Below are 84,439 nucleotides of genomic sequence, written 5' to 3'. Positions count from 1 at the left end.
CCGGAAAACCACCCAAGGTCGCGTTGACAGCAATCATGAGGAAGCTTGTCGTTGTCGCCAATGCCCTGCTCAGAGACGGGCGGACATGGGCCGACAAGTACGCTTGATCAACACGGATACTGCTTTGGGGTCACCTTTCCCCTACCGTAACGTCAGCGCCCTCGCGGTCCAGTGCAAAGACGCAGAATACCGCGGCTCAGCGCGGGAGCCCGCCGCGGCCCGTCGGCGTCACGCTGAGCGTCTCGGGCCAGCCCCAGAACCGCTCCACCCCGACGAGGATCAGGCACAGCACGATCACCCCGGTGATCAGGGCGATGCGCCCCGGCGATGGCGGGTGACGCACCCAGTAGGTGAGCCGCAGCAGCCAATGGATGTTCATATCGCTCTTTCCCTGTCGGCCCCGTGCCCCAGATCGGTGCGATGACCACGCGCCGCAAGGTTGCCGGGGTTGATCTCGGCCCGCGCGGGGGCGAGATGGGGCAAGACACGAAGGATACACCGATGCCGACACATGCCGAGACCCGCACGCTGCCCTATAGCGCCCAGCAGATGTACGACCTCGTGGCGGATGTCGGCAATTATCCCAAATTCCTGCCTTGGACCGCCGCGGCGCGGGTGCGGTCGGTGACGCCCCAAGGCGATCACGAGGTGATGCTCGCGGATCTGGTGATCTCGTTCAAGGTGTTCCGCGAACGCTTTGCCAGCCGCGTCGTGCTGTGGCCCGAGACCAAGCGGATCGAGACGGAATACATCGACGGGCCGTTCCACCATCTGCATTCCAACTGGACGTTCCGCGATGTGGAAGGCGGCTCGGAGGTGCATTTCGACGTGGATTTCGAGTTCCGCAATCGGCTCTTGCAGGGCGCGGCGGGGCTGTTCTTTAACGAGGCGATGCAGCGTGTGGTGCGCGCCTTCGAGCGGCGCGCGCAGGAGCTCTACGGCCGCGCCTGAGCCTCGATCGCCGCGATGACCAGGGCGATGGCCCTGTCGCGCGACAGCGCGCGCACCGTGTCGCGGCCGCGCGCGCCGAACTCGACGGTTTCGGTTGCGATGCCGTTTCGGGTGGCGACGCCAAAGCAGACGCGGCCCTCGGGTTTGTGGTCCGAACCGCCGGGGCCCGCGAGGCCGGTGATGGATATGGCGATCTCGGCACCGGAGCGATCGCGCGCGCCGCGCGCCATCTCCGCCGCCACCTCCTCGCTTACTGCGCCATGCGCGTCGAGGCTCTCGGCGCTCACCCCAAGAAGGCTGCGCTTGGCGGCGTTGGCGTAAGTGACGACGCCCCATTCAAAGACGCTCGACGCGCCCGGCGTCTCGGTGATCGCCGCAGCCAGCATGCCGCCCGTGCAGCTTTCGGCCGTGGCGACGCGCAGCCCCGCCTCGCGCGCCATGTTCACAAGCCTCGCCGTATCGCCCATGCTCAGCCTCCGAAGATCATGACGCCATGCGCCAGCACCGCGAACACAACGACACCGATGGCGGCGAAGATCCCGGCAACGACGTCATCGAGCATCAGCCCCGTCACGTCGCCGCGCCGGTCCATGCGGCCGACCAGCGACGGCTTCCAGATGTCGAACAGCCGAAACAGCACGAAGGCCGCGACCCAGCCGGGCCAGAGGTCGAGCACCGGCGCCCCGACATGCGCGGCGCCAAAGAGCACCGGCCAGATCGCGACCCACTGGCCGGCCACCTCGTCGATCACGACGTGGGAGGGATCGTGGTCGCCCGAGCGGTCGGCTTCGGCGCGGGCCGCCGGAAACCCCGCGAGCAACACCGCCGCGATAGCCGCCAGCATCAGCCACGGCCCGCCGAGCCAATAGATCGGCAAGGCCGCCACGAGCGCGGCCAACGACCCCCATGTGCCGGGGGCCGGACGGATCAGCCCGGTGTAGAAGAAGGTCGCGATGATCCGGCTCATGCCTTCACCAGCGTCGCGGTGGCCATGGCGGCGATGCCTTCCTCGCGCCCGGCAAAGCCCAGACGCTCGGAGGTGGTGGCCTTGACGCTGACCCGGCCCGGTTCGATCTGCATGATCCGGGCCAGTTCCGCGCGCATCGCTTCGGCATGCGGGCCGATCTTGGGCTGTTCGCAGATCAGCGTGACATCGCAATGGGTTATGGCAAAGCCTTCAACCCGCGCCAGATCGGCGGCATGGGAGAGGAACGTGTCCGAGCGCGCACCTTTCCATTGCGGGTCTGAAGGCGGGAAATGCTGGCCGATGTCGCCATGCGCCAGCGCGCCATAGATCGCGTCGGTCAGCGCATGCATCCCCACATCGGCGTCGGAATGGCCCTTGAGGCCCTTATCATGCGCAATCTCGACGCCGCAGAGCCAGAGGCTTTCGCCCGTCTCGAAGGCATGCACGTCAAAGCCGTTGCCCGTTCTCACATCCATGTCGCACCCCAATATCCTCTCGGCGCGGGCGAAATCCTGCGCGCCGGTGATCTTCAGATTGTTCTCGTGACCCGGCACGACCGTGACCGCAAGCCCCGCGGCGCGCGCCACGGCCACGTCGTCGGCGGCAGGCAGCCCGTCGTGATCGCGATGCGCGGCGAGGATCGCGTCGAAGCGGAACCCCTGCGGCGTCTGCGCCCGCACCAGCCCGTCGCGCGACGGGGCCTCGACGACCCGACCGTCCTCGATCCGCCACAGGGCGTCGGTGACGACGAGGCCGGGGGCCGCCGCCGGACCGTGATCGAGCGCCGCGATCACGGCCCGGATCGTCTCGCGCGGGACCAGCGGGCGGGCCGCGTCGTGGATCAGCACCCGTTCGGGGGCAAGCGGCACGAGCGCCTCGAGCCCGGCACGGACCGAGTGCGCCCGCTCGGCCCCGCCCGCCACCACGAGATCGGCCTGCGCCTCGATCCGTGGATGACGGCCGATCTCCTCCTCGCGCAGCACGAGGCATATCGGACCGAGCCCCGCGAAGGCCGCGATGCTGCGGGCGAGAACCGTCCGGCCCCCGAGGTCGCGCCATTGCTTGGCCACGCCGCCACCCGCGCGAAGGCCGCGACCCGCCGCGACGATGATTATGGCCGTGCCACTCAAGGTAGGTTGCGTGGGAACGGGTGATCGGGACGGGCTCGGTGTCACGCTGTCTCCTTCACGCGGCGCTCGCGCTTGTGTAGGGGCTGGCATGGGGCGGCGCAATTCCATCCTTTGCGGCTGGAAGTCGCACAATAATTGGGCAAATGCGATATGCTGCAGCACATGCACACGCAATGCGATTGTGACGCATTGGCCCGCCCCATAGATCGATCCCAGACGCACAGGTTTTAGGCAGATGACACCCGCTCCGCTTTCCCCCATCGATCTCGGCTCAGGCGTGGTGTTTGGCGCGCCGGTGGCGCTGGCGCCGCTGGCGGGGATCACCGACCTGCCGTTCCGCCGCCTTGTCGCCTCTTTCGGCGCAGGCTGGGTCGTATCTGAGATGGTCGCGAGCCAGGAGATGGTGCAGGTCAAGCCGGGCGTGCGCGAGCGCGCCGAGCTGGGATATGACCGCTCCGACACGGGTGTGCAGCTCGCCGGGCGCGATCCGTATTGGATCGCCGAGGCCGCGCGCATGGTCGAGGCGAATGGGGCGCGCTTCATCGACATCAACATGGGCTGCCCGGCCAAGAAGGTGACGGGCGGGCTGTCCGGCTCGGCGCTGATGAAGACGCCCGATCACGCGCTGCGCCTGATCGAGGCGGTGGTGGGCGCGGTGTCGGTGCCGGTGACGCTCAAAACCCGGCTCGGCTGGGACGACGCGCTGCTCAACGCGCCGCAGATCGCCCGGCGGGCCGAGGCGGCGGGCGTGCGCATGGTGGTGATCCACGGGCGCACCCGGTGCCAGTTCTACAAGGGCGCCGCCGACTGGGCCGCGATCCGCCGCATCCGCGAGGCGGTGTCGATCCCGGTTATCGCGAATGGCGACATCACGGACGCGGGCACGGCGCTTGAGGCGCTGTCGCGCTCGGGTGCTGCGGGCGTCATGGTCGGGCGCGGCGCACAGGGGCGGCCTTGGCAATTGGCGCGCATCATCGCGGCTCTGACCGGGAAACGAGCCCCCGACATTCCGCAGAAAGGGGCATTTACCGACATGGTTTCAGAACATTACGAGGCGATGCTCGCCTTCTACGGTGCTGTTCTGGGGGGCCGCGTCGCGCGCAAACATCTGGGCTGGTACATGGACGAGGCAGGCACGCCCGTGGCGCTGCGCCGCGAGGTCCTGACCGCAGCACCCGGACGGGTGCCGGTGCTGCTGCCGCTGGCGCTTCAGGGTGAGAGGCGCGCGGCATGATCGTTGACACCGCCCTTTGGAATTCGCTCCCGGTTCCGGCGCTGCTTCTGGGTTCCGACGACCGGATCTCGGACGCAAACTCGGCGGCGGAGCTGTTTCTCAACCTGTCGCATCGCAGCCTGCGCGACGCGCCCTTGTGGGACAAGGTAACGATCGACGCGCCGCTCGAAGAGGCCTTCGTGCGGGCCCGCGAGCAGCGCAGTTCGCTCTTCGTCAACGATGTCGATGTCGGCTCGGGCGAACGCGCCCCGGTGCAATGCTCGATCCTGTTCTCGCCGCTGATGGGCAGCGAGGGGCAGATGTTGATGATGATCTCGCCGCGCGAAATGGCAAACCGATTGACCCAGCACCAGGCCACGGGCAAGGCGGCGAAATCGGCGATCGGCATGGCCGAGATGCTGGCCCATGAGATCAAGAATCCGCTGGCGGGCATCACCGGCGCGGCACAGCTTTTGTCGATGGGCCTCTCGGCCGAGGACCGCGAGTTGACCGATCTCATCGTCGAGGAGAGCCGCCGCATAGTAAAGCTGCTCGAACAGGTCGAGCAATTCGGCAACCTGCGTCCGCCCGCGCGCCGCTCCGTCAACATGCACGACGTCCTTGACCGGGCGCGGCAGTCGGCGGCGGTGGGCTTTGGCGCGCACATGACCTTCGTCGAGGATTACGACCCCTCGCTGCCACGCGCCTTGATCGACGCCGACCAGCTGCTGCAGGTCGTGCTGAACCTCGTCAAGAACGCCTGCGAGGCCGGCCGGCCCGGCGGCTGCATCCGCCTGCGCAGCTTTTACGAGCCATCGCTGCGCGTGCGCCAGCCCGACGGCACCCAGGCGCGGCTGCCCCTGCAGCTCGAAATCCACGACGACGGCCCCGGCCTGCCGCCCGATATCGCAAGCGACGTGTTCGAGCCCTTCGTGTCGGGCCGCGAGAACGGCACCGGCCTCGGCCTCGCGCTCGTCTCGAAGCTCGTCACCGAGAATGGCGGCTGGATTTCCGTGGATTCGACACCCGGACACACCGTGTTCCGGATTTCGTTGCCGCGCGCTCCCGAAGACCACCCCAGTGGAGAATACTGATGGACGGAACGATCCTGGTCGCCGATGACGACCGCACCATCCGCACCGTGCTCACCCAGGCGCTGACGCGCGCGGGCTGCAAGGTCCATGCTACATCCTCGCTGGTGACGCTCATGCGCTGGGTCGAGGAGGGCAAGGGCGACCTCGTGATCTCCGACGTGGTCATGCCCGACGGCAACGGCATCGAGCAGTTGCCCAAGATTTCCGAGGCGCGGCCTGGCCTGCCGGTGATCGTGATCTCGGCGCAGAACACGATCATGACGGCGATCCAAGCCGCCGAGGCCGAGGCCTATGACTACTTGCCCAAGCCCTTCGATCTGCCAGACCTGATGAAGCGCGCGAGCCGGGCGCTCGAAGCCAAGCGCCGCGCGCCGCCGCCCCGCGCATCGGACGCGGTGCCTGATACCGCCGCCGGAGGCGATCTGCCCCTCGTGGGACGCACCCAAGCGATGCAGGCGCTGTACCGGCTCGTGGCGCGGGTGATGAACACCGCGCTCCCGGTCCTCGTGACCGGCGAAAGCGGCACCGGAAAATCGCTCATCGCGCGGGCGATCCATGATTTTTCCGATCGCCGGTCGCTGCCCTTCGTCACCGTCTCGCCGTCGGATCTCGGCGGGATGGACGGGCCGGGCGCGGTTCTGAGCCGCGCGCGGGGCGGGTCGATCCTGTTCGACGAGGTGGGCGATCTCGACGCCGAGGCGCAGCTGCGCATCGTGCGCATGCTCGATGCGATGGGCGATCACGCGCCGCGCATCATGGCCACGTCGCAGGGCGAGCTGGCGCGGCGCATCGAGGAGGGGAGTTTTCGCGAGGACCTGTATTACCGCCTCGCCGGGGTGACCATCAACGTGCCGTCCCTGCGCGAGCGTGTGGACGACATCCCGCTGCTGGCCGAGCATTTCCTGCTCAAGGCCGAGCGTGACGGGCTCGGGCCGCGCCGGCTTTCGCCGCAGGCGAGCGAGATGATCCGTGCCTATTCCTGGCCCGGCAATGTGCGCCAGCTCGAAAACGCGATGCGGCGACTCGTCGTCACCTCGACCGAAGAGGAAATCTCCCGCTCCGATGTCGATCTGGTGCTCGGCGGCCAGCCCGCCGCCGAACCGCTGCGCGGTGGCGGCGAGGGCGAAAAGCTCTCGGCCAGCGTTGAGCGGCACCTGAAACGGTACTTCGACCTGCATGGCGGTCAGTTGCCGCCCGTGGGGCTCTACCAGCGGATTCTCAAGGAAATCGAAACGCCTCTGATCGAAATCGCACTCGACGCGACCGGCGGAAATCAGGCGAAATGCGCGGATCTACTCGGCATCAATAGAAATACGCTGCGCAAGAAGATCACGGACCTCGATATTCGCGTGACACGCCGCCGCAAATTGATGTAAAACCGCAACAGAACCGTGACCCCCCGGACGCATGACCGGGGTGAGATCGCGGCACTGAGGCGGCGGAACTTGCGTTCCCATCAACGGGGCAGGGTGTTTGAGGCGGTTATCGACCTCCCGATTCTCGCGCGTGACGCGCTGGCGCCGCCAGCGGCGGGTGCAGAATGCTGCGACCCTGTCGCTCGTGGTGCTTGGCCCGGCGTTGGCGGCGGCCACCTTCTGGGTCATGGGTCCGCTCGATCAGGGGGCCTCTTCGCTGCTGCTGCGGCTGGTGCTGCTGGCCGACCTCGTCTACGCCCTCGTCGTCGCGGCGCTGGTTTCGTTTCGGGTGGCGCGCATGGTCTCGGCCCGGCGGGCGAGATCGGCGGGTTCGCGGTTGCACATGCGGCTCACCGGCGTCTTTGCGCTCTTGGCGCTGATCCCCACGGTGCTGGTTGCCGTGTTCTCGGTTCTCACCATCAATGTCGGTCTCGAAGGCTGGTTCTCCGAACGGGTCCGCACCGTTCTGGGCGCCTCGCTCACCGCCGCGCAGGCCTATGAGGAGGAGCACCGCCAGGACCTGTCGCGCGACGGGCTGGAGCTTGCGGCCTTTCTCAATGCCGAGCGTGCGGCGCATCCCTTCTTGTCGGATGGCGAGGTGCGTCAGGCGCTTGGCCGGGTGCAGGGACAGATCGAGCGCGGCCTGACCGAAGCCTACGTCATCGACGGGGCGGGCGAAATCCGGGCCCGCGGCGCACGTAGTTTCGAATTCGACTTCGAACGCCCCGAGGCGGCGAGCTTCGAGCGTGCGGATGCGCGCGGCATCGCCATCTTCGAGGATTGGATCAACAACGAGTTCAGGGCGCTGATCCCGCTCGAAAACTTTGCCGACCGCTATCTCTACGTGACGCGCGAGGTCGATGGCGGCATCCTCGCGCTTCTCGACGACACGCAGCAGACGGTCGAGCTGTATCAGCAGCTCGAAGCCGAGCGCGGTCGGCTGCTGTTCGAGTTCGGGCTGCTCTATCTCGGCTTTGCGGTGATCCTGATCCTCGCGGCGATCTGGCTCGGCCTGTGGTTCGCCGAGCGGCTCTCCAAGCCCGTGGGACGCCTCGTCTCGGCCAGCCAGCGCGTCGGCGCGGGCGATCTCGACGTGCGGGTGATCGAGGAGGAAGGCGACGACGAGATTGCCCAGCTCGGCACCTATTTCAACCAGATGACGACCGAGCTGAAGGTGCAGCGCGACCGGCTTTTGGACAACACCCGACAGATCGAGGCGCGGCGGCGGCTGTTCGACAGCGTGCTGGGCTCGGTCACTTCGGGCGTGATCGGCCTCGGGGCCGATGGGCACGTCGCCTTCGCCAACCGCTCGGCGCTGCGGCTGCTGGGCCTCGGGCCCGATCTGGGTGAAACGACCCTGCCGGAGATGGTGCCCGAGTTCGCGCCGCTCCTCGACGCGCTGCGCGGCGAGGAGCGCGAGGCCGTGCAGGAGCAGGTGCAGCTGATCCGAGAGGGACGGCAAGAGACGCTTCTGGTGCGCATGGCCCCGCGCCGCGCCGATGACGGCGCGCTTGAAGGCTATGTCGTGGCCTTCGACGATGTGAGCGACCTCGTCTCGGCGCAGCGCATGGCCGCATGGGGCGACGTCGCGCGGCGCATCGCGCACGAGATCAAGAACCCGCTGACGCCGATCCGGCTCTCGGCGGAGCGGATCCAGCGCAAGTTCGCGCGCCAGCTCGACACGGAGGATGCCGCCGCCTTGGGCCACATGACCGAGGTGATCGTGCGGCAGACCGGCGATCTGCGCCGCATCGTCGACGAATTCTCGAAGTTCGCCCGGATGCCCGAGCCGGACAGGGTCTGCAACGACGTCGTGGCGATCCTGCGCGACGCGGTGACGCTTCAGGAGGCGGGCCAGCCCGAGGTGAGGTTCGAGATCAGCCTGCCGCAACGGCCCGTTCCGGCGGCGCTTGATGCGACGATGATCACGCAGGCGCTCACCAACCTTATCAAGAACGCGGGCGAAGCCATTGAAGGGCTTTCGGAAAGAGGGGCGGGGGACGAGTACGTTCCGACCATCCGCGTGGCGCTGAGCGCCGATGAGGCCGAGGCCCGGATCACCATCGCCGACAACGGCATCGGCCTGCCCGAGGACCGGGCACGGCTGTTCGAGCCTTACGTCACCACCCGCGACAAGGGCACCGGCCTCGGCCTGCCCATCGTGAAGAAGATCATCGAGGAACACGGCGGCAGCCTGTCCCTCGTCGACGCGCCAGCCTTCGAGGAGGGCGCCCACAAGGGCGCCATGGCGGTCATCACCCTTCCCGTTCTGCGCGAGGGTCATGGCGAATCGGGGGACATCGAGAAGACCGGGCAACCGGCATTGCAGGCAACAGCATGAGGCATGAGATGGGCGACATCCTGATCACCGACGACGAGCGCGACATCCGCGAACTGATCTCCGACATTCTGCGCGACGAGGGCTATTCCACCCGGCTCGCCAGCACTTCCGACGAATGCATGGAAGCCATCGAGGACCAGCCACCCGCCCTGATGATCCTCGACATCTGGCTCAAGGACAGCCGCATGGACGGGATCGATATCCTCAAGACCGTCAAGCGCGATCACCCCGGCATCCCGATCGTCATCATTTCGGGGCATGGCAACATCGAGATCGCGGTCGCCGCAATCAAGCAGGGCGCCTACGATTTCATCGAAAAGCCGTTCAATATCGACCAGCTTCTGGTGGTCATCAAGCGCGCGATGGAGACCTCGCGGCTGCGGCGCGAGAATGTCGAACTGCGCCGCGGCGACGCGCCGCCCTCCGAGATGCTGGGCGACAGCGCCTCGTTCCGTTCCCTGCGCAGCCAGCTCGACAAAGTGACGCGCTCCAACGGCCGGGTGATGCTCACCGGCCATCCCGGATCAGGCAAGGAGATCGCCGCCCGCTACATCCACGCCAATTCCAACCGCGCCGCGGCCCCCTTCGTCACCGTCAACTCGGTGACGATCGAGCCCGATCGCATGGAGGAGGTGCTGTTCGGCAAGGAAGGCCCCGAAAAGGGCGTCGAGAAGGGCCTTCTGGAACAGGCCAGCGGCGGCGTGATCTATTTCGACGAGGTGGCCGACATGCCGCTCGGCACCCAGTCCAAGATGCTGCGCGTGCTGGTCGACCAGTCGTTCCAGCGGGTCGGCGGCACCGAGAAGGTGCAGGTGGATCTGCGCGTCATCTCCTCGACCAACCGCGACCTGCAGGCGGCGATCCGCGCCGGGTCGTTCCGGCAGGAGCTGTACCACCGGCTCAACGTCGTGCCGATCCACGTGCCGGGGCTCGAGGAGCGGCGCGAGGACATCCCGCTTCTGGCCGAGCATTTCATCGCCGAGCTGAACAAGTCGCAGGGCCTGCCGCTGCGGCCCCTGGGTGAGGATGCGCGCGCCCTGCTGCAGACCATGCTGTGGCCCGGCAATATCCGCCAGCTCAAGAACGTCGTGGAACGTGTTCTTATCCTTGGAGATTCCAGCGGCGAGATCAGCGCCAAGGAGCTGCCGGGTCTCGATGATCCGGACCGCGAGGAAGGGCGGGTCGTGCTGTCGGGCGGGTTGGCCACGCTGCCGCTGCGCGAGGCGCGCGAATTGTTCGAGCGCGAGTACCTGCTGACGCAGATCAACCGTTTTGGCGGCAACATTTCCCGCACCGCGGCCTTCGTCGGGATGGAGCGCTCGGCGCTGCATCGCAAGCTCAAGAGCCTTGGCGTGGTCACCTCCTCGAAAACCGGCGCGCGGGTCGCGCATGTCGAGGACTGATTGACCGCCCGCGCGGGCTCTGGCACTCCGTGGCGGCATGAGCGCCGCCACGGGCGCGTCCCAACGGACCGGGAACTAAGATGAAGGTCATCATCTGCGGCGCGGGACAGGTCGGCTGGCAGATCGCCCGGCACCTGTCGGGCGAGCGCAACGACGTCACCGTCGTCGACAGCAATCCCGACCTCGTGCGCCGCGCCACCGACACGCTCGACGTCCAAGGCATCACCGGCTTCGCGAGCTATCCGGACGTGCTCGACCGGGCCGGCGCGCGGGACGCCGACATGATCATCGCCGCCACCCATAGCGACGAGGTCAACATGGTCACCTGTCAGGTGGCCCATTCGGTGTTCTCGATCCAGCGCAAGATCGCGCGGCTGCGCGCGCAGTCCTATCTCGACGCGATCTATTCCGATCTCTACCGCCGCGATCACATGCCGATCGACGTGGTGATTTCGCCCGAAAAGGAGGTCGCCGAGGCCGCGCTGCAGCGCCTCGCGGCACCCTCGGCCTTCGACGCAGAAAGCTTTCTCGACGGGCGCGGGCATCTGCTGGGCATCTCGATCGACGAGGATTGCCCGGTCATCAACACGCCGTTGCGCCAGCTCACCGACCTGTTCTCGACGCTGCGCGCCATCGTGGTGGGCATAAGACGCCGCGGCAGACTGTTCGCGCCTGCACCCGAGGACCAGATCTTTCCCGGCGATTCCATCTATGTCTTCACCGACACCTCCGACATGGTCCGCACGCTGGAGATCTTCGGCAAGCGTCACGCCAAGCAAGAGCGCATCGTGGTGATCGGCGGCGGCAATGTCGGCCTTGGCGTCGCCCGCGCGCTGGAGAACCGCCCCGACAGGCTCCGCGTCAAGATGATCGAGCGCGACCGCAAGGCCGCCGAGCGCGCCGCCGACCAGCTCGACCGGACTATCGTGCTCAATGGCGACGGTCTCGACGCGGCGCTTCTCGAAGAGGCGCAGATCGGCACTGCCGACGCGGTGCTCGTGGTCACCGACGACGACAAGACCAATCTGCTGGCGTCGGTGCGGGCCAAGGCGCTCGGCTGTCCGCTGGCGATCTGTCTGGTCAACGACCCGACGCTGGTGCCGCTCATGCAGGCGATGGACATCGACGCCTATATCAACCCGCGCGCCACCACGGTGAGCTCGATCCTGCGTCACATCCGCCATGGCCGGGTGCGGGGCGTCTATTCGATCGGCGACGCCGAGGCCGAACTGATCGAGGCGCAGGTCCTGGGCACCTCGCCGATCGCGGGCCAGCGGATCCGCGACATCGCCTTTCCCGAGGGCGTGCTGGTGGGCGGCGTCGTCAAGGATGGCCGGATGATGAAGATCCACGGCGCGCTCCGGATCGAGGAGGGCGACATGGTCGCGCTCTTCGCCATGGCCTCCGACGTGCCGGAGGTCGAGCGCCTGCTGCAGGTCTCGATCGACTTCTTCTAGAGCGATGGAGCGCCGCCTGACCCGCATCCCGTTCTTCGTGCTGCTGATGGCGATGGGCTCGGCGGCGATGCTGCTGCCGGCGGTGCACGCGCTGGTGCGCGAGGATTGGCTGACGTCGCGCACCTTCCTCTATGGCGCGATCCTCGGGCTGATGCTGTCGCTGCTGATCGGCCTGGCCACGGCGAATTACCGCCCCGCCAGCGTGCCGCGCAGCCAGCTTTCGGCGCTGCTCGCGGCCTTCACGGTGCTGCCGGTGATCTTCGCGATCCCGTTCCACGAGGCGCTGGGAACGACGTCGTTCCTCAACGCGTGGTTCGAGATGGTGTCGAGCTTCACCACCACGGGGGCCACGGTCTATGACAACGTGGTACGCCTCAACGACAGCCTGCATTTGTGGCGCGCCCTCGTCGGCTGGCTCGGCGGGCTGCTGATCTGGGTGACGGCGGTGTCGATCCTCGCACCGATGAATCTCGGCGGCTTCGAAGTGCGCAGCTCGGCCCTGCCGAACGAGGGCGGCGCGCGGCTGAGCCAGATCACCCGCGTCGCCGACCCTTCCGAGCGGCTGGTGCGCTACGCGGCGCGGCTGCTACCGATCTATACCGCGCTGACGGGTCTGCTGTGGCTTGGCCTCGTGGCGGCGGGCGACCGGCCCTTCGTGGCCTTCTGCCACGCAATGTCGACGCTGGCCACCAGCGGCATCAGTCCGGTGGGGGGGCTGCGCTACAGCAATTCGGGCCTTTTGGGCGAGATGCTGATCCTCGTCTTCTCGGTTTTCGCGCTGTCGCGGCTTACCTTTGCGCGCAACATGTTCGGCGATCATGGCGGGCGGCTGATGCGCGACCCCGAGCTGCGCATGGGGCTCGCTTTGGTGCTGATCGTGCCGGGGCTTCTCTTCGCGCGGCACTTTTTCGGTGCGGTCGAGGATCGCGCCGAGGCCGACCTCCCCGAGGCGCTCTCGGCGCTGTGGGGCGCGGTCTTCACCGTCTCGTCCTTTCTCACCACCGCTGGCTTCGAAAGCCGCTACTGGCTCGGCGCCGCCGAATGGTCGGGGCTGGAGACGCCGGGGCTCGTCCTCGTGGGGCTGGCGCTGATCGGTGGTGGCGTGGCGACCACGGCGGGCGGGGTCAAGCTGATGCGCGTCTATGCGCTGTGGATGCATGGCAAGCGCGAGCTGGAGCGGCTGGTGCATCCGAATTCCGTCGGCGGCGACGGCATCGAAGCGCGGCGGATCCGGCGCGAGGGCGCGTTCATCTCGTGGATCTTCTTCATGCTCTTCGCGCTGTCGGTGACGGCGGTGATGCTGGCGCTGTCGCTCGCGGGGGTGCAGTTCGAGGTGGCGATGACGTTGACGGTGGCGGCGCTGTCGACCACCGGGCCGCTGGCCGAGATGGGCGCGCAATACCCGATCTCCTATGCGGGCATCCCCGGCATGGCCAAGGCGATCCTCGCGGCGGCGATGGTTCTGGGCCGGCTCGAGACGCTGGCGATCATCGCGCTCCTGAACCCGTCGAGTTGGCGCAGTTAAGCCACGCGCGGGGGCCGGTGCGGCTTTGCACGGATTTCCGGGCTGGAAACTCCACCATCCTGCGGACATACTCCTTTTCAACGAGGGAAAAGGCCGATACGCGGCCGCAAGAATAAAAGGGACGGTAATGGCCGGAGACAAGCAGAACCTTCAGGACGCCTTCCTGAACCACGTGCGCAAGGTCAAGGTGCCGGTGACGATCTTCCTGATCAACGGCGTGAAGCTGCAGGGCGTGATCACTTGGTTCGACAATTTCTGCGTGCTGCTGCGCCGTGATGGACAATCCCAGCTCGTCTACAAGAGCGCGATTTCGACCATCATGCCGTCGCAGCCGGTAAACCTCTATGACGGTGAAGATTGACCGATTATTACATCCCCGAGGCCCCGGACACCCGCACTTGGGTGATCCACCCCGAGATCAAGAACGACAACAGCCGGCGTGAGCCCACGGCCGCGCTGGCCGAGGCCGTGGCGCTGGCCGATGCGCTGCCGGGCCTCGACGTGCTCGGCTCCGAGATCGTGCGCCTGCCCAAGCGCCACCCCGGCATGCTGTTCGGCACCGGCAAGATCGAAGAGCTGAAGCAGCGGCTGCACGCCAACGAGGTCGAGCTGGTGCTGATCGACGGCCATGTCGGCCCGGTGCAGCAGCGAAATCTCGAAAAGGAGTGGAAGGTCAAGATCCTCGATCGGACCGGCCTGATCCTCGAGATCTTCGGAGATCGCGCCGCCACCCGCGAGGGCGTGCTGCAGGTCGAGATGGCGGCGCTCAGCTATCAGCGCACGCGGCTGGTCCGCGCCTGGACCCACCTCGAGCGGCAGCGCGGCGGATTGGGCTTCGTCGGCGGCCCCGGCGAGACGCAGATCGAAGCCGACCGCCGCGCCATCGACGAACAGCTCGTGCGGCTCAAACGCCAGCTCGACAAGGTGGTCAAGACCCGCACGCTGCACCGCGCCGCGCGCGCCAAGGTGCCGTTTCCGATCGTTGCCTTGGTGGGCTATACCAACGCCGGGAAATCGACGCTGTTCAACCGGCTCACCGGGGCCGAGGTGATGGCCAAGGACATGCTCTTCGCCACGCTCGACCCGACGATGCGGCGCGTGGTGCTGCCCACCGGCGACGAGGTGATCCTGTCGGACACGGTGGGCTTCATCTCGGACCTGCCGACCGAGCTCGTCGCGGCGTTCCGCGCCACGCTCGAAGAAGTGCTCGACGCCGATCTGGTGCTGCATGTGCGCGACATCGGCCATGCCCAGACGGCCGAACAGGCGCGAGAGGTCGAGACGATCCTGTCGGGCCTCGGCCTGCCGGACGATACGCCGAAGATCGAGGTCTGGAACAAGGTCGACACGTTGGACGAAGAGGCGCATGAGGCCGCGCTCGAGCGGGCCGGGCGCACCGAGAGCGTCAGCGCCGTCTCGGCGGTCACCGGCGAAGGCATGGAGGCGCTGCTTGCCGCGATCTCCGAGGCGCTCGGCGGCGTGAAACATCTCGAAACCCTCGTGGTGCCCTTCGCCGCCGGTCGCAAGCGCGCCTGGTTGTTCGATCAAGGCCTCGTCGAGGGCGACACGCCGACCGAAGAGGGCCACGAGATGCAAATCCGCTGGTCCGCCGCGCAAAAGGCCCGTTACGAGCGGCTCTGACTCCATTCGACCAGAACCTGCGCCGCGTTGGGCGGCGCGGGTTCGCGCATGAATGTCGTCGCGTCGCGCCGTATGCAAGCGGATGACGATCCGCACCGATAGCGCTATCAGGAGGCGGCACAAGACAGGGGCGCCGCCGATGATCCTCGAACTCCATCACATCCAGCTTGCCATGCCCGAAGGCGGCGAAGATGCGGCGCGGCGATTCTATGGGGGCGTGCTCGGGCTCACCGAGGTGGCCAAGCCCGAGGCGCTTGCCGGTCGCGGCGGCGTCTGGTTCGAGGGGCGCAGCCTGAGGCTGCATCTCGGGGTCGAGACGCCCTTTGTCCCTGCGCACAAGGCGCATCCGGCGTTCCGCGTCGCCGATCTGGCGGCGTTGCGCTTTCACTTTGACGCGGTCGGGATCGAGGCGCGCCCCGACATCGATCTGCCAGGGCTGCGCCGGCTTTATGTGTCGGACCCGTTCGGCAACCGGATCGAGCTGTGCGAGACCGTCTGACCGCCTATTTCAACGGATCGTGGCCCCAGTTCATCAGGCTGTAGCGCCACTTGGAATGCTCCATGTCGCTCTCGGGGCCGCCCTGGGCCTTGTGGCGCTTGATGTAGCCCACGACCTTGGCCATGTGGTCCCACTGGTCATCGGTCAGGTCGGCCTTGTCGGTGCGCTTGATCTCGACGATGCGCTTGCCCGATTTGTGGCCCGTGCTTTCGCCATCGCCGCCGGTATCGCCGACCGTTTTGCTCTCCTCGGTGTCGAGGAACTCCTCGATCTCCTTGGGCGCCATGTTCACCAGATCGCGGAACTCGTCCCAGATCTGCTCGTGCGATTTGCCGCTCATCTCGTCCTCCGCTGGCTGTCGGAGGGGCAACCGGCGCGGCTTGCGCCGGTTCCGCGTCACTGCGGTGCGGGAATGAGCTGCGTGATACCCACCGCCGCGCCGCGCGCGAGGCTGGGGTCGAGCGACATCGGGATGTATTCGCCGCGCCGCCACAGCTCGCCCAGATCATCGTAATGACGCGACAGCGGGTGGCCCGACTGGCCGGTCGAGATGATGAAGACCGAACTGTCGGGATCGGCAAAGTCATAGACGCCGCGATAGCCCGCCGCGTGGACGTTGTGGAACGGGTTCGGCGCGCGCCCGTCGGTCAGGCCGCGCATCAGCGTGTTGTCGCCGCCCGAGGTGCTCTGGCGGATGTTCACGAACCAGTTGAGAAACGGCACGCGACCCAGCACCGGGTGGTCCTGCCGCGCCTCGTGCGCATCGCCCCAGCGCAGCGCGTCGAGATTGGCGCCATAGGTCTCGGAGATCCAGATCAGCGCATCGTCGAGCGACATGCGCGCGATGTCGGCGCAGCTTTCCTCGGCGGCCGACTGGCGGATGTCGCACCACGCCGACGCCCCGTCGATGTCGCGGAACACGCGGTCGAGGAACAGCGGCTCGACATGGCTGTAGGCGTTGGCCAGGGGGCCGAGATCGTCGCGGATCAGCCGCTCCTGCAGCGCCCGCATCCATGCGGCATAGATCAGCGGCTCCGGCAGATGCTCGTTCATCTCGCCGTTCCATTCGCCCAAGAGCTCCAAAGCCCGCTGACGACGACGCTCGGGCGTGTTCGCGGCGGCGGGTTCGCCGGTGAACCACAGGTCGGCCCCGACGATCGGCAACAGGGCGCGCGCCGTCGGACTCACCGTGTCGAGCTGCGCCTCGATGAAGCTGTCGCGGGTGTGCACCTCGCGAGACTGCATCAGCCCGCGCCAGCGCGCGATCCGCTGCGTGTCGCCCCAGTGATAGGAGAGATGCTCGGGAAAGGGCCGGTCCACGGTCTTGTTGTTGGTGTTGCCGACGAGGCCACCTGCCGGCTCGGAGGTCTCGGGCAGGTCGGCATAGGACAGCCAGCCCTGCCAGCGGTTTTCGGCCACATGGCCCAGCGTGGGCATGCGGCCCTGGCTCTGGTGACCGGGATCGCGCAGCGGCACCGCCCCCACGGTCTTGAGCGCGATGCGGTTGCGGTCGGCGAGGATCAGGTTCTGGCTCGGCGCGACCTGCAGGCGGCCCGCGCGCATCGCCTCCTCGATCGAGCGCGCCTGCATCAGGCGCAGACCGGCGGTCATGGAGGTGTCGTCGCCCGACAGGCCAGACCATGCGAGGGTCATGACGTGGCCGCGCGGGCGGATCGTGTCGAGAGCGAACTGCTCGGGCGGCAGGACGGGGCCGTTGGCGGTGCGCCGCAGCCGCAGGGTGACGGCGGCGGCGTCCTTGATCTCGACGATGCTGTCGCGCGCCTCGAACCGCTCCCAGCCCTCGGGCGTGCGGTACTCGGCGGCGTTCTTCGGGTTCACCTCCTCGGCATAGAGGTCGAGATCGTCGGCGAAGGAGGCGGTGATGCCCCAGCCGAGATCGGCGCTGCGGCCCGCCAGAACCAGCGGGATGCCGGGAATGGTCGCGCCGATGACGCCGCCGGAGGTCAGTTCCAGCCGCGCCAGATACCAGATCGACGGCGCGGTGAGCAGCCGGTGCGGATCATTGGCCAGAAGCGTCGCGCCGGCGGCCGAGCGCGACGGCCCGGCGGCCCAAGCGTTGGACGCGCCCGACAGCGTTGCAGGCAGGCTTGCCGAGAGGGGATCGAACGGAGCATCGGGGTCCATGGCGGCAAACCGCTGGGGGATCTCGGGCATCAGATCGGCGTAGCGGGGCAGGGCGGTGAGACCGGGGCCGGGCACGTCGGGCAGGATGTCGCGCAAACGGTCCTCCTCGAGCACCAGCGAGCTGCGCGCGCGCAGCACCTCGGCCTGAAGGTGATCGGATTGCTGCCATGCCATCAGCTTGAGGATCGCGACGCTGTCGGCGGGCTGCCATGGCGAGATCGGCTGATTGAACAGCCACATTTCGGGTGCGCCGCGCCCGCGCGCGCCGGTATTGACCTCACCCACCCAGGCGTTGACGCCCGCCGCATAGGCGTCGAGCGCCGTGCGCGTCTGGCCGTCCTGATCCTCGACCGAGGCGGTGGCGGCGCGGTAGAGATCGAGGCGGCGCATCAGCACGTCGCTTTCGGCGGTGCGCTGTCCGAACAATTCCGACAGCCGTCCCTGCACGGTGCGGCGCAGCATCGTCATCTGCCACAGCCGGTCCTGCGCATGGGCATAGCCGAGCGCGAAGAAAACGTCGCGGTCGGTGCGGCCGAAGACATGCGGCACGTTGGCGTGATCGCGTACGATCTCGACCGGGGCGGTGATCCCCGCGACACGAGTGCGCGCGTCGTAATCGGGCAGGGAGCGGGCGAAGAACCACCATGTCAGCACGAAACCGGCGAGGCCGAGAAGGATTGCGCCGACGGTCAGGCGCAGGAGCCAGCGAAACAGAGTGGCCATCGATCCTCCGAGGCGCGGTCGCCCGCGCTTGACGGGCCGGTTGGGCATGGTGAGTATCGCGCCTCGGGGGCGAACGAAAGCCCCGGGAGGCAGGGAGAGCACGATGGCGAAGCTGACATTTCTGGGACTGGGCGTGATGGGATACCCCATGGCGGGGCATCTGGCGGGCGCGGGCCACGAGGTGACGGTCTATAACCGCACCACCGCCAAGGCGGAGAAATGGGCCGCCGCGCATGGCGGGCAGCATGCCGCGACCCCGCGAGAGGCGGCGCAAGGCGCCGAGATCGTCTTTGCCTGCGTCGGCAATGACGACGACCTGCGCGGCGTCTGCCTCGGCGAGGACGGCGCCTTCGCGGGAATGGAGCGCGGCGCGCTCTTCGTCGATCACACCACGGTCAGCGCCGCCGTCACGCGCGAGCTTGCGGGGCAGGCGGACAGCTTGGGGATCGGTTTCGTCGACGCGCCGGTCTCCGGCGGGCAGGCGGGGGCCGAGAACGGCCAGCTTTCGGTGATGTGCGGCGGCGCGCAGGATCATTTCGACCGGGCCGAACCGGTGATCGACGCCTATTCCAAGATCTGTAGACGCCTCGGAGAGAGCGGCGCGGGCCAGCTTGCCAAGATGGCCAACCAGATCGCCATCGCCGGGCTGGTGCAGGGCCTGTCGGAATCGCTGGCCTTCGCCGAGAAGGCCGGGCTCGACGGGCGCGCTCTGGTCGAGGTGATCAGCCAGGGCGCCGCCGGAAGCTGGCAGATGGTCAACCGCCACGGCACCATGCTCGACGATCAGTTCGAGCATGGCTTTGCGGTCGACTGGATGCGCAAGGATCTAGGCATCTGCCTCGACGCCGCCGACGCGCTTTCGGTGAGCCTTCCCGTCACGGCGCTGGTGGACCAGTTCTACAAGGAGGTGCAGCAGATGGGCGGCGGGCGTTGGGACACCTCGTCGCTGATCAAGCGTCTCAGGAGGCCCTGAGCGGGGTTGCCTTTGCGGGGTCTTGGCGCTAAGGGCAGCGCACGATCAATCCCGCAGGCGGGGGCGGGCCACGGGCGGGAGACATCCCCCGGGGTCCACCGGTTGGGGCAGCCGCCCTGATCCTCCGCCGAGGCCAAACCGGAAAAAGGTTACAGACATGGCTCTTCCCGAGTTCTCCATGCGTCAGCTGCTCGAAGCTGGCGTCCACTTCGGCCACCAAACCGCCCGCTGGAACCCGCGGATGTCCGAGTACATCTACGGCGCCCGCAACGGCATCCACATCATGGACCTGACCCAGACCGTCCCGATGCTGGACAAGGCTCTGCAGGTCGTGCGCGACACCGTCGCCAAGGGCGGCCGCGTGCTGTTCGTCGGCACCAAGCGTCAGGCGCAGCAGCCGATCGCCGACGCCGCCGAGAAGTCCGCGCAGTTCTACATGAACCACCGCTGGCTCGGTGGCACGCTGACCAACTGGCAGACCGTGTCGCAGTCGATCAACCGCCTGCGCGCCATCGACGAAGCCTCCGAGCAGGGCTTTGCCGGCCTGACCAAGAAAGAGCGTCTGGGCATGGAGCGCGAGCAGATCAAACTGCAGGCCTCGCTCGGCGGCATCCGCGAGATGGGCGGCGTTCCGGACCTGCTGTTCGTCATCGACGTCAACAAGGAAGACCTCGCGATCCTCGAAGCCAAGAAACTCGGCATCCCGGTCGTGGCCGTGGTCGACACCAACTGCTCGCCCGATGGCGTGGATTACGTGATCCCCGGCAACGACGACGCCGCCCGCGCGATCTCGCTCTACTGCGATCTCGCCGCCCGCGCCGCGCTTGACGGCATGAGCGCGCAACTCGGCGCCGCCGGCGTCGACATGGGTGCGATGGAGCAGTACACCGAAGAGCAGCTCGCCGCCGACGCCGAAGCCGCCACCGCCGAATAAGGCGCACCGTCACATCACGGTTGCCGGGCGCGGATATGCCGCGCCCGGAGTCCATTCAAATTCTAGGAGAGACGCGATGGCGATCACCGCGAGCATGGTCAAGGAACTGCGCGAGAACACCGGCGCAGGCATGATGGACGCCAAGAAGGCGCTGACCGAAACCGACGGCGACATGGAAGCCGCGGTCGACTGGCTGCGCACCAAGGGCCTGGCGAAAGCCGCCAAGAAATCCGGCCGCACCGCCGCCGAGGGCCTCGTGGCCGTCGCCGTCGAGGGTGGCCGTGGCGTCGCGATCGAACTGAACTCGGAAACCGACTTCGTTGCCAAGAACGCCGACTTCCAGAACCTCGTCTCGAAGATCGCCAAGGCTGGCGTCAAGACGTCGAGCCTCGAGGAGCTGAAGGCAGCGCAGGTCGACGGCAAGCCGGTCGAGACCCTCGTCACCGATGCGATCGCCAAGATCGGCGAGAACATGACGTTGCGCCGGATGGCCGCGATCGAAGGCGAGAGCGTCGTGACCTATGTCCACAACGCCGCTGCCACCGACATGGGTACCATCGGCGTGCTCGTGGCCTTCTCGGGCGGTGACGAGGCGTTCGGCCGTCAGGTCGCGATGCACATCGCCGCTGCCAACCCCGCAGCACTCGGCGAGGCCGATCTCGACCCCGCGATGGTCGAGAAGGAAAAGCAGGTCCAGATGGACATCGCCCGCGAGAGCGGCAAGCCCGAGGCCGTCATCGAGAAGATGATCGAAGGCCGCATGAAGAAGTACATGGCCGAGTCGACCCTGCTGGGTCAGGCTTTCGTCGTGAACCCCGACCTGACCGTCGAAGCCGCCGCAAAAGAGGCGGGCGTGACGATCACCGGCTTCGTGCGCCTTGCCGTGGGCGAGGGCATCGAGAAGGTCGAAGAAGACTTTGCCGCCGAAGTGGCCAAGGTCGCCAAGGGCTGAGCCCGAACTGAGGCCCGACGGCAAACGCCGCCTGCATCGCAGGCGGCGTTTTGCATTTCTGCAACAAGGTGATGGAAAACGGAGTGCCGCGCCCGGCGGCGGTGACGGGCGCGGCGTGCTCATGCTGAAGTCCGACCTGCTGCTGTCGGAGATGCCCGCACCGAATGGGATAGATCCAAGGGGGCGGTGCAAAGGGTCAAAACGACCATCACTCGTCAACACCACAACCTTGTCACGATCGGCGACTCGTTGAAAGTCTGGTAATCTGGACCTCGGTCGGGGCGATCCTCGCCTTAAGAATAGAGCTGATGAAAGCGGAGCGCCCGTGCCACCGCCTGGGCCGTCGTCGTCGCATCTAGCGCCTCGCGCGCCAGCCGCAGATGCTTGTCGATGGTCGCGACACTCAATGTCAGCTCCTCGGCGATCTGCTGTACGGTGAAGCCGGCGGCGACGCAGCGCAGCACTTCCTTCTGGCGGGGAGTAAGGCGGCAGGCCACCGCGAAGATCAGTTGAAACCTGAGATGAAAGGCGTGAATCTGCGCCTCGATCTCGTCGCGTCGCTGCAGCCAGATCCGGTCGATCCGGCATTGCGGCATTTCGGGCCGCGCCGCGAGGATGAGGATCCCGCGCGACTTCTGCGGCAGCAAAGGAAAGCTGACCATGACACCGGCATGCACCTGATGCGACTGGTTGAGGTCGCGTAGGCGCGCCTCGCTGGCGGGATCACCGGGCGTCAGAATGTCCTGACGGCTCCAAAGCAGGGTACCGCTGTAATCCTGGGCCCAGTTTCCGTATCGGGTGTCGAGATAGAGACCATCGGCGACGAGGCGACGGTTGTAACTCTCGGCGTGGCTGCTGCGGAGCAGCCAGTTCGCCGGGTCGAGCGGGTCGGGTTCGGGCAGAAGGGTAAAGCCGTAGAGCAGACGATTCAGGCCGTAATCGGACATGCGCTCGCACAGCATGTCCCACAAGATCATGTCATCGCCGGTCCGTGCCACACGCGAGATGAAGCTCAGCGCGGCACTCCGGGACAATGTGTTCGACATGAGGGCCATGTCGAATATTAACACTTTCTTCAAAAAGCCCAAAGTGACCGATAGGATGAGGTAAATAGTTACATAATCTTCATTATGAGATAACCGTTATGCGCAACGAGCAATGCCCGTTATTCCCTTCACTCCTTGATAAATCGCTACCCCAGCGCGTATCCCGCGCCGCGCACCGTGCGCAGCGGATCGGCGCCGCCATGCGCGCACAGCACCTTGCGCAGTCGACCGATATGCACATCGACGGTGCGCGTGTCGACGTAAACGTCCCGCCCCCAGACCCGGTCGAGCAGCTGCTCGCGGCTCCAGACCCGGCCCGGCTTTTCGAGGAAGGTCGCCAGCAGACGAAACTCCGTCGGCCCGAGTTTCAGCATGTGCCCGTCCCGGTGCACGCGGTGCGTCTCGGCGTCGAGCGTGATGTCCTCGAAGCTCAGCGTCTCGCCCACGCCCGCCGGACGCGAGCGGCGCAGTTGGCCCTTCACCCGCGCCATCAGCTCGGTCACGGAATACGGCTTCACGACATAATCATCGGCCCCGGTCTCAAGGCCGCGCACGCGGTCGACCTCTTCGGAGCGCGCCGAGAGCATGATGATCGGCACGTCGCGCGTCTCGGGCCGCGCCTTGATGCGGCGGCAGATCTCGATCCCGGTGACCCCCGGCAGCATCCAGTCGAGCACGATCAGGTCGGGCACATCCTCGGCCACCATCAAGAGTGCGGCATCGCCATCTTCGGCCTCGGAGATGCGGAAGCCTTCGGATTCGAGGTTGTAGCTCAGCACCGCGCGCTGCGACGGCTCGTCTTCGACGATCAGGACATGGGGCTGCACTTGGCGCATCGGTTCACTCCGGGCTCGACACATAGGAGGTGTTGTCGCCCTTGGGCCGGTCCTCGTCGGGCATCTGGCCGGTGATGAGATAGATCACCTGCTCGGCCATGTTGGTGACGAGATCGCCCATGCGCTCGATGTTCTTGGCGATGAAGTGCAGGTGCATGCAGGCGGTGATCGCGCGCGGGTCCTCCATCATGTGGGTCAGGAACTCGCGGAACAGCGCGTTGTACATCTGGTCCACGTCCTGATCGCGCTGCAGCACCTCGGCGGCGAGATCCGCGTCGCGGCGCACGAAGGCGTCGAGCGTGTCCTTGAGCATGTTCTGCACCTCGCGCGCCATGCGCTTGAGCGCGGCATCGGAGCCCTCGATCGGGCTCAGCTCGGCGAGAACGGAGGTGCGCTTGGCCATGTTCTTGGCATAGTCGCCGATGCGTTCGAGGCTGGCGGCGAGCCGCAGCACCGACAGGATCACCCGCAGATCCCGGCTCACCGGGGCGCGGATCGCGATCACCCGCGCGGCTTCCTCGTTGAGCTGTTCCTCGATCGCGTCGATCACCTTGTCGCCGCGGCGCACGCGCTCGGCGTTCTCGATGTCGCGGTCGGCGAGGCTCTGGGCGCCGTCGATGATCGCGGCCTCGACGAGACCACCCATCTTGAGGATCAGCGCCTGGATGTTCTCGAGGTCGCGGTCGAAGGCCGAGGCGATGTGCTGCTTGTCGTGCATGTCCCTGCTCCCTTACCCGATCCGGCCCGAGATGTAGCTCTCGGTGCGGCTGTCCTCGGGGTTGGTGAAAATCTTGCCGGTTTCGCCGTATTCGACGAGGTTGCCCAAGTGGAAGAAGGCCGTGCGTTGGCTCACCCGTGCGGCCTGCTGCATCGAATGCGTCACGATCACCACCGAGAAGTTCTGGCGCAGCTCGTCGATCAGCTCCTCGACCTGCGCGGTGGCGATCGGGTCGAGCGCCGAGCACGGCTCGTCCATCAGCAGGATCTCGGGCTCGGTCGCGACGGCACGGGCGATGCACAGGCGCTGCTGCTGGCCGCCCGACAACCCGGTGCCCGGCGCATGCAGCCGGTCCTTGACCTCGTCCCAGATCGCGCCGCGGCGCAGCGCCTTTTCGACGATCTCGTCGAGCTCGGCCTTGTTGCGGGCAAGCCCGTGGATCTTGGGGCCATAGGCCACGTTGTCGTAGATCGATTTCGGGAACGGGTTCGGCTTCTGGAACACCATGCCGACCTTGGCGCGAAGCTGCACCGGATCGACGCGGGGGTCGTAGATGTCGGCCTCGTCGATCTTGATCTCGCCGGTGACCACCGCGCCGGGGATGGTGTCGTTCATCCGGTTGAGACAGCGCAGGAAGGTCGACTTGCCGCAGCCCGACGGCCCGATGAAGGCGGTGACGGTGCGGTCGGCAATGTCGACATCGACGCCCTTGATCGCGTGGGTGGTGCCGTAATGCACGTGCACGTCGCGCGCGGTGATCTTGGTCTCGTTCAATACGGTATTGTCCATGGTTCGCATGTCGTTCATGTCGGGGCCCCCTGCCCTGTAAGCGCTCACCAGCGCCGCTCGAAGCGGCGGCGCAGCAGCACCGCGATGAGGTTCATGGCCAAGAGGAACACCAGCAGCACGATGATGCCGCCCCAGGCGCGCTCGTAAAAGGCCGGATCGGCCCGCTTGGCCCATTCGTAGATCTGCGCCGGCATCGCCGAGTTGGGCGCGAGGAAGCCCTCGGCCACGCCCTCGGGATAGTTGGTCGCGATGTAGCCGACCATGCCGATCAGCAGCAGCGGCGCGGTCTCTCCAAGCGCCTGCGCGAGGCCGAGGATGGTGCCGGTGAGAATGCCCGGCATCGCCAGCGGCAACACGTGATGCGTCACCGCCTGCATCTTGGAGGCGCCGACGCCGAGCGCCGCGTTGCGGATCGAGGGCGGCACCGATTTCAGCGAGGCGCGGGTCGAGATGATGATCGTCGGCAGCGTCATCAGCGTCAGCACGAGGCCACCGACCAGCGGCGCCGATTGCGGCAGGTGCATGAACTGGATGAACACGGCGAGGCCGAGGATACCGAAGACGATCGACGGCACGGCGGCGAGGTTCGAGATGTTGACCTCGATGAGGTCGGTGAGCCGGTTCTGCGGTGCGAATTCCTCAAGGTAGATCGAGGCCGCGACGCCGATCGGCAGCGACAGGATCAGCACCACCAGCATCATGAAGAGCGAACCCAGCATGGCGACGCCGATGCCCGCCTGCTCGGGGCGCGAATCCGAGGCGTCGGCCCCGGTGATGAAATCCCAGTTGAACCTCTTTTCCACCAGTCCCGCGTCGCGCCACGCGTCGATCAGGTCGAGATGTTCGGCGTCGAGGTTCTTGTCGCGCGCGAGGCTGGCGCGGCTGACGCGGCCCTTGAGATAGCCATCGACGCGGCTCGAGGCCAGTAACTCGACCGAGACGGTCTGACCGATCAGTTCAGGGTTGGCGAGCACCCGGTCGCGCAGCTGCGCGGCGGCCGAGGAGGAGAGGATCTTGGTCAGGGCCTTGGGCGCGAGCTCGGTCTCGACGCCGGTCCTTTCAACCAGATCGGCGAGCGCCTGTTCGATCAACGGCGCATAGCCGAAGGTCGAGACCTTGGCGATCTTGGCCGGGTCGCGGTCGCCGTCCTTGTCGAGCTTTTCCTCGAGGAGGGGCACGTCGAGCTGCACGTAGCTCTGGGTGAAGGCGGTCAGCCCGTTCGACAGGATCGCCCAAAGGAGCGCCACGAGGAACAGCATGCCGATGCCAAGCGCTGCGATGCCATAGGCCTTGAAGCGACGTTCGGCGCGGTTGCGCTTTTTCGTGCGCGCATCCGTGACGAGCAGCGAGCCCCCCTTGGGCGCGGGGCGGTCGGCCGGGAACGCGCCGGATTGCGGGATATCGGTCATTCGTATTGCTCCCTGTAGCGGCGCACGATCCACAGCGCGACGACGTTCAGCGCCAGCGTGATCACGAAGAGGGTCATGCCGAGGGCGAAGGCGACCAGCGCCTCGGGCGAGGAGAAATCGGCGTCACCGGTGAGCTGGCTCACGATCTTGGCGGTCACCGTGGTCATGGCGTCGAACGGGTTCATCGACAGCCGGGCCGCGGCCCCTGCCCCCAGCACCACGATCATCGTCTCGCCGATGGCGCGGGATGCCGCGAGCAGCACCGCGCCGACGATGCCGGGAAGTGCGGCGGGCAACACCACCTGGCGGATCGTCTCGGAGCGGGTCGCCCCGAGGCCGAGGCTCCCGTCGCGCAGGCTCTGCGGCACCGCGTTGATGATGTCATCCGACAGCGACGAGACAAAGGGGATGAGCATGATGCCCATGACGAGGCCCGCGGTCATGACGGCGGTGCCGCCCTGCATCCAGCCCAAGCCGAGCCAGCCGCCGCGCCCGAAGGCCTCGACCAGCAGCGGGCCGACGGTGAGCAGCGCGAAGAGGCCGTAGACGATGGTCGGGATGCCCGCGAGCATCTCCAGCATCGGCTTGGCCCATGCGCGGACGTTGCGATGCGCGTATTCGGCAAGGTAGACAGCCGCGAAGAGACCGATCGGCACCGCCACCAGAAGCGCGATCAGCGAGATGTAGAGCGTGCCCCAAAGGAGCGGCAGGATGCCAAGCTCGGAACCGCCGCCGAAGCTTGGGCTCCAAGTCGTGCCGAAGAAGAACTCCGCCGCCGGATAGAGACGGAAGAACTCAATGGTGTTGAACACCAGCGCCAGAACGATGCCCACCGTGCTCAGGATCGCGATCAGCGCGGCCGAGATCAGTACGCCGCGCATCGCCTGTTCGACGGCGTTGCGGGCGCGAAAATCGGGCTGGGCGCGGCGCATGCCCCAGGCCGCCCCCGCAAGGGCGAGGCCGATCACGGCGATGCCGCGCGCCAGATCGCCGGTGCCGGAAATGCGCCGCCAGCGCAGCGCCGCATCGCGGGTGGCCGGGGTGACGTCCGAGCCGAGCGCCACGCCCTGCGACGCCATCTGCGCGCGCAACGCCTCGGGCGGTAGGTCGCGCACGGCGGCGTTGGTGAGCGTGCCGCGCGCGACGGCGGCGTCGAGGCCGGCCGCGAGGCGTTGAACATCGGCCATCATCAGCGAGGGTACGGCGCCCTCCCCGGCCTCGGCTTCGAGCACCGGCCAGACGAGGCTTCGAGTCGCGACGGGTTGGGCCAGCAACCAGACGGCCAGTAACAGGAGCGTGGGCCCCGCGGCATAGATCGCGGCGGTCCAGCCATAGTAATTCGGGAGGGAGTGGAGCCTGCGCTCCTCGCGTTTGGCCGCGCCTTGCGCACGCGCGCGGGCCAGCACGAAACCGGCAGCGGCGATGGCCAGGACGATCAGGGCGATCCAGGACGGGGACATGGCGGGGCCTTCAATTGTCGAGGCCCGAAGCGGGGTCGCGTCGGGCCGGGGCGGTGTCGGGTCTGTCGTGCGCGGATACTAGACCGGTCGGGGGCGGCGTTGCCGCCGCCCCTCCCCGATAACGGCTGCGTTACATCGCGTCCATGGTGGTGCCGTTCGCCACCGTCTCTTGCGTCGCGGCAAGCTCGGGGTCGGCCACGAGGCCGTAGGCCGCCAGCGGGCCGTCGGGACCGGCGATCTCGTCGGCCACGAAGAATTCCACGAACTCCTGCAGGCCGGGGATCACGCCGAGATGCGCCTTCTTGACGTAGAAGTAGAGCGGGCGCGACACCGGGTATTCGCCCGACGCGATGGTCTCGGTCGAGGGCTCGACGCCGGACATGGTCGCGACCTGCAGGCTGTCGGTGTTGTTCTCGTAGAACGACAGGCCGAAGACGCCGATGCCGTTCGGATTGGCCTCGATGCGCGCCAGCGTCTCGGTGTAGTCACCGTCGATGTCGATCGACACGCCATCGGTGCGGGTCTGCATGCAGGCCGCCTCGGCGGCATCCTCGTCCATGCCGGCGTCCATAATCGCCTGCATCGCGCCGGTCTCCTCGCAACCCGCGAGCAGCACCTTCTCTTCGAAGACTTCGCGGGTGCCGTGCTTGGTGCCCGGGATGAAGGCGAGGATTTCCTGATCGGGCAGGTCGGCGTTGACATCGGCCCAGCTGGTGTTGGGGTTCGAGACCATCTCGCCGCCCTCGGGGATCTCGGCGGCCAGAGCGTTGTACCAGTCGGCAGGGGTGAAGGCGAAGCTCTCGCCGCTGATGTCGGAAGCGAAGACGATGCCGTCATAGCCCACGCGCACTTCGATGATCTCGTTCACGCCGTTGGAGGCACAGGCCTCGACCTCGCCCTCGCGCATCGCGCGGCTGGCATTGGCGATGTCGATGGTGTTTTCGCCCACGCCTTCGCAGAACCGCGCGAGACCGGCCGAGGAGCCGCCCGATTCCACGACCGGGGTCGGGAAATCGAAGTTCTCGCCAAAGGCCTCAGCGACGATCGAGGCATAGGGCAGCACGGTCGAGGAGCCGGCGACCTGCACGTTGTCGCGCCCTTGGGCGGTGGCGAAGCCGGCGGTGGCGGCGATGAGGGCCGCGCTCGAGGCGGTCATCTTGACGAAGGACATGGATCGCTCCTGTTTTTTCATTCCCCCGGAGCGCCGCGGCGCCCCGTTGCCGTCCGATTAGTTACGTGGGAACTCCGTTTTGTGACAGTTGTGTAAAACTTTCATGACAGCCCGCGATCTAGCGCGGATGACCCTACGACAAGGGCTGACATTCACGCGCGTTATTCGCTGGGCAGGACCACGGTGAGGGAACTGCCCTGCCCCTGCACGCTCTCGATCCGAAGCCGGCCGCGATGGCGGTTCACGATATGCTTGACGATGGCGAGACCGAGCCCGGTGCCGCCCACGGCGCGCGAGCGGTGCGGATCGACGCGGTAGAAGCGCTCGGTCAGCCGCGGCAGGTGGTGTGCCGCGATGCCGTCGCCATGGTCGCGCACTTTGAGCCGCACACCGGGACCGCGCAGGTCGGGCTGGATCTCGGGCGCGGTGAGCATGACCTCGACCGGACGCTCCGTGCCGCCATACTTGATCGCGTTGCCGATGAGGTTGGTCAGCACCTGCCGCAGCTGTTCCTCGTCGCCCGGCACCACGACCGGCGCCTCCGGACCCTCGAACACCAGCCGCAGACAGGCCTGCGCGGCGATCGGCTCCAACAGCGCGATCACCTGCCCCGTCAGGCCCGACAGGTCGACCGGTGCGGTCGGGCGCAGCCGTTCGTCCTGTTCGACGCGGCTGAGCGACAACAGGTCGGAGACGAGCTGCGACATGCGCGCGGCCTCGCGCTCCATGATCCCGAGGAACCGATCCTGCGCGGCGGCGTCGTCACGCGCCGCGCCGCGCAGCGTCTCGATGAAGCCCGACAGCGCGGTGATCGGCGTGCGCAGCTCGTGGCTTACATTAGTGACGAAATCGCGCCGCATCGCGCCCGCCGCCTCGACCGCCGTGACATCCTCGAAGCTGAGTGCGACGCCGCGCCCGCCGGGCAGTTGCACGGCCCCCGCCGTGACGTCCCATGTGGTGTCGCGGCTGCCCGAACGCCCGAGATAGCGCGCGCGCCGCTCTTTGCCGTCGCGCAGCACCGCCTCCACCGCGTCGAGCACGGCGGGCTGACGCAGCGCGGTGATATAGTGCCGCCCCGTCTGTGCCGCACCCAGAAGGGTCCGGGCCGCGGGATTCGCGGCCTCGATCCGTTCGGCAGGGCCGATCAGCAGCACCGGAAGCGGCAAGGCCGCCATGAGAGAATCAAGGGATTCCATGATTTAGCACTCAACTCCCGGCCATGCCGTCACGGTGTTTCGGTCGCGGCGCGATTGAATGTTCCATTCACCCCCCCGAATCTGTAGAGCCTGCGGCCTAATCACACATTGCGCATGAATGGCGCTGTCGCCGGAGCTATATCGCATGACACTCGACCCGCTCGTCCGCAATGATGATCACGGGCAGATCACGCTCGCCGTCGGTCAGGTCGCGCGAACCCCGAGCAGAGCCGTGAGGGTCCCGGCCGAGACATTGCAGGATTTGCGGTACTGCGGTTTCGATCAGGTGACATCGGAGCTTCTCTACTGCCTGAAGCCGGTGATGATCGTCTCGGACCTGATGGGGCCGCGGTTCGACGCGGTGGATCTGGCGCTCAGGCTGACGGCGCTGGGCTATGACGGCCCCTACCGGGTGCTCGTCAGGACATCGGTCCGCGACGCATGGATGGTGCGTGACGAGATCCGCACGATCGCGCCGTGGATCGATTTCGACCTGATCGCGCATGCGTCCGGCAGCTGATCCGCACGGCATCTCAGATCGCTTCGAGACCGCTTCGGAACCGGACCGCGTTGTCGCGGTAGTTGAGCGCCGATTGCCGCAGCTTCGCGATCGCGGCCTCGTCGAGTTGGCGGATCACCTTGCCCGGCACGCCCATCACGAGGCTGCCATCGGGGATCTCCTTGCCCTCGGTGATCAGCGCGCCCGCGCCGATCAGGCAGTCGCGGCCGATCCGCGCGCCGTTGAGCACCGTGGCGCCCATGCCGATCAAGGAGTTCTCGCCGATCGTGCAGCCATGCAGCATCGCCTTGTGGCCGACGGTGACGCCCGCGCCGATCTCGAGCGGAAAGCCCATGTCGGTGTGCAGCACGCAATTTTCCTGCACGTTGGTGTTTTCGCCCAAGCTGATGCGCTCATTGTCGCCGCGGATCGTCGTGCCGAACCAGACCGAGCTTCCGGGGGCCAGCGTCACCTTTCCGATCACATGGGCACCGGGGGCGACCCACGCGGTCGCATCAATTTCGGGGGTCTCTCCGTCGAGCGCGTAGATGGTCATGATCTCTCCTCGAACTCCGCCTGCAGCCCGCGCACATGGTCAAGAAGCCAGGGCTGCTGGCTGCGGCGCAGACGTTCGGCCTCGATGATGATCTTGAGCCGTGCCTCGGTTACGTCAAGCTCGTCATTGACCAGCACGTAGTCGTAGCCGTCCCAATGGCTGATCTCGTCCCAGCTTTTCTGCATCCGCCGCTCGATCACCTCGGGCGCGTCCTGCGCGCGCCCGACGAGGCGGCGGTGCAGCTCTTCGATCGAGGGCGGCAGGATGAAGATCGACAGCACTTGGTCGGCCATGCGGCTGTTCGAGATCTGCTGCGCGCCCTGCCAGTCGACGTCGAACAACACGTCGCGCCCGGCCTCGGTCGCCTCTGCCACCGGCCCGCGTGGGCTACCGTAATAGTTTTCGAAGACGCGAGCATGCTCGAGCATCTCGCCTTCGGCCACGAGATGCTTGAACCGCTCTTCGCTGACGAAGTGATAGTCGGCTCCATCGGTCTCGCCCGGTCGCGGCGCGCGGGTCGTGGCCGAGACCGAGAAGCCCAAGGTCGGGTCCCAAGCGCGCAGGCGCCGCGCCAGCGTCGATTTGCCGGCGCCGGAGGGCGAGGACAGGATGATGAGAAGGCCGCGCCGTTGCATGATGTCCGCTGCTCCGTTCAAGTGCCGATCTGGATGGGGCCGGGGTTAGGCGGATCGGGCCCGCGCGACAAGACCGGCACGCGACGTTAAGCAATCTACTAAATAGTAAGGGGGTGTCCGCAAAATGTGCTGGCGCGCTTCGCTTTCGAACAAAAAGGCCAACCTTTTTCCGTGAACACCACGGAGGACACCCGGTGCTACACCACGACTTTCGACGTCTCCTGGACGCACTCGGCGATCCGAACCCTGCTCAGATCGAGCATGCCCAGACAAAGATCATGGATCCCCGACGAAAAACGGAGGCGATCTCCGAGATCGAAGCGCGCGCAAGCCATGAGAAACCGTGCCCGTCCTGCGGTATCGAACACCGACAGAAGTGGGGAACGAACGCGCACCGGCATTCAACGCTACCGGTGCCGGGGGTGCGGGAAAACCTACTCGGGCCGGACTGGCTCTGTCCTGGGCCGCATTCATCGACCTGACCTGTTCATGGTCGTGCTTCGGAACATGTTGGGCACTTCTGCGCCGCAGTCGGTACGGAAGCTTGCAGGGCTGCTCGGGGTCGACAAATACACGGTCTGGCGCTGGCGGATGCTGGTATTCTCAATCATTGATCGCGGCGAAGATACCGCTTTTTCCGGGATTATCGAAGCAGATGAAACTCATCAACGGGAGTCACGGAAGGGATCTCGAGAATGGGTTCGGCACTTCGCAGATCGGCAGAATGTCCTTCAGCCGCCACGCCCAAGGTGGGAGGACTTCACCACAAAGGGGCTGAAGATGATGCGGGGCCTCTCGAAGTGGCAGCTCCCCATACTCACTGGCGCTGATCGGAGCGGCGCGCGACTGTTCCAGCGACTTCCGAATCGCCAGAGCGCGACATTGGAGCGTCCTCTGAAGCCCCTTCTGCCGCAGGATGCCGTGCTGTACTCGACGGTGCCCGCGGCTATGCGACTGTGGCAGCAAACGGCGGCATCGAACACTTCGTGATCGGCAGCAAGCCCGGTACGCGCGTCACCGCAGGCTGCTATCACATACAGAACGTGAACTCGCTTCACGCCCGCTACGACAAGTTCATCAAGCCCTTCTGTGGTCCGGCCACGAAGAACCTGAACAGCTACATACGGTGGCTGGAGGTTCGTTTGGCGGGGATGACGCCAGCCGACGTAATTCGAGCCTCGTAACGCTTCACCGCGGAGGGCAGATGTCCGCAATCACCGTCGAGTGTCGCCCTGTCGTGCGGCCTCTGGATCGAGTCATCTCGGGAGGAAAGCGGAAGTGCGCTGCGGGATCTAAGAACGCTTGCTGTGTGCGCTCCGTGAGCGGAGGCAACAATAGCCGGGTCTGGCCAGCCTACTTAGTCGAATGTGCGGCTTCGCGCTTGGTGCGTCGGTGGCGACTCGAGATCCGGGCCCCGGCATTGTTGCCAAGAACCCGGAAGCAGGTTCCTCAGCGGGCCCTACAGGCGGTGAACCAGACCCAGAAACTTAGAAGGATCGCCGCGCCGGAGATGAAGGTCATCACTGTGCCGGGGAAGAAGTTCACGTAGCCGGGGAAATCGACGAACAGCAGGTAGCCCAAATCGGCCAGGCCGCCGACCATGCCGGTCACCCAAATCGCCGTCATGTTGCCGCGCCAGATCAGCACCCCGCCGATGATGGTCGCGACACCGAACCACAGCAGGTTCCATCCGTGCTGGTTGAGAATACCGCCCGCTGCGGGGTGATATTCGGCCGCGAGAGCTGCGGGATCTACCGCGTCGGCAATGGCGGCAAAGCCGGAGGACGCGTCGGAACTCAGGACAACCCCGCCGGCGAAGGCGTGAACGAGGCCCCAGATCACCCAGAGGACGGTGGCGATCTTGAGGGTAGTCTTCTGCGTGTTGGTCATCTTGGTTTCCTTCAGTTCTAAGTTTGGGCAACGCTTCCGGCGAGGAGGCGATCTTCCGGCGCGGTCAGGCCCGACCCAGGAGCTTGTTGTATTTGGTCAGGAAGAGGTCGCGGCCCTTCATCATTCGCGTGACCCAATCGCCGAGCGTTGCGACCATCATGAACGAACTGCCGCGCTTCGGGCTCATGCGGCCTCTCCTTTTTGCGCCTGCTCCGTGACCAGCGCCGAGAGGGCGGCGTCCAGCGCCGCGATGTCCTCGGCGCGAGTGAGCGATGCGGTGTCGGCATTCCAGGCTTCGCCCCATGTGCCGATCCCTTGCACGCCACGCAGGTCGGCCCCGAAGAATGGCGCCAGTTGTGCTTGATGGCCCAGCACGCCCGCGCCGGCGCGCGGCCCCGGGGTGGCGGCGAGGAAGACGACCGGCTTGTTCTGCCAGACCTTCATGTCGATCCGGCTCATCCAATCAAAGAGGTTCTTCCAGGCGGACGTGACCGTGCCGTTATGCTCCGCGAAGGAGACCAGCACCGCATCCGCCGCGCCGATCGTGTCAAAGAAGCTCCGGGCAGCCTGCGGGATACCGGACGCACGCTCGCGATCGATGGAGTAGATCGGCATTTCGAAGTCGGTCAGGTTGACAAAGGCGACCTCCGCTTCCTGCGACATCTTGGACTGGAAGCGCGCGGCCGCGAATTCGATCAGGGCGCGGTTGATGGAATTGCTGCTGTTTGTAGCCGCGAAAGCGAGGATTTTCATGGGCCAACTCCGTTCTGATCTTGAAGCAGGGGCAGGATGACTGAACGCCAATCAGGCGCGGCCGAGGTAGGCGGGAATCTGTGCGCGATGGAGGTAGAGGACACCTGCGCTGAGCAGGCCGAGGACGATGGAAGGGACGGCTGACGGACCAAGAACGAGCCAGTGAGCCAGCGCCGCGCCAACCATCGTGGCACCAAGCAGGCCCGCGCCCACGACTTGACGGCCGGGCAGCCAGAGCAGAACCGCACCGGCGATTTCGACGATCCCGGTGAGATACCGGAACCACTGGCCCAGCCCGATCGTGTCGTAGGTTGCGACCATCATCTCGGCACCGGCAAGTTTGGCGGCACCGGCTCCGACGAAAGCTACTGTCAAAAGGGCGCGCAGGCCGAGCGAGATGTATTTCATGACGTTCGTTCTCTGTGTCCATGTGTGGGCGGTTGACCCTGTAAGTGCCACCGGTCGGTGATGCGCACCAGATACTGAGTTGTGCATCATATGCGCGTTGATGCGACATCGCTGGACTGCTAATCAGGTCGCATGCAACATTGGACGGAACTTCGAACTGCGCTCATGCTCGCCCGCCATGGCACCGTCAGCGCGGCAGCGGAGGCCCTCGGCGTGCATAGGGCCACCGTCAATCGGCACGTCGATACGCTGGAGACGGCGTTCCAGACCCGGCTGTTTCAGCGCCACGCCCGTGGCTATACGCTGACGGAGAGCGGCCAGGAGATGCTGGAGGTTGCCCGTCGCGCCGACGAGATGTTCGCCGATCTCGCCGGCCGTAACCGGGGGCGTTCCGGCAGGCTGTCGGGCAAGCTCGTCGTGACCGCCCTCGCGGGCGTCGCACCGCTGATCACGCCGGCGCTGCGGGAGTTCCATTTCGACCACCCGAAGATCGAGCTGGAGTTCACGGCCACGACCAACCTGGCGCGCCTCGAGCACGGCGAGGCGCATGTCGCCTTTCGCGCCGGTGCCAAACCGCAGACCCCGGACTACGTGGTCAAACTGTTCCGCCATGTCCGCTTCGGCCTCTATGCCAGCCGCGATTATGTCCGCAGGCGCGGGCGACCGGACATCGGCAGGCTGGACGGCCACAGCTTCGTCGGCTCGGTGGATGAAACCTCGCGGCTGCCGTTCGTGGGGTGGATGCGGGAAAACCTCAGTGCGGGCATGATGCTGATCAAGGTGACGGACCCGCTGGTTCTGAGCACGGCCGTCAAGGACGGCATGGGCACCGGGTTCCTCGGCGAGCACGACGCAGCCCGGGACCCGGACCTCATCGAGATCCTGCCCCCGTCAGAAGAATGGTCGGCGCCGATATGGGTTGTCACTCACGCCGACCTTCATCGCACAGAAAAAGTGCAGCGGTTCCTCGAGAAGCTTTGAACCGCAGCTTTGGATTATGCGGTGCTTCGCCCCGAGAGACGCTTAGCTGAGCAGTTCTTTTGCGGCGAGCGAGCAGCCGTCAGGATCAACTGCCGTTCGTCCCGAGATCAAACATCAGTGACGGAGTCCTTGAGCCTCCGCTATGGGCCGCTCATTCCAGTTAGCTGCCGATATTTGAACGGCAGCTTCGTTCCGCCTTGGCAACGGACGCGCGTCTGCTGCGGGCACTCGAAGACGAGAACGCCAAGCTCAAGAAGCTGCTGGCCGAGCAGATGCTCGACAACGCCATCCTGCGGACTGTCGCGGCAAAAAAATGGTAGCGCCCGGCGTCAGGCACTGGCGGTGGATCGATCGAGCGTGCGCTACCGCAGCGTTCGGCCCCGACGGTCGCCATTGGAGCGCCATTGGTCCGAGCGACAATGACGACGAGGCACGAATGGCCATGAAGGCGGTGGCGTCGGAAGGACGGCGGTTCGGCTACCGGCGCATCCACGTGATGCTGGAGCGGCAGGGGATCGTGATGAACCTCAAGAAGCTGCGGCGGCTGTATCGCGAGGAGAAGCTTCAGGTGCGGCGCCGGGGCGGACGCAAGCGGGCCTCGGGCACGAGGCGTCCCTTGCTGGTGCCGGGTGCTGCGAACCCGCGCTGGAGCCTCGATTTCGTCAGCGATGCGCTGACGGATGGCCGCCGGTTTCGAATACTGGCCGTGGTCGACGACTTCACCCGGGAGTGCTTGGCGCTGGTCGCGCTCGCCATTGTCCTCGGACCAATGGCGGACAAAAGCTCGCCCTCGCTATCGGGGCAACGAGTGGCTCGGGAGCTCGACACGCTCATCGCTCGGCGGGGCCAGCCTCTGACCATCGTCAGCGACAACGGGACGAAGTGCACCTCCATGGCCATCCTGGCCTGGAGCCAGCGCACGGCGGTTGGCTGGCATTACATCGCGCCCGGCAAGCCGATGCAGGACGGCTTCGTCGAGAGCTTCAACGGCCGGCTCCGCGACGAGTTGCTCAACGAGGTGCTGTTCTCGACGCTCGGCGATGCCCGGCGTCAAATCCAGGCATGGCAGCTCGATTACAACCTGCACCGCCCCCACTCAGCCTTGGGCAACATCCCACCCGCCGAATTCGCCATGAAGACAGCACTGGAACAGACGGCCGCATAGCCTCAAATATCACCCACGGATTCTCCGTCAAACCGGAGGAAAGACGGGTTTCAGCTCACTCAGGCTCGTGCCCGTCTGAGGCGTAATAGAAAGGGGCGGCCCGAAAGCCGCCCCTTCGACCCTACCATCCGATGCGGAGCGATCAGACCGCCTTGGCGGCCTGCATTCCGGCGCGGCGCGACGACAGTTCCTCGGCCACGAGAAAAGCCAGCTCCAGCGACTGCGAAGCGTTGAGGCGCGGATCGCAGGCGGTGTGATAGCGGTCCGACAGATCCTCGTCGGTCACGGCACGGACGCCGCCGGTGCATTCGGTCACGTCGGCGCCGGTCATCTCGAAATGCACGCCACCGGGGATCGTGCCCTCGGCGTTGTGCACACCGAAGAACTCGCGCACCTCGCGCAGCACGCTCTCGAATGGGCGCGTCTTGTAGCCCGAGGAGGATTTGATGGTGTTGCCATGCATCGGATCGCACGACCACGTCACCTTGGCACCCTCTTCCTGCACCGCCTTGATCAGGCGCGGCAGATGCTCGCCCACGGAACCCGCGCCAAAGCGCGCGATCAGGGTCAGGCGACCCTCTTCGTTGAGCGGGTTGAGCTTGGCCATCAGCGCCTTGAGATGCCCGGTGGTCATCGAGGGCCCGCATTTCAGGCCGATCGGGTTCTGCACGCCGCTGGCGAACTCGACATGCGCGCCGTCGGGCTGACGGGTGCGGTCGCCGATCCAGATCATGTGACCCGACCCCGCGAGCCACTTGCCCGAGGTGGAATCCACGCGGGTCAGCGCCTCTTCGTATTCCAAGAGCAGCGCCTCGTGCGAGGTGAAGAACTCCACCGTCTGCAGCGCATGCGCGGCCTCGTCACGGATGCCGGCTGCCTCCATGAAGTCGAGCGCATCGGTGATGCGGTTGGCCATGTCGCGGTACTTCTCGGCCTCGGGCGCGCCGATGAAACCCAGCGTCCAGGCGTGGACCTTGTGCACGTCGGCATAGCCGCCGGTGGAGAAGGCGCGCAGCAGGTTCAGCGTGCCCGCGGCCTGCGTGTAGGCCTGCAACATTCGTTCGGGGTCGGGAATCCGGGCTTCGGGGGTGAAATCGAAGCCGTTGATGATATCGCCGCGGTAGCTCGGCAACTCGACGCCATTCGCGGTTTCGGTCGGCGCGGAGCGCGGCTTGGCGAACTGGCCGGCCATGCGACCCACCTTCACCACCGGCACCTTGGCGCCGAAGGTCAGCACCACCGCCATCTGCAGCATCACCTTGAAGGTGTCACGGATATGGTCGGCGTTGAAGGCGGCGAAGCTCTCGGCGCAGTCGCCGCCCTGCAGCAGAAACGCCTCGCCGCGCCCGGCGGCGGCGAGCTTGGCGCGCAGACGGCGCGCTTCGCCCGCAAAGACCAGCGGCGGATAGGAGGCAAGACGCGCCTCGACGGCGGAGAGACGCTCCGCGTCGGTATAATCGGGCATCTGCACCCGCGGCTTGGCGCGCCAGTCGGCCTTTTTCCACTCGGTCATGGTCATCGCTCCAATGGAGGCTTCGGGAATATCGGCGGTCTCTATAGCGCGCATGGGCGGGCGGGCCAACGCGAAATGCCGCGTCGCGGCCATATCATGGGTCGGTTTGCCCGCCGTGCCGCCGCTGTCGGGCGCACTTGATGCGGGCGGGCAAACCTGTTTCGGTCTTGGGCAACCGTGGCACGCCGCCACGGGTCAGGCCGGGCGCGACATGACAGACGACACCACGATCTCCCTTGGCTCAGGCGATCCGGGCCGCCCGCGGCGCTTCGTCTTCGTGCTGCTGCCGAATTTCACCATGCTGTGTTTCGCCTGCGCGGTGGAGGCGCTTCGGATCGCCAACCGCATGGCGGGCCGCGAGATCTATAGCTGGACGCTGGCGGGCGATGGCGGCGAGACGGCGATCTGCTCGAACGGCACGGTGTTCAAGCTCGACATGGATCTCGACGAGCTGACGCGCGACGACACGGTCATGCTTTGCGGCGGTCTCGACGTGCAGTCGGCGAGCACCAAGCGGGTGCTCAACTGGATCAGGCGCGAGGCGCGGCGCGGCGCGGTGATGGCCGGGCTGTGCACCGCCGGTTATACGCTGGCCAAGGCGGGTCTGCTCGACGGCAAGAAGGCGACGATCCATTGGGAGAACCAGGACAGTTTCGCCGAGGAGTTCGAGGAGGTGACGCTCACCCGGTCGGTCTTCGTGGTCGATGGCAACCGGATCACCACGGCGGGCGGCACCGCCTCGATCGACCTGATGCTCAAGCTCATCGCCGACGATCATGGCGAGGATCTCGCCAACGCGGTGGCCGATCAGCTCATCTATTCGTCGATCCGCACCGATCAGGACACGCAGCGCCTGTCGACGCCGACCCGGATGGGCGTGCGCCACCCCAAGCTCGCGCAGGTCATCAAGGCCATGGAAAAGGCGATCGAGGAGCCGATCAGCCCGGCCATTCTGGCAGAGCGCACCGGCATGTCGACGCGTCAGCTCGAACGGCTGTTCCGCCGCTATCTTAACCGCAGCCCCAAGCGATACTACATGGAGTTGCGCCTGAGCCGTGCGCGCAACCTTCTGATGCAGACCGACATGAGCGTGATCAACGTGGCGCTAGCCTGCGGTTTCGCCTCGCCCTCGCACTTCTCCAAATGCTACCGCGCGCATTACCAGACCACGCCCTACCGCGAACGCGGCAGCCACGGCGCGCGCCTTGCCCCGCAGTAGCTTTGGCCGGTCGAAAGCGTCGGCGACTCGGACTGGAACGGTGCGTCGTTCTCCTTACGGCAGGCTTGCGCAACCACTTTCTTTTCGCATGAGCGACGTCTAGCGTGCCTGTATAAAAATCAATCGTCAGGGAGACGAACATGAAGAAACTGCTGCTGGCTTCCGCCGCGACCGCGCTCGTCGCGGGCTCCGCCATGGCCGAAAGCCACATGGGTCCGGTCAAGATCGGCATCATTCTCGGCTTCACCGGCCCGCTCGAGTCGATCACGCCCGACATGGCTGGCGGCGCGGAGCTGGCGATCAACGAAGTCAACGAATCCGGCGCCTTCATGGGCGGTGCTACGATCGAGGCCGTGCGCGCGGATTCCACCTGTATCGACAGCGCCGCCGCGACCGCCGCGGCCGAGCGCCTGATCACCAATGACGGCGTCGCCGGCATCATGGGCGCCGACTGTTCGGGTGTCACCGGCGCGATCTTGCAGAACGTCGCGCGCGCCAACGGCGTGGTGATGATCTCGCCCTCCGCCACCTCGCCCGCCCTGTCGGAAGCCGAGGATGACGGGCTGTTCTTCCGCACCGCGCCCTCCGACGCCCGTCAGGGCGAGATCATGTCCAAGGTCATCATGGACCGTGGCATCGATGAGGTCGCGCTCACCTACACCAACAACGATTACGGCAAGGGTCTCGCCGACAGCTTCCAGAAGGCCTTCGAGGCCGATGGCGGCTCGGTGACCATCTCGGCGGCGCATGAAGACGGCAAGGCCGACTACTCCGCCGAAGTCGGAGCGCTGGCCTCCGCCGGTGGCGCGGCGCTCGTGGTGGCTGGCTACACCGATCAGGGTGGCAAGGGCATCATCCAGGCCTCGGTCGACTCGGGCGCGTTCGACACCTTCGTGCTGCCCGACGGCATGATCGGCCAGCAGATCGTCGACGATCTCGGTTCGGCGCTCGACGGCTCCTTCGGCCAGCTTCCGGGCTCGGACAGCGAAGGCTCGGCCATCTTTCAGGAAATGGCGACCGAGGCGGGCATCGACCCGACCGGCGTCTATACCGGAGAGAGCTACGACGCCGCCGCGCTGCTGATCCTCGCCATGGCGAAGGCGGGCTCGACCTCGGCCGCCGATTACGCGGGCGAGATCATGGACATCGCCAACGCCCCGGGCGAGCAGATCCTGCCCGGCGACCTGGCCAAGGCGCTTGAGCTGATCGAGGCCGGCGAGGAGATCGACTATGTCGGCGCCACCGCCGTGGAGCTGGTCGAGCCGGGTGAGAGCGCTGGCACCTTCAAGGAGATCGAGATCAAGGACGGTGCCATCGAAACCGTCGGCTTCCGCTGATCCAAGCCGCGCCGTGCCCCTCGGGGCGCGGCGCATTCCTCAACAAGAACATGGCCCAGACCCCCGAAACTTCGGGGAAACCGGGTCGATCGGGGACCAGATGATCACCGTCGAGAACCTTCACCGCCACTTCGGCGGTTTTCACGCCGTGGACGGCGCCAGCCTGCGGATCGAGACCGGCTCGATTACCGGGCTCATCGGCCCGAATGGCGCAGGAAAGACAACGCTTTTCAATGTTATAGCCGGCAGACTTCCACCGACGTCGGGGCGCGTCACCATGGATGGCGAAGACGTCACCGGCCTGCCGCCGCACGAGCTTTTCAGCAAGGGTCTGCTGCGCACCTTCCAGATCGCGCATGAGTTCTCCTCGATGACGGTACGCGAGAACCTGATGATGGTGCCCGAGGGCCAGCATGGCGAGACGCTTTGGAACGCTTGGTTCGGACGGGGCAAGATCGCGGCGCAGGAACGGGAGCTTGCGAAGAAGGCCGACGAGGTTCTTGATTTCCTGACGATTTCCCATCTCGCCGATGAGCGCGCTGGCAATCTTTCGGGCGGCCAGAAAAAGCTTCTGGAGTTGGGCCGCACGATGATGGTGGACGCCAAGATCGTGTTCCTCGATGAGGTCGGCGCCGGCGTGAACCGCACGCTTCTCAACACTATCGGCGACGCCATCGTGCGGCTCAACAAGGAGCGCGGCTACACCTTCTGCGTGATCGAGCACGACATGGATTTCATCGGTCGGCTCTGCGACCCGGTGATCGTCATGGCCGAGGGCAAGGTTCTGGCCCAGGGCTCCGCCGACAGCATCATGAAGAACGAGGCGGTGATCGAGGCCTATCTCGGCACCGGACTCAAGAACAAGACCGTCGGGGAGACGGCATGAGAGGACGAAATTTGCGCAATTCGGGAAAGATGAACCGCCATGTCTGAGCCGCATCTGATCGGCGAGGCGATGACCGGCGGCTATGGGCGCGGCGCGGACATCCTGCATGGCTGCACGCTGTCGGTCGACAAGGGCCGGATCGCGGTGATCGTCGGCCCCAACGGCGCCGGCAAATCGACCGCGATGAAGGCGGTGTTCGGCATGCTGAACCTGCGGTCGGGCTCCGTTCGCATCGGTGGCGAGGACATCACCGCCCTCTCACCGCAGGACCGCGTCGCCAAGGGCATGGCCTTCGTGCCGCAGACCTCGAACATCTTCCCGTCAATGACTGTCGAGGAAAACCTCGAAATGGGGGCGTTCTTGCGCCGCGACGACATCCGCCCGACGATGGAGCAGATCTACGACCTGTTCCCGATCCTGCGCGACAAGCGTCGGCAGGCCGCGGGAGAGCTGTCGGGTGGCCAGCGCCAACAGGTCGCCGTGGGCCGCGCGCTGATGACGCAGCCTTCGGTGCTCATGCTCGACGAGCCGACGGCAGGCGTGTCGCCCATCGTCATGGACGAACTGTTCGATCGGATCATCGAGGTCGCCCGCGCCGGCATCACCATCCTGATGGTCGAACAGAACGCGCGTCAGGCGCTCGAGATCGCCGATACCGGCTATGTCCTCGTGCAGGGTGCCAACGCCTATACCGGCACCGGGGCCGAGCTTCTGGCCGATCCGGAGGTGCGCCGCACCTTCCTGGGGGGCTGAGATGAAATCTCTGATCCTTATGATCGCCGCCCTGCCCGCTCCGACCTTCGCCGAAGGCGCGCGGATCGTGTTCGACTGCCGGACCCTGACGCGCTGCGACGCCGCCGGGTCCTGCGACGTCGCGACCGATCCGCACCGCTTCACCTTTGCGCCGCTGGCGCGCGGCACCGACGAGATCGACCTCTACGAGGTGAGCTATGACGAGGTGACGGCCAAGGCCGAGGCCCCGGCGGGGCTGCGCCAATTCTCATGGAGCGAGGGCGAGGCCGACCGGCAGACCCTGCTTCTCAACGACGACACACATGCGACATGGCACCGGCTGCGCGAGAACGACGCGGGCAACACCGAGATCGCCTTCCTGCGCTGCGAGGTGCTGCAATGACCGATCTTCTGAACGCGATCGTCGCGCTGTCGAACTTCGTTCTGGTGCCGGGGGCCGCCTATGGCGCGCAGCTGGCGCTCGGCGCTTTGGGCGTGACGCTGATCTACGGCATCCTGCGGTTTTCCAACTTCGCCCATGGCGACACCATGGCCTTCGGCACGATGGCGACGATCCTCGTCACATGGGGGCTGCAATCCATCGGCATCAGCTTCGGCTTCCTGCCGACGGCCCTCATCGCCCTGCCCATCGGCATCGCCATCACCGGTCTGCTGCTTCTGGGCACAGACCGGGTGATCTACCGCTTCTACCGCAAGCAGAAGGCCGCGCCCGTCGTCCTCGTCATCGTGTCAATCGGCGTGATGTTCGTGATGAACGGCCTCGTACGCTTCATCATCGGCGTCGGCGACATCAACTTCGCCGATGGCACGCGTTTCGTCATCAACGCGCGCGAGTTCAAGGAGATGACCGGCCTCGACGAGGGTCTCGCCATCCGCTCCACCACACTGATCACGCTGGTCACGGCGGCGATCGCGGTGGCGCTGCTGTTCTGGTTTCTCAACAGGACGCGCATCGGCAAGTCGATGCGCGCCTTTTCCGACAACGAGGATCTGGCGCTGCTGTCGGGCATCAACCCCGAGCGCGTGGTCGCCGTCACATGGCTTATCGTCGCGGCACTCGCGACCACCGCCGGCGTGCTCTACGGCCTCGACAAGTCGTTCAAGGCCTTCACCTACTTCCAGCTGCTGCTGCCGATCTTCGCCGCCGCCATCGTCGGCGGCCTCGGCAACCCGCTAGGCGCCATCGCGGGCGGCTTCGTGATCGCCTTTTCCGAGGTGCTGGTCACCTATGCATGGAAGAAGGTGCTCGAATATCTGCTGCCCGAGAATCTCGAGCCGTCGAGCCTCGTGCAGCTTCTCTCCACCGACTACAAATTCGCCGTGAGCTTCGCGATCCTGATCATCGTGCTGCTGTTCAAGCCCACCGGCCTCTTCAAGGGACAGTCCGTATGACCGCGCGTGGCTATCTACTCTATGCCGGAATGGCGCTGCTGATCGTCCTCACCGGCATGTTCCAAGGCTGGAATCTGGCGCTGACGATCCTCAACATGGGGCTGATCTCGGCGATCATGAGTTTGGGCGTGAACCTGCAATGGGGGTTCGCCGGGCTCTTCAACGTCGGCGTCATGGGCTTCGTGGCGCTGGGCGGTCTTGCCGCCGTGCTGGTGTCGCAGCCGCCCGTGGCCGAGGGCTGGAACGCGGGCGGCCTGCGGCTCTTGGGCGCGCTGGCGCTGGGTGCCACCGTGCTGGTCGCGGCGGTGCATATCTGGAAGCGCAAGATCGGCGGGCGGATGCGCACGCTGGTGATGCTGGCGCTGCTGATCGGCGGCTTTTTCCTGTTTCGCGCGGCGCTCGACCCGGCGGTCGAGGCGATCGAGGCGATCAATCCCTCGCTTTCGGGCTATCTTGGAGGCTTGGGCCTGCCGATCATCGTGGCGTGGCCCGTGGGCGGCCTGCTGGCCGCCGGGGCCGCGTGGATCATCGGCAAGGCGGCGCTGGGCCTGCGCTCGGACTACCTCGCCATCGCGACGCTGGGCATCGCCGAGATCGTGATCGCGGTTCTCAAGAACGAGGACTGGCTGTCGCGCGGCGTGAAGAACGTGGTCGGCCTGCCCCGTCCCGTGCCCTACGAGGTCGACCTGCAGCGCGATGCGGGCTTCGTCGAGCGTGCGGCGAATTACGGGCTCGATCCGGTCACCGCTTCGACGCTCTGGGTCAAGATCCTTTATGCGGGACTCTTCACCGTCGTGCTGGTAATCATCCTGTGGCTGGCGCAGCGGGCGCTCGCTTCGCCATGGGGCCGGATGATGCGCGCGATCCGCGACAACGAGGTCGCAGCCAGCGCAATGGGCAAGAACGTCACCGCGCGGCACCTGCAGGTGTTCATCCTCGGCTCGGCCGTCTGCGGCATCGCGGGCGCGATGATGACCACGCTCGACGGTCAGCTCACCCCCGGCTCCTACCAGCCGCTGCGCTTCACCTTCCTCGTCTGGGTGATGGTGATCGTCGGTGGATCGGGCAACAATTACGGGGCGGTGCTGGGCGGTTTCCTGATCTGGTGGCTGTGGGTGATGGTCGAGCCGCTGGGCCTGTGGACCATGGACCTGATCACCTCGGGCATGGCCGCCGACAGCTGGCTGCGCGGGCATCTCACGGACTCGGCGGCGCAGATGCGGCTGATGACCATGGGGGTGATCCTGCTCGCGGTGCTGCGCTTCAGCCCCAAGGGCCTCATGCCCGAACGCTGAGCGACGCGTCCAGGGACAAAGGTAAAGGGCGGCGACCGGATATGGTCGCCGCCCTTTTTCATGCGCCGGGCGATGAGACTCAGAGCAGCGTGCGCTCGATCACCCACCAGATGCCCACCAGCGCGATCGCGGCCGAGGCCGGGACCGCGATGACGCGGCGATACCACGGCTTGCGCCAAGCCCAGCCCACCGCGAGAAAGGCCAGCGCGATCACCGTGAGCTGGCCCAGCTCCACCCCGATGTTGAAGCCGATGAGCGCGGGCACGAAAGCCCCTTCCGGCAGGCCGAATTCGCCCAAGACGCTGGCAAAGCCGAGCCCGTGCAGCAGGCCGAAGCCAAACACGATGACCGGCCGCCAAAGGCCCAGATGCGGGAACACGATGTTCTCGATCGCGACGAAGGCGATCGAGGCCGCGATCAGCGGCTCCACGATGGCGGCGGGCACCGACACGTAACCCAAGGCCGCCAGCGCCAGCGTCACCGTATGCGCCAGCGTGAAGGCCGAGACCTGCCACAGCAGCGGCCGCAGCCGGGCGGCGAGGAAGAACAGGCCCAGCACGAACAGGATGTGGTCGAGCCCCTTGGGCAGGATGTGGTCGAAGCCCACGGGGATGTAGTTGACGAGGCTGGCCCAAGGCCCGGCCTGGTCGCCACCGCCAAGGCGGATCGGATCCGAGAGCGTGCCCGCCTCGAGATAGCCATCATAGGGCTTTTCCACCCCCTGCTGGCGCAGCACCAGCGTGCCGAAGGCGGCATCCCAGCCGACCTGCACGGTTTCGGCCCCCTCGGGCAACGGCGCCGAGAAGGACAGCCGGGCCGGGCGAGGAAGCGACAGGTCACCCGGCTCGGGGATCTCCACCCCATCGAGTTCGGGCGTCACGGCCGCCCCGTCGACGAGGATCTCGATCCGCGACGCCATCTCGGGCCAGAAGGCGCGGAACCGCGCCTCCATGGCCTCGGCGTCGAGTGCGCGCAGAGTGTCGTAGGTTTCGGCTTCAGGTGCTGCATTGGTATCGGTCACGGCACCAAGGTCGATCCCGGCGACATATCCTTCGAGGGGTGCCTCGACCGCGAAAGTCAGACGGTCGCCCTGCCGCTCCATGTCGGCGATCGCGGGCAGCACTTCATGCGCCCGCGCCAGCATTGCCCATGATGCAAGAATGCTTGACAGCAGCAGGGCGAGAGCCACTCTCGCCCCCAACCCAAGGAGCCCGTGCATGCGTGTTATTTCCATCTGCCTCGCCTTGTTGTCCACGCCCGTCGCGGCGCATGAATATTGGATCGAACCGCTCGATTGGCAGATCGGCGCGAACGATAAGGTGCAGGCCCGGCTTGTCAACGGATCGGACTTCGTCGGCATCGAGTTCGCCTTTCTGCCCGATCGTTTTACCCGCTTCGACCTGATCTCGAATGGCCGGGCGGTTCCTGTGACCGGGCGGCTCGGATCCCGCCCGGCCCTCGACAAGAAGGCCCCCGCCGAGGGTCTCGTGGTCGCGGCCTATGTCTCGACCCTGAACCTGCTGACCTATGACGACCGTGAGACATTCGAGAAATTCGTCGCCGAAAAGGATCTTGGCGCGGTGGTGCAGGCCCGTGGAGATCAGTTAAAAGACGTCCCCACCGAGGTCTTCACGCGCTATTCCAAGGCGCTGATCGGCGTCGGCGACCCCGAAGGCAGCGACAGTCACCTCGGCCTCGCGGTCGAGCTGGTGGCGCTCGACAACCCGTATACCGACGATCTTTCCGACGGGCTGCGAGTGCAGTCGTACCAAGCCGACACCCCGCGCGCCGACACGCAGATCGAGCTGTTCTCGCGCGATCCCGAGGGCGAGGTGGAGTTGACGCTGCACCGCACCGATGCCAAAGGCGTGGCGGTGCTGCCGGTCGAGCCGGGGCATGATTACCTCGTCAGCGCCGTGGTGCTGCGGGCGCCGGACAGATCCATAGCGGCGGCCACGGGTGCCGTGTGGGAAAGCCTCTGGGCGGCGCTGACCTTTGCCGTCCCCGATTGACCGGGGCGCGGGGCTGCGGCAGACCGGAGCCCATGAACAAGACACCTGACATCCTGTGCATCGGCTCCGTGCTGTGGGACGTGATCGGCCGCACGGCGAGCCACATGCGCGTGGGCTCGGACGTGCCCGGCCGCATCCACCGCCTGCCTGGCGGTGTCGCGATGAACATCGCGATGACGCTGGTGCGTTTCGGCCTGCGTCCGGCGCTGCTGAGCGCGCTTGGCCGCGACGTCGAGGGCGACGAGTTGGCCGCCGAGGCGGCGCGCATGGGCATGGAGGTCGAGCATCTCTATCGCTCGGACGACCTGCCCACCGACATCTACATGGCGATCGAGGGCGCCAACGGTCTCATCGCCGCGATCGCCGACGCGCATTCGCTCGAACAGGCGGGTGACAAGATCCTGCGCCCCTTGGATGACGGGCGGCTGGGCTCGGCCGACGCTCCTTGGGCGGGACTCGTGGCGCTTGACGGCAACCTCACGACCGAGCTTCTGGCGCAGATCGCCCGATCGCCGCTGTTCGCGCGCGCCGATCTGCGCGTGGCCCCCGCCAGCCCCGGCAAGGCCGAGCGGCTCCTGGCGTTGATGGGCCACCCGACGGCGACGCTCTATGTCAATCTCGAGGAGGCCGGGCTGCTGTGCCATGCCGCCTTCGAAAGCTCCGACGCCGCGGCCCGCGCGCTGGTGGCGCGCGGCGCGCACCGGGCGCTGGTCACCGATGGCGGCCGTGCCGCGACCGTGGCCACGGCGCACGACGTGTTCACCCAGACCCCGCCGGAGGTGCTCGTCACCCGGGTCACCGGCGCGGGCGACACCTTCATGGCGGCGCATATCGCGTCCGAGGCCGAGGGCATGGCACCCGAGGCCGCGCTCGCGCGCGCGCTCACCGCCGCCGCCACCTACGTATCCGGAGACAACCCGCTGTGATCGATATCCAATATTCGCCCGAGGTCGCCGAGGCGCGCGCCGAAGGCCGCCCGCTCGTTGCGCTCGAAAGCACGATCATCACCCACGGCATGCCGTTTCCGCAGAACGTCGAAACGGCGCGCCGCGTCGAGGCCGAGATCCGCGCCCATGGCGCCGTGCCCGCCACCATCGCGGTGCTAGAGGGGCGGCTGCATGTCGGCCTGACCGACGACCAACTCGACCGGTTGGGGCAGGCACGCGACGTGGCCAAGCTGTCGCGCGCCGATTTCGCCGCCTGCCTTGCGCGTGGCGGCGACGGCGCGACCACGGTGGCCGCGACGATGATCGCAGCGAGGCTTGCGGGGATCGAGGTCTTCGCGACGGGCGGGATCGGCGGCGTGCATCGCGGCGCAGAGGACAGCTTCGACATTTCGGCCGATCTGCACGAGCTGGCCAAGACGCCGGTGACCGTCGTCGCGGCGGGCGCCAAGGCGATCCTCGACCTGCCCAAGACCTTTGAGGTGCTGGAGACGCTGGGCGTACCGGTCATCGCCTATGGGCAAGACATGCTGCCCGCCTTCTGGTCGGCCACCTCCGACATGCCCGCGCCGCTGCGCATGGACAGCGCCGCCGCGATCGCCGCCGCCGCCCGGATGCGCGCGGCGATGGGGCTCGACGGTGGCCAGCTCGTCGCCAATCCGATCCCCGCCGAGGCCGAGATCCCGGCCGAGGAGCTGCGCCCGGTGATCGAACAGGCGCTGGCCGAGGCCGAGGCGCAGGGCATCGCCGCCAAGGCCGTGACGCCCTTCCTGCTGGGCCGCATCTTCGAGCTGACCGGGGGCCGCTCGCTCGAGAGCAATATCGCGCTGGTGCTCAACAACGCGCGGCTCGGCGCGGCCATCGCCGTCGAGCTGGGCAAGACGCGCAGCTAGGCCTAGTCCCGGCCCCGGCATGTGCGTGCCCCATTGCCGGGGCACGTGCGCGCGCCTAGATAGGCTGTAGCCGTGACGCGCAAAGGACGAGCCCGCCCGTGACCCGCCCGCCGATCCTGCCGCCGCACCCAGACGAGCCGCCGCGTCGCCGCCGCCTCATCGGCATTCTGCGCAACAACTTCATCGCGGGCGTCGTGGTGATCGCGCCGATCGGCCTGACCGTCTGGCTGATCTGGACTTTGGTAGGTTGGATCGATGGCTGGGTCCTGCCATTCGTGCCGAACCGGTTCAATCCCGAGCAGTATATCGGGATCAACCTGCGCGGTGTCGGCGTCATCTTTTTCATCCTGTTCACCTTTCTAGTGGGCGCTTCGGCCAAAGGATTTGTCGGGCGCAGCCTGTTGCGGATGGGCGAAAGCCTCGTGGCCCGGATGCCGGTGGTGCGCTCGGTCTATTCGGGGCTCAAGCAGATCGCGGAGACGGTCTTCGCGCAGAGCGAGACCAGCTTCGATCAAGCCTGCCTGATCGAATATCCACGCAAGGGGCTGTGGGCGCTGGCCTTCATCTCCACCTCGGCCAAGGGCGAGGTGGCGCGCCGCCTGCCGGGCGGCGAGGATATCGTCACGGTGTTTCTGCCGACCACGCCCAACCCGACCTCGGGCTTTCTGCTGTTCCTGCCGCGCTCGGAAGTCACCGTGCTCGACATGTCGGTCGAGGATGCGGCCAAGCTGGTTATCTCGGCGGGCCTCGTGACGCCCCCCGACCATCTGCGGCCCGGAAGCGTGGACGCCTCGGCGCTGCACACCGGCACGGCCGGGCGCTGAGGCGCGATCAGGAGAACATCGCGCGCAGATCGACGGTGTCGCGCTGGCCCAGATCCTGCTTGTGATCGGTGAGAAAGCGGTCCATCGCAGCTTCACCGGCGGCGCGCAGCCGCGCGAGGATCACCGGCGCGGGGATCGCCTTGGTCGCGATGTTGAGATCGTTCATCAGCGCGTCGTCGCCGACCATGTGGATCAGCACCCGCTTCATCGCGCCTTCGGGCAGCGTATGACCGTCGAGCAGTCGGCGCACGAAATCCACCGCGCGAAGCTCTCGCAGGAGCGATGAGTTGAAGCTGATCTCGTTGATCCGGTTCTGGATCGACGGGCTGTCGTCGGGAACGTCCTCGCGGTAGAGCGGATTGATGTTCACGATCAGAACATCGGCTGGCAACTCTTTGTCATACAATGGGAAAAGCGCCGGGTTTCCCGTATATCCCCCGTCCCAATAGGCCTCGCGCCGGCCGGTCGCCGGGTCGTCGATCTCGACCGCTCGGAACAACGTCGGCAAGCAGGCCGAGGCAAGGATCGCCTTCGGCCCGAGCGCCTCGCCCGAGAACACGCGGATCTTGCCCGAGCGCACATTCGTCGCGCCCACGAAAAGCGCGGGGCCGCCGGGTCCGCGCACCGCGTCGAAGGAGATCTCGTTCAGGATCCGCTCCAGCGGATTGCGCAGGAGCGAGCTGTAGGCATAGGGCGAAAACGCCCGCGTCGTCATGTCGAAGATCTTGAAGCTCGGCGACATTTCGATCGCGCGAGCCAGAGCCGGAGCGGTGGGTGCCAGCGCAGCGATCCAGTCCGACCAGCGGGCATCGGTGATCGCCCCCACACGGCCCCAGAACCACGCGAGAGAGGCGCGCGCGCCGCGGCGCCCGTCTTGCGCCCAGCCCGCCTTGAATGCCACCGCGTTCATCGCCCCCGCCGAGGTGCCCGAGATCGCGGCGATCTCGATGTCCTCCTCATTCAGAAGCCGGTCCAGCGCCCCCCAGGTGAAAGCACCATGCGCGCCGCCGCCCTGAAGTGCGAGGCTGAGGCGGATCACAGCGCGGTCCAGCCGCCATCGACGCTGATCGTGGTGCCGGTGATCTGCGCCGCGGCGTCGGAGCACAGGAAGATAGCCGTGCCGCCGAGCTGTTCGGTGGTGGCGAACTCCTTGGAAGGTTGGCGCTCCAGCATCACCTCGCGGATCACCGTGTCGCGATCCATACCATGGGTCTTCATCTGATCGGGGATCTGCGACTCGACCAGCGGCGTCAGCACGTAGCCCGGGCAGATCGCGTTGGCGGTGATCGGCTCGCGCGCGGTCTCGAGCGCGGTCACCTTGGTCAGGCCGACGATGCCGTGCTTGGCGGCGACATAGGCGGATTTGAACGGGGAGGCGGTGAGGCCATGGGCGCTGGCGATGTTGATCACCCGGCCCCAGCCCGCCTCGCGCATCATCGGCAATGCGACGGCGGTGGTGTGAAAGGCCGAGCTGAGGTTGATGGCGATGATCGCGTCCCACTTGGCGGTGGGAAAGCGCTCGATCGGCGCGACATGCTGAACCCCGGCGTTGTTGATCAGGATGTCGCAGCGCCCCGCCGTCTCGACCAGAGCGCGAGCGGCGTCGCTGTCGGAGAGATCCGCCGCGATGTAACGCGCCTTGACGCCATGCGCATCGGCAATTTCCTGCGCAAGCGCATGGTCCTCATCGCGATCCGTGAAGGAGTTGAGGACGACATCGGCGCCCGCCCGCGCCAGCTCGCGCGCCACTCCCAGTCCGATTCCCGAGTTCGAACCCGTGATGATCGCGGTCTTGCCCTTAAGCTGCATCGTCGCCGTCCTTCTTGATGACATCTGCCATGGAATGTGGGGTATGGCGGTGGAAAAGCGAAGCGTTATCTCCCGCAACCCCTTGATAAGCGTGAGATGGTTCGATAGCGCTCGGCCTATCGGCTTACAGCTTCATCAGTCTTGTCGCCTCCATGGCCTCAAAAAAAAACGCCCGCACGAGGCGGGCGCTGAGTTATGAGGCAGGTTTCATACAGGCAAGAAACCTATCGAGCAGTGAGTCTCTTATAAGCCTTTCCCTGCCGTCCTCCAAGCTAAAAGTTTGATAAAGAACAGGGGGGGCTATACGGTTTTCTTCAACTATAAATCTGGTCAGAAAACCGAACCGACAGGGGCTCCTTTCAAGATGACACGATCCATGACCACACTGCTTCAAGGTAGCGTCTTCATGCTGCTTTGCGGCACGACCGCGTTGCAGGCCGAGCCATCGCACGGAATCGCCATGTATGGAGAACCCGCACTGCCGGAAGGGTTTACCGCCCTGCCCTATGCCAATCCCGACGCGCCGACCGGGGGCCGCATGGCCACGGCGGAGGTCGGCGGCTTCGACAGCCTCAACCCCTATATCCTGAAGGGGTCTGTCCCGTGGCAGCTCAGCTACCTGATCGGCGAGAGCCTGATGGGCCGCACCCTCGATGAGCCCTTCTCTCTCTATGGCTTGCTGGCCGAATCGGTCGAGACGAGCCCCGAGCGCGATTGGGTCGAGTTCACCCTGCATCCTGACGCTGCCTTCTCCGACGGCAGCCCGGTCACCGTCGAGGACGTGATCTGGTCCTTCGAGACGCTCGGCACCGAGGGTCACCCGCGCTATCTAGGGTTCTGGGAAAAGGTCGAAAGCATCGAGGAGACCGGCGAGCGCAAGGTCCGGCTCACCTTCAACACCCCCGACCGCGAATTGGCACTGCTCGCGGGCATGCGACCGATCCTGAAAAAGGCGCAGTGGGAGGGCAAGGACTTTGCCGAGAGCGGGCTCGACACCATCCCGATCACCTCGGCACCCTACGTGATCGACGATTTCGAGGCGGGCCGCTTCATCGCGCTCAAGCGCGACCCCGACTACTGGGGCGCCGATATCCCGTTCCGGCGCGGCACCAACGTGCTCGACGAGATCCGGCTCGAATTCTTCGGCGACGAGACGGCGGCCTTCGAGGCCTTCAAGACCGGTGAAACCGATTTCACCCGCGAATTCAACGTCGCGCGGTGGGAAAGCCAATATGACTTCCCGCGCGTGCGCTCGGGCGAGGTGGTGCTCGAGGAGCTGCCGCACGGCCGTCCCTCGGGCATGACCGGCTTTGTGATGAACAGCCGCAAGCCGGTGTTCGAGGATTGGCGCGTAAGACAGGCGATGATCGAGGCGTTCAACTTCGAGTTCATCAACGACGCGATGACAGGCGGCGCGCAGCCCCGCATCACCTCGTATTTCTCGAACTCGCCGCTCGGCATGGACGAAGGCCCGGCCGAGGGCCGCGTCAAGGAATTCCTGATGCGCTGGGAGGACAACCTGCTGCCCGGCGCGCTCGAAGGCTATGCCCTCCCCGTCAGCGACGGCTCGGAGCGCAACCGCAAGGGCACGGCGGCCGCGCTGGCGCTGCTGTCGAGCGCGGGCTGGGTGATCCAGAACGGCGTGCTGACCAACGAGTCGACCGGCGAGCCATTCGCCTTCGACATCCTGCTCGAGACCGGCAGCTCCGAGAACGCGTCGATCATCGACATGTATGTCCAGGCGCTCGAGCGGATCGGCGTGACGCCGACCATCACCACGGTCGACAGCGCCCAGTTCAAGGAGCGCACCGACGCCTACGACTTCGACATGACCTACTTCCGTCGCGGCCTGTCGCTGTCACCGGGCAACGAGCAGTTCGCCTATTGGGGGGCCGAGGCCGCCGGGACGCCGGGCGGACGAAACGCCATGGGCGTGCAGAACCCCGCCGTCGACGGGCTGATCGACCTGCTGCTCACCTCCGAGAGCCAAAACGATTTCGTCGCCGCGACCAAGGCGCTCGACCGGGTGCTGACGACGGGGCGCTACGTGATCCCGATCTACCAGTGGAACATCAGCCGCATTGCCCATGACGCCGAACTGCACCATCCCGAGACCATCCCGGTCTTCGGCGACTGGCCCGGTTGGCAGCCTGACGTCTGGTGGCACGAAGAGGCGGCAGAGGGCACCGAGGACGCCGCGGATGCGCCTGATACCGCTAGTGAAGCGGAGAGCGCCCAGTGAGGCGCTGCGCGCTCCTGCTGGCGCTCTTAGGCCTCGTTGCGGCCTGTACGCCGGTCAAGGTCGTCGGCAACGCCGCTGTCGGCACCGCGCAGCTCGGTCTCGGGGTCGTCGATATGGCGATCTGAGCCGAGGGTCCCTCACGATCCGACCCGATGGTCGGGGCGACCTTCCGCAGGGGGCGGACCGGAACCCGGTCCGCCCCCTTTCCGTTGCCGCCATGAAGCATCGGGCAGCATGAGGAGACCCGCGATGAAATGGAGCCATGTGGCCAAGCACTGGCACGCTTTCGTGCCCAACATCCTGACGCAGTGGCCGGATCTCGACAGCGACGAGGTCGAGGCCACCGAGGGGGAGTTGGGCCCGTTCCTCGATCATATGTGCGAGGTGACCGGTATGAGCCGCGAAGACGCGCGCGACGAGGTCTCGGAATGGCTCGAGGGCACGGACCCGGCCGACGCGGTGATGGACGAGACCCGCGACAACGAACGGATCATCGCCTCGGCCCGGTCGATGCATCCCGGCGAGGACGTGTTCAGCGACGACGCCGAATTCGGCGATGACGACAGCAAGGACGGGCGCGACAGCTGAGCGCGCGGCTCACTCGAGCGACGTGACCCATAGGATCGTCGCGTCCTCGGGGCTGGTCGAGATCACGTTGTGGCCCATCGCGGCGTCGTAATAGGCGCTGTCGCCACGCTTCATCTCGACCGGCTCGTAAAACTCGGTCAGTAGCCGGATCGTGCCGGTGAGCACGTAGAGGAATTCCTCCCCGTCGTGTCGCACCCAGCCATCGAACTCCTCGAAGACGCGCGCCCTGATCCGAGCGCGGTAAGGCAGCATCTTCTTGGCCCTGAGACCTTCGGCCAGAAGCTCGTGCTCGTAGGTCGCGGTGATCTGCCCCGTGCCCTCGCCCGCGCGGGTCGTCACCATGCGGCCCAGTACCCGATCGCGGCGCGGCGGGGTGAACAGCTGCGGCACGGTGATGCCCAAGCCCTGCGCCAGCTTCTTGAGCGCGTCATAAGTCGGCGACATCTGCCCGTTCTCGATCTTCGAAAGCGTCGAGCGCGCGAGACCCGCATGCCCCGCCGCCTGTTCGAGCGTCCAGCCCTGCGCCTGACGCAGCTCACGCACGCGCGGCCCGAGATCGAGCGGAGGGGCGGTTTCGGAGGTGCCGTTCTCGCGCGCGATGCGGATCAGGGCGCCGGGACGGGTGTCTGGGTCGGGCATGCGCCGACATATACGCGAGGCGCGCGCGCTTGCAACCGAAGGCCAGCGGGGCTAGCTGCGAGGCTGCATAACGATGAGGCGGCACCATGGTGAAACTCGATATCCTCTCCGATCCGATCTGCCCGTGGTGCTGGATCGGCAAGGCCGGTCTCGACGCGGCGCTGGCCGAGACCCCCGACCATCCCTTTTCCATCGAATGGCACCCGTTCCAGCTTAACCCCGACATGCCGGCGGGCGGCATGGACCGGCGCTCCTATCTCGAAGCCAAGTTCGGCGGCCGCGACGGCGCGGCACGGGCCTATGCGCCGATCGTCGAGCGCGCCGCCGAAGCCGGTCTCGCGCTCAACCTCGACCGGATCGCCACCACGCCGAACACACTCGATGCGCACAGGCTCATTCACTGGGCCGGGATCGAGGGGCGGCAGACAGCGGCGGTGAGCGCGCTGTTCAGGGCCTATTTCACCGACGGGCGCGACATTGGCGACCACGATGTGCTCGCCGACATTGCCGACGGGATCGAGATGGACGCGGCCATGGTGCGCCGTCTTCTGGACGGCGATTCCGATCTTGAGGATATCCGCCGCCGCGACGCGCATAGCCGCGAGATGGGCGTGACCGGCGTGCCGACCTTCATCGTGGCGCAGCGCCACGCCGTGCCGGGCGCCCAAACAAAGGAGATGTGGGTCAAGGTGATCGGCGACATCCGCGCCCAGATCGCCGACGAGGGCTAGGGGCTGAAGGCGAGGTCCACCGCCTCCCGTCGGCCGCCGCGCCGCAAGGGGTGGCCGCCTGCCGGCGCGGCGGTCTTTCCCCTCGTGGCGGCCAAGGCCTGCGCCGTACCCTGCCGTGCCACCCACAGCACCGCGCCCGTCAGTTCGGGCGCATCGACGCTGCGCCAGACCGGGCGGTCCGGCAGGACGAGCGCGAGGTTCCCAGCGATCCAGATGCTGTCGCTCACCACCGCCACGTCGGAGTGGCGGTCCTCGATCCACTTCGCCAGCCCCGCGAAATCGGCGGCGCGGTAGCCCGGCTCAACCCAGCCCGACACCGGCAACAGCGCAAAGCCCGTGACCCAGAGCGCGCCGAGCCCGCGCGCGAGCCACCGCCCGCCGAGCGGCCCGAGGCTGTCGAGCGCCCAGAGCACAAAAACCGGGGCGGAGAACACGGCGATCGGCAGCAGCCAGCGATCGGCCACGTCGGTCACGCCGGACAGCACGACCCCGACCGCGAGCAGCCCCGCGCCAGCCCCCATGGTGACCAGCATCAGCCGCGACTGCGGATCAGCACGCCAGCGGGCTTGGCCGCGAAGCTTGAAGGCGATGAGACCGCCGACCACGATCACCAGACCGCAAAAGGCGATCCAGGCCGAGGCGAGGCTTCCCAGCCCGACGAGCATGCGCCACAGCGGCGCGGCCTCATCGATTCCCAGCTTGTGCAAGGACCCTCCCGCGACGACCGGGTTGCGAAACACCCACCAGAACGGCAAGGCGACCACCGCTGCGGCCGCGACCACCGCCAACATGACGCCGCGCGGGTCGATCCGCGCCCGCCATTCGGCACGCAGACAGGCCGCAAGCAGGATCGCCAGCGGCAGCAGCGCCACGTTCCATTTGGAGATGGCCCCGAGCCCTGCCGTAATGCCCAAGGCCGCCCACGCCCCCAATCCCGCGCGCCCCGGGCCGCGCAACACACGGTCCGCAAGCGCCATCACGAGAAGCGCCATGGTCAGCGCCAGCACCGAATGGGTAAGCGCGCGCTGGGCCTCCCACAAAACCTGCGGCAAAAGGCCGAGACCCATCACCGCCACCCCCGCCTCGAAAGGCGGACGCAAGCGGCGCAGCATCGCATAAAGCAAAAGTCCCGCCGTACCGAGCAACGCGTATTTAAGCAGCGCGAGGCCGAGGATCCCCTGACCCACCACGGCAAAGACCAGCCATTGCAGCCAAAAATACAGCGGCGGTTGTGCATTGTAGCCCAAGGCGAGATTGCGCGCGAAATAGAACGCCTCGGCCTCGTCAAGTTCGAGCGCGGGCCCCTGCGCGAAGCGCCATGCCACCTGAACCATCGCCCAGACGACGATCAGCGCGATCCAGGCGCGATCGCTCGTCATGGTTCGGCGCGGTTCTCGGCCTGCCGTTCGGACCAGATGAAATAGATGTTGCGCGCATAGACAACCAGGCCGAAGGCTTGGCCCAGAATGAACACTGGATCCTGCCGCCAGATTGCATAGGCGAGCAGCATCGCGCCGCCACTGGCCGAGAAATACCAGAACGCCTCGGGCACGATCGACTTGCGCACCCGTTCGCTGGCAATCCATTGCACGAGAAACCGCGCCGAAAACAGAGCTTGGGCCAGAAAGCCGACGGTCAACCATGCGATCTCGGCCCAGCCGGTCCGGGCGAACCATTCGGTGAACAAGGTCATAGGATCTCCTCGGTCCGCGCCGGGCGCGCGCGCATCACCAGCCAGCGGACCCCCATCAGGTCAGGGATGCCCTGCAGGCCCCGCTTCCAGTTGGTATAGTTCGAAGCGCCATGACGCCGGGCCCGGTCGCCGATCGGCACATAGGCCGTACTCGCTCCATAGGCGCGGAACAGCGCCGGCAGATAGCGATGCTGGCCGTGAAAGAACGGCAAGGCGAGATGACGGTCGCGTTCGAACACCTTGAGGCCGCAGCCGGTATCGGGGCAATCGTCGCGCAGGACCCGGCGGCGCAGCGCATTGGCGAGCCGCGAAGCGGTGCGCTTGGACCATGTGTCGCGCCGCTTGGCGCGCACACCGCCGACAAGCTGGGGACCGGCGGGGTCGTAGGCCGCGACCAGCGCCGGGATGTCCCCCGGCGGGTTCTGCCCGTCGCCGTCGAGCGTGGCGATCAGGGGAAAGCGCGCGGCGGCAACGCCGCTGCGCACGCTGGCGCTCTGCCCGGCATTCGCGGTATGGCGCAGTACCCGCAGGCGCGGATGTCGCGCCCGCAACGCCGCCAACCGCACCGTGCTGTCATCGGTCGAGCAATCGTCCACGACGATCAGCTCTCCCAACAGCGCCTCCGGCAGCACGTCGAAGGATTCCTGCACCAAGGCGTCGATGTTCCCCGCTTCGTTGAACGCCGGAATAACCAGGGTTATTCTGTGGTTGCGATCCGTTGTTGAAGTCGATCTCGTCATCAGGTCTCTACTTTCGCCTTCTTGGCCGCCTTGACCTTTTCGGCGAGCTCGCGGGCGAGGCCGAAGGCGCCGCGGATCTTGTCGGCCTCCTTCGACCAGTCGCGCATGACGACGATCTTGTTGTCCTTCACCTTTGCCTGGCCCTTCTGGTCCTGAATGAATTCGACCAGGCCCTCGGGCGAGACGAACTTGTCATTGTGGAAACGGATGGTGGCCCCTTTCGGGCCGGCATCCAGCTGGCTGATGCCGGCGCGCAGACACATTGCCTTGATGCGCACGACCAGCATGAGCGTGTTGACCTCGCGCGGCAGTGGGCCGAAGCGGTCGATCAGCTCGGCGGCAAAGCCTTCGAGTTCGACCTTGGTGGTCAAGTCCGACAACCGGCGGTAAAGCCCGAGCCGCACGTCGAGATCGGGCACATAGGCCTCGGGGATCAGCACCGGCACGCCCAGATTGATCTGCGGCGCCCATTGGCCCTCGCTCTCGGACAGGCCCTCGGCCTCGCCGGAGCGGATCTTGGTGATCTGCTCCTCGAGCATCTGCTGGTAAAGCTCAAAGCCCACCTCGCGCATCTGGCCCGACTGCTCCTCGCCGATGAGGTTGCCGGCGCCGCGAATGTCGAGGTCCTGGCTGGCTAGGGTGAAGCCCGCGCCGAGGCTGTCGATGCTGCCCAGAACGCGCAGCCGCTTTTCGGCGCCGGGCGTCAGCGATGCGCGCGGGCGCGTCGTCAGATAGGCATAGGCGCGGGTCTTGGAGCGGCCGACGCGGCCCCGGATCTGGTAGAGCTGCGCCAGTCCGAACATGTCGGCGCGGTGCACGATCATCGTGTTGGCGGTGGGGATGTCGAGGCCGCTTTCGACGATGGTGGTCGCCAGAAGCACGTCGTAGCGCCCGTCATAGAAGGCGTTCATCCGCTCGTCGAGTTCGCCCGCCGCCATCTGGCCATGTGCCACGACATAGGACACTTCGGGCACCTCGTCGCGCAGGAAGGCCTCGATCTCGGGCAGGTCGTTGACGCGCGGAACCACGAAAAAGCTCTGCCCGCCGCGGAACCGCTCGCGCAGGAGCGCCTCGCGCACGGTGACGGCGTCGAATTCGCTGACATAGGTGCGGATCGCGAGACGGTCGACGGGTGGCGTGCCGATGATCGACAGATCCCGCACCCCGGTGAGCGACATTTGCAGCGTGCGCGGGATCGGCGTCGCGGTCAGGGTCAGCACGTGGACATCGGTACGCAGCGCCTTGAGGCGTTCCTTGTGGTTGACGCCGAAATGCTGCTCCTCGTCGATGACCAGAAGCCCGAGGTCGCGGAACTTCACACTCTTGGCCAGCAGCGCATGGGTGCCGACAACGATATCGACCTGCCCGCTGGTGATCCCGGCGCGGGTCTCGGCGGCCTCCTTGGCCGACACGAAACGCGACAGCGGGCGCACGTTGATCGGAAAGCCGCGGAAGCGTTCGGCGAAGTTCTTATAGTGCTGGCGCGCCAGCAGCGTGGTCGGCGCGATGACCGCCACCTGCACGCCCGACATCGCGGCGACGAAGGCCGCGCGGATCGCCACCTCGGTCTTGCCGAAGCCCACGTCGCCACAGATCAGCCGGTCCATCGGGTGGCCCGACTCCATGTCGTTGAGCACGTCCTCGATCGCCTGGAGCTGATCCTCGGTCTCGTCATAGGGAAACCGCGCGAGGAACTGCTCCCAGATGCTGTCATGCGGGATCAGTTTGGGCGCGTTGCGCAGCGCCCGTTCGGCAGCGATGCGGATCAACCGCTCGGCGGCTTGGCGGATGCGCTCCTTGAGCTTGGACTTCTTGGCCTGCCACGCGCCGCCGCCAAGCTTGTCGAGCATACCCTCTTCGTGGCCGAAACGGCTCAGAAGCTCGATGTTCTCGACCGGCAAATAGAGCTTGGCGTTCTCGGCGTATTCGATCAGCAGGCACTCATGCGCCGCCCCCAACGCCGTCACCACCTCGAGCCCGTGATATCGGCCGACGCCGTGATCGACATGCACGACGAGGTCGCCCGCGCTCAAGCTCTGGGTCTCGGTAAGGAAATTGTCGGCTCGGCGCTTCTTGCGGGCGCGGCGGATCAGTCGTTCGCCCAGCACGTCCTGCTCGGAGATGACGGTGACAGTCTCGGTCTGAAAGCCGTGCTCCAGCGGCCAGACTGCCAGATGCAGCCCGCGCTTGCCGACGCCGTTCCAGTCGCGCACATGGATCGTCTCGGTGAGGCCCTCATCCTCGATCAGCCCCGAAAGCCGCTCTCGCGCGCCTTCAGAATAGGAGGCGATCACCACCGGCCCGGCCTTCATGCGGTCCTTCACATGGGTGGCGAGCGCGGCAAAGAGGCTGATGCTTTCCTGCTGCCGCTCGGGCGAGAAGTTGCGCCCGATGCGCCCGCCCGCGTCGATCACGCCGGGGCCGGTGGCCTGCTGGATCGGTGCGAAGCGCAGCACCCGGCGGGCTTCGGTGGCTTTGACCCACGCGTCGTCGTCAAGATAGAGAAGCTGCGGCGGGCTGGGCTTGTAGACCGAGTCCATCCGTCCCTTTTGCGACATGGCGTGGCGGCGGGTGTCATAGGCGTCGGCGATCAGCGTCCAGCGCGCGTCGCGGCCCGGCGCGGTCTGGTCGTCGAGCGTCACCGGTGCGCCGGGCAGATAGTCGAACAGCGTCTCCAGATCGTCCTGGAAGAAGCCGAGCCAATGCTCCATGCCCGACTGCTTGCGCCCCGCCGTGACCGCCTCATAGAGCGGATCGTCGGTGCCCGCGGCACCGAACTCGATGCGATAGGTCTGCCGGAACCGGGTGATCGCAGCCTCGTCGAGGATCACCTCCGAGACCGGCGCCAGCTCGATCCTGTCGAGCCTTTCGGTGGTGCGCTGGGTCGCGGGGTCGAAGCGGCGCGCCCCGTCGAGCACGTCGCCGAACATGTCGAGCCGGACCGGGCCGCCCTGACCGGGGGCGTAGATGTCGATGATGCCGCCGCGGATCGCGTAATCGCCCGGCTCGGTGACGGTCGGGCTCTGGGTGAAGCCCATCCGCACGAGAAAGGCGCGCAAGCCCGCCTCGTCCATCCGGTCGCCGACATGCGCGACAAAGGCCGCGTCCTTGAGCGTGGCGCGCGCGGGCACGCGCTGCGTCGCGGCGTTGAGGGTGGTGAGCAGGACGAAGCGCTCCGGCATGCCATGGATCAGCCCTGCCAGCACCGCCATGCGCGCGGCCGAGATTTCGGCGGCGGGCGAGACACGGTCATAGGGCAGGCAATCCCACGCCGGAAAGGTCACGACCGGCATGTCGGGGGCATGGAATTCGAGCGCGGCGCGCATCGCGGCCATGCGCTTGTCGTCGCGCGCGACATGGATCACAGGGCCGCCGGCCTTCTCGATCTCCTTGAGCACGAGTGTCGCGTCGAAGCCTTCGGGCGCGCCCGAAACCGTGATCCTGCTGCCGTTCGTCTTTACCATTGCGCTGACCTACCTTTCGGGCGGGCGCTGTCAAGCGTCCCGAAGGGTCAGAACCCCGGCGCGACGGAAAGGTTCTGATACATGCCGTACATCGCGGTCACGAAGATCGAGATCATGCCGATCACCTGCACCCAGAAACGATGCCGCGCCAGCCTGCGGCACAGCGTCTGCGCGTCGGGCTGCTCCGCGGCAATGCGCCGCGCCGTGGCAAAGCCCATGACGACCACCAGCCCCATCGGCAGCGCGATCAGGACCACCGCCTGCGCGAATTCGACATCGTACCAGAACGCCAGCAGCAGGAGCGAGCTCAGCACGAAACCCGCGACGGCGATCAGCCAGCCACCCGCCACATGCGCGACATGCAGCATCCGGTTGACGTTGATCCGTACCAGATCGACGAGGTCGCGCTCGGATTGGCCGCCGAAACGGCGCGCCCGCGCCACCATGTCGAAGGGCACGCCGATCACCCGGTGGCTGGCCGACGACCAGACCAGCGCCAGCATGATCCAGAACCACAGGTTCGAGAAGGACCGCATGTCGATCACTTCAAAGAGGGTCTGGGTCAGGGTCACGCGTGGATCATCCGGTCGTTCGCTCGGGCGGAACCTAGCCGCGCCCCCGGCCGATGCCCAGACTTGTGGCCTGCGGCAAACCGTGCCAACCCGATGCTGTGATATGAAAACCCCGCTCGGGAGACGCTTGATGCCGAAGCCCTTCGCCGCCCCCTTCCCGCTGTCACGCCCGCGCCGCTTGCGCCGCACCCCAGCGCTTCGCGCCATGACCCGCGAGACGGCGATGACGCCGGACAACCTGATCTGGCCGATCTTCCTGCAGAAGGGCCGCAACGAGCAGAGCGCCATTGCCTCGATGCCGGGCGTGTCGCGGCTGACGGTGGACCGGGCCGTGACGGCGGCGCGCGAGGCGCATTCCTTGGGCATTCCGGCGATGTGCCTGTTCCCCTATACCGGCCCCGAGAGCCGGACCGAGGACTGCGCCGAGGCGTGGTCGGACGACAACCTCACCAATACCGCGATCCGCGCGATCAAGGACGCGGTGCCCGAGATGGCGCTGATGACCGACATCGCGCTCGACCCCTACAACATCAACGGCCATGACGGCTATGTCGTTGATGGCGAGATCGTCAACGACCCAACCGTCGAGGCGCTGGTCAAGATGGCGATGGCGCAGGCGCGCGCGGGGGCCGACATCCTCGGGCCGTCTGACATGATGGACGGGCGCATCGGCGCGATCCGCGCCGCTCTCGAGTCCGAGGGCCAAGGCCATGTCGCGATCCTGAGCTACGCGGCCAAATTCGCCTCGGCCTTCTATGGGCCGTTCCGCGACGCGGTCGGCGCGTCTGGCGCGTTCAAGGGCGACAAGAAAACCTACCAGATCGATCCGGCCAACGCCGAGGAGGCGCTGCGCATGGTGGGCCGCGACCTTGCCGAGGGCGCGGACATGGTGATGGTCAAACCGGGGATGAGCTATCTCGACATCTGCCACCGCGTGAAGGACGCCTTCGAGGTGCCGACCTTCGCCTATCAGGTGTCGGGCGAGTACGCGATGATCGAGGGCGCCGCGCGCAATGGCTGGCTCGACGGCGACCGGGTGATGATGGAGAGCCTGATGGCCTTCCGCCGCGCCGGCTGCGACGGGGTGCTCACCTATTTCGCGCCGCGCGCCGCGCGGATCATGGCCGGCTGAGCCCCGCTCCCCCATCGGCGGATGACAGCGCCGCCGGGCTGGCCTATGGTCGGCCCGACCGTCCGGCACAAGGGCGGCGCGACATCGCATGAGGGGCAGCGACATGGACAAGACGACACGGCGCGGGATGATGCTCGGCCTCGGCGCGACCGGCCTTCTGGCCGCCTGCGGCAACGGCGTGGGCAGCGACGGCGGATCGCGCATCGACGCGCGGGTGCAAAGCACGCTCGATCACATGTACGATCTCTACCCCGGCACGCGCGAGCTTTCGGCCCAATCGCGCGGCATGCTGGTGATGCCGCTGATGACCGAGGTCGGGCTTGGCCTCGGCGGTGCCTATGGGCGCGGCGCGCTTCTCGTGGGGCGCAGCGTCGTCGATTACTATTCCGCCGCCACGGCGAGCGCGGGGCTGCAGATCGGTGCGCAGCAGTTCAGCCACGTGCTGTTTTTCATGACCGAGCAGGCGCTTGGAGATTTTCGGCGCGCGCCGGGTTGGGCCGCCGGTGCGGATGTCGAATACGCGATCAACGACCGCGGCGAGATGCTGCGCGCCGAGACGATCACCTCGCTGTCGCCGGTGATCGCCGTGGTCTTCGCGCAGACCGGGCTGCGTGTCGGCGCGACCCTCGAGGGCACGAAATACAGCCGCATCATCCCCTGATCTCAGCTGCGCTCCGCCAGTTCTGGCGCAGCGCGGGCGAGCCGGTCGCGATCGGGCGCGAAATCGATCGCCGCGCGACCGCGCTCCACCGCCTCGTGCGCCATGGCACGCGCGGCGGCGGCGATGGTCGCGTCGGGGTGACGGCCGAGCGCCTTGAGCGTCTTGAGCATCGCGGTCAGCACCTCGACCTGCGACGCACCGTCGCGCGCCATCGCTCCGAACCCGTCCTGCATCAGGTCGCGCGGATCGAGCGGCACCGCCCAGAGCCGATCGTGGATCGCCTTTTCGCGGCCATGCGCGATCTCGTCGCGATAGGATCCGATGACCCGGCCGATGCGCCCGATCACGTCGATTGCCGTGCCGGGATCGTTGATGCCCGCCGACAGCGCCTTGGAGCCGATCTCCGACAGCATGATCAGCGCAAAACGCGGATCCTGCTCGGCGGTGCGCAGCTCGCCCATGTGGATATGGCTGCGAACCGCCTCCTCCAGCGCCTCGCCGCCACCGATCAGATGCGCGATGGTTTCGCCCTCGTGCACAAACCGGCCGACGGGCGCGTCGAGATAGACCCGGCCATCATGCTCCTCGGCGGCCTGCTGCAGGCTGTCCTCGTAGATCGCCTGGATATAGGCGGTGCGATCCGCGCGCAGGGGCCGGGCCGTGCCGGGAATATCACCGGGGTCGAGCGCATGACCGCCGAGGCAAGGGCGCTCCATCCGACCCTGAAAGGTGCGAAGCGCCTCGCGCTCGATCCGCGCGGTGGTGTCGACGAGGCTGCCCAAGGCCTGCAGATGCAGGATCCAGCGCAGGATCACGAAGACGATCAGCACCAGCACCGCGAGCGTCGCGATATAGAGCGTGACGATTTCCTTTTCACCGTAATAGGGCGTCGAGAGCAAGATGATCGCGGCGAGCGAATAGATATAAGCCCCGACGAAGGTGGCCAGCACGGTCTGGGTCGTGGTGTCGGCCAGAAGCATCCGGTGCGCGCGCGGCGTCCATTTGGAGGATGCGGACTGGTGCACCGAGACCATCACCGAGAGAGAAAAGGTCGTGACGGCGAGCATCGAGGTCGAAATGATGTCCAAAAGCCGGTTCAGCGCATCCGCACCGATCATGTCCGACAGCCCGTCGGGGATCATCGGCCCGAACAGCTTGGCCGCTCCGAGGGCGACGAAGGCCAGACCGGAGATAAGCGTGACGCGCACCCAGAGGCGACGCGACAAGCGGTGGATCTTGCGCAGTACCGTGGCGAACATGGTCCCTTCCGTTCCGGCGCGGCACGGCATTGTCCGTGGCACGCCTATGCGGGCCCCGCTCCCTTGAACGCGGCATCCCCGTACCAACGTCGCACAAACTCCGGGAGTTGCACATGTTTCCGCTTTTGATCCTCGCCGCCGGCGCCTCGTCACGGATGCGCGGCGACGACAAGCTGGCGATGACGATCGACGGCGTATCGCTGCTGCGCCGGCAGGTCATAGCCGGGATCGCGGCGGGGGCGCGGGTGCATGTGGTGCTGCGGCCCGACGATCCGCGCGCGGCGCTGCTCGACGGGCTCGACGTCGCGCGGTTCGAGATCGCGGCCAGCGCCGAGGGCATGGGGGCGACATTGCGCGAAGGTGTGGCGCGGCTGCCGCGCGCCCGACGTTTTGGCCTCATGCCCGCGGACCTGCCGGATCTCGACGCGTCGGCGATCGCCCGCGTGTTCGACGCGGCCGCGCGAGAAGATGGTACGCTGGTATGGCGCGGGGCTTCCGCGGTGGGGCGGCCCGGCCACCCTGTGGTCTGCGACGCCGCATTGAGGCCGAGGTTCATGACGCTATCGGGCGCTTCGGGCGGTCGTGCGGTGCTGGCTCCGTACGGGCCGCGGACCCGTCTGGTGCGCCTGCCCGGCGTCATCGCCACGCACGATCTCGACACGCCAGAATCTTGGGCCGAATGGCGGATGGAAAAAGGGCGAAGGGACATGGCCCTTCGCCCGCACGGGATAAAGACTAATTAAAAAACGGCTACTTGTGAAAGACAGCGTTTGCGATCAGACGACCATCAGACGGGCTTCGTGGCGTTTGAGCGCCTTGCGGGCCGATCGGTATCCGTCGATCCCTGCGCGCCCACGCAACTCGGGGAACAGCTCGAAAATCTCGTCACGCTGTTCGGTCCCGATACCCTTGAGCGAGTGATCTCCCGGCTGGAAGCTTTCGGTCCAGGCCCCGTTCGACAGCACCACCTCGTGGCGGTCGAACATGAAGTGGATGTAGCTGGTGCGCGGGACCTCGACCGTATGGATGCCATTGGAGCCGACGAGATGTTTGGCGGCGGCCAGCACTTCGCTGTCCTCGAAGTAGAGCTGAGCGCGGTCGCCCGAGAGCAGCACCCGGTGATTGGGCGAGACCATCATGTCGCGCTCGGGCAGGCCGTTGCCCAAGGCCCCGGCGCGGATCATCACCGGCTTGAGATGCGGGCTCGTGAGGAATTGCTGGGGTCCGACTTGCTTGTGGCCGACCCAGCGGATCTCCTGAATGCCGTTGTCGCGGGTGATGATGCGGTCGCCTTCGCGCAGCTCCTCGACGAGGCGCTCGCCGCGCGGCGTGCCGATCACGGTGCCCGGGGTGAAGCATGGCACGACGTTCTCGATCTCCTCGAACTGCATCTGGGTGCCGTCCTTGAAGTAGACGATACCGTCCTCGCGGTCCTCCGAGGTATACTCGATCCGGTCGACATCCGCGCCGGTCAGGTCGAGCGTGTCGTAATCGTCACCGCCTTCGCCGCCGGTGACCTGATCTCCGCCATTGCCGCCGGTGAAGAGGTCGCGGTCGTCATCGCCGAACAGCCGGTCGACGCCCTGACCGCCGATGATCGTGTCGTTGCCGGCCCCGCCGAAGATCGTGTCGTTGTCGATGCCGCCATCGAGGCGGTCGTCTCCGGCGCCGCCGAACAGCTTGTCGTCGTCGTCCTGACCGAAGATCGTGTCATCGCCCTCGCCACCATAGAGCTCGTCCTGGCCGTTATCGGTGAGGCGGTCGCCCTCATCGTTGCGGATGTTCAGGCTGTCGGGAAAGCGCGGGTCGAGACCGCCGTGGATCACGTCGTTGCCTTCGCCACCGAAAATGGTGTCGTTGCCCTCGCCACCGGTGAGGGTGTCGTCGCCTTCATCGCCGAGCACACGGTCGTCGTCGATGCCCGCGTCGATGGTATCGTTGCCAGTCCCGCCGAAGATGGTGTCGCGGTCGTCGCCGGTGTGGATCGTGTCGTTGCCCGCGCCGCCATAGACGGTGTCGCGGTCATCGAAGACATCGGGGTCCGGGGTCAGGCCGATACCGGGATAGGGATTGTCGAAGCGGTCGAAGTCGGCTTCGCGGTCCCCATCACTCGAGTCGATGACGTCATCGCCGTCGCCACCATGGATCACGTCGCGGCCGCGGCCTGCGAAAAGCTCGTCATTTCCTGCGCCGCCATCGAGCGTGTCATCGCCGGTGCCTCCAAAGAGCGTGTCCCGCCCCTCTCCGCCGAACAACCGATCGTCGCCCGTTTCGCCGTGGAGGGTGTCGTCGCCGGCCCCGCCATAGACCTCGTCGTCGCCATTGCCCGCCAGCACGGTGTCGTTGCCGCCATTGGCCTCGACGCGGTCGTCATCAGGGGCGTCGTCGCCGAGGATAGCATCGCCGTTGTCGATGCGGTCGCCATCGGGGTCTCCGTCATAGGCCAGATCGATGAGGTCGTCGCCCATCGTGCCCGAAACGATGCCGTCGGGGCCGGCCTGGCAGGTGACGCGGAGCGCCACGCTGGCATTGTCCACACCGCCGCGATCGTCGGCAATTGCGTAGTCGATGGTCACGTCGCCATCGAAGCCGGGTTCGGGAGTATAAAGCAGCGTGCCATCATCGTTGATCACGACCTCGCCGCGGCTGGCGCGCGCCTCGGTCACGCGCAGCGGATCGCCGTCGGGGTCGGAATCATTGGCCAGCACGTCGATGGTGACGGCCATGTCCCGCCCGGTGGTGGCGGTGTCGTCCTGCGCGTCCGGCGCGTGATTGCTCTGCGGGTCCTTCAGGAAGTTCTCGATGTTGTAGAAATCGAGACGCTCGCCGGTGGGCACCTTGTTCTCGTCGAGGAACTGGATCCAACCGCTGGAGCCGTTGCCATCGCCATCGGGCACGATATCCTTGGCATAGATGTTGCCCATGCCGCGCAGGTCGAGCGTATCGACATCGTCGAGGCTGCCATCGCCGCCGCCATAGACGACGCCGCCGCGACCGGGGGTGAAGGTGTCGCTGCCCGCGCCGCCATAAAGCGTGTCATGCGCGTCACCCGAGAGGTGATCCTCGCCATCACCGCCATGGAGCGTGTCGGTCCCGCCCTTGCCATCGAGCGTGTCGTTGCCCGCGCCGCCAAAAATCTCGTCGTTGCCCGCGCCGCCAAAGAGCGTGTCGTCACCCGGCGTTCCGTCGATCCGATTGTCCGCCATCCGCCGTCTCCTTAACCGCGGGTGACTGCCCCGCCTCGTTGCTCGAACCGCCCTGCCCGTCCCGCGCCGAGACGCGGGTCGTCACCATCCGGTGCCGACTCCGGCAGAGAGCTCATCGATGTGCTGCTGTTGTCCCCCCAGGACCACTTGCAGACGCTCTTGATCCAACCACCCCCGGCGGACCGCCCTCATCGGGCCTGGACCATAATTATCCCGCCCAAGGCGGGGGACAAATAGAAAAGTGTCTGAAAAATGTTGCGATGTAGGCCATGATCCGAAAATCCCGCAGCAGATTGCGGCGATCCTGCCTTACATTGTTAAGAAAAGCGAAACCATTCTATCGCATACACGGCTGCGACTCGGGTGTTTTCTGGGGGAACGGCGTCATCTCGCCGTTCATTGCGCGGTATCAGTGGACAATCCAGTGGCGCGGCGTTGCCGCCGCCTTCCACCGGGTTGCCCATTTTTGGCCGCAATTTTCGTTGACGATCCGCGATCAGTTTCGGCATTCGATCCGGATTGTGCCGATGTGGCGGGGGTTTGGCGCCTTCAGCCGCCGAACCCCCGGGCCCCTGTGGCGGTCCGCGCCGCGCCAAAGCCACCCGTCCGGCCCACGGTTGCGCGGGTCATCGGCGCGGCGGTGCGGGTCGAGGGTCCGGCATTGTAGGCATTGGGCGACAGCGTGGTGCTGCCGCTCGCACGGTTGAGCACTGTGCCGCCCGGCGTGGCGAAACCGCCGGAGGAGCGCCCGTAGAAGGGCTGCGCCCGCGCGCCCCTCCCACCCAGCATGTTGCCCAGCAGATAGCCCGCCATCAGCGGCAGGAACACCGATCCGCCGCCGCCGGGGCGTTCCTCGACCAAGCATTCGCCGCCATGCTCAGCCTCGCACAAGGCTTGATCGTCATAGCGGGGCGCGGTTTCGACATGCGCCTCGAGCGCTTCGCCGAAGCCGCTTTCGCAGCTTTCCTCGGTGACCCATGTCCCCGGGCCCGCGGCGGCCTCGAGACAGGCGTTGAGCGTCGGGAACGCGGCGGAGGGCACGTCCTCGTCGCGGCAGGCGGCGAGCGTGAAGGCGGTGGCCCCGACAAGCGCGAGGCGAACGTGGCGCGAGCGTTTGCGCGGGGCGGCGGGGCTCCGGGGGCTGGCGATGGTCATGGCGGTCTCCTCCTCGTGCGGGTCAGGCGCGAATGAAATGCGGCTTGAAGCGGCTCAGGTCTCGGGTGATGCGGCCACGATCCTCGCGCAGCCCCATGGCGACACAGGTCTCTCCCACGACCCATGCACCCACGACCGGGTACATGCCGTCGAAGACCGGTAGCGGATGATAGGCCTGCAGGACCGCCGGGTGGTTCTCATAGCTGCGGTCGGGCGACGCTTCCGTCCCTTGGGGCGTCACGATGTCAATGCTCGACCCCTCGCGCGAAAAGAGCGGCTTTCGCACATGCCCCCCCGAGAGCGCCGCGCGGGCGGCGGCGCCGTCGGCCTCGTCCTCGAAATAGGCGGGCAGCAGGTTCGGGTGGCCCTCGAACAGCCGCCACAACACCGGCAGGATCCCCTTGTTCGACAGGATCGCCTTCCATGGCGGCTCCAGAAAATGGCAGCGCGCGCCAGGCAATGCTTGGGCGAAATCGTCGCGCAGCATGTCCTCCCACGGATAAAGCTTGAACATCGCGCCGATCACCCGGCCCTCGCCATCCGCGAACTGCCCTGCATCGGTCAGGCCGATCTCGGGGATCGGCACGAAATGCGCCCCAAGCCCCGCCTCGCGCGCGGCCCAGGCCATGTATTCGGTGGTGGCGTAATCCTCGGGGTCATCGGGAAAACAGGCGAAATGCACGTCGGTGTCGCGGGCGAATATTTCGGCCAGCCGCGCCACCAGCGCCTCGTGCAGCCCGTTGAACTGATCCGTGCCCTGGGGCAGCCGCCCAGCCCCGACCATGTCTTCGAGCCACTGCCACTGGAACGCGGCACTCTCATACAAGGCGGTCGGCGTGTCGGCGTTGTATTCCAAAAGCTTGGCCGGACCCTCGCCGTCATGGGCGAGATCGAAGCGGCCATATAGCTCGGGCTCGCCCGCCTCCCACGAGGCCGCGATCATCGCGCGCGCGCCGGGCGGGATCGCGAGGCGGTCCATCAAGTCCTCCGAGCGTAGCACGTGATCCACCGCCTCGCGGCACAGCCTGTGCAATTCGGTCGCGGGGTCCTCGATCATGTCCTCGACCTCGGAGAGATCGAAGGCATAGACCGTCTCCTCGTCCCAATAGGGCTCGCCATGCATGTGGTGGAACGTGAACCCGGCCTCGCGGGCCTTTTCCTCGAGATCGGGTCGGGCCCCCGTGGCGATGCGCTGCATGGTCTGTCCTCCGGCGCGCGATCGGGCGCGCCTGAGGGACCTAGCGCGCATGGCGCATGCGGGCCAGGCCCCAGAACCGTTCGGGGGCAGTTCTCGGGAGATCGTGAGGATCGCTGGTGCCGGTGGGGGGACTCGAACCCCCACGCCTTGTGGGCGGCGGATTTTGAATCCGCTGCGTCTACCGTTCCGCCACACCGGCCAGCGCAATCCGAATAGACCGCGCCCGCGATCTCGTCAACGTGGGTCAGAGGCGATCCGCGGCAAAGGTGTCGCAGGCGGCGACACTGCCCCGCTCATAGCCGGTGGCGAACCAGCGCTGCCGCTGTTCGGAAGTGCCGTGGGTGAAGCTATCGGGCCGCACCGTGCGCCCGGCCTCGCGTTGCAGCGTGTCGTCGCCGATCTGCGCGGCGGCGTTCATCGCCTCTTCCACATCCCCCGGTTCGAGCGATCCGAAGCGGGCTTCGGCGCGGCGCGCCCAGATACCGGAGAAGCAATCGGCCTGAAGCTCGATGCGCACCGACAGCGCGTTAGATGTCGCCTCGTCGCTGCGCTGGCGCACGGCGTTGACCTCGCCCAGCACACCGATCTCGTTCTGAACGTGGTGGGCAACCTCATGCGCCACCACATAGGCGGCGGCGAAATCACCCCCCGCGCCGAGCTGCCGCTCGAGCGTCGTGAAGAACGCCGTATCGAGGAAGATCCGCTCTTCGGGCGGGCAATAGAACGGCCCCGTGGCAGCCGAGGCACCGCCGCAAGCCGACTGTGTCGCCCCCTTGAACAGCACCAGTTCGGCCGGATCATAGGTCGCGCCGATCTCACGCTCGAAGATGTCGGCCCAGATCTCCTCGGTGTCGGCGAGGGTGACCGAGACGAACTGCGCGGCCTCCTCGTCGGCCGCGGTGATCTCGCCGCCGCCTTGCTGCATCTGCCCGTCATTCAGCAAGGGTGTCAGGTCCACCCCGAGAAAATAGCCGACGACCACCACGGCCAGCAGCCCGAATCCGCCGGCTCCGCCGATCGCCGCGCCGCGCCCGGTTCGCCCACCGCCTGAGCGCCGCCGGTCAATGATGTTGCCGCTGCCCCGGCGTCCGCGCCATTTCATGTCATCGTTCTCCTTCGCGGGCGAATGCCCGGTTGACCCCGCGACGGGGCCGTGTTCCTGAACAGGGGACGTTTCACAAGTGATGCGGGTTCCATGCTGCGCCGTTTCTATGACATGACGATCTCTCTGGCGGGCCACCGCCATGCCCTTCCGGCCCTCGGCGCGGTGAGCTTTGCCGAATCCTCGGTGTTCCCGATTCCGCCGGACGCGCTGATGATCCCGATGATCCTCGCGCGACCGCGCCGGGCCTGGCTGATCGCGCTGGTCTGCACGGTGGCTTCTGTCGCGGGAGCACTGCTTGGCTATTGGATCGGCGCCGCGCTGTTCGACAGCGTCGGGCAATGGGTGCTCGACCTCTATGGCAAGGCCGAGAAATTCGAGGCCTTCAAGCTCAAATACAACGACTGGGGCGCTTGGGCCGTGCTGATCGCCGGTGTCACGCCATTCCCTTTCAAGGTCATCACCATCGCCTCCGGCGTGACGGGGCTGTCGCTGCCGGTGTTCATCCTGTCGTCGATCGTGGCGCGGGCGGCGCGGTTCTTCCTCGTCGCGGCGATCCTGCGTTATTTCGGCGACCCGGCGCGCGACTTCATCGAACGCCGCCTCGGGCTGGTCTTCACGGTGTTCTGCGCCATGCTCTTCGCCGGGTTTTACGCAACGAGGTATCTGTGAGCCGCTATCTGACCGTCCTTCTCGCCACGCTCGGCTCCGCCGCGCTTCTGGGCGGGGCCTTCCTCTTTCAGGCCTTCGGCTATCCGCCTTGCGCGATGTGCATCTGGCAACGCTGGCCGCATGGCATCGCCATCGCGGTGGGCCTGATCGCGCTGGTGCTGCCGGGCCGCGTTCTTCCCCTGCTGGGCGCGCTGGCTGCCACGACCACCGCCGCGATCGGCGTCTATCACACCGGTGTCGAGCGCGACTGGTGGGAAGGCCCGTCGAGCTGCACCGGCACAGGCGAAAGCCTCGGTTCGCTCACGGGCGGCGATCTGCTCGCCACCGACGGGCCGCGGCTGGTGATGTGCGATGTGGTGAGCTGGGAGTTGCTCGGCCTGTCGATGGCAAGCTGGAACGCACTGTTCTCGGCCGTGCTCGTCGTGCTGTGGATCTCCGCGCTGCGCCGCAGCTGAGAAAGCGACCCGAGGAAACCCCTTGCCCGCCCCCGCGCTGCCGCGCCATGATCCGCGCATGACAGATTGCATCCTCATCGGCGCCCCTGTGGACTGCGGCAAACGACGCCGCGGCTGCCTCATGGGCCCCGACGCCTACCGCACCGCCGGTCTTGCCGAGGCGCTTGCCTCGCTGGGTCATGGGGTTACCGATATCGGCAACGTCGCCCCCGACCGGGTCGAGGTGGCGCCGCCCCGCAACGGTGTGATCCACGAGCTGGCGCTCAACGTCGGCTGGACCGCCGCGCTGATGCGCACGGCGCGCGAGCAGGCGACCAATGGCTTTCCGATCTTCATGGGCGGCGACCACGCGCTGTCGCTGGGTTCGGTCGCGGGCATGGCCGCATATGCCAAGGACGTCGGGCGCCCGCTCTTCGTGCTCTGGCTCGACGCGCATAGCGATTTCCACACACCCGACAGCACCACCACCGGCAACTTGCACGGCACGCCGCTGGGTTATGTGACGGGCCGCGAAGGTTTTGACGCCTTCCCGTCCCTGCCCGCCACGGTCCCGGTCAGTCAGGTCGGCATGATCGGCCTGCGCAGCGTCGATCCCGAGGAGCGCGCCGCGCTCGAGGATGGTGATGCGACGCTGGTGGACATGCGCATGATCGACGAGATCGGCATCGCGCGCCCCCTGTCGGAGTTCCTCGAAAAGGTGCAATCGGCCAACGGCCTGCTGCACGTATCGCTCGACGTCGATTTTCTCGATCCGGCGGCGGCCCCTGCGGTCGGCACCACGGTCCCGGGCGGAGCAACGGTGCGCGAGGCGCATTTGGCGATGGAGATGCTCTCCGACAGCGGCCTCGTCGCCTCGCTCGACCTCGTGGAGTTGAACCCTTCGCTCGACGAGCGCGGCCGCACCGCCGCGCTGATGGTGGAACTTGCGGCCTCGCTCATGGGCCGCCGCGTCTTCGACCGGCCGACACCGCGCGGTCTCTGAGGCTACTTCATTCGCAAAATACTTCGGGGGTCCAGGGGCCGCCCCCAGACGCGCTCTCAGTGATAATGAAACTCGCCCGTCACGTTGCGCCATTCGCCGGGCGAGATCATCTTGCGATGGGTGAAGCGCACGGAGTGCAACGGTCCCTCGATCTCGTCTTGCCAGAACTCGATGAACTCGAAGAGTTTCGGGTGGTCCGGGGCGAGGTCGTACTCCTGCCAGACAAAGCTGTTGAGCACGTGCCTGTAGTCCGGCATCCGGTAGAATAGTTCGGCCGTGGTGAGGCCGTAGCCCCTGAGCATCAACTCGGTTTCCGAGGGTTTTGCGGGCATGAAATGGCTCCTGCATGGCGCGCGGGCTTGACCCCGCAGTTTGATTCCAGCATAGAACCGTGAAAAGTCAATTATCCCAGATTGTTAGCCACGTGCATCGGCGGCTGCCAGCGGGCGGCGGCATCCTCTGTTGCGCCCCATATGGCGCGGGTGCTATAGGTTTGGCTCACAATATATAGCAGTCACAAGACAGCAGGCTTTCCCCCCGTGAGCGACATTCCCGACACACCCGAGACCGACGATTCCACGCCCGAGCGCCCCGCGCCCATCGGCCCCACGGTCTCCATCGTCGAGGAGATGAAGACCTCCTATCTCGATTACGCGATGAGCGTGATCGTCAGCCGCGCGATCCCGGATCTGCGCGACGGACTCAAGCCCGTGCACCGGCGCATCCTCTACGCCATGCACGAGACCGGCAACGGGCATGACAAGCCTTACCGCAAGTCGGCCCGCCCGGTTGGCGACGTGATGGGCAAGTATCACCCGCATGGCGATAGCGCGATCTACGACGCGCTGGTCCGCATGGCGCAGGACTTCTCGATGTCGCTGCCGCTGCTCGACGGTCAGGGCAACTTCGGCTCCATGGACGGCGACAACGCCGCGGCCATGCGCTACACCGAGGTCCGCATGGACCGCCCCGCCGCGTTCCTTTTGTCGGACATCGACAAGGACACGGTCGATTTCCAGGACAACTATGACGGCAAGGACCGCGAACCGACGGTCCTGCCTGCCCGCTTCCCCAACATGCTGGTCAACGGCGCGGGCGGCATCGCCGTCGGCATGGCGACCAACATTCCGCCGCACAACCTTGGCGAGGTCATCGACGCCTGCCTCGCGCTGATCGACGATCCGGACCTGTCGTCCGAGGGGCTGATGGAATTCGTCCCCGGCCCCGACTTTCCGACCGGCGGGTTGATGCTCGGGCGCTCGGGCGCGCGCAAGGCCTATCTCGAAGGGCGCGGCTCGGTGATCATCCGTTCCAAGACCCACGTGGAGGAACTGCGCAAGGATCGCTACGCCATCGTCGTCGACGAGATCCCCTATCAGGTGAACAAGGCCTCGATGATCGACCGGATCGCCGAAGCCGCGCGCGACAAGCGGATCGAGGGCATTGCCCATGTGCAGGATGAGAGCGACCGCAACGGCGTGCGCGTCGTGGTCGAGCTCAAGCGCGATGCCACCCCCGACGTCGTGCTGAACCAGCTGTTCCGCTTCACCCCGATGCAGACCTCGTTTGGCTGCAACATGCTGGCACTCAATGGCGGCCGTCCCGAGACGCTGACCCTGCGCGGCTTCCTGACCGCCTTTCTCGACTTCCGCGAGGATGCGATCGCGCGGCGCACCGCGTATCTTCTGCGCAAGGCGCGCGAACGCAGCCACATCCTGTGCGGCCTCGCCGTGGCCGTGTCGAATGTCGACGAAGTCGTGGCCACGATCCGGTCCTCGGCCGATGCGGGCGACGCGCGCGAAAAGCTGATGACCCGGGCATGGCCCGCGCATGAGATCATCGAATACATCAAGCTGATCGACGACCCGCTCCACCCGGTGAACGAGGACGGCACCTACAACCTCTCCGAGGCGCAGGCCCGCGCGATCCTCGAGTTGCGGCTGCAGCGCCTGACGCAGATCGGCGTGCAGGAGGTTACCGACGAGCTTCAGGAGCTGGCCGAAAAGATCCGCGATTACCTCGACATCCTGTCGTCGCGCGAACGCATCCTGACGATCATCCGCGAGGAGCTGCGCGAGGTGCGCGATCTCTTTGCCGTACCGCGCCGCACCGAGATCGTTGACTGGGCCGGCGACATGGAGGACGAGGACCTTATCGAGCGCGAGGACATGGTCGTCACCGTGACCCAGGGCGGCTACATCAAGCGCACGCCGCTGGCCGAGTTCCGCTCCCAGCGGCGCGGCGGCAAGGGCCTCGGCTCCATGCAGACCAAGGAGGACGACGTCGTCACCTCGCTCTTCGTGGCGAACACGCATGACCAGATGCTGTTCTTCACGACCGAGGGCATGGTCTACAAGCTGAAATGCTGGCGCCTGCCGCTTGGCAGCCGCACCGCGCGCGGCAAGGCGATCGTCAACATCCTGCCGATTCCCACGGGCGTCTCGATCGCGGCGATCATGCCGGTCGACCGTCCCGAGGAGGACTGGTCCGACCTGCAGATCATCTTTGCCACCTCTGCAGGCGACGTGCGCCGCAACGCGCTGTCCGACTTCACCAACGTCATGCGTAACGGCAAGATCGCGATGAAGCTGCCCGATGATGTGACGCTGGTGAACGCGCGCATCGCGTCCGAGGAGGACGACGTGATGTTGGTCACCGACTCGGGCCGGGCGATCCGCTTCCGCACCACCGACGTGCGAGTGTTCCAGGGCCGGTCCTCGACCGGCGTGCGCGGCATCCGCCTGTCGGGCGACGACCACGTCGTCTCCATGGCCGTGATCCCGCATTTCGAAGCCGAAGCCTCAGAGCGCGTGGCCTATCTCAAGATGCGTCGCGCCATGGCGGGGATCGCCGACGATGCCGAGGCCGAAGACGAAGATGATGGCGTCGCCGCCGGGGCACTCAGCCCCGATCGCTACGCCGAAATGTCGGCCTCCGAGACGCTGATCCTGACGATCTCGTCGCGCGGCACGGGCAAGCTGTCCTCAAGCCATGACTACCCGGTGCGCGGTCGCGGCGGCATGGGCGTGAACGCCACCGACAAGGCGATGCGCGGCGGGCCGATCGTCACCGCCTTCCCGGTCGAGACCGGCGACCAGATCATGCTGGTGACCTCCGCCGGCCAATCGATCCGGGTGCCGGTGGACGGCATCTCCTTCCGCTCCCGCTCCGCCGGCGGCGTGAAGGTGTTCGACACCGGGCGCGGCGAAGAGGTCGTCTCGGTGGCGCGGATCGCCGATCAGGGCGACGCGGTGGAGGCGGTCGAAGCCGCCACTCCCGAAGCGCCGCAGGGCGACGCCGAATGAAACAACGCCCCGTCCGGACCACCGGACGGGGCTTTTCTTTGCCCGCCGCTGCGCCTATCTGGGCGCCATGACAGAACCCCTTCATATCGTCGGCGGCGGCATGGCCGGCTCCGAAGCCGCATGGCAGGCCGCGAACGCCGGCATCCCCGTCATCCTGCACGAGATGCGACCCAAGGTGGAAACCTTCGCGCATCGCACTGGCGACCTCGCCGAGATGGTCTGCTCCAACTCGTTTCGCTCGGACGACAGCGAGCAGAACGCCGTCGGTCTCCTGCACTGGGAAATGCGCGCGGCGGGTGGTCTCATCATGTCGACCGCCGATCGGCACCGCCTGCCCGCGGGCGGGGCGCTGGCGGTGGACCGCGATCCCTTTGCCGCTGATGTCACCGCGCAACTCACGGCGCATCCGAACGTGACGGTGAGCTACGATGAGATCACCGAGCTCCCCGAGACTGGCCACTGGATATTTGCCACCGGGCCGCTGACCTCGCCTGCGCTGGCCGAAGCGATCTCGGCCGTGACCGGCACCGGCGCGCTGGCCTTCTTCGACGCCATCGCCCCCATCGTCTATGCCGAGAGTATCGACATGTCGAAGGCGTGGCTGCAGTCACGCTATGACAAGGGCGAGACGGAAGAAGAGCGCACCGCCTATATCAACTGCCCGATGACGAAGGATGAGCACGAGGCCTTCATCGACGCGCTGCTCGCCGCCGACAAGGCCGAGTTCCACGAAGGCGAGACGGCGGGCTATTTCGACGGCTGCCTGCCGATCGAGGTGATGGCCGAGCGCGGCCGCGAAACGCTACGCCACGGGCCGATGAAGCCGGTGGGCCTGACCAATCCGCATGACCCGGAAAACAAGCCCTATGCCGTGGTGCAGCTGCGCCGCGACAACAAGCTTGGCACGCTCTACAACATCGTCGGCTTTCAGACCAAGATGAAGTATGGCGCGCAAACCGATGTTTTCCGTATGATTCCAGGACTTCAGGAGGCGAGGTTCGCGCGGCTCGGGGGGATTCATCGCAACACTTTCCTGAACAGCCCTACACTGCTTGACGGGGAAATGCGGCTGCGCGCCCAGCCCAACATCCGCTTTGCCGGACAAGTCACTGGTGTCGAAGGATATGTCGAAAGCGCGGCAATGGGCCTTCTGGCCGGTCGTCTTGCCGCCGCCGAGATCATGGGTCACACAGTGCCCGCGGTGCCGCAGACCACGGCGATGGGCGCGCTCGTCACCCACATCACCGGCGGGGCCGAGGCCAAGACGTTCCAGCCGATGAACGTGAATTTCGGGCTGTTCCCGCCGCTCGACGGTGTGCGCGGCGGCCGTCGCGGCCGCAAGGACCGCTACAAAGGCTATACCGACCGCGCCAAGGAAGACTGGCAAGGCTGGCTCGCCGCGCAGGAGATGGCGACCGCCTGAGGGCTTGCCTCGACGCCTCCGGGACCACATCTCGGGGGCAACCCCAAGCGGAACGGATTTCACATGCTCTACATACTCGCCCTACTTCTGCCGCCTGTCGCCATCATGCTGACGGGCCGAGTGATCCTCGGTCTCGTAGTTCTGGTAATCTGGTTTCCGGCGATCCTGATCTCGGGCGGTCTCGGCCATCCGATCTTCATCTTGCTGGCATGGCTGGTCATCCATCAAAGCGCGGTCAAGCGCGGCTGAATGCGCGTCACTCGCTTTGCCCCGTCGCCCACCGGGCCGCTGCATCTCGGACACGCGTTCTCGGCCCTGACGGCGGCGGCGCGGGCGCAAGGCGGGACGTTCCTGCTTCGGATCGAGGATATCGACAGGCAGCGGTCAAAGCCCGAATGGGAACGACGCATTCATGATGATCTGCGCTGGCTTGGCCTCGCATGGCCCGAACCGGTGCTGCGCCAGTCCGACAGGCTCCCCGCCTATCGCGTGGCGCTGGAGAGGCTCTGGGCCGAGGGGCTCCTTTACCCGTGCCATTGCAACCGGCGCGACATCCTCGACGCGGCCTCCGCGCCGCAGGAGGGAGGTCCGCGCCTTGGCCCCGACGGGGTGATCTATCCCGGCATCTGCCGGGACCATGATCGATCCGGCCCTCTTCCCGCCGACGTGCCGCTGCGGCTCGACTTGGCCCGCGCCGCCGTGCGCCTTCGGGACCCGCTGCGTTGGACCGAGACGGGCGAGGAGGCGGGTGAGCGGAAGATCGCGCCCGACACCTTGATCGACAGCATCGGCGATCCGGTGTTGGCGCGGCGCGGAATGGGCACGTCCTATCACCTTGCCGTGGTGATCGACGACGCAGCCCAAGGCATTACCGAGGCGGTGCGCGGTCGCGATCTTACCGAGGCGACGCCGCTGCATGTGCTGCTGCAGCGGATCTTGGGCCTGCGGGTTCCGGACTACCACCATCATCGGCTCATCCGCGATGAAACGGGCCGCCGCCTTGCCAAGCGCGACGACGCACGCGCGATCGGTCTTTACCGCGACGAAGGGGCGACCCCCGCCGACATCCGGCGCATGATCGGCCTCTAGGCCACGTCGCTCCAAAAATACTCACATCCGATGCGTCACGTCATCGGCTTTGCGATCTCGACTTCGTCACCCTGCCGCAACGCGGTGTAGAAACAGTTGCGACGCCCCGTGTGGCAGGCCGGACCGGATTGTTCGACCTGCAGGAGCAGGCAATCGCGATCGCAATCGATGCGCATCTCGATCAGCACCTGCTGGTTGCCCGAGGTCGCGCCCTTTTCCCAGAACTCCTGACGCGAGCGCGACCAATAGGTGACCCGACCGCTTGCGAGGGTCTTTTCGATCGAGGCCGCGTTCATCCAGGCCATCATCAGCACTTCGCCGGTGCCCGCCTCCTGCGCGATGGCGGGGATGAGACCGTTGGCGTCGTAGCGAAGCGTCTTGGGGTCGAACATCGGCACAAACCTTTTGCATCCCGGGGCGTCGTGCCTATCTAGAGGGACGACAGAGAAGAGGCAAACATGACCGAGCGCGCCAGCGGCGAGACCGACCTGATCAAGCTCTATTCGCAGCGCATCCTCGCGCTGACGACCGAGATGCCCCTGACCGACCGGCTGGAGGCGCCCGACGCCACGGTGCGCCGTCGCGCCCCTTTGTGCGGCTCGACCGTGACGGTGGACGTGACGGTCGAGAACGGCGCGGTCACCGGCTATGGCCAGGAAGTGAAGGCTTGTGCGCTGGGTCAGGCGGCGGCGGCGATCGTCGGCGGCGCGGTGATCGGGCGCGACCATGCGGAACTGGCGCGGGCGCGCGATCAACTTCGCGCCATGCTGGCCGAGAACGGCCCGGTGCCCGACGCGCCCTTCGAGGGTTTCGAAGTGCTGCAGCCCGCGCGCGACTATCGCAACCGCCACGCCTCGATCCTACTGGCGATCGAGGCCGTCACGCAGGCGGTTGAAGAGGTCGGCGCCTGACGCAGCGCGACCGGCTGATCCAAGGCCGTCCTCGTACCAAAAAAAAACCGCCGCGCACCCCGAAGGGTGGCGGCGGCAGAGGCAGGACCCTCCGGGGATCCGGTCGCACGCCGGAGCATGGCTCCATGCGGCGGACGGGCGATCCGCCGCGATGACCCGCGGGATCGGGCTGCGGCGACCGGTAAAGGGTCCGGGCAGATCAGATCAGGCCGGGCAGCCACAATCCGACGAACAACAAGAGCATGAGAGACGCCGCGCCCAGCGCGTCGGCGACCAAGGTGTCGCGAGAGCGGTGCATCACCAGTTTGAGTTCCTGTGCCATCCGCGTCTCCTCTCTCTGCGCTCCTGTTGCCGCTTTGTTCCCATATGGGGCAACGCCTGTAAAGAACTTTATGAGAACATCCTGTTCTTGTCCGGCCAGCGTATTGTTACAAAACGGAAGTTTCCTAGCCGACCGAGATCAGGCGGATTGCCCGGTCCTGCTCCATGAGCCAGAGGAGAACACGCGCGGAACGTCCCCGTTCGCCCTGAAGCGCGGGGTCGATTGTCAGCAGCGTGCGCGCATCGCTCTGGGCGAGCGCCATAAGCCCGGCATGACGTTCGAGATCGGCGATGCGGAATCGCGGCAGTCCGGATTGCGCGGTGCCGATCACGTCGCCCGCACCGCGCATCGACAGATCCTCTTCCGAGATGCGAAAGCCGTCCTCGGTCTCGCGCATGATCTCCAGCCTGCGCCGCGCGGTTTCGCCCAAGGGCGGCTGGTACATCAGCAGGCAGGTGGACTTGGCGCTGCCGCGTCCGACCCGTCCGCGAAGCTGGTGCAGCTGGGCAAGGCCGAAATTCTCGGCCCGCTCGATCACCATGATCGAGGCTGCGGGCACGTTGACGCCCACCTCGATCACCGTGGTCGCGACGAGCACCTTGGTCTCGCCCGCGACAAAGCGCGCCATGGCGGCGTCCTTCTCAGCGGGCGGCAGCTGTCCGTGCACGAGGCCGACCACCCCCTCGCCCAGCGCCGCGCGCAGACGCTTGAACCGCTCCTCCGCGGCGGTCATGTCCGAGACCTCGCTCTCCTCGACCAGGGGACAGACCCAATAGGCCTGGCGCCCCTCGGCCACGGCGGCGCGCAGCTTCTCGACCACCTCGCCCAGCCGTTCGTTGGAGACGAGCGCAGTGGTGACGGGAGAGCGTCCGGGCGGCTTTTCATCGAGCACGCTCACGTCCATGTCGCCATATTGCGTGAGCGCGAGACTGCGCGGGATCGGCGTGGCGGTCATCACCAGCACGTCGACGCCGCGCCCCTTGGCGCCAAGCTCCATACGCTGCGCGACGCCGAAGCGGTGCTGCTCGTCGATCACGGCGAGGCGCAGGTCGCGGAACTCCACATCCTTCTGGAACACCGCATGGGTGCCGACGAGGATCTGGATACGCCCCTCGGCGAGGGCTTCGAGCTTGCGGCGACGCTCGCTCCCCTTGTCGCGCCCCGTGAGAAGCTCGATCACCACGCCCGCGCTTTCGGCGAGCGGATGCAGTCCTTCGAGGTGCTGTCGGGCAAGGATCTCGGTCGGGGCCATCATCACGCCCTGCCCGCCTGCCTCCACCGCGACCAGAAGCGCCATCAGCGCCACCAGCGTCTTGCCCGAACCGACATCCCCCTGCAGCAGCCGGTTCATCCGGGATTGCCCCTCCATGTCGCGGGCGATCTCGTCGACGGCGCGGGCCTGTGCCCCCGTGGGTGCATATGGAAGTGCGGCGAGCACGCGCCTGCGATACCGCCTGTCCCCCACGCTCGGTCGTCCGGGGCTTCGACGCGCGGTGGCACGGGCAAGAGCAAGGGTCAGCTGATGCGCCAGCAATTCGTCATAGGCGAGACGCAGCCGCGCGGGGTGCGTGGGCGAGAGGTCATTGATGCTCTGCGGTGCATGGGCCTGATCGAGCGCCTCTTTCCACGAGGGCCATCCCTCGCGCGCGCGAAGTCCCGGGTCGATCCATTCCTCAAGCTCGAGCGCGAGGCCCAGCGCGGAGCGGGCGGCGCCGGTCATCTGCCTTTGGGTGATGCCGTTCGAGAGCGGATAGACCGGCTCGAAGGCGAGGATCTCTCCCTCCCTATCGACGGGCAGTACATGATCGGGATGCACCATCTGGGCCAACCCGTCGAACAGCTCGACCTTGCCCGAGACGATGCGCCGCTCTCCCAGCGGCAACAGATCGGGCACGTAGCTTCCCCGCGCGTGGAAGAACACGAGCTGGAACGCGGTCTCGGCATCCTCGATGGTGACGCGCCAGGGCCGCCCCTTGTTGGCGGGGGGATGATGGCGCACCACCTCCACCTCGACCGTGACCACGGTGGGCGGCACCACGTCGCGGATGCTGCGCTTGCGGGCGCGGTCGATCCCCGAATGCGGCAGCGTCAGGAGCACGTCGCGCGGCCGGGCCAACCCTGCGGCCTCGAAGGCGGGCACGGTCTTGGGGCCGATGCCCTTGAGCTTCTGGATGTCCCCGAAGAGCGGGAACAGGATCTCGGGCCGGCCCTTCACGCTCATGCGTCGCCGATCAGCGCAAGCCAGCCGTCCTCGTCCAGCACCTCGACGCCCAGGGCTTCGGCCTTGGCCGCCTTGGAGCCCGCCCCCGGCCCCGCGACGAGAAGGTCCGTCTTGCCCGAGACCGAACCCGCGACCTTGGCGCCAAGCTGCTCGGCGCGGGCCTTGGCCTCGGCACGGGTCATCTTTTCGAGCGTGCCGGTGAACACCACCGTCTTGCCCGCCACGGGGCTGCCTTCGGTCTTGGGCTGCTCGGCCGGCTGGATGTCGAGCTGCGCCACCAGCCGGTCTACCGAGCCACGCTCGCCTTCCTGACTGAGGGAGGTCACGAGGCTAACCGCGACGGTGAAGCCGATGCCGTCGATGCCGGTGATTTCGGCCCAATGCGGGCTCTCGGTCAGGGCGCCCTTGCGCGCCTTGTCGTCCTCGGCCTGCGCGGCGGGTTCCTGCGCGGCGGCATCGACGGCGGTAATCAGCGCCTCCCATGTTCCGAAATGTCGCGCCAGCACATTGGCCGCCACCTCGCCCACATGCGCGATACCCAGACCGAAGAGCATCCGTCCCAACGGCACGCGGCGCGCCGTGTCGATGGCATCGAACAGCGCAGCGGCCGACTTCTCGCCCCATCCCTCGCGGTTCTTGAGCTGCTGCATCCCCGTCCCATAGCGCTCGCGCAGGGTGAAGATGTCGGCAGGCTCGCTGATCCATCCGTCGCGGTGGAACTGCTCGACCTGCTTGGCCCCCATGCCGTCGATGTCGAAGGCGGCACGGGACACGAGATGGCGCAGCTTTTCCACCGCCTGCGCGGGACAGATCAGCCCACCGGTGCAGCGACGAATGGCGTCGCCTTCCTCGCGCGGGGCCGCCGAGCCGCATTCGGGGCAATGATCCGGAAACACATAGGGAACACTGTCCTTGGGACGGCGGT

Annotated in this window: 82 protein-coding genes, 1 tRNA gene and 2 pseudogenes (1 of these 85 cut by a window edge); 44 read left to right on the top strand and 41 right to left on the bottom strand. The window is 66.6% G+C overall.

Annotated features, from left to right (window positions below; all coding sequences use genetic code 11):
* Positions 1-107 (top strand): annotated as a pseudogene (locus ACJASC_RS10400) (IS110 family transposase); the annotation flags it as partial.
* 89 nt (positions 108-196) lie between these two features.
* Here ACJASC_RS10400 and ACJASC_RS10395 read toward each other — a convergent pair.
* Positions 197-379, bottom strand: coding sequence for a hypothetical protein (locus ACJASC_RS10395; RefSeq protein ID WP_415145769.1), 183 nt, complete (start codon positions 377-379; stop codon positions 197-199).
* A 122-nt stretch (positions 380-501) separates the two neighbouring features.
* Here ACJASC_RS10395 and ACJASC_RS10390 point away from each other — a divergent pair, with 122 nt between their 5' ends.
* Positions 502-951 carry a type II toxin-antitoxin system RatA family toxin gene (locus ACJASC_RS10390; RefSeq protein ID WP_021694514.1) on the top strand — a complete coding sequence of 150 codons (450 nt, stop codon included), beginning with the start codon at positions 502-504 and terminating at the stop codon, positions 949-951.
* On the opposite strand, the gene ACJASC_RS10385 is transcribed toward ACJASC_RS10390, so the two are convergent.
* The 3 genes from ACJASC_RS10385 to ACJASC_RS10375 are packed head-to-tail and all read right to left on the bottom strand — an operon-like array spanning position 936 to position 3,030.
* Complete coding sequence (locus ACJASC_RS10385) at positions 936-1,418, bottom strand: CinA family protein (protein WP_415145767.1); 483 nt, start codon at positions 1,416-1,418, stop codon at positions 936-938. The two genes, ACJASC_RS10390 and ACJASC_RS10385, sit on opposite strands and share 16 nt — an antisense overlap.
* 2 nt (positions 1,419-1,420) lie before the next feature.
* Entirely contained in the window at positions 1,421-1,918 is a 498-nt protein-coding gene (locus tag ACJASC_RS10380; RefSeq protein WP_415145765.1) for a phosphatidylglycerophosphatase A family protein, read from the bottom strand.
* Positions 1,915-3,030, bottom strand: coding sequence for a bifunctional 2-C-methyl-D-erythritol 4-phosphate cytidylyltransferase/2-C-methyl-D-erythritol 2,4-cyclodiphosphate synthase (locus tag ACJASC_RS10375; RefSeq protein WP_415145774.1), 1,116 nt, complete (start codon positions 3,028-3,030; stop codon positions 1,915-1,917). Before ACJASC_RS10375 ends, ACJASC_RS10380 begins: the two co-directional genes overlap by 4 nt.
* 253 nt (positions 3,031-3,283) lie before the next feature.
* Here ACJASC_RS10375 and dusB point away from each other — a divergent pair, with 253 nt between their 5' ends.
* From dusB to ACJASC_RS10325, 10 genes are all read left to right on the top strand, one after another.
* Positions 3,284-4,282, top strand: coding sequence for a tRNA dihydrouridine synthase DusB (dusB, locus tag ACJASC_RS10370; RefSeq protein WP_415145763.1), 999 nt, complete (start codon positions 3,284-3,286; stop codon positions 4,280-4,282).
* The gene (locus ACJASC_RS10365; protein ID WP_021694508.1) at positions 4,279-5,355 is read left to right on the top strand and encodes a two-component system sensor histidine kinase NtrB; all 1,077 of its coding nucleotides are present in this window, start codon (positions 4,279-4,281) and stop codon (positions 5,353-5,355) included. Before dusB ends, ACJASC_RS10365 begins: the two co-directional genes overlap by 4 nt.
* On the top strand, positions 5,355-6,731 hold the full coding sequence (locus tag ACJASC_RS10360; protein WP_021694507.1) for a response regulator: 1,377 nt from the start codon (positions 5,355-5,357) through the stop codon (positions 6,729-6,731). Before ACJASC_RS10365 ends, ACJASC_RS10360 begins: the two co-directional genes overlap by 1 nt.
* A 130-nt stretch (positions 6,732-6,861) precedes the next feature.
* The gene (locus tag ACJASC_RS10355; RefSeq protein ID WP_415145760.1) at positions 6,862-9,111 is read left to right on the top strand and encodes a sensor histidine kinase NtrY-like; all 2,250 of its coding nucleotides are present in this window, start codon (positions 6,862-6,864) and stop codon (positions 9,109-9,111) included.
* A gap of 8 nt (positions 9,112-9,119) precedes the next feature.
* Positions 9,120-10,514 carry a nitrogen assimilation response regulator NtrX gene (gene ntrX / locus ACJASC_RS10350; RefSeq protein ID WP_415145758.1) on the top strand — a complete coding sequence of 465 codons (1,395 nt, stop codon included), beginning with the start codon at positions 9,120-9,122 and terminating at the stop codon, positions 10,512-10,514.
* Between the two features lie 80 nt (positions 10,515-10,594).
* Positions 10,595-11,971: a Trk system potassium transporter TrkA gene (gene trkA, locus ACJASC_RS10345; RefSeq protein ID WP_021694504.1), complete on the top strand. Its 1,377-nt coding sequence runs from the start codon at positions 10,595-10,597 to the stop codon at positions 11,969-11,971.
* A 4-nt stretch (positions 11,972-11,975) separates the two neighbouring features.
* Entirely contained in the window at positions 11,976-13,496 is a 1,521-nt protein-coding gene (locus tag ACJASC_RS10340; RefSeq protein WP_415145755.1) for a TrkH family potassium uptake protein, read from the top strand.
* A gap of 127 nt (positions 13,497-13,623) precedes the next feature.
* A complete protein-coding gene (gene hfq, locus ACJASC_RS10335; protein ID WP_021694502.1) occupies positions 13,624-13,857 on the top strand; it encodes an RNA chaperone Hfq in 234 nt (77 codons plus the stop codon).
* Positions 13,854-15,137: a GTPase HflX gene (hflX, locus tag ACJASC_RS10330; RefSeq protein WP_415145753.1), complete on the top strand. Its 1,284-nt coding sequence runs from the start codon at positions 13,854-13,856 to the stop codon at positions 15,135-15,137. The genes hfq and hflX overlap by 4 nt, the downstream gene beginning before the upstream one ends.
* Positions 15,138-15,276: 139 nt before the next feature.
* A complete protein-coding gene (locus ACJASC_RS10325) occupies positions 15,277-15,636 on the top strand; it encodes a VOC family protein (protein WP_021694499.1) in 360 nt (119 codons plus the stop codon).
* 4 nt (positions 15,637-15,640) lie between these two features.
* On the opposite strand, the gene ACJASC_RS10320 is transcribed toward ACJASC_RS10325, so the two are convergent.
* The gene (locus ACJASC_RS10320) at positions 15,641-15,976 is read right to left on the bottom strand and encodes a DUF3140 domain-containing protein (RefSeq protein ID WP_415145750.1); all 336 of its coding nucleotides are present in this window, start codon (positions 15,974-15,976) and stop codon (positions 15,641-15,643) included.
* A gap of 56 nt (positions 15,977-16,032) precedes the next feature.
* Entirely contained in the window at positions 16,033-18,504 is a 2,472-nt protein-coding gene (locus ACJASC_RS10315; RefSeq protein WP_415145748.1) for a penicillin acylase family protein, read from the bottom strand.
* Positions 18,505-18,607: 103 nt separating this feature from the next.
* Here ACJASC_RS10315 and ACJASC_RS10310 point away from each other — a divergent pair, with 103 nt between their 5' ends.
* The 3 genes from ACJASC_RS10310 to tsf all read left to right on the top strand — a co-directional run bounded on the left by ACJASC_RS10310 (position 18,608) and on the right by tsf (position 21,363).
* Positions 18,608-19,477, top strand: a complete 870-nt coding sequence (locus tag ACJASC_RS10310) for an NAD(P)-dependent oxidoreductase (RefSeq protein ID WP_021694496.1) — start codon at positions 18,608-18,610, stop codon at positions 19,475-19,477.
* A 157-nt stretch (positions 19,478-19,634) separates the two neighbouring features.
* On the top strand, positions 19,635-20,411 hold the full coding sequence (gene rpsB / locus ACJASC_RS10305) for a 30S ribosomal protein S2 (protein ID WP_021694495.1): 777 nt from the start codon (positions 19,635-19,637) through the stop codon (positions 20,409-20,411).
* Between the two features lie 76 nt (positions 20,412-20,487).
* The gene (gene tsf, locus ACJASC_RS10300) at positions 20,488-21,363 is read left to right on the top strand and encodes a translation elongation factor Ts (protein ID WP_021694494.1); all 876 of its coding nucleotides are present in this window, start codon (positions 20,488-20,490) and stop codon (positions 21,361-21,363) included.
* Between the two features lie 293 nt (positions 21,364-21,656).
* Here the strand turns inward: tsf and ACJASC_RS10295 are convergent, their stop codons facing one another.
* From ACJASC_RS10295 to ACJASC_RS10260, 8 genes are all read right to left on the bottom strand, one after another.
* Entirely contained in the window at positions 21,657-22,409 is a 753-nt protein-coding gene (locus tag ACJASC_RS10295; RefSeq protein ID WP_415145745.1) for a helix-turn-helix transcriptional regulator, read from the bottom strand.
* A 146-nt stretch (positions 22,410-22,555) separates the two neighbouring features.
* A complete protein-coding gene (phoB, locus tag ACJASC_RS10290; RefSeq protein ID WP_021694492.1) occupies positions 22,556-23,245 on the bottom strand; it encodes a phosphate regulon transcriptional regulator PhoB in 690 nt (229 codons plus the stop codon).
* A gap of 4 nt (positions 23,246-23,249) precedes the next feature.
* Positions 23,250-23,963, bottom strand: coding sequence for a phosphate signaling complex protein PhoU (phoU, locus tag ACJASC_RS10285; protein ID WP_021694491.1), 714 nt, complete (start codon positions 23,961-23,963; stop codon positions 23,250-23,252).
* A 12-nt stretch (positions 23,964-23,975) separates the two neighbouring features.
* Positions 23,976-24,770, bottom strand: coding sequence for a phosphate ABC transporter ATP-binding protein PstB (pstB, locus tag ACJASC_RS10280; RefSeq protein WP_415145742.1), 795 nt, complete (start codon positions 24,768-24,770; stop codon positions 23,976-23,978).
* Positions 24,771-24,796: 26 nt separating this feature from the next.
* The gene (gene pstA / locus ACJASC_RS10275; protein ID WP_415145740.1) at positions 24,797-26,161 is read right to left on the bottom strand and encodes a phosphate ABC transporter permease PstA; all 1,365 of its coding nucleotides are present in this window, start codon (positions 26,159-26,161) and stop codon (positions 24,797-24,799) included.
* The gene (gene pstC, locus ACJASC_RS10270) at positions 26,158-27,621 is read right to left on the bottom strand and encodes a phosphate ABC transporter permease subunit PstC (RefSeq protein ID WP_415145738.1); all 1,464 of its coding nucleotides are present in this window, start codon (positions 27,619-27,621) and stop codon (positions 26,158-26,160) included. Before pstC ends, pstA begins: the two co-directional genes overlap by 4 nt.
* A 130-nt stretch (positions 27,622-27,751) precedes the next feature.
* A complete protein-coding gene (locus ACJASC_RS10265) occupies positions 27,752-28,792 on the bottom strand; it encodes a substrate-binding domain-containing protein (RefSeq protein WP_415145736.1) in 1,041 nt (346 codons plus the stop codon).
* Positions 28,793-28,953: 161 nt separating this feature from the next.
* Positions 28,954-29,988 carry a sensor histidine kinase gene (locus ACJASC_RS10260; RefSeq protein ID WP_415145734.1) on the bottom strand — a complete coding sequence of 345 codons (1,035 nt, stop codon included), beginning with the start codon at positions 29,986-29,988 and terminating at the stop codon, positions 28,954-28,956.
* Positions 29,989-30,274: 286 nt separating this feature from the next.
* On the opposite strand from ACJASC_RS10260, the gene ACJASC_RS10255 reads away from it, so the two are divergent.
* Positions 30,275-30,508, top strand: coding sequence for a hypothetical protein (locus tag ACJASC_RS10255; RefSeq protein ID WP_415145732.1), 234 nt, complete (start codon positions 30,275-30,277; stop codon positions 30,506-30,508).
* 13 nt (positions 30,509-30,521) lie between these two features.
* Here ACJASC_RS10255 and ACJASC_RS10250 read toward each other — a convergent pair whose 3' ends face one another.
* The 6 genes from ACJASC_RS10250 to ACJASC_RS10225 all read right to left on the bottom strand — a co-directional run bounded on the left by ACJASC_RS10250 (position 30,522) and on the right by ACJASC_RS10225 (position 34,729).
* Positions 30,522-31,043, bottom strand: coding sequence for a gamma carbonic anhydrase family protein (locus ACJASC_RS10250; protein ID WP_415145730.1), 522 nt, complete (start codon positions 31,041-31,043; stop codon positions 30,522-30,524).
* Positions 31,040-31,678 (bottom strand): guanylate kinase, encoded by a 639-nt coding sequence (gmk, locus tag ACJASC_RS10245; RefSeq protein WP_021694483.1) that lies wholly within the window; start codon positions 31,676-31,678, stop codon positions 31,040-31,042. The genes ACJASC_RS10250 and gmk overlap by 4 nt, the downstream gene beginning before the upstream one ends.
* Before the next feature lie 1,449 nt (positions 31,679-33,127).
* Positions 33,128-33,568, bottom strand: a complete 441-nt coding sequence (locus tag ACJASC_RS10240; protein WP_415145728.1) for a hypothetical protein — start codon at positions 33,566-33,568, stop codon at positions 33,128-33,130.
* Positions 33,569-33,632: 64 nt separating this feature from the next.
* A complete protein-coding gene (locus ACJASC_RS10235; protein WP_415145726.1) occupies positions 33,633-33,755 on the bottom strand; it encodes a hypothetical protein in 123 nt (40 codons plus the stop codon).
* Complete coding sequence (locus tag ACJASC_RS10230) at positions 33,752-34,321, bottom strand: NADPH-dependent FMN reductase (RefSeq protein ID WP_415145724.1); 570 nt, start codon at positions 34,319-34,321, stop codon at positions 33,752-33,754. The genes ACJASC_RS10235 and ACJASC_RS10230 overlap by 4 nt, the downstream gene beginning before the upstream one ends.
* 51 nt (positions 34,322-34,372) lie before the next feature.
* Positions 34,373-34,729, bottom strand: a complete 357-nt coding sequence (locus ACJASC_RS10225) for a DoxX family protein (protein WP_415145722.1) — start codon at positions 34,727-34,729, stop codon at positions 34,373-34,375.
* A 132-nt stretch (positions 34,730-34,861) separates the two neighbouring features.
* Between ACJASC_RS10225 and ACJASC_RS10220 the strand changes: the two genes are divergently transcribed.
* A complete protein-coding gene (locus tag ACJASC_RS10220; protein WP_415145720.1) occupies positions 34,862-35,710 on the top strand; it encodes a LysR family transcriptional regulator in 849 nt (282 codons plus the stop codon).
* A 203-nt stretch (positions 35,711-35,913) separates the two neighbouring features.
* A pseudogene (locus ACJASC_RS10215) lies at positions 35,914-36,842 on the top strand (IS3 family transposase); the annotation flags it as partial.
* 175 nt (positions 36,843-37,017) lie between these two features.
* On the opposite strand, the gene ACJASC_RS10210 reads toward ACJASC_RS10215, so the two are convergent.
* The gene (locus tag ACJASC_RS10210) at positions 37,018-38,388 is read right to left on the bottom strand and encodes a class II 3-deoxy-7-phosphoheptulonate synthase (protein WP_045319997.1); all 1,371 of its coding nucleotides are present in this window, start codon (positions 38,386-38,388) and stop codon (positions 37,018-37,020) included.
* 211 nt (positions 38,389-38,599) lie between these two features.
* Between ACJASC_RS10210 and ACJASC_RS10205 the strand changes: the two genes are divergently transcribed.
* The 7 genes from ACJASC_RS10205 to ACJASC_RS10175 all read left to right on the top strand — a co-directional run bounded on the left by ACJASC_RS10205 (position 38,600) and on the right by ACJASC_RS10175 (position 45,270).
* Positions 38,600-39,607 carry a GlxA family transcriptional regulator gene (locus tag ACJASC_RS10205; protein ID WP_415145772.1) on the top strand — a complete coding sequence of 336 codons (1,008 nt, stop codon included), beginning with the start codon at positions 38,600-38,602 and terminating at the stop codon, positions 39,605-39,607.
* A 140-nt stretch (positions 39,608-39,747) separates the two neighbouring features.
* Positions 39,748-40,944, top strand: a complete 1,197-nt coding sequence (locus ACJASC_RS10200; protein WP_415145717.1) for an ABC transporter substrate-binding protein — start codon at positions 39,748-39,750, stop codon at positions 40,942-40,944.
* A 100-nt stretch (positions 40,945-41,044) separates the two neighbouring features.
* On the top strand, positions 41,045-41,830 hold the full coding sequence (locus ACJASC_RS10195; protein WP_415145715.1) for an ABC transporter ATP-binding protein: 786 nt from the start codon (positions 41,045-41,047) through the stop codon (positions 41,828-41,830).
* 39 nt (positions 41,831-41,869) lie between these two features.
* Entirely contained in the window at positions 41,870-42,583 is a 714-nt protein-coding gene (locus ACJASC_RS10190) for an ABC transporter ATP-binding protein (protein WP_021694110.1), read from the top strand.
* Position 42,584: 1 nt separating this feature from the next.
* On the top strand, positions 42,585-42,965 hold the full coding sequence (locus ACJASC_RS10185) for a hypothetical protein (RefSeq protein WP_415145713.1): 381 nt from the start codon (positions 42,585-42,587) through the stop codon (positions 42,963-42,965).
* On the top strand, positions 42,962-43,975 hold the full coding sequence (locus ACJASC_RS10180) for a branched-chain amino acid ABC transporter permease (protein WP_415145711.1): 1,014 nt from the start codon (positions 42,962-42,964) through the stop codon (positions 43,973-43,975). The genes ACJASC_RS10185 and ACJASC_RS10180 overlap by 4 nt, the downstream gene beginning before the upstream one ends.
* Positions 43,972-45,270, top strand: a complete 1,299-nt coding sequence (locus tag ACJASC_RS10175; RefSeq protein WP_415145709.1) for a branched-chain amino acid ABC transporter permease — start codon at positions 43,972-43,974, stop codon at positions 45,268-45,270. Before ACJASC_RS10180 ends, ACJASC_RS10175 begins: the two co-directional genes overlap by 4 nt.
* A gap of 79 nt (positions 45,271-45,349) precedes the next feature.
* Here ACJASC_RS10175 and ACJASC_RS10170 read toward each other — a convergent pair whose 3' ends face one another.
* Positions 45,350-46,459, bottom strand: coding sequence for a HupE/UreJ family protein (locus ACJASC_RS10170; RefSeq protein ID WP_415145707.1), 1,110 nt, complete (start codon positions 46,457-46,459; stop codon positions 45,350-45,352).
* A 28-nt stretch (positions 46,460-46,487) separates the two neighbouring features.
* Between ACJASC_RS10170 and ACJASC_RS10165 the strand changes: the two genes are divergently transcribed.
* The 4 genes from ACJASC_RS10165 to ACJASC_RS10150 all read left to right on the top strand — a co-directional run bounded on the left by ACJASC_RS10165 (position 46,488) and on the right by ACJASC_RS10150 (position 49,943).
* Positions 46,488-47,282 carry a DUF4198 domain-containing protein gene (locus ACJASC_RS10165; protein WP_415145705.1) on the top strand — a complete coding sequence of 265 codons (795 nt, stop codon included), beginning with the start codon at positions 46,488-46,490 and terminating at the stop codon, positions 47,280-47,282.
* Between the two features lie 32 nt (positions 47,283-47,314).
* On the top strand, positions 47,315-48,208 hold the full coding sequence (locus tag ACJASC_RS10160) for a PfkB family carbohydrate kinase (RefSeq protein ID WP_415145703.1): 894 nt from the start codon (positions 47,315-47,317) through the stop codon (positions 48,206-48,208).
* Positions 48,205-49,119, top strand: coding sequence for a pseudouridine-5'-phosphate glycosidase (locus tag ACJASC_RS10155; protein WP_415145701.1), 915 nt, complete (start codon positions 48,205-48,207; stop codon positions 49,117-49,119). The genes ACJASC_RS10160 and ACJASC_RS10155 overlap by 4 nt, the downstream gene beginning before the upstream one ends.
* Before the next feature lie 98 nt (positions 49,120-49,217).
* Entirely contained in the window at positions 49,218-49,943 is a 726-nt protein-coding gene (locus tag ACJASC_RS10150) for a DUF502 domain-containing protein (protein WP_415145699.1), read from the top strand.
* Between the two features lie 7 nt (positions 49,944-49,950).
* Here the strand turns inward: ACJASC_RS10150 and ACJASC_RS10145 are convergent, their stop codons facing one another.
* On the bottom strand, positions 49,951-50,982 hold the full coding sequence (locus ACJASC_RS10145) for a patatin-like phospholipase family protein (protein ID WP_415145697.1): 1,032 nt from the start codon (positions 50,980-50,982) through the stop codon (positions 49,951-49,953).
* Positions 50,979-51,752, bottom strand: a complete 774-nt coding sequence (locus ACJASC_RS10140) for a 3-hydroxybutyrate dehydrogenase (RefSeq protein ID WP_415145695.1) — start codon at positions 51,750-51,752, stop codon at positions 50,979-50,981. The genes ACJASC_RS10145 and ACJASC_RS10140 overlap by 4 nt, the downstream gene beginning before the upstream one ends.
* 376 nt (positions 51,753-52,128) lie before the next feature.
* On the opposite strand from ACJASC_RS10140, the gene ACJASC_RS10135 reads away from it, so the two are divergent.
* The 3 genes from ACJASC_RS10135 to ACJASC_RS10125 all read left to right on the top strand — a co-directional run bounded on the left by ACJASC_RS10135 (position 52,129) and on the right by ACJASC_RS10125 (position 54,582).
* Positions 52,129-53,994, top strand: a complete 1,866-nt coding sequence (locus ACJASC_RS10135; protein WP_415145693.1) for an extracellular solute-binding protein — start codon at positions 52,129-52,131, stop codon at positions 53,992-53,994.
* Positions 53,991-54,119, top strand: a complete 129-nt coding sequence (locus tag ACJASC_RS10130; RefSeq protein ID WP_415145691.1) for a hypothetical protein — start codon at positions 53,991-53,993, stop codon at positions 54,117-54,119. Before ACJASC_RS10135 ends, ACJASC_RS10130 begins: the two co-directional genes overlap by 4 nt.
* 124 nt (positions 54,120-54,243) lie before the next feature.
* Complete coding sequence (locus ACJASC_RS10125) at positions 54,244-54,582, top strand: hypothetical protein (RefSeq protein WP_021694123.1); 339 nt, start codon at positions 54,244-54,246, stop codon at positions 54,580-54,582.
* Positions 54,583-54,591: 9 nt separating this feature from the next.
* Here the strand turns inward: ACJASC_RS10125 and ACJASC_RS10120 are convergent, their stop codons facing one another.
* Positions 54,592-55,221 (bottom strand): helix-turn-helix domain-containing protein, encoded by a 630-nt coding sequence (locus ACJASC_RS10120; protein WP_415145689.1) that lies wholly within the window; start codon positions 55,219-55,221, stop codon positions 54,592-54,594.
* A gap of 86 nt (positions 55,222-55,307) precedes the next feature.
* On the opposite strand from ACJASC_RS10120, the gene ACJASC_RS10115 reads away from it, so the two are divergent.
* The gene (locus tag ACJASC_RS10115) at positions 55,308-55,952 is read left to right on the top strand and encodes a DsbA family oxidoreductase (protein WP_415145687.1); all 645 of its coding nucleotides are present in this window, start codon (positions 55,308-55,310) and stop codon (positions 55,950-55,952) included.
* Here the strand turns inward: ACJASC_RS10115 and ACJASC_RS10110 are convergent.
* Genes ACJASC_RS10110 through ACJASC_RS10090 form a run of 5 tightly spaced genes read right to left on the bottom strand, consistent with a single transcriptional unit; the run spans position 55,949 to position 62,421 of the window.
* A complete protein-coding gene (locus tag ACJASC_RS10110; protein ID WP_415145685.1) occupies positions 55,949-57,331 on the bottom strand; it encodes a glycosyltransferase family 39 protein in 1,383 nt (460 codons plus the stop codon). The genes ACJASC_RS10115 and ACJASC_RS10110 overlap by 4 nt on opposite strands.
* Positions 57,328-57,645, bottom strand: a complete 318-nt coding sequence (locus ACJASC_RS10105) for a lipid-A-disaccharide synthase N-terminal domain-containing protein (RefSeq protein WP_021694128.1) — start codon at positions 57,643-57,645, stop codon at positions 57,328-57,330. Before ACJASC_RS10105 ends, ACJASC_RS10110 begins: the two co-directional genes overlap by 4 nt.
* The gene (locus tag ACJASC_RS10100; protein ID WP_415145682.1) at positions 57,642-58,385 is read right to left on the bottom strand and encodes a glycosyltransferase family 2 protein; all 744 of its coding nucleotides are present in this window, start codon (positions 58,383-58,385) and stop codon (positions 57,642-57,644) included. Before ACJASC_RS10100 ends, ACJASC_RS10105 begins: the two co-directional genes overlap by 4 nt.
* On the bottom strand, positions 58,385-61,849 hold the full coding sequence (gene mfd, locus ACJASC_RS10095; RefSeq protein ID WP_415145680.1) for a transcription-repair coupling factor: 3,465 nt from the start codon (positions 61,847-61,849) through the stop codon (positions 58,385-58,387). The genes ACJASC_RS10100 and mfd overlap by 1 nt, the downstream gene beginning before the upstream one ends.
* A gap of 47 nt (positions 61,850-61,896) precedes the next feature.
* Positions 61,897-62,421: a hypothetical protein gene (locus tag ACJASC_RS10090; protein WP_021694131.1), complete on the bottom strand. Its 525-nt coding sequence runs from the start codon at positions 62,419-62,421 to the stop codon at positions 61,897-61,899.
* A gap of 130 nt (positions 62,422-62,551) precedes the next feature.
* On the opposite strand from ACJASC_RS10090, the gene hemB reads away from it, so the two are divergent.
* Both hemB and ACJASC_RS10080 read left to right on the top strand, forming a co-directional pair.
* Entirely contained in the window at positions 62,552-63,553 is a 1,002-nt protein-coding gene (hemB, locus tag ACJASC_RS10085; protein ID WP_415145678.1) for a porphobilinogen synthase, read from the top strand.
* 103 nt (positions 63,554-63,656) lie between these two features.
* Positions 63,657-64,214, top strand: coding sequence for a lipid-binding SYLF domain-containing protein (locus ACJASC_RS10080; protein ID WP_021694133.1), 558 nt, complete (start codon positions 63,657-63,659; stop codon positions 64,212-64,214).
* A 2-nt stretch (positions 64,215-64,216) separates the two neighbouring features.
* Here ACJASC_RS10080 and ACJASC_RS10075 read toward each other — a convergent pair whose 3' ends face one another.
* A complete protein-coding gene (locus ACJASC_RS10075) occupies positions 64,217-65,473 on the bottom strand; it encodes a DUF2254 domain-containing protein (RefSeq protein ID WP_415145676.1) in 1,257 nt (418 codons plus the stop codon).
* Positions 65,474-65,586: 113 nt separating this feature from the next.
* Here ACJASC_RS10075 and ACJASC_RS10070 point away from each other — a divergent pair, with 113 nt between their 5' ends.
* On the top strand, positions 65,587-66,216 hold the full coding sequence (locus tag ACJASC_RS10070; protein ID WP_415145674.1) for a nucleotidyltransferase family protein: 630 nt from the start codon (positions 65,587-65,589) through the stop codon (positions 66,214-66,216).
* Positions 66,217-66,249: 33 nt separating this feature from the next.
* Here the strand turns inward: ACJASC_RS10070 and ACJASC_RS10065 are convergent, their stop codons facing one another.
* The 5 genes from ACJASC_RS10065 to ypfJ form a co-directional block, all read right to left on the bottom strand.
* Positions 66,250-68,679, bottom strand: coding sequence for a Hint domain-containing protein (locus tag ACJASC_RS10065; protein ID WP_415145672.1), 2,430 nt, complete (start codon positions 68,677-68,679; stop codon positions 66,250-66,252).
* Between the two features lie 549 nt (positions 68,680-69,228).
* Positions 69,229-69,834, bottom strand: coding sequence for a DUF1190 domain-containing protein (locus tag ACJASC_RS10060; protein WP_415145670.1), 606 nt, complete (start codon positions 69,832-69,834; stop codon positions 69,229-69,231).
* Positions 69,835-69,856: 22 nt separating this feature from the next.
* A complete protein-coding gene (locus ACJASC_RS10055) occupies positions 69,857-71,032 on the bottom strand; it encodes a glutathionylspermidine synthase family protein (RefSeq protein ID WP_415145668.1) in 1,176 nt (391 codons plus the stop codon).
* Positions 71,033-71,146: 114 nt separating this feature from the next.
* Positions 71,147-71,231 (bottom strand) — tRNA-Leu (locus ACJASC_RS10050).
* A 45-nt stretch (positions 71,232-71,276) separates the two neighbouring features.
* On the bottom strand, positions 71,277-72,134 hold the full coding sequence (ypfJ, locus tag ACJASC_RS10045) for a KPN_02809 family neutral zinc metallopeptidase (protein WP_415145666.1): 858 nt from the start codon (positions 72,132-72,134) through the stop codon (positions 71,277-71,279).
* 93 nt (positions 72,135-72,227) lie between these two features.
* Here ypfJ and ACJASC_RS10040 point away from each other — a divergent pair, with 93 nt between their 5' ends.
* The 3 genes from ACJASC_RS10040 to rocF are packed head-to-tail and all read left to right on the top strand — an operon-like array spanning position 72,228 to position 74,243.
* Positions 72,228-72,806, top strand: a complete 579-nt coding sequence (locus ACJASC_RS10040) for a YqaA family protein (protein WP_415145664.1) — start codon at positions 72,228-72,230, stop codon at positions 72,804-72,806.
* Positions 72,803-73,261, top strand: coding sequence for a disulfide bond formation protein B (locus ACJASC_RS10035; protein ID WP_415145662.1), 459 nt, complete (start codon positions 72,803-72,805; stop codon positions 73,259-73,261). Before ACJASC_RS10040 ends, ACJASC_RS10035 begins: the two co-directional genes overlap by 4 nt.
* Positions 73,262-73,319: 58 nt before the next feature.
* Entirely contained in the window at positions 73,320-74,243 is a 924-nt protein-coding gene (gene rocF / locus ACJASC_RS10030; RefSeq protein WP_415145660.1) for an arginase, read from the top strand.
* A 56-nt stretch (positions 74,244-74,299) separates the two neighbouring features.
* Here rocF and ACJASC_RS10025 read toward each other — a convergent pair whose 3' ends face one another.
* A complete protein-coding gene (locus tag ACJASC_RS10025; RefSeq protein ID WP_415145658.1) occupies positions 74,300-74,575 on the bottom strand; it encodes an usg protein in 276 nt (91 codons plus the stop codon).
* A 207-nt stretch (positions 74,576-74,782) separates the two neighbouring features.
* Between ACJASC_RS10025 and gyrA the strand changes: the two genes are divergently transcribed.
* The 4 genes from gyrA (at position 74,783) to gluQRS (ending at position 80,060) form a co-directional block, all read left to right on the top strand.
* Entirely contained in the window at positions 74,783-77,548 is a 2,766-nt protein-coding gene (gyrA, locus tag ACJASC_RS10020; protein ID WP_415145656.1) for a DNA gyrase subunit A, read from the top strand.
* A 67-nt stretch (positions 77,549-77,615) separates the two neighbouring features.
* Positions 77,616-78,971, top strand: coding sequence for a methylenetetrahydrofolate--tRNA-(uracil(54)-C(5))-methyltransferase (FADH(2)-oxidizing) TrmFO (trmFO, locus tag ACJASC_RS10015; RefSeq protein ID WP_415145654.1), 1,356 nt, complete (start codon positions 77,616-77,618; stop codon positions 78,969-78,971).
* A gap of 63 nt (positions 78,972-79,034) precedes the next feature.
* The gene (locus tag ACJASC_RS10010) at positions 79,035-79,220 is read left to right on the top strand and encodes a hypothetical protein (RefSeq protein WP_021694668.1); all 186 of its coding nucleotides are present in this window, start codon (positions 79,035-79,037) and stop codon (positions 79,218-79,220) included.
* Entirely contained in the window at positions 79,221-80,060 is an 840-nt protein-coding gene (gene gluQRS, locus ACJASC_RS10005; RefSeq protein WP_415145652.1) for a tRNA glutamyl-Q(34) synthetase GluQRS, read from the top strand. It begins immediately after the preceding gene.
* Positions 80,061-80,095: 35 nt separating this feature from the next.
* Here gluQRS and hisI read toward each other — a convergent pair whose 3' ends face one another.
* Positions 80,096-80,452 carry a phosphoribosyl-AMP cyclohydrolase gene (gene hisI, locus ACJASC_RS10000; RefSeq protein WP_045320128.1) on the bottom strand — a complete coding sequence of 119 codons (357 nt, stop codon included), beginning with the start codon at positions 80,450-80,452 and terminating at the stop codon, positions 80,096-80,098.
* 66 nt (positions 80,453-80,518) lie between these two features.
* Between hisI and ACJASC_RS09995 the strand changes: the two genes are divergently transcribed.
* On the top strand, positions 80,519-80,971 hold the full coding sequence (locus ACJASC_RS09995) for an iron-sulfur cluster assembly scaffold protein (RefSeq protein ID WP_415145650.1): 453 nt from the start codon (positions 80,519-80,521) through the stop codon (positions 80,969-80,971).
* 199 nt (positions 80,972-81,170) lie between these two features.
* Here ACJASC_RS09995 and ACJASC_RS09990 read toward each other — a convergent pair whose 3' ends face one another.
* The 3 genes from ACJASC_RS09990 to ligA all read right to left on the bottom strand — a co-directional run.
* Positions 81,171-81,293: a hypothetical protein gene (locus ACJASC_RS09990; protein ID WP_021694664.1), complete on the bottom strand. Its 123-nt coding sequence runs from the start codon at positions 81,291-81,293 to the stop codon at positions 81,171-81,173.
* A gap of 124 nt (positions 81,294-81,417) precedes the next feature.
* A complete protein-coding gene (gene recG, locus ACJASC_RS09985; RefSeq protein ID WP_415145648.1) occupies positions 81,418-83,514 on the bottom strand; it encodes an ATP-dependent DNA helicase RecG in 2,097 nt (698 codons plus the stop codon).
* On the bottom strand, positions 83,511-84,439 hold the final stretch of the coding sequence (gene ligA / locus ACJASC_RS09980; protein ID WP_415145646.1) for an NAD-dependent DNA ligase LigA. The gene runs 1,243 nt beyond the window's last position; 929 of the gene's 2,172 nt are visible here — the last part of the coding sequence; the start codon falls outside the window, past its right edge; it ends in the stop codon at positions 83,511-83,513. Before ligA ends, recG begins: the two co-directional genes overlap by 4 nt.

This window comes from Limimaricola cinnabarinus (assembly GCF_047631075.1).
Classification (GTDB): Bacteria; Pseudomonadota; Alphaproteobacteria; order Rhodobacterales; family Rhodobacteraceae; genus Limimaricola; species Limimaricola cinnabarinus.
This window is presented reverse-complemented; position numbering and strand designations above follow the sequence as displayed.

What these genes read in the sequence shown, in the direction of transcription:
- ACJASC_RS10395 (WP_415145769.1), bottom strand. Translation starts at nt 379, where the DNA reads ATGAACATCCATTGGCTGCTGCGGCTCACCTACTGGGTGCGTCACCCG.
- ACJASC_RS10390 (WP_021694514.1), top strand. Translation starts at nt 502, where the DNA reads ATGCCGACACATGCCGAGACCCGCACGCTGCCCTATAGCGCCCAGCAG.
- ACJASC_RS10385 (WP_415145767.1), bottom strand. Translation starts at nt 1,418, where the DNA reads ATGGGCGATACGGCGAGGCTTGTGAACATGGCGCGCGAGGCGGGGCTG.
- ACJASC_RS10380 (WP_415145765.1), bottom strand. Translation starts at nt 1,918, where the DNA reads ATGAGCCGGATCATCGCGACCTTCTTCTACACCGGGCTGATCCGTCCG.
- dusB (WP_415145763.1), top strand. Translation starts at nt 3,284, where the DNA reads ATGACACCCGCTCCGCTTTCCCCCATCGATCTCGGCTCAGGCGTGGTG.
- ACJASC_RS10365 (WP_021694508.1), top strand. Translation starts at nt 4,279, where the DNA reads ATGATCGTTGACACCGCCCTTTGGAATTCGCTCCCGGTTCCGGCGCTG.
- ACJASC_RS10360 (WP_021694507.1), top strand. Translation starts at nt 5,355, where the DNA reads ATGGACGGAACGATCCTGGTCGCCGATGACGACCGCACCATCCGCACC.
- ntrX (WP_415145758.1), top strand. Translation starts at nt 9,120, where the DNA reads ATGGGCGACATCCTGATCACCGACGACGAGCGCGACATCCGCGAACTG.
- trkA (WP_021694504.1), top strand. Translation starts at nt 10,595, where the DNA reads ATGAAGGTCATCATCTGCGGCGCGGGACAGGTCGGCTGGCAGATCGCC.
- ACJASC_RS10340 (WP_415145755.1), top strand. Translation starts at nt 11,976, where the DNA reads ATGGAGCGCCGCCTGACCCGCATCCCGTTCTTCGTGCTGCTGATGGCG.
- hfq (WP_021694502.1), top strand. Translation starts at nt 13,624, where the DNA reads ATGGCCGGAGACAAGCAGAACCTTCAGGACGCCTTCCTGAACCACGTG.
- ACJASC_RS10325 (WP_021694499.1), top strand. Translation starts at nt 15,277, where the DNA reads ATGATCCTCGAACTCCATCACATCCAGCTTGCCATGCCCGAAGGCGGC.
- ACJASC_RS10320 (WP_415145750.1), bottom strand. Translation starts at nt 15,976, where the DNA reads ATGAGCGGCAAATCGCACGAGCAGATCTGGGACGAGTTCCGCGATCTG.
- ACJASC_RS10315 (WP_415145748.1), bottom strand. Translation starts at nt 18,504, where the DNA reads ATGGCCACTCTGTTTCGCTGGCTCCTGCGCCTGACCGTCGGCGCAATC.
- ACJASC_RS10310 (WP_021694496.1), top strand. Translation starts at nt 18,608, where the DNA reads ATGGCGAAGCTGACATTTCTGGGACTGGGCGTGATGGGATACCCCATG.
- rpsB (WP_021694495.1), top strand. Translation starts at nt 19,635, where the DNA reads ATGGCTCTTCCCGAGTTCTCCATGCGTCAGCTGCTCGAAGCTGGCGTC.
- tsf (WP_021694494.1), top strand. Translation starts at nt 20,488, where the DNA reads ATGGCGATCACCGCGAGCATGGTCAAGGAACTGCGCGAGAACACCGGC.
- ACJASC_RS10295 (WP_415145745.1), bottom strand. Translation starts at nt 22,409, where the DNA reads ATGTCGAACACATTGTCCCGGAGTGCCGCGCTGAGCTTCATCTCGCGT.
- phoB (WP_021694492.1), bottom strand. Translation starts at nt 23,245, where the DNA reads ATGCGCCAAGTGCAGCCCCATGTCCTGATCGTCGAAGACGAGCCGTCG.
- phoU (WP_021694491.1), bottom strand. Translation starts at nt 23,963, where the DNA reads ATGCACGACAAGCAGCACATCGCCTCGGCCTTCGACCGCGACCTCGAG.
- pstB (WP_415145742.1), bottom strand. Translation starts at nt 24,770, where the DNA reads ATGAACGACATGCGAACCATGGACAATACCGTATTGAACGAGACCAAG.
- pstA (WP_415145740.1), bottom strand. Translation starts at nt 26,161, where the DNA reads ATGACCGATATCCCGCAATCCGGCGCGTTCCCGGCCGACCGCCCCGCG.
- pstC (WP_415145738.1), bottom strand. Translation starts at nt 27,621, where the DNA reads ATGTCCCCGTCCTGGATCGCCCTGATCGTCCTGGCCATCGCCGCTGCC.
- ACJASC_RS10265 (WP_415145736.1), bottom strand. Translation starts at nt 28,792, where the DNA reads ATGTCCTTCGTCAAGATGACCGCCTCGAGCGCGGCCCTCATCGCCGCC.
- ACJASC_RS10260 (WP_415145734.1), bottom strand. Translation starts at nt 29,988, where the DNA reads ATGGAATCCCTTGATTCTCTCATGGCGGCCTTGCCGCTTCCGGTGCTG.
- ACJASC_RS10250 (WP_415145730.1), bottom strand. Translation starts at nt 31,043, where the DNA reads ATGACCATCTACGCGCTCGACGGAGAGACCCCCGAAATTGATGCGACC.
- gmk (WP_021694483.1), bottom strand. Translation starts at nt 31,678, where the DNA reads ATGCAACGGCGCGGCCTTCTCATCATCCTGTCCTCGCCCTCCGGCGCC.
- ACJASC_RS10240 (WP_415145728.1), bottom strand. Translation starts at nt 33,568, where the DNA reads ATGACCAACACGCAGAAGACTACCCTCAAGATCGCCACCGTCCTCTGG.
- ACJASC_RS10235 (WP_415145726.1), bottom strand. Translation starts at nt 33,755, where the DNA reads ATGAGCCCGAAGCGCGGCAGTTCGTTCATGATGGTCGCAACGCTCGGC.
- ACJASC_RS10230 (WP_415145724.1), bottom strand. Translation starts at nt 34,321, where the DNA reads ATGAAAATCCTCGCTTTCGCGGCTACAAACAGCAGCAATTCCATCAAC.
- ACJASC_RS10225 (WP_415145722.1), bottom strand. Translation starts at nt 34,729, where the DNA reads ATGAAATACATCTCGCTCGGCCTGCGCGCCCTTTTGACAGTAGCTTTC.
- ACJASC_RS10220 (WP_415145720.1), top strand. Translation starts at nt 34,862, where the DNA reads ATGCAACATTGGACGGAACTTCGAACTGCGCTCATGCTCGCCCGCCAT.
- ACJASC_RS10210 (WP_045319997.1), bottom strand. Translation starts at nt 38,388, where the DNA reads ATGACCGAGTGGAAAAAGGCCGACTGGCGCGCCAAGCCGCGGGTGCAG.
- ACJASC_RS10205 (WP_415145772.1), top strand. Translation starts at nt 38,600, where the DNA reads ATGACAGACGACACCACGATCTCCCTTGGCTCAGGCGATCCGGGCCGC.
- ACJASC_RS10200 (WP_415145717.1), top strand. Translation starts at nt 39,748, where the DNA reads ATGAAGAAACTGCTGCTGGCTTCCGCCGCGACCGCGCTCGTCGCGGGC.
- ACJASC_RS10195 (WP_415145715.1), top strand. Translation starts at nt 41,045, where the DNA reads ATGATCACCGTCGAGAACCTTCACCGCCACTTCGGCGGTTTTCACGCC.
- ACJASC_RS10190 (WP_021694110.1), top strand. Translation starts at nt 41,870, where the DNA reads ATGTCTGAGCCGCATCTGATCGGCGAGGCGATGACCGGCGGCTATGGG.
- ACJASC_RS10185 (WP_415145713.1), top strand. Translation starts at nt 42,585, where the DNA reads ATGAAATCTCTGATCCTTATGATCGCCGCCCTGCCCGCTCCGACCTTC.
- ACJASC_RS10180 (WP_415145711.1), top strand. Translation starts at nt 42,962, where the DNA reads ATGACCGATCTTCTGAACGCGATCGTCGCGCTGTCGAACTTCGTTCTG.
- ACJASC_RS10175 (WP_415145709.1), top strand. Translation starts at nt 43,972, where the DNA reads ATGACCGCGCGTGGCTATCTACTCTATGCCGGAATGGCGCTGCTGATC.
- ACJASC_RS10165 (WP_415145705.1), top strand. Translation starts at nt 46,488, where the DNA reads ATGCGTGTTATTTCCATCTGCCTCGCCTTGTTGTCCACGCCCGTCGCG.
- ACJASC_RS10160 (WP_415145703.1), top strand. Translation starts at nt 47,315, where the DNA reads ATGAACAAGACACCTGACATCCTGTGCATCGGCTCCGTGCTGTGGGAC.
- ACJASC_RS10140 (WP_415145695.1), bottom strand. Translation starts at nt 51,752, where the DNA reads ATGCAGCTTAAGGGCAAGACCGCGATCATCACGGGTTCGAACTCGGGA.
- ACJASC_RS10135 (WP_415145693.1), top strand. Translation starts at nt 52,129, where the DNA reads ATGACCACACTGCTTCAAGGTAGCGTCTTCATGCTGCTTTGCGGCACG.
- ACJASC_RS10125 (WP_021694123.1), top strand. Translation starts at nt 54,244, where the DNA reads ATGAAATGGAGCCATGTGGCCAAGCACTGGCACGCTTTCGTGCCCAAC.
- ACJASC_RS10120 (WP_415145689.1), bottom strand. Translation starts at nt 55,221, where the DNA reads ATGCCCGACCCAGACACCCGTCCCGGCGCCCTGATCCGCATCGCGCGC.
- ACJASC_RS10115 (WP_415145687.1), top strand. Translation starts at nt 55,308, where the DNA reads ATGGTGAAACTCGATATCCTCTCCGATCCGATCTGCCCGTGGTGCTGG.
- ACJASC_RS10110 (WP_415145685.1), bottom strand. Translation starts at nt 57,331, where the DNA reads ATGACGAGCGATCGCGCCTGGATCGCGCTGATCGTCGTCTGGGCGATG.
- ACJASC_RS10105 (WP_021694128.1), bottom strand. Translation starts at nt 57,645, where the DNA reads ATGACCTTGTTCACCGAATGGTTCGCCCGGACCGGCTGGGCCGAGATC.
- ACJASC_RS10100 (WP_415145682.1), bottom strand. Translation starts at nt 58,385, where the DNA reads ATGACGAGATCGACTTCAACAACGGATCGCAACCACAGAATAACCCTG.
- mfd (WP_415145680.1), bottom strand. Translation starts at nt 61,849, where the DNA reads ATGGTAAAGACGAACGGCAGCAGGATCACGGTTTCGGGCGCGCCCGAA.
- hemB (WP_415145678.1), top strand. Translation starts at nt 62,552, where the DNA reads ATGCCGAAGCCCTTCGCCGCCCCCTTCCCGCTGTCACGCCCGCGCCGC.
- ACJASC_RS10080 (WP_021694133.1), top strand. Translation starts at nt 63,657, where the DNA reads ATGGACAAGACGACACGGCGCGGGATGATGCTCGGCCTCGGCGCGACC.
- ACJASC_RS10075 (WP_415145676.1), bottom strand. Translation starts at nt 65,473, where the DNA reads ATGTTCGCCACGGTACTGCGCAAGATCCACCGCTTGTCGCGTCGCCTC.
- ACJASC_RS10070 (WP_415145674.1), top strand. Translation starts at nt 65,587, where the DNA reads ATGTTTCCGCTTTTGATCCTCGCCGCCGGCGCCTCGTCACGGATGCGC.
- ACJASC_RS10065 (WP_415145672.1), bottom strand. Translation starts at nt 68,679, where the DNA reads ATGGCGGACAATCGGATCGACGGAACGCCGGGTGACGACACGCTCTTT.
- ACJASC_RS10060 (WP_415145670.1), bottom strand. Translation starts at nt 69,834, where the DNA reads ATGACCATCGCCAGCCCCCGGAGCCCCGCCGCCCCGCGCAAACGCTCG.
- ACJASC_RS10055 (WP_415145668.1), bottom strand. Translation starts at nt 71,032, where the DNA reads ATGCAGCGCATCGCCACGGGGGCCCGACCCGATCTCGAGGAAAAGGCC.
- ypfJ (WP_415145666.1), bottom strand. Translation starts at nt 72,134, where the DNA reads ATGAAATGGCGCGGACGCCGGGGCAGCGGCAACATCATTGACCGGCGG.
- ACJASC_RS10040 (WP_415145664.1), top strand. Translation starts at nt 72,228, where the DNA reads ATGCTGCGCCGTTTCTATGACATGACGATCTCTCTGGCGGGCCACCGC.
- rocF (WP_415145660.1), top strand. Translation starts at nt 73,320, where the DNA reads ATGACAGATTGCATCCTCATCGGCGCCCCTGTGGACTGCGGCAAACGA.
- ACJASC_RS10025 (WP_415145658.1), bottom strand. Translation starts at nt 74,575, where the DNA reads ATGCCCGCAAAACCCTCGGAAACCGAGTTGATGCTCAGGGGCTACGGC.
- trmFO (WP_415145654.1), top strand. Translation starts at nt 77,616, where the DNA reads ATGACAGAACCCCTTCATATCGTCGGCGGCGGCATGGCCGGCTCCGAA.
- ACJASC_RS10010 (WP_021694668.1), top strand. Translation starts at nt 79,035, where the DNA reads ATGCTCTACATACTCGCCCTACTTCTGCCGCCTGTCGCCATCATGCTG.
- gluQRS (WP_415145652.1), top strand. Translation starts at nt 79,221, where the DNA reads ATGCGCGTCACTCGCTTTGCCCCGTCGCCCACCGGGCCGCTGCATCTC.
- hisI (WP_045320128.1), bottom strand. Translation starts at nt 80,452, where the DNA reads ATGTTCGACCCCAAGACGCTTCGCTACGACGCCAACGGTCTCATCCCC.
- ACJASC_RS09995 (WP_415145650.1), top strand. Translation starts at nt 80,519, where the DNA reads ATGACCGAGCGCGCCAGCGGCGAGACCGACCTGATCAAGCTCTATTCG.
- ACJASC_RS09990 (WP_021694664.1), bottom strand. Translation starts at nt 81,293, where the DNA reads ATGGCACAGGAACTCAAACTGGTGATGCACCGCTCTCGCGACACCTTG.
- recG (WP_415145648.1), bottom strand. Translation starts at nt 83,514, where the DNA reads ATGAGCGTGAAGGGCCGGCCCGAGATCCTGTTCCCGCTCTTCGGGGAC.